This is a genomic window from Bacillus cereus group sp. BfR-BA-01383 (assembly GCF_022663495.1).
In the GTDB taxonomy this organism is placed as follows: Bacteria; Bacillota; Bacilli; order Bacillales; family Bacillaceae_G; genus Bacillus_A; species Bacillus_A cereus_AU.
Window position 1 is genome coordinate 1 of record NZ_JAKUFP010000001.1, and the last position, 115,343, is coordinate 115,343.

Genomic DNA, 115,343 nt, shown 5'->3' on the forward strand with positions numbered 1-115,343 from the left:
TCAATGGTGCGGAACCAGTTGTAGCTCCTCATCGATTAGAACGTCAATTTGAAGCGTCAGCCCCAAATGAAAAGTGGTTTACGGATGTAACGTATTTATTATTTGGAGAACGTACATTGTATTTATCAACGATTATGGATGCCTTTAATCGCGAAATTATTAGTTATGTCATCAGTGAATCACAAACTCTAACATTAGCGATGAAGACATTAAAACAAGCAATGAGAGGGCGAAAAGTAAAAGATGTCATCCTTCACTCAGATCAGGGGAGTATTTATACTGCGAAGGAATTTCAAGCGTATGCCAAAGAAAAAGGCATTATCACCAGCATGTCCCGGAGAGGAAATTGCCATGATAATGCCGTCATGGAAAGCTTCTTTGGTCATTTGAAAAGCGAAGCTTTCTATTCACAAAAGATAACAAAAGTATCCAACACAACTGTGCGAAAGATTGTGCTAGAATACATTCATTACTACAATTGTGTGCGAATTCAAGAGAAATTAAACCACCTATCCCCTAAAGAATATAGGGAACAGATGGTTTCGGTGTTTTGATAGGTGTCCCGTTTTCGGGGTTCACTTCACTTTTTCAGAGAGGTTTATTTTTTACCATCCATTTTTTCCAAATACATTAATGCGTCATCTAGCGTATCAACTGGAACAATTTTCATTTTTGTTTTAATATCTTTCGCAGCCTCAAGTGCATCTTTATAATTCGATTTCTCCGCACCTTTTTCATTTGGTGCAAAGAACACTTCAGCTCCAGCATCGCTAGCAGCTACCACTTTTTGCTGAATACCACCAATTGGACCGATTTCTCCTTTTTCATTGATTGTACCCGTTCCAGCTATTTCATGGCCTTTCGTTAAATCTTCTTCTACAAGTTGATTATATATTTCTAATGTAAACATTAAACCCGCTGATGGGCCCCCTATTTCATGGGAGTCGATTTTCACTTTCGGATCTACTACTAATTCTCTTTCCGTAACGATGGAGACGCCTATACCAACACGCCCATTCCCATTTGGGATTGTCTTAACATTTAAATTTTCTTTCAGTTGTTTTCCGCCTCTTTTGTACTCAATACTTACTGTATCGCCTTCTTTTTTCCCTGTCATATATTCAATAAATTGCTCCGTCTTTTCGAATGTTTTTCCATCTACAGCTATGATGACATCCCCAAGTTTAAGCTTCCCTTCTGACGGCATCCCCTTCGACACTCCGGCTACTAATACACCTTTATTTTCAAAAGAAACAGAACGATTTGCACGTTTATAAGCATTGTAAATCGCTGCATTTTGCGAATCTTTCATTGCATAATTTTGGCGGAATTGATATTCTTCATCACTCTCGCCTCTTTGTAGTATTTCTTCCGCCTTCGATACATGTGTATATTTATTAAACTGCGCTGCTATTAAATTCACAACATTTGCTGGCCCCATCGAAACCGTTACAAGCATAAAATCACCAGATTCTTTTGTTCCACCCTCAACTTGAACATACGGCTCTAATTTTGCAGCCATTCCTGGTTTTGTTACATAATACGGTAAACGCACATAAACAAGTAACATCGCCAATATAACCCCTATTAGAATTGCATATATAAACCGAAAACGCTTAAACATTATGTTTCTCCTTCCACTGCTCAATTAATAAATTAATATTTGAAACATGTTTTTCCGCTTCTACTTCTCCGACTCGAATAATATCTTCAATATTTGTAAAAGCACGCGAACTAAATTGTTCTACAGCTGGTCGCATCATTAAATCCGATGCAATTTGTCGATTCATCACAAGCTCATGTTGCATAATTTCAATACTCTGCATAATTACATCGTAAATAGACGTAACCTCTCCATTCACCTTAATTGGAGATACATCAACAGCGATAACAATATCCGCTCCTAACTCTTTCACAACTGATACTGGAATGCGATCAATAACTCCGCCATCCACTAATAATCGTCCATCTATTTTTTCTGGTACAAACACCCCAGGTACAGATATGCTAGCCCTCACCGCATCTGCAACAGGACCACTTGTAAAAACCACTTTTTCCCCCTTCAAGATGTCAGTAGCCACAACAGCCGTCGGGATATCTAACTCTTCTAAATTTTTATTATATGTAAACATTTTAATCATATCTTTGACACGTTTTCCAGCAATAAACCCCATTTTCGGCACCGTGAAATCTAAATAATATTTCCTCTTAAAAACAGTCGCCAGTTTATACAGTCTTTCAATGTTACAGCTAGCTGCATAAAATGTACCTACTAAAGCCCCCATGCTACTTCCTGCAATCATGTGAATCGGTATACCATTTTCCCTTAAAACTTTTATAACGCCAATATGAGCAAATCCTTTCGCCCCACCAGACCCAAGAGCTAAACCGATTTTAGGTTCTTTCATTTTTCTCACCCTTTAATTTTTTTCATCCCTTTTTCATACTTATGGTCTAAATTCACCACGTATCCACGTATACTGAAATGAACGTTTTTTGGGACAAAGGGGGATTTACTTACATGTATGAAAAATGGAAAACGGCTTTCCTTACCATATCAACACTATTTTTAACCTTTTCTCTTGTACTCCACCCCCAAGCTGCTTTGCAAGCTTCCATTCGAGGGTTAAATATATGGTGGGAAGTTGTATTCCCTTCACTATTACCGTTTTTCATCATTGCGGAACTTCTAATTAGCATTGGTGTTGTAAAATTTATCGGCGTTATATTAGAACCACTAATGCGCCCACTTTTTCGCGTTCCAGGGATAGGTGGATTTGTTTGGGCGATGGGAATGGCTTCAGGATTCCCCGCTGGCGCCAAATTAAGCGCTAGACTACGTAAAAGTAATCAACTCACACAAATTGAAGCAGAGCGCCTCGTATCTTTCACAAACTCTTCTAATCCACTTTTTATTTTCGGAGCTGTTTCTATCGGTTTTTTCAATAATCCGAAATTAGGAATTGTATTAGCTGCTGCACATTATTTAAGTAACTTCGCCGTCGGGCTACTAATGCGTTTTTACGGTAATAACACCATTAACACAAATGATAAACACACTACTAAAAAACGTCCTTTTCAAAATCCTTTTTCAATCCTCCACCAGACACGTATGCAAGAAAAAAGACCAATAGGAAAATTACTTGGGGACGCTATCGTTTCTTCTATTCAAACGTTACTTATGATTGGTGGATTTATTATTTTATTCTCTGTTTTAAATAAAATGATTACTGTATTTCATATTACAACAGCCCTTTCTTTTATTATGCAACATATTTTATCATTCTTCCAACTAACTACCGAATTTAGTATTCCGATATTATCTGGCATTTTTGAAATGACACTCGGAAGCCAAATGATTAGTCAAATAAATGAAACACCCCTTCTGCAACAAGCTATGGTAACAAGTTTCATTTTAGGCTTTAGCGGCCTTTCTATTCAGGCACAAGTTGCTAGCATATTAGCTGAAACAGACATCCGATTTAAGCCATATTTTTTTGCACGAATTATCCAAAGTATTCTCGCTCCTATTTTTACTTTTATATTTTGGAAACCATTTTATGAAAAAGTGAGTTCTTTCTCACCTATGCAAAAAAATATTCCCGTATTTTTATCGAATCATTCTTCAATACTGCATGAAATTTGGACATCTTTCGTACACTACGGACCGATATTCACATTATTTTGTTTATATTTATATGTTATCTTGCTATTTTTCCGTAACAATAAAGTGAAACTTTAATCAGCGGGGGTTTTCTTCATCCCCCACTAATTATTAACCTTCACCAATCGGGTTTTTACGGGCAGCAGGGCTTCCACCTAACCTCTTTGCTTTCGCTGAATTTTGAGGTAGGAGGCTTACTGCCCACAAATAGCGGGATAAAGAAAAACCCCGTTCACTTTGACGGGGTTTGAAACTTTTCTTTTAAAGCACGCTCTACAATAGGAGGCACAAGATCTACTACACTTCCTCCATATCTCGCGACTTCTTTCACAATACTCGAGCTTAAAAATGAATATTGGTTGTTTGTCATAATAAAGAAGGTTTCAATGTTTTCATCTAATTTTCGATTCATAGAAGTAATTTGCATCTCATATTCAAAATCAGATACCGCTCGTAAACCACGTAAAATCGCATTTGCATTACGCATTTTTGCATACTCCACCAATAATCCACTATGTGAATCCACTTTTACATTCGGGATATCTTTTGTTGCTTCTCGAATTAATTCTAAGCGCTCTTCAACTGAAAAAAACGGTTTTTTTGATGAATTGTTTAAGACAACTACGTACACCTCATCAAATACTTTTGCTCCCCTTTTAATAATATCCAGATGCCCAAGGGTAATTGGATCAAAACTTCCTGAAGAAATAGCTATACTTGTCATTCTGTCCCCTCACCTTCATACTTATAAATCGATATTGCTGTAATGCCATAATTCTCAGCTCGTACTTTAGCAAGCCTGCCTATAGAATCAGGTAAAACTACGTCATTACCATGCTCCGCCATAATTAGTCCATCACTATGTAGCAATCCATGTTGATCCATCACACTAATTAAAGATACAATTTTTTGCTCTTTATATGGCGGATCAATTAATATAAGATCGAATGATATTTCACGTTTTATAAGTGCCTTTACCGCACGCTCCGCATCATTCCGATATACTTCCGCTTGTTCCTGTATTCTACAACTTTCTAAATTTTGATGAATTACTTTTATTGCTTTACTATCTCGATCAACAAAGATCGCTTTATCAATCCCTCTACTTATGGCCTCAATTCCAAGACCACCACTACCACCAAATAAATCAAGGGCAATACCACCATCAAAATAAGGACCTATCATATTAAAAATAGATTCTTTCACTTTATCTGTCGTTGGACGTGTTGTATTACCAGGCACCGCTTTAAGTGGGTGCCCTTTACATTTACCTGAAACTACTCTCATCTGTTGTCACTACCTTTATTTCAATCTATCGAGCGATTATAGAAAATCCTTCTCAATTCGGTAACCGCTACCAAACTATACTATTCCATGAAGTGTTTCATTCACCTTTCAACTTACAATAAGGAACTTTGGCTTAAAATAACCGCTCGTCATTTTATATATATTCATCTCACCATTTGCTAATACGAACCCATTACGTATATTAGTTCCACTTTACCTTTTTTATCCTATCATAAAATAAAAAAAAGAAAAATAAAAAGCCTAACATAAATTTTAATTTCATTATGTATATCTTCATTTAGATTGGACATAAATAAATATAACAACATCACCTTCGATGTTGTTGCCAACCGCGGAGAAGACTTACGTTTCCCCATAAGTTCTTCCTCCGGTTTCTCCTCTCCCTTTGCCTTCTTGCTAGTACATACTAGCATAAGAAGGGCCCTGCATTGCAGGGTTTTTTTCTTTGTCTACTTTTCATTTAAAAAGTGAGATGGTACAGTAAAAGAAAGAGGAGGAAAAAATATGATTCAACGCTTTATAGAACTCGGAGAAGGCTACTCTGACTTATATGAATTACTTGAAATTGCCAAAGCAAACCAAGAACGCATAACACATATGTTACAATTTGAAACTGTAAAAAACGAACAAAAAGTATGTTCACTTGTTGTAATACTAAAACCTACAACTACTGGTGATTTCCAGCCATTATACATATGTCGTGAAGGCATTCCTGTACTCGAAAATAAAAAAAGCAAACGTGTCGTTTTATTTGAAGAAATGGCAGAACAAATAGGGAAAAAAGTCACTACCTTTACTGTAAAACCGTCAACAACTTTCCCTGAAAAAGAACTATTTTTTAATCATCTAATTGGTATTTTGCGAATGAACAACTTCATTCCTCCAATGAAGTAACACGTTATTTCAAGCGAAAAAACCCCCGCTAAATTTAGCAGGGGTTTTTTCACTTAACTATAATCGTATTCCTTTGCCCGATCAGGACGGGAATTTTCAAATTCCGTTTTTAAAAACGGACGGTACGACTGTTCTATCTTTTTCACAAAAGGAAGCTTGTTCAACTTATGCATCATATGCTCAATTTGTTCCATATCACAATACACAACGGCATATTTTAATCGTTTTGATATGTAATGTATGTTTCCATATTTCCTTAAAATCTTGGCATGTTTCAATGAATGTAAATAAACAATCATACTTTGTCGTTGCCCGAACATAATCTTCTCCATCTTCTCCTTTTTAAAACTTATATTTTATATTATATGAAAACCAATCAGAAATTTATGACACAATTGGACAAACTCTGTATACGTTTTCTTCCATCTTCTAAAAAACGGGGTACATCACCCCGTTTTTTTACAACCGCAACCGCCGCCAGTACCACAGCCTCCACCGCAGCCTCCAGCATCAAAGAATGGATTTCCTGTTGGCACTTTAATGGAAGAAGATACCTCCGAACCGATTGCTACACTCACTTCATCCAATAACTTTTGCAAAGCAGTTTCTGCTCGTTTAAAAGTCGCAATCTTATCATGCAAGTCTACAGAACGCTTTAATTCTCTCATTTTCGTTGACACGATAGTATAGTCAGGGTGGTATTTCCCAAAACGTTGTACTTCCTCATACCGTTCTTTCATCGCTGTAAATTGCTGAATTAGCGCTTGAACTTCCATATCTTCATGCAATTCTTTATAACACTTACGATAATCTTCTGCTATATCTGAACAGATAATCACTTTTGCAAGTTGCTCTGCTTTATCTAATATTAATACGCTTTCTAGCGTCGCTACAATCATGAGAGACACCTCCGAATATCCATCATACCACATTTAGAATAGAACTACTAATTGAAGTGCCTCACTTAAAAGAAAGATAGGATCATAACTATTCTTCACATAATATCCATATAAACTTATGCATTAATATGTTCCGCTATATTATATTTAAGAACATCCCATTCCCCATTACTTTGTTTCACATAACTAATACACGCGTTTTTTAATGGTGTCTTAAACGTAATTTCATCTGGTGCAATTGCATGTAAAATCGCTTTTATTGCATGTGAATGAGCAACAATAATAATACGTTTACCAAAATGAGTTGCTGCAACATCTTCTAAAGCAGCAAAGCAACGAGCTACAATCTCTTCATCTTGCTCCATACCTTCCACTTTGCCCTCTGCAATTAACTCTCTGACAGCCGCAACTGGCTTCCCTGAAGCTTCTCCAAAGTTTCGTTCAACAAATCGCTCATCTAATAAAATCGATTGAAATCCAGCTGCCGCTGCGATTTCCTTAGCTGTCTCTTGCGCTCTAATTAACGGGCTACTTATAATTATATCCCACGGTTCTGGTTGTAAAGCAGCTGCACTTTGACTCGCTTGCTTCTTCCCAACTTCATTAAGCGGAATATCTTCTCGTCCCTGAATAATTTCTTGAAAATTCCAATCAGTTTGTCCATGTCGCACTAAACAAATTTCCGTCATGCTGCAACTCCTTTTTAAATAATCCATTTCTATTGTAACAAAAGTTACGCATGACGGACATATTTTTCATTCCCAATTATGTCGCATTTTGCTGCTTCATATACTGAAACATATCAATCATAATCGAAGCAACAGACAATTGATTTTGAAATTTTTCTACTTTATCTGGTATCGTTTTTTTGAAATGTTGCATTGCGGCTAGCTCAAAAGCCTCTTTTTCTTCGGGGTTTCGCGTTAATTTCCTATACCAGTACGGCTGCTCCCTAATGTAGCGAGATAAATCCTCATCAGCTTTTATAAACTCCATAAGTTCTGCTCTCATCATCTTTCCCCCTAATCCTTCTGAAAGAAAAATGGATTATTTTCTGAAGTACTTTGTTCTTGCTGCTCGCGCTTTCCTTGAAACTGTTGAATGACTTGCTGTACGCTACCAATTGCACTTGTCACATTGGCTAAATGGTGCTGCATTTGTTCCACATCTAGCTTTTTAAAGAAAGAAAGCATTTGCCCCATCACATCAGCAGTTTTTTCCTCTTCAGTTCGATTATCTTTTTCTTTTACTTTCTCATTTTTTTTTGCTGAAGAAAATGCAGGCGCTCCATCAGGTCTATAAGTTGCCCAAATTGGATCTTCTTCACCAACTAAGTACCATTCTTCATAAAATTGTTGCCAAGTTTTCCCACCACTTCTAACCTCATGAACCATTTTAGGGTGATGGTTTACAAACTCTTTAAACTGTTGAACCGATGGATGTAACGGCCCTTTTGTTGTTGGCATAATCCTCACCTCTTCATGTGTTTCTACTATATTGTAAGAAAAAAAAGGCGCATGGTTCGCCTATTTTTAGACGATTCATGCACCTTTTTATCCCGCTATTCGCATACGGTAAGATACCCACCGTACAATTCGGTGAGTCCGAGGGAGTTAGCCGGGGGATTACTTACCCGTAACAGCCCGCTACTTAAAGTTTCACTTTATTTTCGAATAAAGTTTTGTGTATAAAATTTATCATATACCCCAACACCTAATCCGGTAAATTGTTCATTTAATAAATTTTTTCTATGGCCCTCACTATTTAACCAGCCCTGTACCGCCGCAATCCCATCACTATGTTGCGCGGCTATGTTCTCACCAGCAAGTTGAAACCCTACTTGCCCGCGTTGCAAACGATCTCCTAACGTACCTAATGTAGGTGAATCGTGTGAAAAATAATTATTGTCCTTCATATCTTTACTATGACCAATAGCAACATCTGCTGTTGGTTGATCCCATGTTAACAACGGCAATTCATGACGACTTCGAATAATATTTGTTAAATCAAAAATTTGTTGCATATTTCCATTCTCTACTTGTTTCATTTTTTCTGGCGTCAATGGTTGTTCTTCCAATAATTCACCTGAATAAACAAGTTGATACGGCCTTTGTCGTAATAACGTTTCATCATCCATATAACGAACACCAACAAGCTCATGTGTAAAATGATCAAAATATAATTGTGCCCACCCATCTTCTACAGATATTAATGGCTGTTCCATTACTTCGGTATCAGATAACTCAAATTGATAACTATTCTTTCCTCTTTTTAATGAAATCTCATGTGAGAACGGATTCTTTTTATATACTTCTTCATACTTTTCATTTATATAATAAGGCGTCACCTTAACTTGTTCACCAGCAACATACGCCGTTACAACTTTACGTTCAGCAACCCCAAATTGAACATAATGAGCTAAATCTTGATTGTACACCCACCATTCATATCCGTAAGCAGATGGCTCGATTCGAGATGGTTCGCCCCACTTCGCTAATAAGTTTTCAGAATCCCCACCAATCATATTTAAAACAGTGTCTGATGAGTCTTCAATTAATTTCTTTTTCTTTTTCACAATCTTATTTTCTTGCTTTGATTGCGAGGGGGTTAATATATATTGTGAAACGAGTAATTTCCCGTATAAATCAACAGCTAAAATTAAAATTGTAATCATTACGATACGCAATAATTTCTTCAAACGATATACCTCCTGCAAAAAAACATAAAATTGAGATATACACAAATCCTTTTATTTCCTTTTTTGTGTGTACCGTACTCTTCTCACTATATCATATTTTCGTGAAAAAAGTCTGGATTATCCCTTTTCTCTCAATATGAATTGCACTTTCTTATTATTCATACTATTATAAAAATAATGATGTAATATTAAAAAAGGAGGTATTCTATGCAATTTACAAATACGAAATTTAACGGGGCAGTCGTTGATTTAACACTTTTAACTGAAATTATGGAAAATAACCATTTTGTACTTGCTGGACAGTGGGATTATGAACGGGTTACATACGATTATAAATTTGAGATATTAACGGATGTTTATTATTTGCGAGTGCAAGGTATTGCTATTGAAGGTGACATCGGCAGCAGACACGCTGAAGTAAAACTACTCCCTCCCTTATTAGGAAAGCATTATTATCCTCATGGCGTTGAATATGGTGATGATGAGACTTTCCCAACGAATGTACTCCAAAAAAGTGAACAACTCCTTCAAAATGTCGAAAAAGAATTAAAAGAATTTCAAATTATCGAGTAACCAAAAACGAGTGCATCATACTGATGCACTCGTTTTTTATCCCGCATTAACGGGCAGTAAACGCCCGATTGGTTCAACTAATAATCAGTGGGGGATGAACAAAACCCCCACTGATTAAAGTTTCACTTTATTTCGTCTGCAAATAAGGTGGTAATTGTCGCAACTGCTCTTTATCCTTTTCGCGTTCTCTACGTGCCCATCTAAAGAATACATAGCCAATAATCGTACCGTACACTATTTCCTGGACAATTTTCATAATGATACCGCCAGTTTGTTGGTCTTGTACTACTGGCATCCAGTGCAAAAATTCTGGTCCAGTTATATTTAAATCTGATAAAGTTCCTGCTGGTACACATAGTTCCATCGCTTTCATCCAAGCAGCTGAATCCGTATACGTTGCAAATAACGGGGCAGTCGCAAAAATGATTAATGCACAAGCTGGCGTTAATAATATACCGTTAGCAAACATGTAACCCAGTTTTTTTATATCACTTAACGTTTGATATTCTGGTAATGGATTTAGCATCGGCCACCACATCATCATTGCTGCAAAAAACAAAATAGCAAGGCAAATAGGATGTAAAACTTGACTTTGTTTTACAGTATCAAATACAACTGGCAAATGATAAAAAGAAAATAAGCCATTAAATACAAACAAAGCAATGAGTGGTTTTGCACAGATTTTCAACATAATTTGAACAAACTTAAAAGAAGTAATATAACGATATAACCAAACTGGTATACCAAGTAGTAATAAAGGTGGTACTGCAATATACATAATCGCCATTTCAAACATATGTGCACTAAATACAATATGTCCTATTAAATCGATTGGTCCCCCCTTTACAAAATACAAAAGAACAATTCCGATTGTAAAATAGAAAATCTGTTTTTTACTTACTTTAGTCGTATTTTCAAATCGTTCTCTATACGGCCCAATAATTAAAAAGTACCCAATCAAAATCGAAATCATAAACAACATAAATATAGGACTCCATAAAGCTTGAAAACCGAATATCCATAAGTTATCCATTTTCCACACCTACCTTCTGAAAACTGTTTTCTCCTTTCACTTAACGTGAATAGGGGACTGTGATAGCACAAGTCCCCTATGTCTTACTTTTTAAATCCATACAATTGTCATGAAAGCTAATATTGTAATTAGCCCTATTAGCAAGCCCGAATAGAGAAAGAAACTCGCCGCTTCATGTCCTTTATGACTCATATGCATAAAATAATACAATTGAAAAATTACTTGCACCACTGCTAATAGTAAAATAAACGGAACAGAGAAAATCGGACTAAAAGTTTTTGGATATGCCACTGCTACAAATGCAACTAATGTTAGGAAAATCATTAGTGCAAACGTAATAACTTGATGTCTCATTTCCTCTGCACTTTTTCTCTTCCGATAAACAAGATCAACTTTAGGGTTATTCGTTTGTTTGATTACCATTGTTTATCCCACCATTCCCATCAAATATACTACAGTGAAAATAAACACCCAAACTACGTCAATAAAGTGCCAATAAATTGATGCAACATAAAACTTTGGTGCATTGTATAAATTTAAGCCCCGCTTCGCATTTCTAAAGATTAATGTCAATATCCAACACAATCCAAACAATACGTGGAGTCCATGTGTACCAACAAGAGCATAAAATGCAGAGCCAAATGCACTACTTCTCATAGTATGCTTAAATTCATGTGTATAATGATAAAACTCATATATTTCAAATCCCAAAAACCCTAAGCCAAGCAACACTGTTATAAGTAGCCACAGTTTCATTTTCTTGAAGTTGAAATTTTTCATATGATACATTGCATACACACTAGTCAAACTACTTGTTAACAAAAGCATCGTCATGATGAAAACGAGCGGCATTTGAAACATCTCTTGAGATGTCGGCCCACCATTTGTAGAATTCTTTAACGCTAAATATGTGCCAAACAAGGAAGCGAACAACACTGTTTCGCCTCCAAGAAATAACCAAAAACCGACAAACTTATTTTTTCCCTCAAGGGTTGCTTTTTCAGGCTCTGCTGGAAATGTTTCATTCGTTAATTTTTCATCTACATGCATTATGCCTTGCCCCCCTTATCTTCTAAGTCTTCCTTATGAATATGATATCCATGATCATCTTTTACTGAGCGAAGGAACATTGTACCGAATGTAATGATTAAACCTATAATTGCTACTAATAACCAAAATTTATCTTTGCCACCTTGCATGTACATCGCACCAAAAGCGGCTATAAATAGACCTAGAGAAATAACAAACGGTGAAAATGAAGCATTCGGCATATGAATATCACCAACTGGTTCCGCAGCTGTCATCTCTTTATTCCCTTCACGTTTTTCAATCCAGAACGGATCTAACCCGCGAACAAATGGTAATTGTTTAAAATTGTATTCCGGTGTAGGTGCTGGCATTGTCCATTCTAATGTACGTCCATCCCACGGATCACGACCAGCCTTCTCTTTTGATACCGTTGTTTTAATTACATTAAATAGAAGAACAATCGTTCCAAGAGCCATAAAAATCGCTCCAATAGAACTAATCATATTTCCCATTTCCAATCCTTGCCCCTCTAGGTATGTGTAGTAACGACGTGGCATACCAATTAATCCAAGGAAATGCTGAATAAAGAACGTTAAATGGAATCCGACAAAGAATAACCAAAATGTTATCTTTCCTAACGTTTCATTTAACACTTTATTAAACATCAGTGGCCAATAATAATGAGCCCCCGCAAGTAAACCAAATACCACACCACCAACGATTACATAATGAAAGTGCGCTACTACGAAATAGTTATCATGAAATTGATAATCAGCTGGTGCAGATGCAAGCATAACGCCGGTAACTCCACCCATTACGAATGATGGAATAAAAGCTACTGCCCACATCATTGGTGTTGTAAAACGAATACTTCCGCCCCACATTGTAAAGAGCCAGTTGAATATTTTAATACCTGTCGGAACTGCAATCGCCATTGTTGCAACCGAGAAAATAGCATTTGCAACTGGACCAAGGCCCACTGTAAACATGTGATGCGCCCATACCATAAAACCTAAAAATCCAATCAATACTGTCGCAAACACCATCGATGAATAACCAAATAATCGTTTTTTCGAAAATGTCGCGAAGATTTCTGAGAATATTCCGAAAGCTGGGAGTATAAGAATGTATACTTCTGGATGACCGAAAATCCAGAATAGATGCTCCCATATAATTGTATTTCCACCTAATACTGGATTAAAGAAACTTGTTCCAAATAAACGATCTAACATTAAAAGTCCTAATCCTACAGTTAACGGTGGAAAAGCGAATAATATAAGCGAAGATGTGACAAATGTTGTCCATGTAAACATCGGCATACGCATATACGTCATTCCTGGCGCACGCATATTTATAATTGTAACAAGGAAGTTAATACCACCAATTAATGTACCAATACCAGATATTTGTAAACCGAGCACATAAAAATCAACACCATGGCCTTTAGAGGCTAAAGCTAAAGATGCATAAGATGTCCAACCTGCATCTGGTGCTCCACCTAAAAACCAACTTAAATTTAAAAATACTCCACCAAAGAAAAATAACCAAAATCCAAGTGAATTCAAAAACGGGAACGCTACATCACGCGCACCAATTTGCAGTGGTACGGCGGCGTTCATAAATGCAAACACGAGTGGCATAGCTGCGAGGAAAATCATTGTTGTACCGTGCATCGTTAATACTTGATTATAAGCATCCCCAACAAGAAAGGCATTGTTAGGAATCGCTAATTGAAGGCGAATAAATAATGCTTCTAGTCCGCCTACTATAAAAAACAACCCACCTGCAATTAAATAGAGAATGGCAATCTTTTTATGGTCTACTGTCGTTAAATAATCCCATATGACAGCACCCATCCCCTGTTTTTTTGCTACAGAACTCACGTCTTCAACCTCCCCTTCGCGAATAATCCCTCTTTACTTTTCAACTTTTAACGTTTGTAAATATGCATTTAATGCATCAATTTGATCATCCGTTAAGTTGCCATATTTACCAGTCATTTTATTTCCTGGCTTCGTATTTTCAGGATCTTTAAGCCATTTTTTCAAATTTTCTTCATTGTTTTCGGCAATACCGGCAACTGTATCGCGATCAGCAAAGTTCGCTAAGTTTGGTGCGATACGAGCGGAAGGTGGTCTACTATCATTAGATCCAACTGCATGACAACCAATACAACTTTTATTAAATATTTCTTGGCCCTCTTGCGCTTTTGTTGAAGCTACTTCTTTTTTCCCATCAATCTTTTTCATATCAGCAAGCCATTTTTTGTACTCGCTTTCATCTAAAGCTTTCACTTTAAATTGCATTAAAGAATGTGATGGGCCGCAAAATTCTGTACAAAAACCATTATAAGTGCCTGATTTATCTGCCTTTAACCACATTTTGTTCACATTATCTGTGTTGGTATCCATTTTCCCAGCTAAAGATGGAACCCAAAATGAATGTTTAATATCGGCACCCTTCAAATTCAAATACACTTTCTTACCTGTGGGGATGACTAAATCTTGAGAAGTGACTATTTTTTCTGATTTGTAAGAAAATTCCCACCAATAAAGATTCGCTGTTACATCAACAACGATAGTATCTTTATCAATATTCTTTTTCTCCATCGCACTTACATCAGCAAGTTTGAATGTATATGTAACCGTTGGAACAGCTAAGATTAGTAAAAGAATAATCGGAATAACTGTCCATATAATTTCTAGTTTGTGATTTCCTTCAACTTGCTCTGGAATATAATCTTCCTGACCTTTCTTTTGTCGGAAACGCACAATTACATATAAGAAAATAATAGTAACTACTAGTACTACTCCTACCATGATCGCACTTGCTAGTAAGAGTAAATCATATTGCATTTTTGCTACTTCTCCTTGCGGAATTAAAGTAGATTGAAAGGCTTTACCGCATCCCCCTAACAGTAAAGCCAGCAGTGAAACGAACGAAAGCAGTCGCCACTGTTTCTTCATACAAACAACCCCCACTTTCTTTGTGAATTAGATTGTACTTTATAGTTAAGTAAAGTAAATCTCAACGTAAAGAAATCCAATTATGTCGTTGTCTTAGAAGAATGTAACTACAATCATTGATACAAATAAGATTGTTAAATAATTTAGGGAATAAACAAACATTTGTACGGACCATTTGATGTCATCTTTCTTACGGAAGCCATAAAACCCTAAAACGATCCATCCGATGTTAAGCAATGTTGCGATTACCATAAATGTTATCCCAAGTCCACTCATATAAAATGGTAGTGGTAATAAACATACTGTCCAAATCATGATTTGGCGTTTCGTAATTTCAAATCCATGAACTACAGGAAGCATTGGGATTCCTGCATTTCGATATTCATCAACACGTTTCATCGCTAATGCGAGGAAATGTGGGATTTGCCAAATAAACATAATTAAAAATAACATCCAAGCAATTGGATGACCTAAAGTTGGATCAACTGCTGCCCATCCAATTAAAGGTGGAACTGCTCCAGATATACTACCTACAACAGTATTTAATGTATACTTTCTCTTTGTCCATAAAGTGTATAAGACAACATATGTGAAAGCACCAATAAATCCCATTAATACTGCCATCGGTGTTGTTAATAATAAGAATACAAATCCAAGAAGTAATATAACTAATCCAAATGTAAGTGCGAATCCTGGTTTATACTTTCCAGTAACCGTTGGACGTGTTTTTGTTCTTTCCATTAACGGATCGATGTCTCGATCAATATAGTTATTTAAGCAACATACCCCTGCCATAATTAATCCAGAACCAACGATTGTAAAAAATAACTTATCCAGATTGTCCATCACACTTAATCCATTAAAGTGTAACGCCAACCAAAATCCTGTAAATACAGTAAGTGTATTTGAGTTTACAATCCCCATTTTAACGAGCGCTGATAAATCTTGTAACCGAGTTGTTTCCGGTACACTTGTTACAGCTGACTCATCATGCAGCTCACTTGTTGCATGGTTCATCACTTTAACCCCCTCTTAAAACTTTCATCTTTCTTTTTGCGCCTATTTCAAATGAAATAATTCGCTTCTATATAGCAATATTATTACAGTAGAAATATTGTTAACCCATTCTACTACTAATCTACGCCCATACTCCAATATATTAAATCATATTTCCCGAACATTTTGTGAAGAAAACATGAACTTTTTGTGTCGAATATAAAAAACTTAATTCTTACCTACCTTTATCATAACATGATGTTACCTTCTATAATAAACTATTTTGTCATATTTAACACGTATTCTCCCCATTTCTTTTCAAAATAGCCTGTTTTTCACCTAAAAATTTCCTTATAAACCCTATTTTCACACCCGTTTTCTCTAGCTTGTCATCCCCCGCCATTTCTTTGCTATTTTATTATTTTTTATATATCATAGGAACTAGCGCGTTTTATTCTATACATAATGGAATGAAAATATTTCGCAATAACTTCATAGCAGAAAGATGGTGAAAGAGATTGCAACGCTTTATTAAATGGTTAGCAGTCATTACAAGCCTTGATTTATTAGTAGTATTACTAGGAGGCGCTTTAGTTACAAAAACAGGTTCTGGCCAAGGCTGCGGTAAATCATGGCCACTTTGTAACGGTGAATTAGTTCCATCTAATTTATCCATGGAAACTATTATTGAACTAAGTCATCGTTTAACATCAGGATCAGCAGGGATTCTCGTCACTCTCCTTTGTATTTTGTCCTGGAAATATTATAAACATGTGCGCGAAACAAAAACGTTAGCAATTTTATCCTTCGTATTTTTAGTTGCACAAGCATTAATGGGAGCGGCAGCAGTTGTTTGGGGTCAAATTCCAGCTGTACTTGCTATCCATTTCGGTATTTCCTTAATTTCATTCGCTTCTGTCATTTTGTTAACGTGCCTTATTTTTGAAATTGATCAGAAATTTGATGCACGCTCACTCATTATGGACAAAAAGATGAAATTTCATATTTATGGTGTAACAATTTACTGTTATATCGTTGTCTACACGGGCGCTTTAGTACGTCACGAACGAGCTACCTTAGCCTGTCCAGACTTCCCTTTATGTAGCAAGAATAGACCTATGCCAACTCAACTACATGAGTGGGTTCAAATGGGACATAGATTTGCAGCAATGTTAATTTTCGCTTGGATACTATATGCAATGATTATTGCTATTCGCCATTACAAACAGCAACGTGTAATATACTGGGGATGGATCATTTCATTTATCCTTGTTACACTTCAAGCTGTAGTCGGCATTTTAGTCGTATTTACAAATGCTAGTTTGCCAATGGCATTATTACATTCACTCTTCATTTCTTGCTTGTTTGCTGTACTATGCTATTTAGTTATGTTAAGTACAAGAAGTACCGTGAACGCAAAAGAAGCAGAGTTGACTTCTAAGCGAACAGAATAAATATTAAATACCTTGCCATTTTGGCAAGGTATTCTTTGTAATACAGTAAAACTTACGTCAGTGACAATTTCGTCCTCGTTCGCTGATTATTTGTTAACATCAATCGAGGTTTTACAATATAAAAAGAGCTGTGCTTTCACACAGCTCTTTTTATATTTTAGTGATCTAATTCAATAAGTAAGTCACCCGTTTGAATTGCATCCCCATCATTAACATATACTTTCTTCACTTTACCATTGAATGGCGCTTGAACTGTCGTTTCCATTTTCATCGCTTCCGTAATTGCCATAGAATCGCCTTTTTTCACTTCATCGCCTTCTTTTACAACTACTTTAATAACCGTTCCTGGCATTGTTGCGTTAATATGATTTGGATTTTCACGGTTTCCTTTCATACGTTGGGCAACTGTTGCTTTCACACTTTCATCTTTCACAACAATTTCACGTGGTTGACCATTGAATTCCAAGTAAAGAACACGATTTCCATCCGGCTGAGGTTCTCCAATTGATACTAGTTTAACCATCAATGTTTTACCTTGTTCAATTTCCACATCGATTTCTTCACCAAGTCTCATACCATAGAAGAATGTCGGTGTATCGAGCACAGATACATTGCCATAAAGCTCAGCAACTTTTTCGTAGTCCATAAATACTTTTGGATATAATGCATATGCAACTACATCAAAAATCGTTACTTCGCGTCCGAGTTTATGGAATAACTCTTCTTTTAAAGCGTCAAAATCTACTGGCTCTAGTAATTCACCTGGTCTTACTGTTAACGGCTCTTTCCCTTTTAAAATAATTTCTTGTAATTCTTTCGGGAAACCACCGTATGGTTGTCCTAAATCTCCTGAGAACATTTCAACAACAGATCCCGGGAAGTCCATAGAATGTCCTCGTTCTAAAACATCTTGTTCTGTCAGGTGATTTTGAACCATAAATAATGCCATATCACCAACAACTTTTGATGATGGCGTTACTTTTACAATATCCCCAAACATGTCATTCACACGACGGTACATTACTTTTACTTCATCAAAGCGATCTCCTAAACCAACAGCTTTAGCTTGTTGCTGAAGATTACTATATTGTCCGCCCGGCATTTCGTGCATATATACCTCTGTGTGAGGTGCATTCATACCACTTTCAAACGGTGCATAGTATTTACGTACATCTTCCCAATAATGAGATAATTTTTCTAATGAATCTATATTAACATCTGGTTGTCTTTCATTTCCGCCTAATGCATAGTATAGTGTATTCGCACTTGGTTGTGACGTTTGACCAGCCATAGAGCTCACTGCTACATCGACAATATCTACACCAGCTTCAATCGCCTTCGTATACGTTAATATACCATTTCCACTCGTATCGTGTGTGTGTAGGTGAATCGGAATCGATACCGTCTCTTTTAATGCAGAAACTAAATCATATGCCGCGTTAGGTTTTAGTAAGCCTGCCATATCTTTGATTCCTAATATATGAGCTCCTGATGCTTCTAATTCTTTTGCTAAGTTTTTATAATAATTCAAATCATACTTGCTACGTAACGGATCATGAATATCCCCTGTGTAACACATTGTCGCTTCTGCAATTTTACCTGTATCTCGTACAGCATCAATCGCAACTCTCATACCTTCTACCCAGTTTAAGCTATCAAAAATACGGAACACATCAATCCCTGCTTGAGCAGAACATTCCACAAATTTTTGAATTAAATTATCTGGATAGTTTTTGTAACCTACTGCGTTTGAAGAACGGAGTAACATTTGGAATAAAACGTTCGGCATTTTTTCACGAAGATCTAGTAAACGTTCCCATGGATCTTCCTTTAAGAAACGATACGCGACATCAAACGTTGCACCGCCCCACATTTCCGCTGAGAATAGGTTTGGTAACATTCTCGCTGTTGGCTCTGCAATTTGATGTAAATCTTTTGTACGAATACGAGTTGCAAGTAATGACTGATGTCCATCACGGAATGTTGTATCCGTTAAAAGTACACGTTTTTGATCTTGTACCCACTTTACTAATCCATCCGCCCCACGCTCATCCAAAATTTGTTTCGTTCCATTTTGGATTGGCTCTGAGTATTTTACGCTTGGTATACGAGCATCAGGGAAAATTGGCTTCTCTTTTTTCCCTACTCCAGGGAAACCATTTACTGTTACTGAACCAATATAATTTAACATTTTCGTTCCACGGTCTTTACGTTTCGGGAACAAGAATAGTTCAGGTGACACATCAATAAACGAAGTATCATATTCTCCTGATAAAAAGTTTTTATGTTTTACTACATTCTCTAGGAATGGAATATTTGTTTTAATACCACGAATACGGAATTCTTTTAAGTTACGTTCCATTTTTGCAGCAGCTTGCTCAAAAGTAAGCGCCCAAGTTGTAACTTTTACAAGTAAAGAATCATAGTAAGGTGTAATAACTGCACCTTGGAAACTATTACCTGTATCAAGACGCACACCAAAACCACCACCTGATCGGTACGCCATTATTTTTCCTGTATCCGGCATGAAATTATTTAGTGGATCCTCAGTCGTTACACGAGATTGGATTGCAAAACCATGTACAACCACTTCCTCTTGCTTTGGTACACCTACTACCTTACTATGTAACGCATGTCCATCAGCTATTAAAATTTGTGATTGAACGATATCCACTCCTGTAATCATCTCTGTAATCGTATGTTCCACTTGAACACGTGGATTTACTTCAATGAAATAGAAATCATTATCTTTTACAAGGAATTCTACTGTTCCTGCGTTTAAATAATTCACATTCTTCGTCAATTTAACAGCAGCTTCACAAATACGTTGACGCAAATCATCTGACAGCGACACACTCGGTGCAATTTCTACAACTTTTTGATGACGACGTTGTACAGAACAATCACGTTCGTATAAATGAACAACATTTCCCTCTTCATCTGCTAAAATTTGTACTTCTATATGTTTAGGTTTTTCAACGAATTTTTCTACGTATACTTCATCATTACCAAAGGCTGCTTTTGCTTCTGACTTCGCTCGATTATACGATTCTCTTAATTCTTCACTAGTACGTACAATACGCATACCACGACCGCCACCGCCAAGGGACGCTTTAATAATAATCGGGTAATCATACTTTTCAGCAAATTCTGCGACTTCTTCTAATGAATTTATTGGACCATCACTACCAGGAATAACCGGGATTTGTGCTAGCTGCGCTTGTGTTCTTGCTTTAACTTTATCCCCAAACATATCTAAATGCTTACTTTTTGGACCGATAAAGATAATCCCTTCTTCTTCACAACGTTTTGCGAATTGAATATTTTCTGACAAGAAACCATATCCAGGGTGGATTGCATCTACATGATTAGTTTTCGCAATCTCAATAATGCCCTCAATATCTAGATAAGCATCAATTGGCTTTTTCCCTTCCCCAACTAAATAGGACTCATCGGCTTTATAGCGATGATAAGAACCACTATCCTCTTTCGAATAGATTGCAACTGTTTTTAATCCAAGTTCCGAACAAGCTCGAAACACACGAATTGCAATCTCTCCACGGTTAGCTACCAATACTTTTTGAATACGTTGCAGCTTTGTCATGATTTTCCCCCTCTACTTTCCTACCACTCTAGAGATAAAATATATACACACCCTAAAGAGCGTGAAGTTCTTCACTTTCCACATTATATTATACTTAGAAAGCTTCACTTTATTTTTATCCATCATACCTTATTTTTTAACAAATGATAAGTTTTCTGATCAATTTGTTTCACAAAAATAGTATAGCATACCTCTTACTTTTCTAACAACTTAATTGTATATCACATTTGATTAAATGTGATATATTTTTTAACATAATACAAAAATAACATATCATATTTAAACTTATTAAAAAAGAAAAAAAACACATCGTGCTCTAAAGCACAATGTGTTTTTTATTTTACAACTACAAGATGCGGTCCACCTTGTTCTCTTTCCTTAATTAACTCATTCTGTTGTTTCTCTTCTCTTTTTACATGACTAGCAATATTCAATAATATACCCATCGCAAGTAGATTAGCTAATAAGGAACTCCCGCCATAACTAACAAACGGTAAAGGCACTCCCGTAAGCGGTATTAATCCAGACATACCACCGACATTAACAAAAGTTTGTATTCCCAGTAAACTCGCAATGCCAATCGCAATTAAACTTCCAAATGGATCTTTACACTTTTGCGCCACTCTAAACGAACGAATTATAATAAGTAATAAACAGATTAAAATGATAGCTACACCTATAAAGCCTAGTTCTTCAGATATTATCGCCATAATAAAATCCGTTTGCGGCTCTGGTAAGTAACCATACTTTTGCACACTATTCCCCAACCCTCTACCATTCAGCCCCCCAGAAGCAATTCCAATAAATGAATTTACTAATTGAAATCCATCATTTTGAGGGTCGTTAAACGGATCAAGAAATACTGAGAATCGAGCTTTTTGGTACGGACTTAACTTGTAACTTCCAATAAAATACAACGCCGGTATCCATATGATAGACGTTAAAAAGAATCTCTTTATCCACAAATTAACATTAACTCCTGAACAAAAGAACATAATCAGTACAGTTCCACATATTAGTATATCGGTCCCTAAGTCGTTTTGAAGCAAAATGATTACTACTGCTCCACCGACAACAGCTAGTGGTGGAATGATTCCTTGTAAAAAAGGCGTTTGCATCTCTTGTTTCTTAGCAAAAAAGTTTGCTAGTATAATAATAACTGCTATTTTTACAAACTCAGCCGGTTGTATACCTAGTATCCACCCTTTTGCACCATTTACATTCTCACCGAAAATTAAGGCTGCCGCTAGTAAGACAAGACTCCCTAATCCCATCGCTGACAAAATTATTCGTTTTCTCCAAAATTTATAAGGTATCGCAAGGACAATCACTAACAGTATTGTTCCAATAGCTAGAGCAAGTAATTGTTTTTTAAAAAAGTGATTTGCTGGCCAGTTATGCCTTGAAATCGCAACAATGGAACTAGAACTATATACCATTATAACTCCCAACACACATAAGATAACAAGAGGAAGTAATAATGAATAATCCATCGATTTCCATAATTTTTTCATTTCATTTCCTCTCTCTGTTTCGATTTAATTATTGTTGTATTCCATATGTATAAAGGTTCTTCCTGCTTTATTATACAAATAAAAAGCTCAAACTATTTTAGTTTGAGCCCCCTTATTTGAACCCGTTATTGTTGTTTGTTTGTAAATGCTTCATGAAGTGCAGATAACTCACGTTCGAGCTCACCTAACATTGCTTTCCCTTGTTCTTCTGCAATAAGACCAAGGCGAACTGCAAAATCGACCTCGCGGGATAGTCCAAACATCTGCGTGTCTAACACTTCTTCATATAATGGACATTGCGGCATTGTAAGATGGTCCATTTGCACCTTAATAAGTCTTAAAATCTTCTCTGCATCCGCTCGTAGAAGGGCTAGTGCCTTTTCCTGATGATTTGATACTGTCTCAGACGCCAAATTGATTCCCTCCGTTTCCGTCCTACTCTCTCCTATCTATTAATATTAGCGATAGTTTTAATAAATTGCAATAGAAACATTTTTTGTGACAACAGTGTCTAATACTATTATACTGAAAAGTGGGAGTATAACACAAATGGGGGAACAACAATGAGCGAAATTTTATTTATTAACGGAAAAGTTCGTTTTCCAATTACTATAGATCCAACTGTTTGGATTTTTGATGACCGAAAAGTAGATTTAACAACTTTCTTTGATGAAACTAGAGAAGAACCGTCAGAAATGGAAACTTATTTAAAACACACTTCAGAACATTGGGATCGTGAAATCCGGGATGGTGCTGCTTTTCCACCAATACAACAAAGTGTAAAGAAATTTAAAAAAGAGCAACTGATTACTGGAACATTTGGTATACCATTTCATCCTTTCCTTACTAACGCTGAAATTCTAGAAGACGCTATGCAAGTTGAAATTGAAACAGTAGATACTACCATTACACTTCCATTAGAAACGGTCGAAAAGGCCATTCTTGGTTTTTCAAAAGAAGGAAAACCATTAAAAGAGGACGGACCTGTGCATCTATATTTCAATGATGGATCTAACAGAAAAAATCCGATCCGTAACATCCGTAAATTCACAATTATTTAATGTGTATAAAAAGGAGTGAGCCTAGGCTCACTCCTTTTTATAATAAATCTGCTGCTAGTTGAGCTAAGTTAGATCGCTCTCCTTTAACAAACTTTACATGCCCACTAATTCGTTGCTCTTTAAATTTCTCCACAACGTATGTTAAACCGTTATTATATTCATCTAAATATGGATGATCGATTTGCTGAGGATCTCCCATTAATACAATCTTACTTTTTTCGCCTACCCTTGTTAATATCGTCTTCACTTCATGCTTCGTTAAATTTTGTGCCTCATCAATAATAATGAATTGGTCTGGAATACTTCTGCCCCTTATATAAGTAAGCGCTTCTACTTCAATCGAACCCATTCCAGCTAAAATAGCATCTAATTCCCCTGGCTTTTTCGTATTAAATAAATACTCTAGATTATCAAAAATCGGCTGCATCCATGGTCTTAATTTTTCTTCTTTTTCTCCTGGTAAATAACCAATATCTTTTCCGACTGGAACAATTGGCCTTGCAACAAGTAGTTTTTTATATAACCCTAAATCTTCCGTTTGCATGAGTCCCGAAGCTAACGCAAGTAACGTTTTTCCTGTACCAGCTTTCCCGGTTAACGTTACAAGTGGAATATCTTCGCGAAGCAACAATTCTAATCCCATTATTTGCTGCACATTTCGTGGCCGTATTCCCCACACTTGCTCATTGTGAAAAATAAGTTTCTTCACCTTCTTACCTAAGTGATCCACAATTCCAAGTGCAGAACTAGAACCCCCTAGTGCATCTTTCATTACTACAAACTGATTTGGATAAAAAGGATGGTTTGCAATTTCAGATAAAGGTAATTCACCTTTTTCATAAAAATAATCCAATTGTTCTTTTGATATATATCCTTCTAAAAATCCTGAGTATATATTATCTACTTCAATTACGCGATCGCTTAAATAATCTTCCGCCTTCAATCCAATTGCATCAGCTTTTACCCTGACGAGCACGTCTTTACTTACTAAAATAACAGACTTCCCGTCCTCTTTTTCTTGTTCTTCTAAAGATAGATTTTTTGCTACAGCTAAAATTCGATTATCATTTGTTTTTTCTACAAAAATATCTTGTAGTTGAACAAATGAACGATGATTTAATTCAATACGAAATGTACCGCCGTTTTCTAACGGAATACTTTCATGCAGCTTTCCTATTTCACGAAATTTGTCTATTAACTTGGATACATAACGAGCGTTTCGTCCTACTTCGTCCATATAACGTTTTTTCGAATCAACCTCTTCTAATACAACTGCCGGAATCACTACTTCATTGGTTTCAAATGAAAAAATAGATAAAGGATCCTGCAAAAGCACATTCGTATCTAACACATAAATTTTATCCAACCTGTTACCCCCTGACTCCACTTTTAATTTGTAGAACAAGGGTTTCATCCATAAAATATGGACGAACCATTGTTATAATTATATGTACCGTATAAACGAGGTAGAATCGAAAATCATAGCAATTAAACCTTTTCTTTATTATTTTTTATTCATTTCTATTCAATATATTACTTTTAATTATAATTATTAACATTAAATCACAATAATCGATTCCAAATGTTCATGAACAAGTTTTTTCTTCATCTCATTTATAATTCTTTCATTCCTACCAACACTTGGTTATCCAGCTTTTTTGCTGCCCGAAGATCGTATGTTTTTTCATATGTTGGTTCAATTGCGAGTTTCGCTCCATAAAACATAACATCACGTACTTCTTGCACATTTACTTCTATTACAGTTAATTTTAGAGGAATGCCTTCCATTCTATCTGTCAAAATTTCACCTGCACCACTTATGGAAAATACGGATTCATTCGCCATTATAGTCAATACCACTCCTGTATTGCGCCTTATATTTTCCACAATACGTGAACGTTGATCTACCGCAAATCGAATACTAGTTTCACTCACTGCATACACCCAAGAAATAGCACTTACGTTAGGAACTTGTTTTTCAAAATCTGTTGTTGCTACCATAACAATACATTCTTTACGGAACGTTTGTACTAAATCGTCTGTTAATGTAGGCTCTACTACATTCGCCATATTTCCACCTCCAAATATACTTAATGTATCCTTATCATAACTTATTTTTCGAATTGCGAAAATATTATTTTTTCCTGCTATTATTCAAAAACATTACGCTTCCGTGATATACTTATACTGATAGAATTCGTATTGAGGTGACGAAATGAGAGTCAAGTGTATGATTTGTGATAAAAAAGATATGTTAGATGATGAAAATCCTATGGCAAAAAAACTACGTAATCGCCCTATTCATACATATATGTGCACGGAATGTTCGGAACGCATTGCAGAGCGTACGATGGAGCGTCATGCAAGTGGTACTTTCCGACTATATCGTGATAAAAAAGTAGAAGACGATTGGTAAAATATAAATAAGTCCTTAATCATATAGATAAGGACTTATTTATATTTTTCGGGTTCACGATCCATCTGATCCAAAAAACAGTCAATAGCTTCTAACGGAAACCTCACAGATTTTCTTTCCTCATTAATTTCGTATGTAATCAAATACATTTCCTCGTTCTTTTTAACTTCTACATTCCTTAATTTGTATTCTTCATATATCATATTTTGAAATAACAAATACGTTTCTTCTGCAGCACTATCATCCGGACGTGCTTCAGCAACTGTTTTAATTGTTAACCAATTATATAGTGCATCTTGTACTGAACGCATGAAACCTTCCCCCTTCTCATCCTACTTTTTGTTGTTTCGCTTGACGTAAACGTAGCCTATAAATCCCAAGTACAATCGCCGCCACAACAAGCCCCTCTCCAATAGGTAAAAAAACTGCAAAGAAAGTTAAAACCGTGCACCCAATTGCTAAAGATATATATATCACTATATTTTTTAATACCGATAGCTTCCTTGCAAATCCTAAATTGTATACAAGTGCACTTAATATGATAATCGTTCCATACAGCAACCACATCCCTAACTCTGGATTTTCATCCACCTTACATAATTTAGCAAAAAAAGACATCCTCTCTAACACACTCTTCCCCCCCTAGCAATAAAAATAAGTTTTCTTTATGTACTTAATACAAGAGTACCTCGTGAAAAAAATACTGTCCACAAAAAAGAGTAAATATTCTAAAAAATAAGCGTAATAAAAAAACAGCTACCTTTATCCAAGGTAGCTGCTCTATTATTTTACGCTTCTACAGATTTCTTTTTCTTAGCAGCTCTTTCGCGCTCGCTCTTATCAAGAATCTTTTTACGTAAACGAATTGATTCTGGAGTTACTTCACAGTATTCGTCTTCGTTTAAGTACTCTAATGACTCTTCTAAAGTCATTAAGCGTGGTTTTTTCATTGTTGAAGTTTGATCTTTCGTCGCAGAACGAATATTAGTTTGTTGTTTCATTTTTACAACGTTAACTGTTAAATCATTCTCACGTGTATGTTCTCCTACAATCATACCAGCATATACTTCTGTACCTGGTTCAACGAAGATTACACCGCGATCTTCAACTTGCATAATACCGTATTGTGATGCTTTTCCTGTTTCAAGTGAAACTAGAACACCTTGGCGACGTCCACCAACTTGCCCAGCGTGTACTGGTTGGTAAGAGTCGAATGTGTGGTTTAAAATACCGTAACCACGAGTTAATGTTAGGAATTCTGTAGTGTAACCAATTAAACCACGTGCTGGAACCATGAAAGTAAGGCGAACTTGACCGTTTCCGTTATTCACCATATCTAACATTTCACCTTTACGCGCACCCATAGATTCCATAATAGAACCAGTGTACTCTTCAGGTACATCGATTTGTACACGCTCTACAGGCTCACATCTTACGCCATCAACTTCTTTAATGATTACTTCCGGCTTAGATACTTGTAACTCATAACCTTCACGACGCATGTTTTCGATTAAGATAGATAAATGTAATTCTCCACGTCCAGATACGATCCATGCATCCGGAGAATCTGTATTATCTACACGTAAACTTACGTCCGTTTCTAATTGTGAACGAAGACGCTCTTCAATTTTACGAGATGTAATAAATTTACCTTCACGACCTGCAAATGGGCTGTTATTTACAAGGAATGTCATTTGTAGTGTTGGCTCATCAATACGTAATAATGGTAAAGCCTCTTCATGCTCAACTGGACATACCGTTTCACCTACGTTAATGTCTTCCATACCTGAAACAGCTACTAAATCTCCAGCTTTTGCTTCTTCAATTTCTTGACGTTTTAATCCAATGTAACCAAATAATTTCGTTACACGGAATTGTTTTACAGTTCCGTCAACCTTCATTAATGCAACTTGTTGTCCTACTTTCATTGTACCGCGGAATACGCGTCCAACACCGATACGGCCAACATAGTCATTGTAATCAAGAAGTGCTACTTGGAATTGAAGTGGCTCATCACTGTTATCAACTGGTGCTGGAATATGTTCAATAATTGTGTCAAATAATGATTTCATATTCTCTTCTTGATTTGCTGGATTTGAATCTAAGCTTGCTGTTCCGTTCATTGCTGATGCAAATACTACTGGGAACTCTAATTGATCTTCGTTTGCACCAAGTTCGATGAATAAGTCGACTACTTCATCAACTACTTCATCAGGGCGAGCGAAGTCACGGTCAATTTTGTTTACAACAACGATTGGAGTTAAGTTTTGCTCAAGAGCTTTCTTTAAAACAAATCGTGTTTGCGGCATACAACCTTCATATGCATCAACAACAAGTAAAACACCATCAACCATTTTCATGATACGTTCTACTTCTCCACCGAAGTCAGCATGACCAGGTGTATCTAAAATGTTAATTCTTTTATCTTCATAGTGAATCGCAGTATTCTTCGCTAAAATTGTAATACCACGTTCTCTTTCTAGATCGTTTGAGTCCATTGCGCGTTCTTCAATATGTTCATTCGCACGGAACGTCCCCGCTTGACGTAATAACTGGTCAACAAGTGTTGTTTTACCATGGTCAACGTGGGCAATAATTGCTATATTTCGTAAATCTTGTCGTTTTTTCAACATGTCCAACTCCTAATGTCTTTTTAATCCTTCTCTATTATAAGAGCGAAGGGGATACAATGGCAATCAAAATAAAAGCAAGAATGAAAATATAGTTGTATTCTTACTTTTGTGAAAGTAAAATGAGATTGGAGGGTGAAGAAATGGAACACATTCAATATCGCTTTTTATTAACCGCAATTATCGGTGTGATTTTCTTAATTGGTATCGGCATTATGATTGCTGAAAATAGTCCCATCGGTGTTATTATTTGCATTATCGGCACATTTGTTACAGTTGGATACGGTTTTGTAACAAAAAGAAAAATGCGTAAATCGCAATAACGTTAAAAAGTAAGAAGCTTCTTTCATAGCCTCTTACTTTTTTTGTTATTGCGATACGAATGGTAATATTTCTTCATATACCCTTGGTTTTCCAACTAACACACTGCTCTTCTCTACGATAGAAAGTGGATTTCCGGAGAATGTTGTCACCTTTCCTCCAACTTCCTCTACTATTATTTGTCCCCCACCAAAATCCCATGGTGATAATCTCGGTGTTACATATGCATCTATTCTTCCTGTTGCAACATATACCATTTCTAACGCTGCACAACCATATGACCTAGTGCCTCTCGCTTTCTTAACAAGCGTCATCATTTTTTCCATATTAAGCAACGGGTTGTCGGTAAGCCATATTGCATTTAGAGCAATAATCCCTTGCTCTACTGTCCCTTCTTCCAGCATAGGAATAGATACATCATTACAAAAAGCCCCTTCCCCCTTTACAGCATGATATAATTCATCATGAACTGGATCATAAATAAGACCAATTCTTCCGATACCGTTCTCATAAATTCCAATTGAAATTGCGAAATTTCTTTTTTGATGAACAAAGTTCATCGTGCCATCAATTGGATCAATTAACCAAACAACCCCATCAGATGAAGTAACCTCATCTCCGTAACCTTCTTCGCCTAAAATATAATGGTCTGGGTATGTTTCTTTAATTTTCCCAATTAAAAACTGCTCCGTTTCTCTGTCCATATTCGTTACTAAATCCGCTGCATTTGATTTTGTTTCTATAATAAGTGCTTTTTTCATTGTTACCATTAAACGCTCTCCTGCGTCTCGAATCCATTGTTTCGCGTGTGTATCGATGTCTTTCCATACCTCGTGCATGTTTAAACACTCCGATCTTTACTGTTCACAGAAAAAACGAACCCTTTATAAGGTTCGCACCAACTAATTTTTTATACATATACTATTATTACGCTTCTAAACGAATCATTTCAAGTCTTAACACTTCTAACTTCTGTACACACTCTTCTTTTTTCTGTTTATCGTCTTCCATCATCGCATCATATAAAGTTGCTAATTCATAATCTAGCTCCAAACGTAGCACCGGAATTCTCTTTTCAGCATCTGTTCTCTTTAACGCATTAATCACCTGTCTCATATTATTTGCCTCCTCCCAATATTCGTTTGCCCTCGGACTAGAATTAATTCAATTTTCTGATTTTTTGTTTTATACTATACTATGTTGGATAAATCATCTATGCAACAAAATTATATTTTTTTATTTAAATTTTTTTGTGCTGTTTTTTTTATGAATAGTACAAGCTATGCTAAAATAAAAGCAAAATAGGAGTTGGAGGAACAATCATGACACTACAAACATTCAAATCAACTGATTTTGATGTATTCACAGTTGATGGTCTCGAAGAACGAATGAGTGCAATTAAAACGAATATTCATCCTAAGCTAGAAGCTTTAGGGGAACAGTTTGCAGAGTATTTATCCAAGCAAACTGATGAAAACTTTTTCTATCATGTAGCAAAACATGCACGTCGCAAAGTCAATCCACCAAACGATACTTGGGTTGCTTTTTCAACAAATAAACGCGGATATAAAATGCTACCACACTTCCAAATTGGGTTATGGGGTACTCATGCCTTCATATACTTTGGTTTAATTTATGAGTGTCCACAAAAAGTGGAGACGGCTCACGCCTTCTTAGAACATTTAAATGATTTAAAAACAAATATTCCAAATGACTTCGTTTGGTCCATTGACCATACTAAACCAAGTGTAAAATTACATAAAACACTTGGAACAGAAGACTTACAAAAGATGATTGAACGTTTAGCTACTGTGAAAAAAGCAGAATTATTAGTCGGTATTCATATATCACCAGAGGAGTTTTCAGCAATGACCAACGAACAATTCCTTGCTAAGATTGAATCTACGATGCAATCACTCCTTCCCTTATATGCACTTTGTAATCGATAGTAGAAAACGGACAATTTATATTGTCCGTTTTTAGTTGTTATCACATTATATCACTTCAGTTTTTATTTTTCAAAATATTTTTTATATTTTTACTAACTTTTGTTCTTCGGCTTCTTTGGCCTTTTGAATGGCACGGTATATAGAATATCCACTTACTTCTTGAAACTCTTTATCAATTTTCTTTTCTTCTGCTTTTGATGGAACAATCTCTTTAAAACGACGATATAACCCCATTAATTCTTCTCGTTTAATTCCTTTTTCATATACTTTCTCTATTGCTTCATAAAACTTCACAATTGTAACCATTTCCTCATTTGACCAATTATAATCTAACGGATATTGATATTCCATTTTGCACCTCATTTATCATTTCTTATTGTTTCATTATGCTATCTTAAAGAATCTTTTTCTTCTCCACTATAGCCACTTTGCATTATACACTATTTATTCATTTTGATGGAATTGTCTTCCTCTATTAATTAGTTGAACTTAACTATTAAACATACTCACCTTAAAAACATTTTTTTCTATACATCTATAATTATTGGTGATATAATGCTTTTGTTTTATAGAAAATAAAGTGAACCTACCATCTCAAAAACGCTTTTGTGAATGGCAGAAAAACAAGTCTCATTCTAAAAAGAACTTAACTTTTTTAGAACAAGATTATATAAAACAAGTTATACTAAATATTATGAAGAAGAAGGGGTGTATAGATTGTCCCAATACGAAACACCATTGTTTACCGCTTTAGTTGAGCACAGTAAGCGAAATCCAATTCAATTCCATATTCCTGGTCATAAAAAAGGACAGGGCATGGATCCTATATTTCGCGAATTTATTGGGCATAACGCATTAGCAATTGATTTAATTAATATTGCGCCACTCGATGATTTGCATCATCCAAAGGGTATGATTAAAGAGGCACAAAATTTAGCCGCTGCTGCATTTGGTGCAGATCATACTTTCTTTTCTGTTCAAGGTACAAGTGGCGCTATTATGACAATGGTGATGAGCGTTTGCGGTCCTGGTGACAAAATCCTAGTACCAAGAAACGTGCATAAATCAGTAATGTCAGCTATTATTTTTTCAGGTGCAAAACCTATATTCATGCATCCTGAAATCGATCCAAAACTCGGTATTTCTCATGGAATCACAATTCAATCTGTCAAAAAGGCACTTGAAGAACACCCAGATGCGAAGGGCTTACTTGTTATTAATCCAACATACTTTGGCTTTGCTGCAGACTTAGAACAGATTGTACAATTAGCACATTCTTACGATATCCCTGTACTAGTCGATGAGGCTCATGGTGTTCATATTCATTTTCACGATGAATTGCCGATGTCAGCGATGCAAGCTGGTGCAGATATGGCAGCAACAAGTGTACACAAATTAGGAGGATCTTTAACTCAAAGTTCTATTCTGAATGTGAAAGAAGGCCTTGTGAACGTAAAACATGTCCAATCTATTATTAGCATGCTTACGACTACATCAACTTCTTACATCTTATTAGCATCTCTTGATGTTGCTAGAAAACGCCTTGCTACAGAAGGAACAGCGCTCATTGAACAAACAATACAATTAGCTGAACATGTTCGTGATGCTATAAATGCTATTGAGCATCTTTACTGTCCTGGAAAAGAAATGTTAGGTACAGACGCTACTTTTAACTATGATCCTACAAAGATAATTGTATCTGTAAAAGATTTAGGTATTACCGGCCATCAAGCTGAAGTATGGCTTAGAGAGCACTATAACATTGAAGTAGAACTCTCAGATTTATACAACATACTATGTCTTATCACTTTAGGAGATACAGAAAGTGAGACAAATACACTTATTGTAGCATTACAAGATTTAGCAGCAACGTTTAGAAATAGGGCAGATAAAGGTGTTCAAGTACAAGTAGAAATTCCAGAAATACCGGTGCTAGCACTTTCTCCTCGAGATGCTTTTTATTCGGAAACAGAAGTCATTCCATTTGAAAATGCAGCAGGTCGTATTATAGCTGATTTTGTTATGGTTTATCCACCAGGGATTCCAATCTTTACTCCGGGGGAAATTATTACACAAGATAATTTAGAGTATATTCGTAAAAATTTAGAAGCAGGTTTACCTGTACAAGGTCCTGAAGATATGACATTACAAACATTACGTGTTATTAAAGAGTACAAGCCTATCAGTTGATAGGCTTTTCTTTCACCTTTTTTTCTTTTCCTCATACGATACTACAGAATGTAACGTATAGGTGGGGATACCATTATGATTGTGATAGGCCGTTCTATTGTACACCCTTATATCACAAATGAATATGAGCCATTTGCAGCTGAGAAGCAACAAATTTTATCCATAATGGCGGGAAATCAAGAAGTTTATTCCTTCCGAACAGCTGATGAACTCAGCTTTGATCTAAATTTGCGAGTAAATATTATTACTTCTGCATTAGAACTGTTTCAGAGTGGATTTCAGTTTCGTACGTTTCAACAATCCTTTTGCAACCCACAGTACTGGAAAAGAACATCACTAGGTGGGTTCCAGCTCCTTCCAAACATATCACCTTCTATTGCCATACAAGATATTTTTAAAAATGGAAAACTATATGGGACTGAATGTGCTACCGCTATGATAATTATTTTTTACAAGGCTTTACTATCCTTGTATGAGGAAGAAACTTTCAACCGTCTATTTGCAAACCTTTTACTTTATACATGGGACTACGATCAAGATTTAAAGCTCATAACAAAAACGGGTGGCGATCTTGTTCCAGGTGATCTCGTTTACTTTAAAAATCCACAAGTGAATCCAGCTACGATCGAGTGGCAAGGTGAAAATACAATCTATCTAGGGAATTTCTTTTTTTACGGACATGGGGTAGGTGTAAAAACAAAAGAGGAAATTATCTACTCATTAAATGAACGACGAGTCCCTTATGCTTTTATTTCAGCTTTTTTGACCGATACGATCACTCGTATTGATAGCCGTATCATGAGCCACTACGCTTCTCCAAACACACCACAAACAGCCATAGGGTTTATTCCGATTAGAGATGATGCGATCGTTGCAACAGTTGGCCATACAACTACAATTTATTAAAAAAAGCGCCTACACATGTAGGCGCTTTTTTCTTATTATTAAGCTTTTGTATGTTCTTTATGGTCACATTCGCAATGAGATCCACATTTCCCATATAATACTGTTGACTTTTCATCTTCAAAATGTGCAATTGTTCCTTCACATACTTGGCATACGATTGTTCCCATTTTCATTTCCCCCTGAGTTTTAATAGTGATCTACTTATTTATCATTAAGCTTTCGCATTATCTCTACTAGCACAGTCACAATTTGTACCACATTTTCCGTAAAGCACTGTCGTTTTCTCATCTTCAAAATGTGCAATTGTTCCTTCACATACTTGGCATACGATTGTTCCCATTTTTCATTTCCCCCTAAGTTTATGGTCCTAAAAACTTTTAGCTGTCCATGTTCTATCAATTATTGGGCTTTTGTATGCTCTGTGTGATCACACCCGCAAGATCCACATTTCCCGTAAAGTACCGTTACTTTCTCATCCTCGAAGTGTGCAATTGTACCTTCACAATCTTGACATACGATTGTTCCCATTTTTCATTTCCCCCTAAGTTTATAATCCCAAAAACTTTTGTAACCGCTTAACTTTCTGTCTTTATTTTAATATGTTATACTTTTTACGTCAATAGGTTTTTAGTATAACACATTAAATATTTTTAATTTCAATTAGTATACGATATTCACACAAAAAAACAGCCATATCCATACGTACGACTGTTTCACATTAATTATTCTTCATATTCTGCATGCAATGAAGTAGACGGAACAAGAAATTTAAAAAACTGAGCTAACTCCGCTGCTTCTTCTTCCGATCCTAACTTAAAAATTTCCTGCATATATTGAACATTCTCTACATCATCTTGTCCAAGCAGAGTAGACCTTCCCGTTTGCATGCAAACAATAAGTGGCTTTCCAAAAAACATATTTGTATAAATAATCCCAAAATCATAACGCGTATCATGTGTCATAAACCCTAAAAATCGTACCTTCACACTTTCATGCTCATCATACAATTTTTCAAACATCGGTTTCCACCTTTCTACATCACCTTTCCTACTCATAATATATTAAACAAAAAAAGTAATACTCCTTTTAATTGTCAAAAAATTCAGTGGGATGTAAAATTATATTATTCTACTAATTTAGGGGGAACTTATATGCAACATGCTTTTATTACGCTTGTACCTAATTCCAATCAACAATCTATTTCAATAGAGGATGTAAAACACCTTTTTCATAACTATAAAACCGTCACTTCCAAGACTGGTGATCAAATTAATTATGATTACACAAATACAGCTTTTCCTTATGAAATATTAGATACATCTACGACAACATTAAAACTCCAATCAAGTCACGATCGATATGATTCTATTTATGTGGGGATTGGAATAGAAAAGGAACAATCTTTCATTCAAATCTCTTTACCTACTACAGCAACATTTGGTGATAAAGGAAAAGCAAATGAATTTAGTCGCTTTCTAGCGAAGAAGTTAGAAGGAGAGTTACAACTATTTAATGGGAGAACAATGTATTTCTATAAACGTTAATTTAAAAACAAAAATAAACGATTAGAAAAATCATACTATTTGTGCAAGTAAGAAGCATTGCTTTTCTCCTTGCACTTAGTATGACATACGCTATGATATACGCTAAATAAAAAAATATAAGAAAAAGAAAAATTTTATAATGAATTTTATCACGACTTGACAATAATAACACTGCTGAAAATCCACTCCATAAAACTAAATGTAAAAATGAAACCAGCGTAGTTTTCATAGCGTTACCTCCTATTTCTTCTATTATATTGTGTAATCTATCCCTCTCAGTATTTTATACTATTACTTACTCTATGATTTACCTTCTACCATTTATGTAATTCCTTCATTATTTATATGCAAATACTCCCCTATTTTTACATTTCATTCTCTTTATTTTATTAGAAACATGGTATAATCGTTCGGGATTAACTATAGAAAGGAATCAATGATATATGGTATTTAGTAACCTCTTTTTTTTATGTCTTTTTTTACCTGCGATTCTTTTAGTGTACTATTCAGTACGTAAAGAATTACAAAACATCGTTCTTTTATTATTTAGTTTATTATTTTATGCATGGGGAGAGCCCATCTATGTCTTCCTTATGCTTTTTTCTATCTTCATAAACTATTGGTTTGGCATTTGGCTTAATAAAGACCGACTATCTGACGCAAATAGAAAATTCATTCTTACTTTAGCAATTATTATCAATACTGCTATACTTGGATATTTTAAATATGCTAACTTTTTAGTCGATAATATTAACGGGATTTTTCATACAAACATCGTACTCGAAAAAATCCCATTACCAATCGGGATTTCTTTTTTCACTTTCCATGCAATGAGTTATATTATTGATATTTATAAAAGAAAAGTAGAGGCTCAGCGAAATCTGTTTGATTTGGCGCTTTATTTTACTATTTTCCCTCAATTAGTTGCGGGACCAATCGTTCGATATAACACAATTGCTCATCAATTACATGTTAGAACAGTTAATGCTGATAAGTTTTCAGAAGGTATTCGCCGTTTTATCATTGGATTAGGAAAAAAAGTTTTGATTGCGAATCAACTAGGAGCTATTGCCGATGAAATATTTGCAATGGATCCAGCAACAATGAGCGTATCTACTGCTTGGATTGGTGCGATCGCTTATACATTACAAATTTATTTCGATTTTTCAGGTTACAGTGATATGGCCATTGGATTAGGAAAAATGTTCGGGTTTGATTTTCTGGAAAATTTCAATTACCCCTACATTTCAAAATCAATTTCTGAATTTTGGCGTCGCTGGCATATTTCCCTTGGCTCATGGTTCCGTGATTACGTCTATATCCCACTAGGTGGAAACCGAGTATCTGGCTGGAAAATTTATCGTAACCTCTTTATAGTATGGGCACTAACAGGTTTTTGGCATGGGGCTAGTTGGACATTTATGATTTGGGGTATTTATTACGGATGTTTAATTGCTTTGGAAAAATCCGGGTTCGAGAAAATCTTGCAAAGATTATGGTGGCCAATTCAACATGTGTACGTTATGTTTTTAGTAATTATCGGCTGGGTTTTCTTCAGAGCTGACAACTTTAGCTACTGTTCTAAATTTTTACAAGCAATGTTCGGATTAAATGGATCATTGACTGACATTACTAGTTATTTCTATGTGATGAATTATTGGGGAATCTTTATACTTGCAATTATTACGTCAGCTCCAATTTTCTCTTGGATCAAGACTGTATTAGCAAATAAAAAGGTCGTTATTTTATCTCCACTTTATTACTTCAGTGTATTAATCATAACTATGATGTACTTAACGAATGCAACTTACAATCCATTTATTTACTTCCGTTTCTAAAGGAGGGCTAACTATGAAAAATTTCACTAATCGTATATTAATTGCAGGATTTCTCGCTATTATTTTCGGAATGTGTATATGGACCGGTAAAATAATATATTGGGACAAAAAAAGTTTTTCTGATTTTGAAAACAGAGAATTAGCTTTGAATCCAGTCCTAACTATAGATACTATAAAATCCGGAAAATATTTCAAAGATACTGAGTTACACTTTACAGATCATATCGCAGCACGCGACAGATTTATTGAAACATATACAAAGTTACAATTGAAATTCAATCGAACTTTTGTAAATAACAATTACGTTGCAGATGACGGTTTCATTTTATCTGCACCGACAAAAATAGATATGCGTGATCAAATTAAGCAATCTGTTAATGAATTAGAAAACCTAAAAACTCAATTTCCAAAAACAGAATTTTATTTCTTGTTAGCTCCAAGTAAACTAACGGCACTTTCGTATAAATACCCGCCATATGTAAATCGTGGGTACGATCAAAAACATCGTGATTATTTTGTACAAGAGTTACAGAAAATAAATTTCCCTGTTATTGATGTTCTTCCTGCTTTTCAAAAAGAATTTACTCACGAACAATTAGAAGAGCTATACTTTAAAACGGATCACCATTGGAATATGAGAGGTGCATTTTATGCATACGAACAAACAATGAATTACATTGCTAACCATTCTAAAGTATTTACCGGCAATGCTGTTAATCGAGATGATTATAAAACAACTTTAGAAGAACCAAATGGACAATTTATCGGTAGTTGGAACAAACAACTATATAATTTAATAAAAACACCTGAAACAATCCCATATGTACAATTTAAACAAAATCCAAATGTGTGGGATAATTATACGGTCTATCTTGGTCCAAAATCAGAAGAGAGCATTAAAATACCGTTGAAGGAATTCTTTGCAGTTGATAAAAATAAGTTTTCACCAGAGTATTCATCCGTTTATCAAACAGACTATGCACAGATTAATATCTTAAATCCAAATGCGAAAAATAAACTACATGCTGTCATTATTAAAGATTCTTATGTTGATGCAGCTTATCCTTTATTTGCACAAGAGTTTGAACAAACGACATTTATCGACCCACGATTTGGGGCAAGTAAAAATGTAAAAGATGATTTAAAAAAACTAAATGCTGATATCGTCTTATTCCTTTATAATGACACTAGTACAAATAAAGAAATGTATCAATTTGAAAATAAAGAATAAAAAACAAGAGGTGAATCAAAAAGATTCACCTCTTGTTTTTATTTGTACAGCACAGAAAAACAACGCCTCCTAAAATTAGGAGGCGTTGTTTGTTATTTTACAATGTGAATTGGCATTCCAAGAGCAACTTCAGCTGCTTCCATTGTGATCTCACCTAATGTTGGGTGAGCGTGGATTGTTTGAGCGATATCTTCTGCTGTCATACCAGCTTCGATAGCTAAACCAATCTCAGAAATAATATCAGAAGCGCCTGCACCTGCAACTTGAGCACCTACAAGAAGACCATCTTCTTTACGTGTTACAAGTTGTACGAAACCGTCAGTGCTGTTTAATGATAATGCACGACCGTTTGCAGCGAATGGGAACTTAGATACAGCTACAGTCATTCCTGCTGCTTCTGCTTCTTTCTTAGTGTAACCAACAGATGCTAATTCTGGATCAGTGAAACATACTGCTGGAATTCCGATGTAATCGATTGCTGATGCATGGCCACTAATTGCTTCAACAGCTACTTTACCTTCGTAAGAAGCTTTGTGAGCTAATGGTGGTCCAGGAACGATATCACCGATTGCATAGATGTTTGATACGTTTGTACGGCATTGCTCATCGATTTCGATGATACCGCGGTCAGTCATTTTAACTCCAACTTGCTCAAGACCGATTTCTTGAGTGTTTGGACGACGACCTACAGTTACTAATACGTAATCTGCTTCTACAGTTTTCACTTCGCCGTTAACTTCGAAGCTAACTGTTACGCCAGTTTCAGTTTCTACAACGCCTTTAGCCATAGCTTTTGTATGGATATTTACGTTGCCTTTTTTCTGAAGGGCACGTTTAACAACAGAGCTCATTGCTTTTTCGAAACCAGCTAAGATTTCGTCGCCAGCTTCTACTACAGTAACTTCTGTACCGAAGTTAGCATATGCAGTACCTAATTCCATACCGATGTAACCGCCGCCGATTACAACAAGTTTTTTAGGAATTTCAGGTAAGCTTAGAGCGCCTGTAGAGTTGATAACACGTTTAGAGTATTTGAATCCAGGAATTTCGATTGGTGTAGAACCAGTTGCAAGAACAGCATTTTTAAACGTATAAGTTTGAGCTGCTTCTTCAGTCATTACGCGTAATGTGTTAGCATCTACGAAGTAAGCTTCACCGCGAATGATTTCAACTTTGTTACCTTTAAGAAGGCCTTCAACACCGCCAGTTAATTTCTTAACTACGCCGTTTTTCCATTCTTGAACTTTTGTAAAGTCAACTTTTACGTTTTCTGCAGTGATACCCATGTCATCAGAATGCATTGCATTCTCATAACGATGACCTGCATTGATTAACGCTTTTGAAGGAATACATCCAACGTTTAAGCATACGCCACCAAGGTTAGCTTTTTCGATGATTGCTACCTTTTGACCTAATTGTGCTGCACGAATTGCCGCAACGTATCCACCAGGACCTGCACCAACAACGACTGTATCTAATTCAATTGGGAAATCTCCTACTACCATTGTTATTACGCCTCCATTACTAATAATTGTGGGTCATTCAATAGACGTTTAATTTGGTTTAATGCTTTTTGAGCAGTTGCGCCGTCAATTAAACGATGGTCAAAACTTAGAGATAATGCTAATACTGGAGCTGCTACAATCTCACCATTTTTCACAACTGGTTTTTCAGCGATACGGCCGATACCAAGGATTGCTACTTCTGGGTGATTGATAACTGGAGTGAACCATTGTCCACCTGCAGAACCAATGTTTGTAATTGTGCAAGAAGCACCTTTCATTTCAGCTGGAGCTAAACGACCATCACGTGCTTTACCAGCAAGATCGTTGATCTCGTTAGAAATAGTGAAGATTGATTTACGATCTGTATCTTTAACAACTGGTACTAATAGACCTTTGTCTGTATCAGCTGCGATACCGATGTTGAAGTAATGTTTGTGAACGATTTCTTGAGAAGCATCGTCTAAAGCAGTATTCAACATTGGGAATTCACGTAATGCAGATGTTAAAGCTTTTACAACGTATGGAAGGTAAGTTAATTTAATACCTTTGTCAGCTGCAACAGCTTTGAACTTCTTACGGTGAGCAACAAGCTCAGTTACATCAACTTCATCCATTAATGTTACGTGAGGAGCTGTGTGCTTAGAGTTAACCATTGCCTTCGCAATCGCTTTACGGATACCACTCATTTTCTCACGAGTTTCTGGATATTCACCAGCTGGAATTGGTTGTGCTTTTGGTGCTGCTTCTTTCGCTGCTGCTGGAGTAGCTTCTACTGCTGCTGGAGCCTCAGTTGCTGCTACTGTTTGTCCACCATTTGCAAATGCATCGATGTCAGCTTTCACAACGCGGCCATTCTTACCAGAACCAGCTACTTTATGAATGTCTACACCTTTTTCACGAGCATATTTACGAACAGATGGCATAGCGATTACGCGCTCATTTACTACTTCTGCAGTTGCTGCTGGAGTAGCTTCCGCTGCTGGAGCTTCTACTGCTGCTTCTTCAGCTTTTGGAGCTGCATCATGATCGTCACCTTTAAATTTAAGGTTTTCGTATCCAGGAGCATCAAATTTAATTAATGTATCTCCTACAATTGCAACTGTTCCTTCTTCTACAAGTACTTCAAGTACTTTACCTTTAACAGGAGAAGGGATTTCTACTACTGCTTTATCATTTTGTACTTCAAGAAGTACATCGTCTTCATTTACTTCATCGCCTGGTTTAATAAACCATTTTACGATTTCACCTTCGTGGATACCTTCACCGATATCTGGTAGTTTAAATTCAAATGCCACGGAATTCAGCCCCCTGATTCATTTCATTATTATGGAATATGGCAAAAGAAATCAGCATGCGCTGATTTCTTTTGCACATGAGTAAGTAAAAAATTAGAAGTTCATTACTTTGTTAACAGCTTCAACAATATCTTTGTGGTTTGGTAACCATACGCTCTCAGCTTGAGAGAATGGGAATACTGTATCAGCAGCTGCAACACGTACAACTGGAGCTTCTAAGTTTAAGATTGCACGGTCGTTAATTTCCGCTACAACGTTAGCTGCAATACCAGCTTGTTTTTGAGCTTCTTGAACTACAACTACGCGGCCTGTTTTTTCAACAGAAGCGATGATTGTTTCGATATCTAATGGTTGAACTGTACGTAAGTCAACAACCTCTAAAGAGATACCTTCTTTTTCAAGTTCTTCAGCAGCTTTTAATGCAGCGTGAACCATAGCACCGTAAGCGATAACAGATACATCTGTACCTTCACGTTTGATATCAGCTTTACCTAAATCAATTGTGTATTCGCCTTCTGGTACATCTTGACGGAATGAACGGTACAATTTCATATGCTCTAAGTAGATAACTGGATCGTTGTCACGAATCGCAGAGATTAAAAGACCTTTTGCATCGTATGGAGTAGATGGAATAACAACTTTTAGACCAGGTTGTTGAGCCACTAATCCTTCTAAGCTATCAGCATGTAGTTCAGGAGTATGAACACCGCCACCGAATGGAGAACGAACTGTTACTGGAGCAGTCCAACGTCCACCTGAACGGTAACGCATACGAGCTAATTGACCAGAAATTGAATCCATTACTTCATAAACGAAACCGAAGAATTGGATTTCTGGAACTGGACGGAAACCTTCAAGTGCAAGTCCAACTGCAAGTCCACCAATACCAGACTCTGCAAGTGGAGTATCCATTACACGATCTTCACCGAATTCAGCTTGTAAACCTTCAGTAGCACGGAATACACCGCCGTTTACACCAACGTCTTCACCAAACACAAGTACGTTAGGATCATTTTTCATTTCAACGCGTAAAGCATCAGTGATTGCTTGAATCATTGTCATTTGAGCCATGGCTTACTTCGACTCCTTTTCTTTGTAAATTTCATATTGTTCAGCTAAGTTGTAAGGCATTTTTTCGTACATGATTTCCATTAAATCAGTAACTTTTTGTTTTGGAGCTTGGTCAGCCTTAGCAATTGCTTGTTTGATATCTTCTTTTGCTTCTTCGATTACTTTCTCTTCAACTTCTTGAGACCATAGGCCTTTGTTTTCTAAGAAAGCACGGAAACGTACGATTGGATCTTTTTGTTCCCATTCGTTTTCGATATCTTTTGTACGGTAACGAGTTGGGTCATCACCAGCCATTGTATGTGGACCGTAACGGAATGTTAAAGTCTCGATTAAAGTAGGGCCTTCGCCGTTTACTGCGCGCTCACGAGCGAAAGCAGTTGCTGCGTATACAGCTAATGGATCCATACCGTCTACTTGAATTCCGTAAATACCTGCTGCTACTGCTTTTTGAGCTACAGTTTTAGCTGCAGATTGCTTTTCTACTGGAGTAGAAATTGCATAACGGTTGTTTTGTACAACGAAGATTGCTGGAGCTTTGAATGCACCCGCAAAGTTCATACCTTCGTAGAAGTCACCTTGTGAAGCACCACCGTCACCAGTGTAAGTAATTGCAACAGATTTTTTACCACGTAGTTTCATACCTAACGCAACACCAGCAGTTTGGATGATTTGCGCACCGATAATGATTTGTGGAGCAAGTGCATTTACATTCTCAGGCATTTGGTTACCCATGAAATGTCCACGAGAGAATAAGAATGCTTGGTATAATGGTAAGCCGTGCCATACTAATTGTGGCACATCACGATATCCTGGTAAGATGAAATCTTCTGCTTCAAGTGCGAAATGACTTGCTAACTGAGAAGCCTCTTGTCCAGCTGTTGGTGCGTAGAAACCTAAACGTCCTTGACGGTTTAAAGAAATAGAACGTTGATCTAGTACGCGAGTATACACCATACGGCGCATTAACTCTTTTAATTGATCATCAGATAATTCAGGCATAGCTGCTTCATTCACAACTTCGCCTTTTTCATTTAAAATTTGTAATGTTTCAAATTGAGCTGCGATAGCTTTCATTTGCTCATCAACATTAAATAGGGTCTTTTTTGTTTTAGTACCCATTCCGTTCACCTCTTCCTCTCTTGAACCATATTCTGAAACGCTTTCACCTGCTATTAGCTAAACTGAAAACGTGACAATGTAAACCAACAAATTTATCTGTCGGTTGAGAATAATTTTGTGTACCTAACAATCTGTACTAATGTTTTTTCAAAAACATATTAATACAATCTTGATCACGTTTTTTAGTTTACAACTATTCTAATTGCGATGTCAATTACTTTGAATACGTTTTTTTATAAATAATCTGCAGGTTTCTTCTCCACAAACGTGTTTTTATTTTTCACATCTGTATTAGTAAGCATTAACCTACTGTTATATTATTCCCTTTTTAACTTGTTTTTTCTCTTAGAATAATATGTAAACGATTTAATTCTCTTTAGTTTTTCTCTCTTCTCCACAAAATTATACAAACTCTTCTTCCTTTTATAGGTAAATACCTATACATTTCTACTCTTCCCTCCATACATTATAGTAACCGCAGTATTAGCGGGAAATGATAAAGGAGGTCATCTCATGTACGGATACTCATATTGCTATCCAACTTGTTCATATCCTTCCTACGGTTATGGCGGTTCTTGTGGCGGGTCTGGACGCGGCTTCGCCTTAATCGTTGTGTTGTTTATCCTTTTAATTATCGTTGGTGCTGCTTGCATTCGCTAATGTAAAATGAAACAACTATGGAAAGAAACAGACGGCTTTGCCGTCTTTTCTTTTTCTCACATACATAACTAATCTATATTAGAACGATTTCCATAGTCGTCCCCCTCACTTGTCGATGACTTTTTCCATCTCCTTTGGTAGACTAAAGAAGAAAGGAGAGATTACATATGCTTACAATGAATGATGTCATTCGCGAAGGAGATCCTATTTTGCGAAACGTTGCAGAAGAGGTATCCATACCGGCGAGTGAAAAAGATACAAATACCCTTAAAGAAATGATTGAATTTGTAATAAATAGCCAAGATCCTGAAATGGCTGAAAAATATAGTTTACGCCCTGGAATCGGATTAGCGGCTCCGCAAATCGGTATTTCAAAGAAAATGATTGCGGTTCATGTAACTGATACGAACGGTACGTTATATAGCCATGCATTATTTAACCCAAAAATCATTAGTCATTCTGTTGAACGTACATATTTACAAAGTGGTGAAGGCTGTCTATCTGTAGACCGTGAAGTACCGGGTTATGTCCCTCGTTACACAAGAATTACAGTGAAAGCAACATCTATTAACGGAGAAGAAGTAAAATTACGTTTAAAAGGTTTACCAGCAATCGTATTCCAGCATGAAATCGACCATTTAAATGGTGTTATGTTCTACGACCATATTAATAAAGAGAATCCATTTGCCGCTCCTGATGAGTCGAAACCTCTGGAGCGATAATAATAAAGTGAAACTTTAATCAGTGTGGACTATCCACTCTGATTATTAGCCCACACCAAAAAAGGCGGAAGTTAATCTTCCGCCTTTTTTATATAAAATGGGTTCCATATCCACTTATAACAATCCAGCCCATTTTAATCCATAGTATATACCGTCTTCACTAACATCCTTTGTCACATGATTCGCAAGTTTTTTCAAATCTTCATGACCATTCCCCATCACAATACCTGTCCCAACTGCTTCAATCATTTCCAAATCATTTAAACCATCCCCAAATGCATACACTTGTTCACGGTTAAATCCTAATTTCTCAATGAATTTCTCAATCCCTTTTGCCTTAGAACCACCATTTGGAATGATATCCATTGAATAAGCATGCCAACGAATAAAATGAAAATCTGGGTACTGATTAATAAACTTTTCCTCTTCATTTACTTCGCAGAAAAGAAGTGTTTGATAAATATTACGTTTCTCATAAAAATCAGGTTCATATGCTGGATGCTCAAAGTTTAAGCTTCCGAAGCCTTCTTTCACATAATCATGATATTCCACTGATGCTCTCATATCTTGATGATCAAGATATACAAGTGGATACCCTTCTTGTTTTGCAAACTGAGTAAACTTATGTAGCGTTGCTGAATGTAACGGGTTATTAAATATTACCTCATCTTCAAATACAACATACTGACCATTAAAACTAACATAATTATGTATATTGAGTTCCTTACGAATATCTTCAAACATAAATGGTGCACGCCCTGTCGCAATGGCTACATGCACACCTTTTTCTTGTAAGTGTCTTACTGCATCTCGTGTAGATTGCGGAATTTTTTTATCATGATCTAATAATGTTCCATCAATATCAAAAAAGACAATTTTATCATTCATTAATCAAAACCCTTTCTGGCACTCTATATTCCTATTTTGATTATCGCTTTTCAAATTCTAAAAAAAAGTATAACATATTAAACATCTGTGAAGAAAGCGTTCACTTTCTGACCTTATTTATGAAACCTGCATATATATATTAGTAAAAAATGTGGATCCTTGTTCGTATGAATTTTCTTTTCCATTCTTTCTCATACTAAACCTATAACTAACGGCTACTAATCGTTACTATAGAATAACTTTCCCTGCATGAGAAAGGACCAAGATTCACCTTTGTTCTCTTTCTTATACCAGAGACGGAGTTTTCACTAGTAATATGCATGTTTAAAATAAGGAAAGGAAGGAGTAATCATGCTGAAGAAGCTGAAGAAAAAGCTCAAGCGTTATTTAAACGATCTAGTCCGTAAAAAGACAATCGCTTAAATTGTGCCCATTTCGGGCTTTTTCTTCATTCTCATTCGAAAAAACATGAAAATCGTGACTGTTTGCTTTATAATAAGTAACAGATAATGCAAAACATAGACAAGGAGAGGTTTTCCAAATGATTTTTAAAGTATTTTATCAAGAAAAAATGACTGAGGTTCCAGTACGTGAAAATACAAAAGTTTTATATTTAGAGGCTACGTCTGAAAAGGATGTTCGTAAAAGATTACAAAAGTTCGCATATAATATCGAGTTCGTTCAGTCTGTTACTGGTGCTCATCTTGAATATGAAAAACAAAACGCTGATTTAACATTAGCGGCGAACGTATAATCATATGAAATTCCTAAAAAATGATCAGGCTGCTGTTTTTGCTTTAGGTGGACTTGGTGAAATCGGCAAAAATACATATGCTGTTCAATTTCAAGATGAAATTATTATAATTGACGCTGGAATTAAATTCCCAGAAGACGAACTCCTCGGAATCGATTATGTAATACCAGATTACACTTATTTTGTGCGAAACGAAGATAAAATTAAAGGTTTATTCATTACACATGGTCACGAAGATCATATCGGTGGAATTCCTTACCTATTACGTCAAGTGAACATTCCAATTTACGGCGGTAAATTAGCAATTGCCCTAATTAAAAACAAATTAGAAGAGCACGGATTACTTCGTAAAGCGAAACTTTATGAAATTCAAGAAGATGATGTTATCAAATTTAAAAAGACATCTGTTTCCTTCTTCCGTACAACTCACAGTATCCCAGATTCATACGGAGTTGTTGTGAAAACACCTCAAGGACAAGTTGTTCATACTGGTGATTTCAAATTTGATTTCACCCCAGTCGGTGAACCTGCAGACTTAACAAAAATGGCTGAAATCGGAAAAGACGGTGTACTTTGTCTCTTATCTGACAGCACAAACAGTGAAGTTCCAAACTTTACAATGTCTGAGCGCCGCGTTGGTGATAGTATTCAAGATATTTTCCGCAAAGTAGAAGGTCGTATCATCTTCGCAACCTTTGCATCAAATATCCATCGTCTACAACAAGTTATTGAAGCAGCTGTTGAAAACAATCGTAAAGTGGCTGTATTTGGTCGAAGTATGGAAGCAGCTATTGAGATTGGACAAAACCTCGGTTATATTCGCTGTCCGAAGGATACATTCATAGATGCATCTCAACTAAACCGCCTACCAGCTAATAAAGTGGTTATTTTATGTACTGGTAGTCAAGGAGAACCAATGGCGGCACTTTCCCGCATTGCGAATGGTACTCATCGTCAAATTCAAATTATTCCTGGCGACACAGTTGTTTTCTCTTCTTCACCAATCCCTGGTAATACCATTAGTGTAAGCCGTACAATTAACATGTTGTATCGTGCTGGTGCTAATGTAATCCACGGCAAGCTGTCAAACATTCATACGAGTGGACATGGCGGACAAGAAGAGCAAAAACTAATGCTACGTCTAATTAAACCGAAATATTTCATGCCAATTCATGGTGAATATCGTATGCAACGTATGCATATGAAATTAGCGAATGATTGCGGTATTCCAGAAGAAAACTGTTTCATCATGGATAATGGAGATGTTCTTGCCTTGCGTTCAGATGAAGCAAGCGTAGCTGGTAAAATACCATCTGGATCTGTCTATATCGACGGAAACGGTATTGGAGATATCGGTAATATCGTATTACGCGATCGTCGTATCCTTTCTGAGGAAGGTCTTGTTATTGTAGTTGTAAGCATTGATATGAAAGAGTTTAAAGTTGCAGCAGGACCTGATATCATCTCACGTGGTTTCGTTTATATGCGTGAAAGTAGTGATTTAATCAACGATGCTCAAACATTAATTACAACTCATTTAGAAAAAGTAATGGAACGTAAAACAACACAATGGTCTGAAATTAAAAATGAAATTACAGACACATTGGCACCATTCTTATACGAGAAAACGAAACGTCGTCCAATGATTTTACCAATCATTATGGAAATATAAAAAAAGGACAACACCATGAAGGTGTTGTCCTTTTTACTTATCTTAAAAAATGTTTAAAACGATCTACTTCATCGTCATGACCAATTACAATTAATATATCTCCTGCTTGAATATTTTCCGTAGCTCGAGGAGATACGATAACTTCTTTACCACGTTTAATTGCTACAATATTCAATCCAAACTTCGCACGAATATCTAATTCGATTAAAGAATGACCATCAATTTTTTTATTTGCAATAATCTCTACAATACTATGCTCATCTGAAAGCTCAAGATAATCTAACACGTTACTTGATGCAATATTATTAGCAATCCTTTTTCCCATATCACGTTCTGGATGCACAATGTGATCTGCACCTATTTTACTTAACACTTTTTCATGGTAATCATTTTGAGCTTTTACAGTAATATTTTTTACACCTAACTCTTTCAAAATTAATGTTGTTAAAATACTTGAATTTAAGTTGTCCCCAATAGCAACAACTACATGATCAAAATTACGAATACCAAGACTTTTTAATACCATCTCATCTGTTGAATCTGCAATTACAGCATGCGAAGCTATATTTGCAAACTCATTGATTTTATCCTCATCTGAATCAATTGCCATTACTTCCATACCTAATTGAGCTAGCTCTCGGCAAATACTTCCACCAAAACGTCCAAGCCCAATGACAGCAAATTCTTTTTCTTTCTCACTCACAGGAATTCCTCCAATAACTTCAAGTACTATGTATTTTCATTGTAACATACTTTATATGCGTCACAAAAACCTGTAGTTAGCTCCTATTTTTGTTTTTGCATATAAAAGTATTGTTGTAAATAAAAGGCGATACCAACAAGCAACATGCCAAATACAAATATATTTCCAAATGAACTAAATGTTTCAAAAACGAATAATAATGTTTCTTGACCGAAAAAAGCGAATAGAAGCTGTATGAATGCAAATAACAGCGCCCATATGTAATGATGTTGATGGAATAAATAATGTGTTGCGCCTAAAAACGCGACAAATGAAAAGATAAAAATCCACCAATTTTCTAAAAACAGCTGCCAATCAGAAAATTGATATCCATTTACTAATATCGCAATAATTCCTATAACGGCCATCGTTGGCACACTCCAAAATAATGCCCGTCCTCTAAAGAAGCGAGTACCTTTAACATCTCCTTTTTCATGTGCAATGTATGTGAGTACTACCGTACTTATATACAAAACAGAAAAAATTGTTAAAACGATAATAAGCCAAAAATGCAATTGATAATACTCATGTTCTATATTTGTCACGATTGCAGCTAGCATGCACGGGATTAACATCCCCGTCCAACCATCTATTTTTCTTTCATTCCAAAACACCGTATTACCAATCCGTATTCCTAACAACATAAAAATAATGATACCTAGTACAAATAACGTAGTTTTATTCCCTACTAAACTCGTTGAGAAAGCAATTAATCCAATAAACAAAAAGAGTACAAATCCATTCATAATTTCTAGTACAGGTGATAAATATCTCTTCACCCATTTATATGTTTCGTCATATTCATTATTATCTACTAAACGGTAGGCATAAAAACTTATCCCAAAATAAACCGCCGCAATAATAACATACGCATATAAAACAAAACACAACATTGCACTGCTCATTTGCACGTAATTCCCCACCCTTTTTTCTATGTTTCACATTGATTTTACACACTTTCCACACGAAAAGTAAACATATATACAGTAGTTCTCCCTAATGACCGACAATTAATAATGAGCAGCGGCTAAAAAACCTCTGCTCATTATTAAGACAACTACTTGAACTATTAAAGTAAGGATTCATATTCCTTCACTTGTATGCAAATGCCCAACCAGTATTTACAAATGTTACTTACAACTCAGTACAAACAGCGAATTTGTAACCGTTAAGAAAGTAAAAATTTTAATTTCTATTTCCTTTCCACTTTACATATTGGTCTATACATACAATCGCCTTTTCAATCGCTTCTTCATCTGGTTTTAATTTCGCATGATGCAAACCATATTCTGAATTTACCCCAAGCCAAAACATAAATCCAGGAATCTCTTGAAGCATATATCCAAAATCTTCACCTGTCATTGCCTCAGTACATGTAATTACATTCATATCAGTTTGTTCACGTACAAATTGCATAAATTCTCTCGTTAATTCTTCATGGTTATATACTTGATGATACATCGCTCCGTAGTCAATGACTGCTTCACACTGGAAGGAGGCTTCTATGCCTGCAACAATTGCCTCAATTCTACTTTTAACACGCCTCATTGATTCCACCGATAATGTTCGAATCGTTCCTTCTAGGCGAGATTTTTCTGCTATAATATTTTGAACTGTACCACCTGTAATTTTTCCAATTGTAATTACCGCACTATCAAGAGGATTCACATTACGACTAATAACAGATTGAAGTTGTGTAACAAGGTGACTCGCTGCAACAATCATATCATTTGCAGTATGCGGGTAGGCTGCGTGTCCACCTTTTCCTTTTAAATCAACATATAACTCTGATGTATTTGCAAATAACAGCCCTTCTTTTGTTGCAATTGTTCCTACAGCGTATTCAGGTGCAATATGAAGACCAAGAATTATATTCGGTTTCCATTCTTTTAACTCTTCACTTTTTAACATAGGAAGAGCTCCTCCTGGCCCCTCTTCTGCTGGCTGGAATAGAAATACAAGGTCATCATCTATTCTTTCCGTCACAGCCGCTGTTAGAAGTCCTAAACCGATTGTTGTATGCAGATCATGTCCACATGCATGCATCATTCCCTCATGGATAGATGCAAACTCATATCCAGTTTCCTCTGTAATTGGTAAACCGTCTATATCTGCACGATAACCTATAATTTTTTCTGGATTTTTTCCATTCACTTTAACAATGACACCCGTTTTCCATACTTTCACTTCCACATATTCATTCGAAAGCGTTCTTATATAATCTAAAATATACTGTTGTGTTTTCCACTCTTTAAATCCAATTTCCGGTATTTTATGTAACTCTCTACGAATTTGGACGAATTTGCTCACTGTCATTTTTGCACCTCTATCTATAAAAAGCGTAAGAGCCTGTTTATGCTCTTACGCTTTTTTGTTTTTATTTCTCTGGGTTTAATTGACGAAGCTCTTGTTTAATTTCAGTTTTTGCTTTTGTCTTCTCATCAATTTCTTTAATTACACGTGCTGGAGTACCTGCAACAACTGTATATGGAGGCACATCTTCTGTTACAACAGCTCCTGCTGCTACAACTGCACCCTTACCTACTGTAACTCCCTCTAATACAACTACGTTTGCACCGATTACAACATCATCTTCAACGATAACTGGTTTTGCAGAAGGTGGCTCGATAACACCTGCAAGTACAGCGCCTGCACCTACGTGACAGTTTTTACCGACAGTTGCACGTCCACCAAGTACTGCGTTCATGTCGATCATAGAACCTTCACCAATTACAGCACCAATGTTAATTGTTGCATTCATCATAATAACAGCGTTGTCACCGATTTCAACGTGGTCACGAATAATCGCGCCTGGCTCAATGCGAGCTTTAATACCTTTTAAATCAAGCATTGGAATTGCAGAATTACGACGATCGTTTTCTACAACGTAGTCAACGATGTACTTGTTATTCTCATCAAGAATTGTCTTAATTTCAGACCATTCTCCGAATAATACACCCGACTTTTTATTTACAAATGCTTGTACTGTTTCAGGGAATGTTACTTCTTTTAAATCCCCTTTTATGTATACCTTTACAGGAGTTTTCTTTTCACTTTTTTGAATAAACGAAATAATTTCGTTAGCGTCCATCATTTTCATTCTTGTTGCCTCCTAAATCCATTTATAATGTTACTCTACCAAACGAAAGAGCGAGTAGCAAGATAATAATCCTATTTTTCCATTTGAATTTCTTCTATAATTTCTAAAAATGCTTGTACTTGCTTCAATTGTCTTGCTGATTCACTCGTCAACAACCATGTTTCTCTCGTTAATTGAACAGGTGTTTTATACATATTTTCCTGTACTTCTTTTAAAACAGTAGAAGGTAATAGAGCATAACCTATACCATTTAAAACGAGTTGTTTGCATGTCTCAATTTGGTCAACTACAATGGTACGCTTAGGTGGATTAGAAAATAAACCATACCACCAATTTTGTATTTGTCCATAATAAGTCGAATCACTTTTAAATTGAATAAATGGTCTATTTGTTTCTTTTAACATTGAAATATCTTTTATTTCTTTATCAACTAAATATAATTCATCTTCAAATAATTGTGTCTTTTGTCCTTTATATTCCTGTGATCCCCTTAATATAGCAACATGAACGTCTCCTTCATAAAATTGCTTTTGCACTTCACTACTCCAGCCCGTAAACAGCGATATCTTCACAGAAGGATATTTATGCACAAATTTTTTCAAAACAGGTGGGAGCCAATATTGGCCAATAACCGATGCAACGGCTATTTTTAACGTTCCGTGAGTTTCTGTTCTAAAAACAGCTAGCTCACTTTTAATATCCTCTTCCCTTTGCAACATTTCCTTTGCATAATTTGCGACTTTTTCCCCTTCAGGTGTAATTGTCAATCCTTTTTGTGAGCGAATAAAAAACTTCATTCCCCATTGTTTCTCCATAGATTGTAATCGTTGACTAAGCGCAGGTTGGGAAACAAATAAACGTTCCGCCGCTTTTCTCATATTTGATTCCTGAGCTAACACAACCATCATTTGAAAATCATCAATTTGCAACTTTCTCCCTCTTTCCTTAGCTTCCATACACCTTATTTCAATAAGCTTTTCATTCCTAATTTAATTAAATGCTTTTATAGAAAAAAATACGATTTTTTGTTCAAACTTTTCTTATGCTTTTTATCTTTTTAAATATAATACATACACAACTGATATGCACGAAAAAAAAGTGACTTCTCCGTTTCTATGAAGTCACTTTTTTCATATTATCGATTATGTTGTCTTACTTTTTTATTCAACAATTTTAAAATAGCTCGGCGCGTTAAGATACCCTCAAAATAGCCATCTTCATTGACAGCGCAAATAAAGGGGTGATCAATTGTCATTTCTAAAGCTTTTGCAAATGAATCTTCTAACTTAAGGACCGGAATATCTTCCTTCATCACTTGTTCTACTTTCATATCATCAAGTCTTTCAAACTCAATGCGCTCTAATCCTAACATACCGTCTAAAATCATAGCAGTACTAATCAACCCATGCAATTTATACATTGGGTCTAAAACAGGTATTGCCGAATATCCAGATTTCACAAGAACAAGTAAAGCATGCTCTAAACCATTCCCGATTTGGACATGTGCTACTTTTTCTGATGAAATCATTAAATCCTTCACAAGAATTTGTTGAAACTCATCTTTCGGAATACTTATCATATTACATCCTCCATTCTCCCTTTTTCCTGCTTATATTCACCGACTCTATCCATATTTTATGACAGCGTTTTCATATTATTATTTTGTCCTAACTTTTTTTCACCAAAAATACAATTACACAGCTATTTTAGCATACAACACAAAAAAAAGACTACCATTCCGGTAGCACTTAATACCCTTTGTTTTTTAATCTGTAAAATAACCTTGTGATTTTTTTATATTGCGTTGCATCTGTCTTTTTTAAGCCATTCTCAATATCTGTAAGTTCCACAGCTAAAATTTCACTCGCATAATTTTGCTGAAATAAAATATCTAGCAACAAACTTTCTTCTTCTTTCGTTAAAACAAACTCCTTTTGCATATACCCCTCTCCTTATACTCGCATCGTTACTCTCATTATATAAAATTTTCAACCTATTTAATAGATGTAATATTCAGCTTTTAATAAAAGACATATAAAAATCGAAAATACATAGAAATTATTTCGTATATCGATTTGCATAGCTAAACGCCGCATAGGCATCTGGCTTAATTTTTGCAGTTAATCCCATCGCTTGAATTTTCGCTGTCATATCTAAAATAAATTCTTTTGTTAAACCATCATTCCCGATGTCTAAATGAATTTCCATTATAAATCCCGCCCCATCTTGAGCATGTGGGTGCAATAAATCCCATATTGTTTGTATGTGATTAGGCGTAAACAGGCATGCGATTTCTTGACTAAACTGCGTTTCTAAATATATTTTCTCACGTAAAGTTGCTGGTTTATCTTTTACTGATTTATGGTGTAAGCACCCCCAGGCTCCTTTTCCAACGCGATGAATATGAATTGCCGTAATAAACCTCGTATCCTTTTGATGTGCTTGTGAGTCTGTCCCAATGGATAATCGATATAGATTTCGTGAATCCCTTTCAATGAAACTACAAATACGGTTAAAGACCATATCAAAATTCAAATGTCTCTCTGAAACATTATAAAATGTATGTTCACCGTCCACATAGTCACGTCCTTTCAATTAGACAGACTTTTCGTATTCTCATTGTATGGGACAAAAACAAAAATTATAACTCCCTATCCTTTATTTGTTTCAATATTCCGAATGACAAAATTGCATACTTGGCACGTATAAATTACATTTTGATTAGATTGAGCCGTTAATACATGAATAATCTCAGCTGAATTGTCGCAATTAGGACAAATCACAAGTGGTAAACGTTCCACGCAACACACCTCCTTATTATTTTTATCACGCTATTTGTGGGCAGTAAGACTCCCGATTGGTGTAGGCTAATAATCAGTGGCTGCTAAACACTCTCCACCGATTAAAATTTCACTTTATTACCATTGTAGGAAAAATAAAAAATTCCTATACATATATGCCAGAAAGTAATAGAACTAAAAAAGGTACCGCCATATGGCAGTACCTTTTTTATATGTATCAAGAAATGATATCGTAAATCTCAATTGCAACCATGTCGATATTATCGAATTGATACACTTGAGGTTTTTCACCTTGTTGATACACTTCTAACTCATACATTTCACTTTTATCGAAAAATTTCACGCTACATTTGCGCTCACCGTTCACTTCAAAATAGCGTTGTGCTACTTCACCGCTTTCAGCTTGTTCTTGTAGACTAACAAGTCGAGTTAAAATTCCTTGGAGTAGAGACATGAAATCTCTCCTTTCTCTGATCTTCCTACCAATAGGTTTTACAGCTATACTCATTCTATCCGTCATAACAGAAAAAATGTTCCACAGTCTAGGATAAAGGTTATTGGCCAGAAACTCAACTAAAAATTTGTCGAAATACGAAGGAAAAAACAGAAAGAACATATTTTCCCTTCTTTATTGCGATTTTCATACTGGAAGAATATAATAAAAAACAGAAAAAAAGGAGGAATTACAATGAAGAAAATTGAGGTTTACACACAACCTGATTGTCCGCCATGTGTCATTGTGAAAGAATTTTTAAAACACAATAACGTTGCATACGAAGAATTTGACGTAAAAAAAGACGCCGCTGCTCGCGACCGTCTTTTATACGACTATGACTCCTATTCAACTCCAACAGTTGTAATTGACGGGGAAGTTGTTGCAGGTTTTCAAATCGAAAAATTACAACAGCTACTCAATATAGAATAGGAATAGGTAGATACCTATTCCTATTCTTACAATTGTTGTAACCTTTTTATTTCAGTTAAAAGTTCCTGACTCTCATGATATCCTGCTAATTTCCATTTTCCTTGATCCCTTTGCAATGTCACTATTTGATATTGCCCACTTTTCGCCCGCTCATATACGTATAAATTTTTATGCTCTTCATCATACGACATTGTTGTTTCTGAATTAAAAGAAAACGGCGCTTCTTTTGCCGGCAGTAAATATTCACCACTTTGTTTATCACTTCTACTATTTTCATCTGTAAATACTTGAAGGAAATTATCTGTAAAATACGGTGATAACGTCTCTATCATCTTGTTCATCGGCATATGCTTCCCACGAATTGAAAATTGGGTTTCATAGCCTTTTTGTATCGTTGTAAACACTTCTTTCCGATCAATTTTCACTTCCTCTTTTCCTAAAACAGTTGTCACACTATAACCAACTAGAAAGGCAACACATACAAATAGAACAAACCATATTCCATATTTCCTCATTTTTTCACCTTCCTTTTAAAAGAACTTGTCTTTGTAGTATTCATTGTAACAATGATTATGCAAAGAAAGGGATGGTTTCGTTCGTAAAATCTTTACAGCGATAGACAGCATTTTCATCACCATTTTCACTATTACCAATTTATGATAAAAACAAACAAAAAATGCACGAATCTCTTCGTGCATTAAAATAAAACATCTTCTTCATATAAATATTCATAAGATAAATCTATAAATAAAAAGTTTTCATCATCAATTGGGAAAGAAAATGTTCGGACCATTTCACCTGTTTCAATATCGGCATATAAATCTGAAAGCCTCGCCTTATTCTCAAAACGCATTTTCATAATATTCTCTAAAAAATACGGACGCCAACTCCAGTTCTTCATATAATACTCCGGCATCACAATCCATTCCCCATCTTTTTTCATAACATTACCTGATTGTTGGAAACCATCTTCATTACAAATAAATATACGAAAACTACACTGTGATACACTTTGGCTAAATTGTAATAACCAATCATTTATATCTTCATTCTTTTTTTGTTTTGATAGAACATCACCAATTCGATCACGTAACATCTCTGTTAAATTATAAATTTTTTGCAATTTCTTCTTCTCATGCAGAATAAATTGATGACACTCATTACCAAGTCGTTCTTTTAAAACATTCGTTTCAATAAAATCAGGTAAACACTCTTTTAAATAATTACCTTGATAAAATCTCCCACCATTTTTCCAAGCATATTGCAATTGGTAAAAAGCATCTATTTCTTCATATAACAATGTTGCACCAATTCTTCTTGCAAGTAATGATAAAGAATATAATATATCTTGATAAGATTGTAAAAGTGCGGTTTGCCTTAAATTTGTTAAATCTACTTTTAATATATCTGGCGCTAATACGCTAATACGCTCTAAATTACTTGTACCCGTTCCGACTTTATTAATCGAAATTTGAATACCATATGTACGATAATACATAAGCAAATGATTAAATTGTTCTATATCTTCTTTGCACTCATGTTCTGTAATTTCAAGAACAATGTTTTTCAAATTTAAACCTTGTTTTTCATACATCAATAAAAGTTGAAGTAAACTTTCATCCTCATCATTCATTAATACGTTAGCATTCCGATGTATAAATAATAATAATTTTTGATTACTTTCTAAATAACGATTTAAAGCTTTTTCTACTATAATGTTATCCGCTTCCAGTTGAAACTCACTTGGAATAGAATCATCATGAAAGAACGAAGCTAAACTTTGTATACCCTCTTCTGTTTGAATACGCCCTACTACTTCATATCCAATTACTGTATGCTCATCAGCACTAAAAATAGCTTGATAATAAGGAAGGACTTTATCCAAGTTACTCATTACATCTAATGCATCTATCAATGTGCTTCCCTCCCTTTACTTTTCAAAAATTATAACACGATATTTACGGAAAAATAATAAAAAATCCCTTCAGTTTTCCTGAAGGGATTAGAGGGGTAAAATGCTAAGGGGAATTAGCAATTCTACTATGAAGAAAAAAGAGGTCTTAAATATAACGTATATATGACCACTTGTAAATACCTTTCTTTCATATGTCACAAATCCGTCACATTTTACCATAAAAAAATGAATTAAACATTCATTTTCTCATCCCTTTTAAAATGGATATTGATGCAAATGTTGTCCTCCATCCATTGTCATACAAGTTCCATTTATGTACGCAGCTTCATCTGAACATAAATAATAAGCTAGACCCGCGATTTCTTCTGGCGTACCCAGCCTTCCAAGTGGAACACTTTGTAGTGTACGCTTAGCCATTTCTTCTGAAATCCACAATTTATCAGCACCGCCCGTGCGTTCAATTGGTCCTGGTGCGATGGCATTAACTCTTATCCCATATTTACGCCCCCATTCAACGGCAAGCGTTTTAGTCATAGCTAATACTCCAGCCTTCGCTGCAGCTGAATGAATAACTCCTGGACCCGCATCCCATGCATATGTTGCCACCATATTAATGATATTTCCTTTTATACCTTTCTCAATCCAATACTTTCCGACAGCTTGGCTACAATAAAATGTACCATTTAATACAATATTAATGACTGCATTCCAGCCATTCACAGATAAATCCTCTGCTGGACAAATAAAATTTCCAGCCGCATTATTAATTAGAATATCAATTCGTCCAAATTTCTCATCAATATGTTCAATCATTTTCTGAATATCATCGGTATTTCGCACATCCATTTGTACTGGTAATACTTGCCCTGGAAACTGTTCAATTTCTAACTTTGTCTCTTCCAATTTTTCTTTTGTACGTCCTGTAATAACAACTCGTGCCCCTTCTTTTGCAAAACGAGTTGCCATTCCTTTTCCCATCCCACTTGATCCACCTGTTATAATAACTACCTTCTCTTTCACATACATCCCCTCCCAAAAATGAATACACATTCATTTTATCACTTTATTTGATAGAAATCTTTATATTTTTAAAGTTTTCTGATATTTTAACGTAAAGAGGTTTCTTTCCGTTCATTTTTTTTCGTAACCTATACTACTTTTTATTACGTAAAATATATTTTAAATAAAACTGAAAGGAGAGTTGAGTAACCTGAATACGTAACATATACATTTTATATACGTCAAATAGGGTATACTCATACTTTTATGAAGCAAATTACTAGAAGGAATTTTTTAAAAACTGGAATGCGTACTTGTCTATATTCATTTATAAGCGCTAGCATTGGCTACTATTATGCTAAATATATAGAGCCCCATTGGCTCTCTTTTACACAACACACACTAAAATCACAGCTCATACCAAAAGGTTTTCATGGCATGAAAATTCTTCAGTTTAGCGATTTACATCTCGGATACTATTTTTCACTCCAGCATTTATCTCAAATCGTTTCTAAGATTAATACTGAAAAACCAGATATTGTCCTTTTTACTGGTGATCTCATTGATAATTACCAAACGTATACTGACACTCCTTTCGTTGCAGCTATTTTAAAAAATATAAAAGCACCCTTCGGTAAATTTGCTATTTATGGTAACCACGATCACGGCGGGTATGGAACTGAATACTATGATCACATCATGCGTGAATCTGGATTTGAACTATTACAAAATAAAGAAAAACGAATTCGTTTACTGGATAGTAATGAAATTTCTATTTTCGGGCTTGATGATATACTACTAGGCAAACCAAAAATAGAGAAAACATTGCAGCATGCACAGAAAAATATTTATAACATTGTTCTTGTTCACGAGCCAGATATCGCGCCACAAATCGCAACATATCCAATCAACTTGCAACTTTCCGGTCATAGCCACGGCGGACAAGTAAAAATTCCTTTTTTAGGCGCTATTATTACCCCGTCGCTTGCAGAACACTACATCGAGGGCTTCTATACAATCCAAGATTTAACTCTCTATGTTAATCGAGGTTTAGGTAGAACCCGCGTTCCGTTTCGATTTATGTCAAAACCTGAAATTACGATCTTTACACTACAACATTCGTAGCAATTCGCCTATTTTCTTACATATCCTTTCTTGTACGCGCTCATCCATGTTTCGTTTACCATATGATAAAAGTGAGTCCAATAAAGGAGGTTTGTTCATGTATCCATATTATCAACCAATCCCAGTTCGTTCAGCACCTATTGGCCCAGTAGGCGACTCACGATTATTTCCATTTTTTGGAGTTCCATTTCTAGCTGGCATTGCTGGTGGATTGCTCGGTGGAGCACTAGCTTTCGGTCCTAGACCGTTTTATCCGCCTTATCCGCCACCTTTCCCACCGCCAGCACCTTATCCTTGTTATGGTGGGCCTTGTCAACAACCATACTATTACTAATCAACAATTCTACCAATGTTATTCTCTCTCTTGACCAACCCATTAACATGCTTACAATAAAAACTATTCTCTCTACTCATTCTTCTATTTTGAGAACGTATAATAAGTAGAGAACAAAGTAAAAAACCTCTTTTAAAAGAGGTTTTTTACTTTGTTCTCATTATTCAGTGTCTGTATTTTGATACGCCATCTTAAACAACTTCACTTGGCTATCAATTTCTTCTGTAATACCATTAATAATATAATAGTAGTCACCGTCTTTATTTTGTTCACGCGTTTTCACATTATCAGCTAAAATCAGTTGTAAAATTGCATTTATTCTTGCTTTCATTTCAATATCTAAAATTGGAAAAGATATTTCCACTCTCTTTTCCATATTTCGCGTCATCAAATCAGCTGAAGATAAATATATTTTCTCATCTCCATTGTGATGGAAATAATAAATTCGGCTATGCTCTAAATATCTTCCAACAACACTGACTACTCGAATATTTTCACTTACATTTGGAATACCAGGCCGTAAACAACATGTTCCTCGAACGATGAGCTCTATCTTTACTCCAGCTTGAGATGCTTCATACATTTTTTTTATTAATGGTTTATCTGTTAATGAATTCATCTTAGCAATAATATATCCATTCCCATATTGCCTATGATAACGGATTTCTTCATCGATTAAGTCCATAAATTGCTCTCTTATATCAAATGGAGCAACCGATAAATGATGAAAATGTGGTTTTGTTGTATAACCACTCAAATAATTAAAGAAATTTGTTGCATCAACCCCAAAGTCTTTTCTTGATGTAATATATCCAAAATCAGTATATAACTTCGCTGTTGCATCATTATAATTTCCGGTCCCAAGATGTACGAACCTTTCAATTTTTCCGTTTTTTCTTCTTACAACTAGCGTAATTTTACTATGTGTTTTCAGGTGACTTACTCCATAAATAACGTGGCATCCGGCCTGTTCTAGCTCTTTAGCCCAATGAACATTATTCTCCTCGTCAAACCTTGCCTTTAATTCAACTAATACCGTCACTTGTTTTCCTTTTTCAGCCGCTACTTTTAACGCCTGAATAATCGGGGAATCGCCACTCACTCGATATAATGTTTGTTTGATTGCAAGTACATCCGCGTCGTCTGCCGCATCACGGACAAAATCAACAACTGGCTGAAATGACTCAAAGGGATGGTGTAATAAAATATCATGTTCTAGTGCTTTTTCAAATACATCTTCCTCATCATCTAAATCTTGAGGGGGTTGAGGAATGAGAGCCGGATACACAAGATGCTCATATAAAGGTGCTAATTTTTTATATAAAGAGAATAGACATGTTAAATCTAACGGTCCATCCATCATGTATACATCTTCATCTTTTACTTCCAACACCTCATACAATAACGCCAGTACTCTTTGGTCAATGTGTTCTTTACCAATTTCTAAACGAACGGCCGCTCCCCACTTACGCTTTTTCAATTCTTTTTCAATTACTTTTAATAAATCGCGCGCACCTTCTTCGTGAATTGTTAAATCTGCATTGCGTGTAATACGGAAACGCGTAACAGATGATACTTTATATCCTGTGAATAATTTATGGGTAAAACCACTAATTATATCTTCTAATAAAATAAATTTATGCTTTTGTCCTTCACTCGGCAAAAATATGAAACGCTCAAGCAATGAAGGTACTTGTACAATCCCTAACTTCGTACGGTTTTCTTCCTCAGCTTGCTTCTCATCGTATAATATAGTAGCTAAATTCAAGCTTTTATTTAATAACATTGGAAATGGACGATACGCATCGATTGCTACAGGAGTTAAAACTGGAAAAATTTGCTCATCAAAATACTCTTCTATAAATTCTCTCTGCTCTTTCGTCAAATCATGGAATGTTAAACGCTCAATCCCCTCTAACTCAAGCGCTGGCAACACATAATTTTTAAACGTGTTATATTGTACAGTCATTAATTCATGGGCCTTTATCGCAATCTTATTTAATTGCTTTTTTGGTGTTAAGCCAGCTTTATTTTCTGGTTGGTTAAAGCCAGCACTCACTTGATCTTTCAATCCTGCTACGCGTACCATAAAGAATTCATCTAAATTTGAACTAAAAATACTAATAAACTTTAATCTTTCCAAAAGCGGGTTATTCTCATCTTGTGCTTCTTGTAGTACACGTTCATTAAAGGCTAGCCAACTTAACTCTCGATTATTGTAATAAGCTGTATCATTTAAATTTACTATATTCCCCTTCGATAATTCCATTCTCTTCACACTTCCCTTGAAACTTTTTTACTATAATTTAGTTACTTTTATTTTATCAAATTACAATATTACAAAGTGTGAATTTTTCGTAAAGACATCCGTACAACTTAATGTTTTAATTCAAATGATATATTAATATTCGTTTTTAATACTCTTTCTAGCTGTTTTTTTTGTTTTTCGGCTTGCACTTTTTCTGCTAATGCAGACTGTTTACATAAAACTCTAAATGTTAATCCGTCTTCACTTTCTGTTATAGATATCGTATCAACAAGCGATCTTTGTCTTACATTTAAAGCAGCTGAAAACTGTAACACAGCTCCTAATAGGCGGATTTTCTTTTGTTCGCTTTTATCAAACCAATCTTCAAATGGAGATAAATGTTGTTTAAATAGCATTTTTGATTTATAAGATGCAATAAGCGCTAACCTCACTCGATCTTTATGCATCATGCCGTCAATTGTTTTATTCGCCAATAAATAAAACGTGTGTAAACGACTCGCTTCTTCTTCTATATATTTTCCGATATTAAATACTTTCGCTGCTTGATGGAATGCTTCCCAGTCTTTTATTGAAACAGAAATAAGTCCTATTTCTTCAAGCTGTTGACAAATCAATCTTCCATGTTTAATAAGTTGAATGACAAATTCCATATCCATTTCGTATTCGTGTGATAATAAATGCAAGCTTTCTTCAACTACATTCGGATAATACGAAATCCCTAAATCTTTCGTCAATTCTTCATAGAAAACACCTTCTCTTAATCCTTTTCTGCTTAATACAAATGCCGTTGCTTCTATAATATTCACAAGCTTATGAAATACTTCAACCGCTGGAACAATTGTATCAGCTCTATCTTTTGCCAATCCTTCCATTTTCTGAAGTTCGATAAATGATAGTTTTTCCAATTCACCTTTTACATTTTCAATATCTTCTTCTTTCATTTTGTATAAATGTAATCCTGCTATAGGATAGCTTATTAAATTTTGGTGGATTTTCGCTAAGTTCCTTGCACTACCACCAATTGCGATAAGAGGCAATTTCTTATCAATCAACCATGGTAACGTTCGAAATTGACACTCTAAATACTCTTGAAGTCCCTCTAATTCATCTTTAGTAGGAATAGCACCTTTAATAAATTGTTGTTTTAAAGAAAGCGCACCAAAAGGAAAACTATGGTACTCTAAAATCTCTCTATTTTTAAAATATGTAACTTCCGTACTTCCGCCACCAATATCTACTGTTATTCCTTCTGAAAACGAAGTAGAATTCATTACTGCCAAATAGCCGTAACGCGCTTCCTCATATTCTGATAATACTCTAAGAGTAAAGTCTGTTTGTCCTTCAACAAGCTTTTTAATTTCTTCTTGATTCTCAGACTGTCTAATTGTTGCTGTTGCAACACAAAGTACATGATGCAGCTGATGGAATCGTGTACTTTCTTGAAATTGAAATAATGTTTGTAACAATACTTCTATTCCTTCTTCATTCAACACACCATCAATTAAGTAATTCCTTAACCGAGCAACCACTTTCGTATTTTCAATCTCTTTATAGAACCCTCCATTTTGCTTTTCATAAATAACTAAACGCATTGTATTAGATCCAATATCTATAATGGCATATTGTTGTTTTAATATTTCTTTCAAACTTCTCACTCTTTCATTATCAAATTTCTAAAACACATTCTATTACTATTATACAAAATAGTTGTTTTTTGTAACAATATTGCTTTAATATTGAAAATATATACAATCACTTTTTGCATATAATAAAAACCTATTTTATTTATGGTATAATAATGAAAAATTGAAAGGAGATTCATTATGAAACCTTCACAACCACAATCTCAATTACAAAACCAACATTCTATTAATCGACTAGCTCAATCTGTTTTCGTTGTGAATCGTCATGCTAAAGCTGCAACTAATCCTAAGTATTTATACTGGTTAAAAAAGACGGCTTTAGAACGTTTAATTGTTGAAAAAAAAGCAATTAAAGAAGGATTACATTTTTCTAGAAATCCACGTTTTAGCCAACAACAATCTGATGTTCTTATACGTTTAGGCGATTATTTTTTCCATATTCCTCCTACGAAAGAAGATTTTCGAACCCTACCACATCTTGGTCACCTTGAATCCTCCTATCGAAATCCGAAAACAACCTTATCTTTAACAGTAGCAAAAAAAACACTTCAAGATTATATTGGTCCTGAAGCACTGAAACAAGAAAAAAAATTAAGTGAACCTGTTCCATGGTATAGCCGTACCTATACAAAAAAATAAAACAGTTTGGCCTAGCGTAGGCCAAACTGTTTTATTTTTTCTCTTCTTTAATTTTAATATTTGCTTGTTTATAAAAAGCTACTTTTTCTGTATTATAAGATTTTGTGAATTCATTAAATTTATCTTTTTCTGACTCAATATCCTTATAAGATTGATTTACTACTTTTACTTTTTCACTAATATCTTTTAATTTTGCATCTTTATCTTGTAACATTGTATATAAATCTTTTTCTTGTTTTAAAGATTTATTATAGCTGTCATACATCTTGTTAAATGAATCGTGTCGTTTCTCATACGTACTTTTAACTTTATCCGCTTGATCTTTCAATTTCTTATCTTCAATTTTCTTCACATACTTATCAGCTGATTTCACTTCTTCTTGCGCTTTATTTAAAACTTCTTTTTCGTTTGCAAGCACTTTTTCTCTTTCAGCTGTATTTTTCACTGCTTGATTCAGCTTTTCCTTAACAGCCTGGTTATTATCTTTTCCTTCCTGAACAATCTGGTTATATAATTCTTGTCCTTCTTTCTCTAAAGTTTCAAGTTTTTTTGCATCTTCAAACATTGTTTTTTCTTGCTTTGCAGCATTTTCAAACGCAACATATAATTCCTCTTCTGGTTTCGGTCCGAAACAACCAGCTAGTAAAGTCATTGATAATGCAGTTACAATTGCTAATTTACTATATTTCAACATCTTTTCCTCCTACTTATAAACAACCATCGTATAAAAAACCTATGAAAATTATGTAATCTTTCTATACACTTCACACTCGCATCTTTTTTTACGAAGATCATTGGTATTATTTATAATACTTGTACAAATTTATTACCTAAAATTACGTTTTACGTCATTCTCTTTGAGCTATCTAGCAGTTTTATACTTTAAAATTTTACTTGGTACTTATAAAAGCTAATCACACTATGTATTACATTAAAATACAACGGAATTCACCCGAGCCATAATAATTTGAAGAACAACAGTAATAATTCACCTGATAAAAGATGATCGTTGGTCTCTCACGTCTATCATTCCCTTTCCCCGTTTTCTATCAAATAATCCCTTTGTTCATTTTACACAGTATAAATGCTACCTTGCAACAACTTACAAATATTCTTTTCATTTCCTAAAAAGGAAAAGTGTAGAGCATGCTTTCCTCTACACTTTTAAAATGAAACACATTGTGCAAAATGCATTGACACATCCATTATAATTATATGCTTATTTCATATATTTTTAAAGACTTTTATTACAAAAGGAACTTTTTTTGTAATAAAAGTCAAAAAAATGTTACAATAAAAACTTCTTTATATCATACTTCTTTAAATCAAAGTTTCACTCCTTTCCTTGTGAATTTCTATAATGGTACAATTGATTTTGTGCCTTTCTTAACAATTCTTCAAAAGCTTTTCCTTCTACTGGATAACTAGCCGCTCCAAATAATAGAGTCACACTTAATAAATCATTTTCTATTTCATTTGCAATATTTTTCATTAATCGGTTTGTTATTGTTGATTTTTCATGACCATTATCAATCGCTACAATCACATACTTATTTTCATCCCACTTCGTAACGACATCACCTTTTCGAATTGTTTTTACAATGGTACGCTCCAATTTTTGTACTAATACTTCCAACTTTTTTTCCTGTACTGTATCTTTTAATTCATCCCATCCTTTGACGGAAAGAATATATACTGTAATATTATGAGAATCTCGTTCAGATAAAGCAGCTACTTTCCCAAAAAAATCAACAACAAAATCGTTACTTGCCATTCCTCCTACTTCCGTATTCATATCCGCACTCGCTCTTTTATCATACCAATGTCCAAAATAATAGCTTAGTATCATTTGCAATATATAAATAATAAAGACGGTATAAAATGATCGCGAATCCAATTTTGTAATTACATCCTGAAGTGCAATCCATTCTGTAACTGCCACTGTATTCCCAAGTAATAATCCACTAATTTTCCCTTTATGTTTCATACTTCTCCTCCTTTCTATACTAATATATGTTTCTATTACAATAATGTTTTTCTACAAAATAAAAAATGTACATATTCAATGTACATTTCCGCTTAAGCTTGTATACCTTTTTTATTCTATTTCATATATATACTATATATCATTTTTAGAAAGTAGTGACTTATATGCTACAAAAAGAAAACCTATCAGATATTATGCGTTTACTAGCAGGCTTTCTGTTAGCATTAAAATTACTATTTAACTCTTTCGGAATAAACTTTATTACAAACGACCAAATTGACGCTATTGTAAATGTTGCTTCATTTCTATTTATTCTATATTTTGGCTATAAAAATAACTATGTAGGAAAAAAAGGAATCGAGCAGAAAAAAACACTCAAAAAACACAACCTTCATTAAAAAGGAACCTTTCGCACAGGTTCCTTTTCGTCATTGGCGCACAACCACTTCATTTGTTTGTAGTGGGCCATATGATACTCCTTCATATTGATATGTGTATGTAGCCTGAAATAATGCGTTTTTGAGAGCTTTATCTTTATTTGCTTTTATTTTACAAATTAGTTCCACTTTCTCATTTGGTAATAAATTATCGATTCGCCACCTTACTAGCTGGAATAGAAACTCACTTATCCCCTTATCAACCTTTAAGGAATTTGGAATATATGCAAAATAATCTCGAATCATATGACTTACAACAACTCGTGAAATCATTTCAATTCCTTTATTTTCAACTTCAATTTGAATAATAAGTATGTCGTTTACATCATAGATCAGTTCATATGAAAATTTTTCTTTATACATACTACGGATTTGTAATGTAACGGCTACATTAGGAAGTTCTTTTTCCTTTTTTGAACCATCAATCCACAATACTGGTTGTAGCGGTATCAAACACCTTTCTTGATCCAAAATTCGCTTCCATATTTTCATAATATAATTCACCTCATTTCAGATGTACCATCCATACAAACCTATTCTTCCTCTCTGCACGATAAACTCCAAAATTTATAACGCTTGTTACAAACACTATTTAATATTTCTCTTCCTTTTATCCTATTCGACAATATAAAGAAAAAACCATTTTTCATCTATTAACAGAGGAGATTCTTACTGAAATATTTTTTTACAATTTCCATCATTGACTTTATAACAATATTAAGTATTGCTCACTCTTTTTCTTTCCATACAAAAGGAAATTTTGGCGAAAGAAAAAGTTTGCCTTTTAGTCAAATTTGACTATAATATTCTTTATGGCATGTCAGTGTACTTATAAAACTATGCTTTAGATTTTTATGCGCTGCATTCAAAACTTAATGTAGTTTACTTATTATTAAAGGAGGGAAATATTTGGAAAATAAACTATCAAAAACAGACTCCAACAATACAAAATTTGTTGTTGCTGGTTTACTACTTGGTATTTTAATGGCTGCAATGGATAATACAATCGTTGCAACCGCAATGGCAACGATTGTCGGAGACTTAGGAGGATTTGACAAGTTTGTTTGGGTCACATCGGCATATATGGTAGCAACAATGGCAGGGATGCCTATTTTCGGAAAACTTTCTGATATGTACGGACGGAAACGCTTTTATATTGGTGGACTCATTCTTTTCTTATTCGGTTCTGCACTTTGCGGGACAGCTTCAAGTATTGAGCAACTAAGTATATATAGAGCCATTCAAGGAATTGGTGGCGGCGCTCTTATGCCTATCGCATTTACAATTATGTATGATATATTCCCGCCTGAAACACGCGGAAAAATGACTGGACTATTTGGTGCTGTTTTCGGAACATCTAGTGTATTCGGGCCTTTATTAGGTGCTTATATTACAGATTATATAAGTTGGCACTGGGTCTTCTATATTAATATTCCATTAGGGCTTATCTCCTTCTTCTTCATCACTAAATACTACAGCGAATCTCTAGAATTTAGAAAACAAAAAATTGATTGGGCTGGTGCTATTACACTTGTCGTTAGTATCGTTTGCCTAATGTTTGCATTAGAACTTGGTGGCAAAAAATATGCATGGGATTCCACTGTAATTATCGGTTTATTTGCAACTGTTGTTATTATGCTCATTATTTTCTTCTTCGTAGAACGAAAAGCAACTGAGCCTATCATTTCTTTCCATCTATTTAAAAAACCTTTATTCGCCGCTAGCCAAGGAGTTGCCTTTTTCTATGGTGCCGCTTTTATCATCTGTACAGTGTATATTCCTATATTCGTTCAAGGTGTTCTCGGCGGTTCAGCCTCAAATGCTGGATTAATTTTAACACCTATGATGGTCGGCTCTGTAATTGGAAGTCAAACAGGCGGACAGTTAGCTTCACGAACAAGCTATCGTAACATTATGATGGTATCTGGCGTTTTCTTCGTTCTTGGTATTTATTTACTAAGCACTTTAACAATGGACACACCTCGTCTACTTGTAACGCTGTTTATGATTCTCGCTGGACTTGGGGTTGGTTTCTCATTCTCAGTTTTAAGTATGTCTTCTATTCACAAATTAGAAATGAGAGACCGTGGTTCTGCTACATCAACAAATTCATTCTTCCGCTCACTCGGTATGACGCTCGGTGTAACGATTTTCGGTACAATTCAAAATCATATCTTTACGGATAAACTAAACACTGTGTTCCCTCCCGAACTAGCAAAATTGGCTCCAAAAGGCGGAGACACAAGTTTCTTATTATCACCAGGTGCTACCGAGAAAATACCAGCTGAAATATTAACTGGTATTAAAGACGCTCTCGCTACATCTATTGCCAGTACATTCTTCTGGGCACTTATCCCGGCTGCGTTAAGTATTATTTGCATTTTACTTATGGGAAATGAACGCCTCTTTACAGGGCCAAAAACGAAACAAAAACAAAAGCAAGTAAGTTAGTATAGGAAAAAGAAACGGCATATCCCTTTATGAAAAAGGATATGCCGTTTATAATATATAGAAAGTAGACCTTTAATCAGTGGGGTTTATCTATTCACACTGACTATTAGCCTTCACCAATCATGATAAAGTTTTTATGTATAGGAGTTGAGACAGCATGAGCATGAAATTAGTCATTCTCGGCTTGCTACTCGAAGGAGATAAACATCCATATGAAGTGCAGCACATAATGAAACAAAGACAAATGGATTGCTATATTAAATATGCAAAAGGATCACTTTACTACGCCTTCGAGCAATTAGAAAAGCAAGGTGCAATTCGTATTACAACTATTGTTCGAGATACGAATAGACCAGATAAAACAATCTTTCATATAACAGAAGAAGGTAAACAGTTATTTCACACGTTACTACTAAAACAATTCGAAGCAAAAAACCAAATATATAAACCAATCTATTCAGCACTCTCTTTCGCTCATTTTGGTAATGATCAAGAGTTAGTTCCTATCTTAGAAAAAAAGAAAAATGATACCGTTCAATATTTACATAAAATGCAAACTATATACGATTGTAGCAAAGGACAAATCCCGCGTGCACAACTATATATTTTACAAAGCGTTATTGAACATATTACCGTTGAATTGCAATGGTTAAACACTCTCCTTACAGATGCGGTTGCAGGACGCCTTTCAGAAATTGATATAGATAAAAATTAATCCTATAAAGAAGATATCCCTCTTCTTTATAGGATTAGCCCTCACTTTATCTCAATTTTGCAACTCTCTCTTCACTTTTAAAAAAACAGAAAATACAAATAATAAGAAGTAAAAACTTTAGAATTTTCTTATTTTAAAACAGTAGACAAAATTCTAAAAATTGTGTTAGAATTTGTTTCAATATCATATCGCTTGTTAAATTCCTTTCAAAAGGAAAATAGGTACACGAACATTTCGTTTCGTGTTTAAAAGGGAAGATTGGTGAAACTCCAACACGGTCCCGCCACTGTAAATGCCGAGATTTCTTTTTGGTGCCACTGTGAAAACGGGAAGGTGAAAGAAATTATATGAAGCATAAGTCAGGAGACCTGCCTATTTTAACAACACTGATAGATTCACGGATGATGATGAGGTGTTAAAACAAAAAGGAAGGCTTATTTTCTATGCCTTTGTGCTTTTTGTTATAAGTATTTCCTAGTAAACGGAAATGCTTACTTTCAATTAGGGAGGAATTTAAAATGGCAATTCAAACAAGTAACTTAGGTTATCCACGTATTGGGCTACAACGAGAGTGGAAAAAAACATTGGAAGCTTTTTGGTCCAATAAAATCAATGAAGAACAATTTTTAACAACAATGAAAGAAATTCGCCTTCAACACATAAAAGTACAGCAAGAAAAAGGGATTGAGCTCATTCCAATTGGCGATTTTACATATTATGATCACGTTCTGGATACTGCTTATATGTTAGGATTTATCCCATCACGTTTTTCAGAGTTTACATCTTATCTTGATGTATATTTTGCAATGGCACGTGGCTCTAAAGATCACGTTGCATCTGAAATGACAAAATGGTTTAACACAAATTATCATTATATAGTTCCAGAGTATGAAGAGGAATTACAAATCTCTTTAAAAGACAATCGTCCACTTCGCTTATATGAAGAAGCAAAACAAGAATTAGGTGTAGATGGAAAGCCTGTTATTTTAGGCCCATATACTTTCTTAAAATTAGCAAAAGGATATAAACAAGATCAATTTGCTACTATTTTAAAACAATTAGTTGCACCTTATGTACAACTTCTTTCAGAACTACATGCAGCTGGTGCACAAATCATTCAAGTTGATGAACCGATTTTCGCTTCTTTAACAAAAGAAGAAATTCAACAGGCAAAAGAACTTTATGAAGCCATTCATAAAGAAATTCCAAACGCGAATCTTCTTTTACAAACATATTTTGATAGTGTCGAAGAAAACTATGAAGAACTTATTACATTCCCTGTATCCGGTATTGGATTAGATTTCGTTCACGGTAAAGAAGGTAACCTAAATGCTATTTCAAAATATGGATTCCCAGCTGATAAAACTTTAGCAGTTGGTTGTATAGATGGCCGTAACATTTGGAGAGCTGATCTTGATGAAGTTCTTACGTTATTTACAGCGTTACAAAATCAAGTCCAAACAAAAGATTTCATCGTTCAGCCTTCTTGTAGCTTGTTGCATTCACCAATTGATAAAACCGAAGAAATCCACTTATCGACTGAGCTATTTGATGCACTAGCATTTGCAAACCAAAAATTAGAAGAATTAGTTCTTATTCATTCTGCTCTGACTCAAGGTACAGACAGCATTAGTAAAGAGCTGGAAACATATCGCACTGTACATCATACAATTCGTTCATCCGCTGCACGTAACCGCGAAGATGTAAAAGCAGCACGAACTGCACTAAAAGAAGAAGATTTTTCACGTCCTCTTCCATTTGAAAAACGATACGAATTACAACAAGTTGCTTTGCAGTTACCATTATTACCAACAACAACTATCGGTAGCTTCCCGCAAACAACTGAAGTTCGTCAAACGCGAAAAGAATGGCGTAACGGCGTTATTTCAAATGAACAATACGAGCAATTTATTGAAAAAGAGACAGAAAAATGGATTCGTTACCAAGAAGAAATTGGTCTTGATGTTCTTGTACATGGTGAATTTGAAAGAACTGACATGGTCGAATATTTTGGCGAGCGCCTTGCTGGTTTCTCCTTCACTAAAAACGGTTGGGTACAATCATACGGTTCCCGCTGTGTGAAACCACCTGTTATTTATGGTGATGTAGCCTTTATTAACGGAATGACTATTAAAGAAACTGTTTATGCACAAAGTCTAACAGATAAAGTTGTAAAAGGAATGTTAACAGGACCTGTTACTATTTTAAATTGGTCCTTCGTTCGAAATGATATTTCAAGAAAAGAAGTTTCATATCAAATTGCATTAGCTCTTCGTCATGAAATTGAATTACTTGAATCGTCTGGAATTAGAGTAATACAAGTCGATGAGCCAGCGCTTCGTGAAGGAATGCCACTAAAAGAAAAAGATTGGGACGCTTATATTACATGGGCAGTACAATCCTTCCTTTTAGCAACTTCTTCTGTAGCAAATGAAACACAAATTCATACGCATATGTGTTACAGTAACTTCGAAGATATTGTTGATGCAATTCGTGCATTAGATGCAGATGTGATTTCTATTGAAACATCAAGAAGTCACGGAGAATTTATCGATACACTAAAACATACAACATATGAAAAAGGTATCGGTCTAGGTGTATATGATATTCATAGCCCACGTGTACCGAGTAAAGAAGAAATGTTTGAAATCGTAGAACAATCTTTACAAGTATGTGATCCTAAATATTTCTGGATTAATCCTGACTGCGGTTTAAAAACAAGAAGAACCGAAGAAGTGATTCCCGCTTTAGAACACATGGTGCAAGCAGCAAAAGATGCTCGTTCCCTGTTAAAAACAAACGCATAAAAAAATGGGTTATCCTTTTCTCAGGATAGCCCATTTTTTTATGCGTTACTTTCAAAAAAGAATTCATATTGTATTTTATATAATTCATCATCCGTTGGCTCTTCAAGAGGAATTGCCTGTAATACAACTGTATATTCACCATTTGGAATAGCAATTTGAAATTTATTTGAAAGAATACTCGTTACAACGATACATTCATTTTCAACTACAAAAGGAACCGTAACCGTTCTAATCGCTTCTTTTTTCTCAATATGTTTTCCACAAATCACTTTTACTTCACAAGTATAGTCAGAGAGCGCTTCAAAAATAACAGTTCCATCCGCCTTAGCATAACCTCTTTCAAAATCTTCATCTGTCCAGTCTACGTAAGGCTGTTCACCGTCATAGTTCATCAACATTAATTGTGAATAAGAAATTGTTAACTCCATCGTTCCCTTCTCCTTCATTATGAAATGTGCAACTACTATTTCACTTCAAATTTCACACGCGTACCATCTGGGTATTTATCTAACTTATTCCCGACCCAAGAACCTGCTCCCCGGTTATCTGCTGGACTTATGTATTCAATATGTGCTCCTTTGCCGCCCTCTTTACACATCGCCATTGGCCATTCATCGCGATCATACCCTTTTTTTGATGGGTATGGCGCTAACGACAGTTTTCTTCTATCCGCAGCACCACCACGGTCGATTGTACAAACTTCTGAATGTCCTTCTTTTATAGCATTCGTAATATGTTTCCCTGTCTCTGGATAACGTTCTTTCGGAAATTCTAGCACTTGATCATATGTATTCGTTTTTTTTATACTTGTTTCCTCTGGCACAAGTACTTCATAGACCGCTACTAAAATAGACAGAATTGCAATAATTGAAATGATAATACCTTTTAATTGCTTCATGTATACCTCCATGTTCCTACCAGTTTCTTTTCCTCAGTTATTATAACAAACTTCTCTTGTATATGTTTTCAGACATTATTGTAGCGTAGCCTTGCTATTTCGCCAAAAACACTCATTTTTCCTCATCATTTCTCTAATGCTGTAGAAAACTAATAACCTTCCGACATTCTTTTTCAAAGGAAGTCCTCAGAAAAGATTGAAATGATATATACGATACTTTTTGGGGAGGAAATCTCATGGAAGCTATTTATAAAACGAAAGATGTTACAAATAAAACAGGCATCCCAAAACATATAGTTCGAAAATATAGCCAACTATTAGAGGAACACGGTTATATCATTTCAAAAACTGCTGATGCTCGTATTTATAAATTGGATGATTTAAAAATATTGAAATCTATACATGAAAGAGCTGCTACATTACAAGAAGATATTTCAGAAACGATACCTATTATTTTAAAAGAAAAAGAGACCCCACCTGTACCAATTATTCAAGATAAGCAAGAAATACAACCAAAAGAAAAAGAAGATGGACGGAACTTTGAGGAGTTCATGTTAAAACTTGAAATGCTCGCTCAATTAAATGAAGCAATTATTCATCAAAATTCTACCCTAATTACACAAAATCGTTTAAAAGATGAAAAGTTAGATGAATTGATGCAACAAGTTTATGTAAAAGAAGGCTCACAAGAAAAAATGCTACAAGAGTTAGTTGATCATGCTGCTCAAACAGATGCACTACAAAAAGAAAAGATGGACTTATTAATGAATCATATGTATAAACGAGAATCCAAGCAAGAAGAGAAAATGAATAAACTCGTAAATCAAATTTATAATAGAGACAGCAATCGTGATACACAACTTATGCAAGTTATCCGTGAAATTCAAGAAACAAAAAGATTAGTCGCCGCCTCAAAAGAACAAGGCTTCTTTCATTCATTTAAAAGTTTATTTAGTCGAACAAAACACGAAAGAACAAATGAATAAACAAAATAAAATAAAAAGTTACCTTCAACCGGTAACTTTTATTCCTTATTTCTTACAGCTGGTAATATAATAATCGCTTCAGTGCCTTTTCCACTTTCACTTTTATATTCCAGTGTACCATTATGCGCTTGTAAAATACTAAATGTTACCATAAGCCCTAATCCTGTCCCTTTTTCTTTTAAAGAATAATACGGTTGTCCAAGCCTTGCTAACTGTTCTTTCGTCATACCAACACCACTATCTTTAACTCTTATTACAATTGTTTCATCTTTTTGAATAGCCGTTACTTTTAAATATCCTTTGTTTCCTTGAATGGCTTCAATACCATTTTTAACAACATTCATAATCGCTTGCTTCAATTTTGTCTTATCACCGATAGTATACAGGCTCTCAGAGATCTCAACTTGTAAATATACACCTTGCATCGCTGCAAACGATGACATAAGAGTCGTCATTTCTATTAATTGAGCGGATAAACAAATGTGTTCTTTTTTCTCAATTTGTGGTCTTGCTAAATTCAAGTAATCTGAAATAATTTGTTCCGCCCGATCCAATTCAGCTAATACGAGACGCATATACTCCCTATTCTTCACATCTTCCGTACTTTCTAGCAATTGGATAAATCCACGAACAACAGTGAGCGGATTTCGAACTTCATGTGCAACACTCGCCGCTAATTCACTTACAATATTCAGCTTTTCTGACTTTTGCATCTCTGTACGCAGCAATGCATTTTCATTTAAATATTCTGTTAAATACACTTGAAATACCGTTGTCATGACCATAATCAGTGAGGCGAATATATATCCGCTATATATTTGCGAAATATACGGTGTAAACCCTGTTTCTAATAGAACATTAATCATGCCTAATAGTAAAGAAACAAGCACATAAAATGCTGAAATCATAAATGCTAAAATTAGCTTCTTATCCCTTGAAAAAAGAGACCATTTCTTTGATAAAAACAATGGAACTATCAATAGAAATAGTACTTCTACAACTGGAAGAAAGCTTATTCCCTTTAGTACCCATTCATATGCAACAAAAATAACCGCTGGGATTAAACCAACAATCCCACCATATAAAAAACCACTGACAATTGGAATCGGGTGAAAATTATACCCGCAAGCATTTCCAAAACAAATAGAGTATGTCATGGAGAGAACGAGCGTTACGCTAGATAAAAACATAATAAAGTAGCGATTCGGCTTCGGAGGCATTTCTTGATAGCGATTTAAACGAATCGCTTCATATAAAAATAGCGGTAAAATTATGATGGCAATTTGGATCAATAAATCACGGACAAGCTCCATAGCCCCTCATCCCCTATATGTATTTTGATATGATTATATCATTTTATAGGTTCTTTTGTTTTAAAATTTTGATTTTTCTTAACATTTTTGTTAATTTTTTGTTAACAACCCATAATAATTGTTACAGATTTCCGAAATGATTGTAAACCCTGTACCAAATTTTCTTCGTGCAGTATACAATGAATACGGATTACAAAGAAAATATAAAACACTTCACTAGACGGACAATTATAGCAAACTACAGCATATAATCCATACTATCTATGTTTACAAATAAGTGATCATTACTTTAGTAGGAGGAAGATAAATATGGCGGGTACTACGCTTGTTTTAAAAGAAGAAAATTTGGTTGTTCTAGAAAATGTTGAAAAATCAGTATATGAGGAGTTACAACATAAAGCAGGAGAAGAAAATTGCACATGTGCTGTGAACGAATCAGTTGTTCAGCTTGGCAAAGTATCCTCTGTACTTTGGAACGAAGATGAAATAGATTGGGAATACGGATATTAAAAAGTCGCTTACAGCGGCTTTTTTTCTGCTCTCTCTTTCTAAATTTCATATACAAAGCGTAATTATAGAAAATATGATAAAATGAACTTAATTTTCAAACGGAAGAAAGGGAGATACAATGGAACAATTCATTAACCCTAGAGTGAAGGACATCCAAATTTCTGGAATCCGCCAATTCTCTAATATGATTCAAAACTATGATAATCTTATCTCTTTAACAATTGGGCAACCCGATTTCCCTACACCTTCTCTAGTAAAAGAAGCGGCAAAACGGGCCATTACAGAAAATTATACAAGCTATACACATAACGCTGGTTTACTAGAATTACGCAAGGCAGCTTGTAATTTTGTAAAAGATAACTACGATTTACATTATTCACCTGAAAACGAAACCATCGTTACAATCGGTGCTAGCGAAGCAATTGATGTTGCATTCCGAACAATTTTGGAGCCAGGAACAGAAGTAATTTTACCTGCTCCTATTTATCCAGGGTACGAACCTATTATTCGATTATGCGGGGCAACGCCTATCTTTGTAGATGTTCGTGAAACTGGATTTCGTTTAACAGCTGAAGCACTGGAAAATGCTATTACAGAAAAAACTAGATGCGTCGTTTTACCGTATCCTTCAAATCCAACTGGTGTAACTTTATCAAAAGAAGAACTAAAAGATATTGTAGATGTTTTAAAAGATAAAAATATTTTCGTTCTTTCTGATGAAATTTACAGCGAACTTGTATATGAAGAAAAGCACACATCTATCGCTCATTTCCCAGAAATGCGTGAAAAAACTATTGTCATTAACGGTTTATCAAAATCTCATTCCATGACTGGCTGGCGTATCGGACTATTATTCGCACCAAGCTATTTAGCGGGACACATTTTAAAAGTTCATCAATACAATGTAACGTGCACTACTTCAATCGCTCAATATGCTGCAATCGAAGCATTAACAGCTGCTAAAGACGCACCAAAGATGATGCGCTACCAATACAAAAAACGCCGTGATTACGTATATAATAGACTCACCCAAATGGGATTAAAAGTTGAAAAGCCAACAGGTGCATTTTACTTATTCCCATACGTTGGGCATTTAACATCTTCATCATTTGATTTTGCACTTGATCTTGTAAAAGAGGCTGGGCTAGCAGTCGTTCCTGGGACAGCCTTTTCTGAATATGGTGAAGGGTATCTTCGCCTTTCCTATGCGTATAGTATCGAAACTTTAAAAGAAGGCTGCGATCGATTAGAAGCCTTTCTAGAACAAAAAAGCTAAGAGTTGAACTCTTAGCTTTTTTTATGCGTAATGCTCGCAAGTTTGACGCTTCAGTAATTTATGAGGAATAATGATACACTTTGCAGTAGACTCAGCATTCTCTACTTTATCAACTAAAGCTTTTGCTGCCTCATATCCTAGCTGATATATATTCACATCAACTGTCGAAAGCGGAGGACTCGCAATTTCTGATAATAAAGCATTATTAAAGCTTACAATAGAAACATCATTCGGTACAACGAATCCTTTTTTAGAAAGAGCACTTAACACACCAAGTCCAATTAAATCATCCGTTGCCATAATTGCCGTCGGCGGTTGCTTCAGTCCCATTAATTCCTCAACGGCTTGTTGACCACTTTCCCTTGAAAAATCAAAATGTAAAATATACTCTTTCGGTAATACAATATCTGCTAATTTTAAAGCGTCACTCATACCAGCTAAACGCTCTCTCGTTACAAGTAAATCTGAGCCCCCACCAATGAACGCGATTTGTTTATGGCCTAATGAAATCAAATATTCCGCTACTTCTCTTGCAGCTGTATAATTATCATTATCTACATATGTAATTTCATCTTTTCGATCATATGGTTTTCCTATTAAAACAAATGGGAAATTTTGTTTATGCAAATATTGAATGATTCGGTCGTTCTCTCTTGAATATAAAAGAATAATACCACCAATTTGGCGCCCTTGTACCATCTTTACAACACCATTAAAAATTTCTTCTTCCGTTTCACCTGTCGACATATAAAGCGCATAGCCTTCCACGTGTGCAAACGAACTTATCCCTCTTATAACTTCCGGGAAAAATGGATTTTGAAAAGCTTTACTTGCAGAACTCGGCATAACAAGACCAAGTGTTTTCGTTGTTTGGTTCGCAAGATTTCTTGCATTTAAATTTGGATGATACCCTAGTTCACTCATTACTTTCCGAACACGGCGCTTTGTTTTTTCACTTATACTTGGATTATCAGCAATTACACGTGAAACTGTCGATGGTGCTACGTTCGCCTTCTTCGCCACATCTTTAATTGTAACTGTCATAAAAATCCCCTCCTTTCACTTCTCTGCCATATTTCATATATTTTTATCTTGCACTTGTTGCAAGTAATAGGAGAAGTCATATACTTTCATTTATTTATTCTATCTTTCAAAACTTATCATATTCTCCCTCTTCATGTATTGTAAGGGATACAGCTCTTTTTTCCTATACTATAATATACTATTTAATTCACTTCTTTTCACATGTGATGTCAAATCCCTTTTCATCTCCCTATAAAGCTTTTTATAGGGAGATGAAAAGAAAAATGGGACGCAGTGTCCCATTTTTCATCCTTTCGTACCTCCAGCTGTTAAACCGGAAACAAAATATTTTTGCAGCGATAAGAATAAAATAGAAATCGGAATTGCAATTAATACTGAACCAGCTGCAAACGTCGTAAATTCATTACCAAATTTTTTCGCTACCATTTCATATAGTCCAACTGCTAAAGTATAATTTTCCGGTGTGCGCAAAATAATACTCGCTAAAATGAAATCTGTAAATGGACCGATGAAAGTGAATAAAGCTACAACCGCTACGATTGGTTTTGCAAGCGGCATAATGATTTGCCAGAAAATACGGAAATGCCCTGCTCCATCCATGCGAGCTGATTCATCCAACTCTTTCGGAATCGTATCAAAATACCCTTTCATTAGCCATGTATTCATCGGAATTGCTCCGCCTACATAAATTAAAATTAATGCAAGATGTGTATCAAGTAATCCTGTTAACTGAGCTAATATATATAGTGCGATTAGCGCTGCAAAATTCGGGATCATTTGCAGAATTAAAAATGTTAATAAACCATTCTTTCTTCCAACAAAACGATATCTCGAAAATGCATAAGCAGTAAAGCTAATGGCTAACACAGAGAAAATCATCGTCATTACACTAACTTTTAAAGTATTTTTATACCAAAGTAAGTAATTACTTGAATCGAGATCAAGTAGCTTGCGATAATGATCTAACGTGGCATTTTTTGGAATAATACTAGAACCAGACAAGCTATCCCCTGGATTAAACGATGAGCCAATTATCCATAGTAATGGATAGAAAATAATCGCACACATTATGAAGATAACTAAATAACTTAATGAAAGACGTAACATCTTTTGTCGTTTAATATTCATTTACATCATATCCTCTTCTTGGAATGATTTTGTTCTCTTAAATTGCCATAACGCAACTGTAATAACAATTAACGATAAAATCATTGTAAGAGCTGCTGCTTTGCCGTACTGAGCCGAAGTCATCGTTAACTTATAGATCCATGAAATTAAAATATCTGTTCCACCTGCATTTTGTCCAGACACAGCAGGTCCCCCGCTATTAAATAGATAAATAATACTAAAATTATTAAAGTTAAACGTATATTGCGTAATTAATATTGGTGCTGTTGCATATAAAACAAGTGGCAATGTAATTTTGCGGAACTGTTGCCAAGCAGTTGCTCCATCTACTGTAGCCGCTTCATATAATTCTCCTGGAATCGATTGCAATATACCTGTTGTCATTGCAAAGACGAACGGGAAACCAAGCCACGTTTGAATCATAATTAAAGCAATCTTCGCCCAAAACGGGTCTGTCATCCAAGCAATCTTTTCAATCCCGAATAAAGCTAATACTTGGTTATTAATTGCTCCAAATGTTTCATTAAACATACCAGCAAATACAAGAATAGATACGAATGCTGGAACAGCCCACGGTAAAATAAAGATTGTTCGAATAATTGCCTTACCTTTAATACCAGGCTGATTTACGATAATCGCTAAAAAAATACCAAGTGCAACTTGTAATGTTGTTGCAACGAACGTCCAAATGACAGTCCAAGAAAATACACTTAAAAATGTATCTCTCCACATTGATAATGTGAAAATATCAATAAAGTTTTTAAAGCCCACCCAATCTACTAATTTAGCTGGAGGAGAGTGATATAAATCATAATTCGTAAATCCAATTAAGATAACAAAAATGATTGGAAATACAACAACAAATATAAGCAATAGGAATCCTGGTGAAACCATTAAATATGGAAAACCTTGATCTAATAAGTTACGATATTGCTCTTTTACAGAGTTTAATGGTGTCCCTATATCACGTTTCTTCCCATTTTGGTATGCATCATATAAGTTAAATGCATATATTCCTAGTCCGAATACTATGACGATAAGTGCCAAAATCCCTTCTACTAATAGAAAGACCGAATGGTCACGTGGAACTTCTGTACCAAGCGTTACAATTCCCCATAATCCTATATTTAACAAATCAGCAAATGCTACAATAAATGAACCTGTTAATACTAGAAAAATAAGACCTTTTACAAATTGTTTATTATATAGTTGACCAATACCTGGAATGATTGATAACATGGTCGCCATTTTCCTATGCTTTGAACCGTTTAACTCTTTCGCTGGTTCCATAGATGTTTGCATGTTCCTTCCCCCCTTTTTCCTTCCTACTTGGAAGGGAGAGAATTCGTGCCTCTCATATTTAGAGGCACGAATTTCACCTTATTTTTTCTTACTATGATTTTCCTCAATATTACCTTTAATTTGTTTCACTGCATTATCAAGTGCGGATTTTGGTGCTTCTTTATCTGATACAACTAATTGAAGCGCATCCCCAGCTGGTTTCCAAACTTCCTGCATTTCTGGAATATTCGGCATCGGAATTCCATTTTCCGATTGAGTCGCAACCGCTTTTGCAGCCTCATTTTCTTTAATCATTGGATCTTCCATTACTGATTTTACTGGCGGAATTTCTTTTGTTTTCTCAAATCGAATTTTCGCATTTTCTTCATTTGTAACCCACTCAGTAAATTTTGTAGCTAAATCATTTTGTTTAGAGAAGCTTGTTACATGCCATCCTTTTACACCAACGAATGTTTTCATCGGTTGACCATTTGGTAATTTTGGCATTGGAGCAACACCATAATCAATTCCAGCCTTTTCCATCGCTTGGAATGCCCATGGACCATTCATAATAGATGCTGCTTTTCCTTCATTAAATAATCCATCTGCAGCTGAACCACCAGATTCACCGATAATACCTTTCGGGAATAACTTTTCTTTGTACCATTTTTGAATATATTCAGCACCTTGTACTGCACCGCTATTATTTAATCCAATATCATTTGCATTTGGCTTTCCGTCTTTCTCACCAAATACATAGCCGCCCATACCTGCCATAAATGCATTAGCGAAGTAGAAGTTATCTCCTAGTGCTAAAAATCCGTATTTTCCATCTTTCGTAAAGTCTTTTGAGAAGTTAAACAGCTCATCCATCGTTTCAGGTGCTTTTTGCATCAATTTTTTATTATAAATAAAGATTGGTGTTTCAATTGCTTTTGGTAAACCGTATAATTTTCCGTTATATGTTTGTGCTTCTATTGATAAATCTGTAAATTTACTTTTTACTGTATCATCCACTTTCACTTCTGAAAGTAGCCCTTCTGTTACCGCATTACCAATATGATCATGTGGCAATGTTACAACATCTGGCCCTGTGCCAGCTGGACCGTCGAGACGAAGTTTTTCTATTTGTTTCGTCATCTGAACCTCTTCAACTTTTACTTTCACATTATATTTCTTTTCAAAACTTTTCACTGCTGGCTCTAGACCCACACCTTTTTTCTCATCTTCCCAAACGAGAAGATCATAATCTTTCTTCGCTTTACTTTCCTCTTTTTTCCCTGAATCTTTCGGTCCACATGCAGATAACATACCAATTGATAATGCTGAAATCGTTAATAATGATAATGCTTTCTTCATCCCAAAAAACCTCCCTAAATTGTCTATGTACCTTGATTTTGAAAACGTTTGCATTCGATAGTTTAATAGAAGCGCAAACAATATCCAAATCTATGAAAACGTTTGCGCTATTTGTCTATCATTATACATTCTTTTATTCATTTTGCAAATATTAATTTTTAAAAAATATCATTATACTCTTTATACATTGACTTTATATGAAATGAATACTACTGTTATAAGCAATATTAAAGCTAAGAGAAAGGCAATCGTTTGCAATACAGGCTTTATTATTACACTTAAGGGAATACTATGTATAGAGATATTAAAGGGGGATTTTCTATATGCTTAAAGAAGCCGTCTATCATAGGCCAAAAGATAATTATGCATACGCTTACGATGAAAAAACAATTCACATCCGCATGCGCACAAAGAAAGATGATGTTCACAGTACCACCCTTATTTACGGTGATCCTTACGAATGGAAAGACGGGAAATGGATTTCATCAAGTACATCAATGAAAAAAACTGGTTCTACTGACTTATTTGATTATTGGTCCATTTCAATCGAACCAAAATTTAAGCGCTTACGTTATGGGTTCGAATTGAAGAATGATACAGAAACTCTTATTTATACAGAACGAGGATTTTTTTCTAACATTCCAGATGATGATATCGGTAACTTTTTCTGCTTTCCATTTATTCATGTAAATGATGTATTTAAAGCACCCTCCTGGATTAAAGATACTGTTTGGTATCAAATTTTCCCAGAACGATTCGCAAATGGAGATTGCGCGCTAAATCCAGAAAATACCCTTCCTTGGGGAAGTGCTGAGCCAACTCCAACTAATTTTTTCGGCGGAGATTTTGCTGGTATTATTCAAAATCTTGATTACCTTGTTAAGCTTGGGATTTCCGGAATATATTTCACACCTATTTTCAAAGCTCATTCAAACCATAAATATGACACAATTGACTATATGGAAATCGATCCACAATTCGGAACGAAAGAAACTTTTAAAGAACTTGTTGGGGCATGTCATAAACACGGGATAAAAGTAATGCTTGATGCAGTGTTTAATCACAGTGGATACTTTTTCGATAAATTCCAAGACGTACTAGAAAATGGAGAGAAGTCAGCATATAAAGAATGGTTCCATATTCATGAATTTCCGATTATAACTGAGCCACTTCCTAATTATGATACTTTCGCATTTACACCGTATATGCCTAAATTAAATACGGCCCACCCAGATGTAAAAGAATATTTACTCGAAGTAGGGCGTTATTGGGTAAGGGAATTCAATATAGACGGTTGGCGTCTTGATGTAGCAAATGAAGTCGATCACAACTTTTGGAGAGAATTCCGAAGTGAAATAAAAACATTAAATCCGGAAGTATATATTTTAGGCGAAATTTGGCACGATGCACTCCCATGGCTACAAGGAGATCAATTTGATGCTGTTATGAGCTATCCTGTTACAAACGCTCTACTTTCTTACTTTGCTAATGATTCCATTAAAGCAAGTACATTTATGAAACAAATTACAGAATCTCTACATTCTTACTCTATGAATGTAAATGAAGCTGCATTTCATTTATTAGACAGCCATGACACACCAAGAATTTTAACAACATGCAACGGAGATAAAAATAAGTTAAAGTTACTATATGCATTCCACCTTTCTTTCATCGGCTCTCCTTGTATTTATTACGGAGATGAAATCGGTATGGATGGTGGCATGGATCCAGGTTGCCGCAAATGTATGATTTGGGATACAAAAGAACAAGATTATGCATTATTTACACATATACAAACATTACTTTCATTGAGGAAACAATATAAAGCATTTGGAGGACATGGTACTTTCCAATTCATTGAAGCAAACGATGAGCATAATTATATTTCTTATACGAAAACATATGAAGATGAAACTATCTTTTTCGTTTTAAATCCTACTAACGATGAAATTACAACTTCTCTCCCTATCCATATTACAGGGAAGAAAATAGTCAATATATATACAAACGAAGAATTTTCAGCAGAAGCAAGTGTATTACAACTTACACTTCCTCCATATGGATTCTCAATATTAAAGTGGTAATCGAAAAAGCCTTATGCCAAGGCATAAGGCTTTTTCTTATTTTAATTTGAATACCATTGCTTCATACGGACGCAATGTAATGGTATCTATCGATCCGACTTCCACGTCATAATTGTGTATTAATAACTCTAAGTCACTGTAGCTAATATCCTCAAGCAATTCAAATACACATTTATCCGCAGTAAAGTTTGCAATAACAAGGAGTTTTTCTTCTCCATATGTTCTTATATAAGCAAAAATAGAAGGATTATTTTCGAGTATTAAATCATATGAGCCATACACAACAATTTCATTATTTTTACGTAGCTCAATTAATTTTTTATAGTAATAAAAAATTGAGTTTTCATCTTGGATTGCACGTTCCACATTAATCTCTTTGTAATTAGGGTTTACCGCAATCCATGGCTGACCTGCTGTAAATCCAGCATGTTCTCTATCATCCCACTGCATCGGAGTTCTAGCATTATCTCGGCCTTTTATATAAATAGATTCCATTACTTTTTCTTTATCTTCACCACGGTCTACCACTTTTTCATTGTACATATTTAAAGTTTCAATATCTCGATATTCATCAATTGTTTCAAATCGAACGTTAGTCATTCCGATTTCTTCCCCTTGATAAATATACGGTGTTCCCTTCATCATATGAAGAACTGTTGCTAACATTTTTGCAGATTCAGTACGATACATTCCATCATTACCGAAACGAGATACAACGCGAGGCTGATCATGATTATTCCAATACAGACTATTCCATCCTGTATGTTCTAATGCTTTTTGCCACTTTGTTAAATTCTCTTTTAAAGTAAGAAGTGAACATGGTTTTACATCCCATTTCCCACCTTCTCCTGAATCTAAATCCATATGTTCAAATTGGAATACCATTTGTAATTCTTTTCTAGCTTCTCCCGTATACAATTTAGCCTCTTCTGTTGTTACACCGGGCATCTCACCAACCGTCATAATATCATAATGAGATAATACTTCTTCATTCATTTCATGTAAGTATTTATGAATGTTTGGGCCGTTCATAAAATGCTTATGCCCTGAAACATATCCCTCTTCATCCGTTTTAACAGTTGGTAAACCTTCTTCTTTAGAAATAAAATTGATTACATCCATACGGAATCCATCAATTCCTTTTTCTAACCAAAACTTCATCATTTCATAAACATCTTTTCTTACCTTTTCATTATCCCAGTTTAGATCTGGCTGTTTTTTAGAAAACAGATGTAAATAATATTCCTCTGTCATTTCATCATACTGCCATGCTGATCCACTAAAGGCCGCTCCCCAGTTATTCGGCTCTTTCCCTTCTTTTCCAGGACGCCATATATAGTAATCTCTATATTTATTATCTTTTGATTTACGTGATTCAATAAACCAATTATGTTCATCAGAAGTGTGATTAACAACTAAGTCCATCATAAGTTTCATATTACGTTCATGCATTTCATGTAATAGCTCGTCCCAATCTTCCATTGTTCCGAACTCATTCATTATTTTACAATAATCACTTATATCATAACCGTTATCATCATTTGGAGATTCATAGACTGGTGATAACCAAATTACATTAATTCCTAATTCTTTTAAGTAATCTAGCTTTGAAATAATACCACGAAGATCACCTATACCATCACCGTTACTATCCATAAAGCTACGAGGATAAATTTGATATACTACACTTTCTTTCCACCATTGTTTTTCCATTATGCTACCCCATTTCATTAGTAATTCGATTTTCTCTATTTTTCAAGGCGCAAACGTTTTCATTAATGAATGATAACAGATTCTATCTCAATTTAAAATAGCGCTCACAACTTTTATTCTCCTTTTTCTAATAAAACATACACAAATCACTAGTATTCCTCTAATAAATGAAAACGTTTTATTTTTTTATTTATTTTTTGAATCTATTAGTTTATAATGAACTCAAAGAAAACGTTTGCATAATTTTTCTAGGGGGAAATACCATGGCAGAACTGAAATTAGAAAATATTTATAAGATATATGATAATAACGTAACAGCTGTAACAGATTTTAATTTACACATTCAAGATAAAGAATTTATCGTATTTGTTGGTCCTTCTGGATGTGGAAAATCTACAACATTACGAATGGTAGCTGGACTTGAAGATATTTCAAAAGGAGAATTTTCAATTGATGGTAAGCTAATGAACGATGTTCCTCCAAAAGATCGAGATATCGCAATGGTCTTCCAAAACTATGCTCTTTATCCACATATGAGTGTGTATGATAATATGGCATTTGGATTAAAACTTCGAAAGATAGCAAAAGATGAAATCGATCGTCGTGTGAAAGATGCAGCGCGAATTTTAGGACTTGAACAATATTTAGATAGAAAACCGAAAGCATTATCAGGTGGACAACGCCAACGTGTTGCATTAGGTAGAGCAATCGTTCGAGACGCGAAAGTTTTCTTAATGGATGAACCTTTGTCAAACTTAGATGCAAAACTCCGCGTTGCAATGCGCTCAGAAATTTCTAAATTACACCACCGCCTTGGAACAACAACAATTTATGTAACACATGATCAAACAGAAGCAATGACAATGGCTTCTCGTCTTGTTGTTATGAAAGATGGAAAGATTCAACAAATCGGAACTCCAAAAGAAGTATATGAAACACCTGAAAATATTTTCGTTGGTGGGTTTATCGGCTCCCCAGCGATGAATTTCTTCCGTGGTAAATTAACTGAAACCGATTTCGTTATAGACAACGCAATAAAAGTCAAAGTATCTGAAGGTAAAATGAAACTGCTACGTGAGCAAGGCTATGTAAATAAGGAAATTGTTTTAGGTATTCGTCCTGAAGACATTCATGATGAACTATTATTTTTAGAAGCTTCACAATCTACTACTTTCACAACAAAAATCGAAGTTGCTGAATTGTTAGGCGCTGAATCTATTTTATATATGAAACTAGGCGATCAAGATTTTGCAGCACGTGTGGATGCAAGACATACATTTTTACCTGGTGACCAAATTAAAATGGCATTTGATATGAATAAAGCGCATTTCTTTGATAGTCAAACAGAACAACGTATTCGCTAAAAAATATTTTTCTTCTATATAATATACAAAAAAACCGTCCACATTTATACAGGGCGGTTTTTATTATTATGCTAGGGCTTCAACTGTATGAAATGATTGTCCTTCGTGCTAATAAAACCGAAAATCGGTAAATCACTTAGCACCATTTCTTCTTGCTGTTTCATAAAAGATGACGTTAATTGTTTTATCTCTATCCAAACGTCATTAATACAAAGTATATTGGAATCGTTCTTGTGTTGGTAAGAAAAAATAGAATCTATTTTATATAAACCAGCATTTTGAAATAGCATATCAATACGAATGAATGCATTCAAAGTAATACTGATAACGCATTGCCAATCTCCTTGCTTTCCCATATCATAGGATACAAAAAGTGCTTCTCCGCCTAGATTCGTAATTTCCTGCACTGTTGCTTGTCCACTTTCTTGATCAATTGTCCGTCACAATTACTTTTGCGCCTTGTTTAACCAACAAAAGATCTGTATTACGTCCAATACCGATACCACCGCCAGTTACGATAGCAACTTTTCCTGCAAGCTTCATTTTCATTACCCCTTCTATAAGTCTGCAAGCAGGAAAAGTTAACTCCACAACTTGTAAGCGATTACTTTTTCACTCCTTCTTTTTTCTTACTATTACGCTGATCAAACACTAAACCAATAAATATTAATATCCCCCAAAAGATTATGCTACCTCCTGTCATTTCAACTTCCCCCTTATTATATAAAGATATTATTTTTAATCATTATATCATTTTCTTAATTTTCAATCTATTAAAATTAAGAAAATGAACCTTACCTTCCTCCTAACTTCCTCGCATTCATTGAATTTCAAGGTGAGAGTCTTACCACCCACAAATAACGGGATAAAAAAAAGACCTTTTTATTTAAGAATAAAAAGGTCACTGTGTATTATACAAGACTGATCACTTTTGTCTTTGCAATTAAATCATGAAAACCACAATTATCTTTGCGGAACAACATCATGTATATGTTACATAATAATGGAATTCCAAGTAGCAATATGTTCGGTAATAACAATGCAAAAAACCGTATTATTAATGTTTGTAACGTTAGCTTTTCACTCGTCAATGAAATTAATTTTGTTCTCGTTATTTTTTTACCAAGTGTTACACCGTTCCAAATAAAAGGTAACAATATAAAATATAGGGCCATTAATATGAACACTACTGTGAGATCATATCTATAGTCTCCAAAACTTATATTAAAACGATTAAAAATAGCACTATAGTTTCCAGTTATCACAGCTACTACTGCACCATACATAAGCGAGATTAAAAACATATCAATTAGGGAAGCACCTATGCGATTCATTACAAGCGCTGGACGATGCATCTTTAACTTCATTTTATGTCGACTCCTTCATATCCTTCTTTATCCGTATCATCGTACCACTTCTAAAAAACATTGTAAACTAGCGTTTCTCTTACTTTTCTTGTACAATGTGTTACAACAGCATTGTAAAGGAGGTTCCCATATTGAAAAAATGGATAATCCTATTCGTCGCCTTCCTACTATTAACTGCTTGTGCAGGAAATACAAACCATATAACTTATACGATTAACGATGAATACGAACTCATACGTACTTCTGAAAATGCATTTGAACTTTTCCCCTCACAAGATGCTGTATATGCCACACAATACATCCCTGCAAAAATTACAGACATTGCTTGGGATGATAAATACATTATTGCAAAACAAACTGAGGAAAAGTCAGATCCGAATAATCCTGATGGAGCAATTGCAAATAAAAAAAGTGAACACTATTGGATTATTGACGTAAAGCACAATAAACGTTTTGGTCCCTATAATGAAAAGCAATTTAACGAACAAAAAGATGCATTTAAAATTAAGGTACCTTTTCAAAATGTAGATTCATACATAAAAGAAATGAAAAAACAGTCAGCATAATGTTTTGAATGCTGACTGTTTTTACTTATGTTTTTAAAAAACACCTTACTCAGAAAGTGAGATGTTAAAAGTTTGTGCCTCTTTAACAACATCTTGTGTCTCTGTATCTCCTGCAATTAAATCATCTGTTGTAAACTTAATATCCTTTACCTTTTCTTTTCCATCATCAAGTATTAAACCGATAATTCCATCTCTTGTTTCACCAGGCTTATAGTCTTCTCTAGATACATTTTTTGTACCAACGAGCGTATCTTCATCATATAAAAAGTTTTGCGTCGCTACTTTAAAATGTTGTTTATCATTAATCGCAACATCATTCATAGAGAAAAATTGCATATTTTTATTTCCGCTATTTTCCACTTTATATGTAATCTCAACGTAACGAATCGTATCACTAATCTCTGTTCCACTTAGCGATGCATATAATTCTGCATCTTCTTGACTTACTTTATCGCCTAATCTACGCTTTACTTCTTCAGGAGTTAATGCCGTATATGCTTTCAATGTATTTTTTGCATCTTCACTCATCTGTGATAAAGAGATTACTTTCACATCTTGCACATGAATTTTCATTGGCGCTACTTCAAATGTTTGATTCACAGAATGCATCTGCTCTAACTTAAAAGTACCCCATCCTGTTTCTTTCACTTTTTGTCCTACTTTGTTCAGCTCGCGTCCACCATATTCTTTCGTTTCCGGAATAGATTCTTTCTTCTTCGGTTCAGCTTTCTTTTCTTCTTGATGGAAGCAACCACTTAACATAAGAAGAAAACTACATAATATAAAAATACTTTTCCATGCTTTCATCATTTAATTTCTCCTAACACTATCATTCATTAATATACATTAGTCCCTTGCTTTGTAAACTATAGAAACAATAAGAAGTCCACAAAACAAACTTGTCAATCCAGATACTATTATACCTCCTATTTGGAAAATATGAAAATAGGGATCTACGAACGCATGCACGATAAATATAATTGCTGAAGCAATAATTACTGAAACCCAATATTTCCTTTTTTCCGAAGCTACAATACTATCTTTACCCGTTTTATCTCTATAATTCCATAGTACGTATAGTAGTAATAGGAAACCAAAACATGTACTCCCGTGCTGCATATATTTATAAACTGGAATACTATGTAATTCTCGTTGCAACAGTGGTATTTTTATAACAAAATAACCTGTCCTATGAGTAAATGCATCCCAAACGACATGTGTTATCATACCGAATAATGCAGAATAGATAAATACAAAAAAATCCTTCCATGTACGAAGCCCCCACATCTCATCCACTGCATATGTATAGTAGCCAGCAAATGGTTTAGGTAAATGTGTTATAAAAGGCTTTTTTAAAATGGAATGGTACCCGTATGCTAACAGCAAGACGAGCGGTAAATTGAAATATAAGAACCCAAGCCATGTATGGCCAATAACACCATACGGTCTAAAGTGTAAAAAATATTCAAAGTCAGGTGCCATACTACCTAATATAAGAGCCGTTACTGAAATATAACTAGCCTGCTTTTTAGCAAAAGGAAGAACAGCTGCTGGATGCGCGAATGTAAACGGCATGTTTTAACTCCTTTTCATAATTTCAATAGAATACATACTATCATAACGACATGAATAATCTCCATGCAATATTTATTTTCACATTGGAATATGATAGTTTACATGTTATAATCCACATGAAATATTCAGAAAATAAGGAGCGGTTCGCGTGTCATTAACACTTTTCTTTTTCTGTTTATCTTGTTTTTAAGTACATACATCGGATTTTTTCTATGGAAGCATTTTAAAGTCGTAAAATACATTCCCGCTTTTATCGGTTTCAGTATCACCCTTGCCATCTTCTTATTAAAATGAACAACTTTTGGCTGGGAAGGACTTGGTTTTAGTGCATTACAACATACGATACTATTCGCAAGTCTACTCACCCTCGTATTCGCTACGCTATTAGAAACAAAATCTTCTATGAATTGAGGTTTATATATTGATTGAAGTACCCTTTTTAAAAAATGTAACATTAAAAAAAGAAAATATCCCTAGTTTTTCCGCATATCCTTACTGCTTACCCGCTATTCGAACTTTACAATCACTAGATTTCCACCAAAATGTAACATTCATTATTGGAGAAAATGGGACAGGTAAATCAACATTACTCGAAGCAATTGCAATCGCTTTAGGTTTTAATGCAGAAGGTGGAACGAAGAATTTTCGTTTTAGCACAAACGATTCACATTCATCTTTACATGAATACCTTCGAATTTCAAAAAGTTTCAATACACCAAAAGACGGCTTCTTTCTTCGTGCTGAATCATTTTATAACGTTGCTTCTTATATTGATGAAATAGATGCTATAAAATCTTATGGCGGCGTTTCACTTCACGAACAATCACATGGTGAATCATTCTTCTCATTATTCATGAACCGTTTTTCAGGACAAGGTTTATACATTTTAGATGAGCCTGAAGCAGCTTTATCCCCGATGAGGCAACTTTCAATGCTCATTCGAATGCATGAATTATCTAAGCAAGGTTCACAATTTGTTATCGCGACGCATTCTCCTATTTTAATGGCTTATCCTGAATCTACTTTATACTCTTTAACGCAAGAGGGGATTCACGAATCGACATTAGAAGAAACGGAGCATTATCAAACGACGAAACTTTTTTTTGAAAATCGCGATCGATTATTTCATCACTTATTCGAGTCGTAAAAAAAGAAGCAGCGATTGCTGCTTCTTTTTTATAGTGCTTCTATAAATAATGCTACTCCAATACCGCCGCCGACGCATAGAGAGGCAATTCCTTTTTCTAAGCCACGTCGTTTTAATTCATGAATTAAACTTACCGTAATACGAGCTCCTGTACAACCGATTGGGTGCCCAAGTCCTACACCACTACCGTTTACATTCACTTTTTCACGATCTAAACCTAATTCTTTCTCTACTGCTAAATATTGTGCAGCGAAAGCTTCATTAATTTCAAGTAAATCTGCATCTTCTAATGACCAATCTACTTTTTCTAATCCTTTTCGGATTGCTGGTGCTGGCCCAATACCCATAATTTTTGGATCTACTCCAGCTACTGAATATCCAACAATTCTAGCTAACGGTTGTAAGCCCTTTTCTTTCGCTTTTTCTTCACTCATTAATACTAGAACCGCACTTCCGTCATTAAGACCAGATGCATTACCTGCAGTTACAGATCCATCTTTACGGAAAGCTGGTTTTAATCCTGCTAATTTTTCCGCTGTAATATCTGCACGCGGATGTTCATCCTTCGAAAATACAACTTCTTTTCTACGCTCTTTTATTGTAATAGGAACAATTTGATCATCAAAATATCCAGACTCAATCGCTTGTAGTGCTAGTGTGTGACTACGAAGCGCAACTTCATCTTGTTCCTCTCTTGTAATTTCATATTGGTCAACTAAATTTTCCGCTGTTTCACCCATCATAATATGATGCAATGGATCTTCTAATATTTCCCACACTGTATCACGGATTTCTCCATGCTGTAGACGTTGTCCCCAGCGGTGTTGTTTTAATGCATAAGGGCTTGAACTCATTGCTTCTACTCCACCTGCAACAACAATATCACTTACACCTAATTGGATTTGCATTGCAGCTGACATAATTGCTTGCATACCTGAAGAACATTGACGTTGAATTGTATAACCAGTAACTGTGTCAGGAAATCCTGCCGCTAATGCAGCTGTTCTTGCAGTATTTGCTTCATCAGTTCTTTGAATACAGTGACCTAAAATTACTTCATCAACTTCATGTGGTTCTACTCCGCCTCGTTTTACAGCTTCCTGAAGTACAGGAACAGCTAATTCTACTGGCGTTACATTTTTTAGCGCTCCCCCAAAAGTTCCAATTGGTGAACGAACTGCAGCTGTAATAACAACATTATGCATTTTGTACTTGCCCCTCTCTTATGTACCCTAGTCAGTTTTTAGGTGAAATTCCATAAGATGTATGTCTACAACTATCATACTATAAAGATAGCAAAAAATCAAAATATTTAATATAATAAAAATAGAAGGAATTAACCTTCTATTCTGTCAATGCGTATAAAAACTTTTGTAAAATTTTCTCTGTCGTTTCATTCAATTTTGGTAACTTATCTACTGGAAAGTATTGAAGTTGTAACCCTTCATGATCGAGCTTTAATTCACCACTCACATAATGCCCCTGATACAGATGAATGACATTAAAGATTTCATCTCCATTTGGATAACGGAAATATACTTCCTTTCCTGATAAGACACCAAGAAATTGCATGATTTTTGCTTGTAGCCCCGTCTCTTCAAATAATTCTCTACGAGCAGTTTCCTCTGTCGTTTCACCTAGTTCCATTGCCCCACCAGGTACACCCCAATCATATGTATCTGAACGGTATTGAAGTAATACTTCTTGCTTATCATTTAATATAATGATTGCTGACCCTACTAGAATAAGTGGCCTTGTACCAACGACTTTGCGTAACTCTTCAATATACCCCACTATGTAAACTCTCCTTTCCTCATCCTCCCTTATCATAACAAAATTTTTCTCCTTTTGTTGATGTAATTTTAAAGAAAAAAAAGGAAGCTTCCGCCTCCTTTTTTCACCTTTTATTTCTTAAAACTTTCATATTTTACAGCTTCAAAAGCTTCCTCAATTTCATCATTACGATAATGGACATATGTGAAACGTCCCAATTCTACTAATCTTGCTATTTCTTGTAACGCTTTATGCTGCTCATATGTTTCTTTAAGCTTAATATGTACATAAAACTTCATTAAAGGATGTTCATATAAAGATTCTCCCACCTCTACATATACATCCTCAACCCCTTGCACAACTCTTACATAACTTGCAAATTGATAAAGAGCTTCTCTGTCTGAAACGATTTTTAATGTATACATATATTCTCCCCCTTTCCTTTACTATATCAAAAAGATGACCACACTACGTTATAGAACTATGAAATTTTTTCGACTTGTAGTCTACATATATTCATGTAGCAAATAAGGCGTTTATCCATACATAGGACCTTTTCTCCACATATATTATAGGAAGAACTTTTTCATTTGAGGTGTTCCTTATGGATCCATACGTCAATATATGTATTTGTATTACTCCAGGCGCCGATATTTCTGATGACCGCATCGCAAAAGATTTAGCTGTTGCAGAGTCAATTTGGCACCCCATTACATTTCAAATTCAAGAAGTAATTGTATTAAATGAGCTTTTCCGTTTTTCTGACCGTGAAATCAGTTATAAAAATTCCATTCAAAGTCAGGAAAAATTAGCATCCTTTTTTCAAACGTGTGTAAATGAAGCTCCAAAATGTGACCTTTACATTTGTTATATTGGCAGTGATTATTTCAAAGAAACAGCAGTAATTGCCTGTGCTTACTCTTTAGCAAAACAACAGCAACTTACTGGTTACATCGTTTTAACAAATTCAGCAGCTCCTACGAAAAATATATATACGCTCGCTCACGAAATCGGTCATATTTTATTTACAAGACGTGTTCATGGAAAGCTTACTCATGCAGATCCTCATTCTCCAACTGGATCGGAGCACCATCCTTCTCCAACAAATCTTATGTATCCTATTGTCCCTCGCCCTGAAAACGTCCATATTCAGTCCCTAGTAACAAACGAACAAAAAGCCCTTTCTTTACAAAGTCCTTTATTACAAAGAAAAAAACAGTAACAATATTGTTACTGTTTAAAACAACTTATTCCAATCTACAAACCGAATACCGGCTGCAAAGGATAGAAATATACTACTAACCATAAAGGTAATCCCTCTAAAAATCCCTATATAATATTTCTTTGGAAATAATTTTTTGCATATCCAGAGCAGCCACTTTCCAATTAAACCGAAGAACAAAATATAACCTGTTGTGCCATCTATTAAAGTATCGAAGTAGTCATCATGTACCTTTTTCGAAAAGGTAGTATATAGCCCAAAAACACAATAGACAATATACCTAAAAATATACTTTGTACATTTGTTCCCCTCTTAATAAAAAATTCAGTTCGCTCACTATTAGCAAAAAACTAGTTTACAGTTTTTTGCTCTTCATTTTTTAAAGACCATCGCATTAATACATATAAACTTCCATACAGAAGTAAAGGCTCTAGTATTACCAAATATGGGTTTTGCTTTCCTAATTCTTTAAATACAAACATAATTAATAGCGGTATGATAACAGCTAAAATTCCAATCCATCCAAGTATGTAGGCTTCCCCAATTAACAATACTAATAAGACAATTCCGGCTAGTATATAACTTTGTATAGTAGTTAATTGCAATACAGGTGTCCCATACCATTTATTCATAAACATTAATAACACTAATAATAAAATAGGAACCATTACTATTACATAAATAATTCCAAACTCTACTAATTTACTTTTAAAAGAAGACATTCTAAACGCGACAATTGTTCCAATAATTGTAATGATTAAGATGATAGGATAACCAATTAACTGTACATTCGTTAACGTAAACTGCTGATTTGGACTTCCAAATAAAACATTTGTAAGTAACCAATATCCACCAATACCAATTACCATTGCAAGAATACTTTTTATACTCCCGCCCTTATCTTTCTCCATCTCTTTCGCCAATTCTTCCGCATATGCTTTTGGCGAATCACCAAATATATCCTTTACCGTCTTTCCCTCTTGCTCCCCTTCTATTAAATGCAATTCTGCATCTTCTAGAAAGGCATCCACATCTTCTTCTTTAATCCCTTTTGTTATTAAATACACTTTCGTATCGATTAAAAACTTTCCGCCTTCTTTAGAAATCTTCATTATAACCCCTCCCTTATTCTACCGTTTCTCTTCTATTCGCCTTCATCATAATTTCAACGAAGATTAAAATAAATAAACTTCCGTATAAACATATAATTTGAAATAACATTGGCATAAGATCTTCGGATGTAAATGTTTGAAACACTAACATAATAGAAAGAGGAATAATTAAATATAAGTTTTTAAACCATCCTTCAAAATATATATTTATAGCTACTGTGATGATAAAGATCCCTCCAGCTAACATATAACTTTGCACTTGGGTAAATGTAACCATCTTTGTAGAATATATTACATTTAATATCGTAACCGCTCCTAATAAAAACATTGGAGCGCTCATGACTAAAGACCACATAGAAAACCATGTTTTTGTAAAGCTTGTTACAAAGGTCTTTTTACGGAGCAAAAAATTAGGGCCTATAACAGCTAACATTAATGTGAAACTATAACCAATACACTGAATAAGTGAAAGCTGTAAAATCCCATTATTCACTACTAAGATAGAAGCAATAATCCAAAACGTAACGATATTCATTACTGTAAAACCGATTTGCTTCCACGTTTCTTGTCTATCCTTTTCCATCACTTTTACAAGTTCATGTGCATATTCTTTCGGTGAGCTTCCAAAAATGTCTGCTACACTTTTCCCGTCACTCTCGCCCTCAATTAAATGGAGTTCTGCATCTTCTAAAAAATTATGAACATCACTTTCTTTCACACCCTTTGCCGTCAAAAATAATCTCATATCTAATAAAAACTTACGCGCTTCATTTGATAGCATTATTTTCTTCTCCCCTTTCCTTCAAGTAGACGCTCTACACTACTTTGCATCGCTTCCCAGCGACCCATAAATTCATCCAGTGCATCTTCTCCCTTATCTGTTAACGTATAATACTTCCGTTTTGGACCAGATGGAGACTCCTTCATTACACTTGTTATTAATCCTTCTTTTTGCATTCGTATTAATAACGGATAAATACTTCCTTCACTTGCCATTGTAAAACCATACTTCGCTAACTTTTCACTCATTTCATAACCGTATATTTCACCTTCAGAGATAATAGCAAGTAAGCATCCTTCTAAAATCCCTTTCAGCATTTGACTTGTCGACATAATTCAAATCCTCCCACTATCTTGTTTTGCAAGATAGCCAGTTATGTTTTTTCCAAATGTTTGCAGGATTTTTATGATTCTTCCTCTAAATAGAGCAATAAGAGAATTTTTATATAAAGGAGTGTTTTTCACCATGGTTACAAATCGAGTTGTCTTTTTAACAGGTGCTGCGAGTGGTATTGGTTATGAAATGGGAAATGCTTTTGCAAAAGAAGGCGCAAAAGTTATTATTAGTGATCGTCTTGAAGAGCGTGCGAAAGAAGCTGCTGAACAATTACAAAAAGAAGGCTTTCAAGCGATCGGTTTAAAATGTGATGTTACATCTGAAGAAGAAATTACAGCAGCAATTTCTCAAGCAGTTACTCACTTCGGTTCATTAGACATATTAATTAATAACGCTGGAATGCAACACGTTTCACCAATTGAAGATTTTCCAACTGAAAAGTTCGAGCTGCTAATTAAAATTATGCAAATCGCTCCGTTTATCGCAATTAAGCATGCCTTTCCGATTATGAAAAAACAAAAGTATGGCCGGATTATTAACGTCGCTTCGATTAACGGTCTTGTTGGATTTGCAGGGAAATCCGCCTACAATAGCGCAAAACATGGCGTAATTGGATTAACAAAAGTTGCGGCTTTAGAAGGTGCTATCCACGGAATTACTGTTAATGCCCTTTGTCCTGGTTATGTCGATACCCCTCTTGTACGTAATCAACTAGAGGATTTAGCCACTACACGAAATGTACCACTTGAAAATGTTTTAGAAGATATCATTTATCCACTTGTACCCCAAAAGCGCTTATTACAAGTACAAGAAATTGCTGATTATGCTATGTTTTTAGCGAGTGAAAAAGCAAAAGGAATAACGGGTCAAGCTGTCGTTATCGATGGTGGTTATACTGCTCAATAAAAATAAAGTTTGCTCACGAAGAGCAAACTTTATTTTTTATCACGAGGATCGTCATACTTTGGTAATTGCTGTGGCAGTTTTTCTATTGCAACAATTACCCCATCTAATTTACTTTCAATACGATGGAGTAAATATAGTGTTACAACAATAGGAAATCCCACATTACCTATCATCCTGATCCACTCTTCCATCCCTCTCTCCTCCTTTCATTATATAAATAAGGGAAAAGAACACATTTAGGCACAAAAAAACAAGCTATTATGTATTAGCTTGTTTTTCAAATAATGATACAATTTCTCGTTTGTAATCTCCGCATATAATACCTTTCTCAGTAATAATCCCTGTAATTAATTCATTCGGCGTTACATCAAATGCAGGATTATAAACATTAGTTCCAATTGGGGCTACTTGTTTCCCAAAGATTTTCGTAACTTCTGTTTCATCTCTTTCTTCAATAATAATTTCAGCGCCTGTTTGTTTCGTAATATCAAATGTAGATAACGGAGCTGCAACGTAAAATGGGATATCGAAATACTTTGCTAATATAGCTAAATTCATTGTTCCGATTTTATTTGCCGTATCTCCATTTGCGACAATTCGATCTGCTCCTACGATAATCGCATCAATTTCTTTCGTACGGATTGCATGAGCTGCCGTATTATCTGTAATAAGTGTGACCTCAATGTCCGCTTGCTTCAACTCCCAAGTCGTTAAACGTCCACCTTGTAAAACGGGTCTCGTTTCACACGCGTATGCATGTAAACGCACACCTTTCTCTTTTCCGATATAAAAAGGGGCTAATGCAGTACCGTATCGTGCAGTTGCAATACTTCCAGCGTTACAGATTGTTAAAATGTTATCACCGTCTGCAAAACATGTTAACGCATGTTCTCCAATACTCCGGCACACCTCTTCATCTTCCTGCTGAATGCAAAGCGCTTCCGCTTCTAATATTTTTCGCGCTTCTTTTATTGTAGTAATCTCTCGAATAGATTCTCTCATGCGATCAATTGCCCAAAATAAATTCACTGCCGTCGGACGTGATGTCCCTAAATAATTACAATCTCTATTAAACTTCTTTTGAAATTCCTCAATATGTACAGTATTATATTTTTTTGCTGCCAGTGCCAAACCAAATGCTGCTACAATTCCAATTGCAGGTGCTCCGCGTACTTCTAGCATTACAATACTTTTCCAAACCTCTTCAATAGTCGTTAACGTTTTGTATTCTGTGCTATGCGGCAACTTTGTTTGATTTAATACCGCAATTGTATCACCTTTCCAACTTACAGATCTCGGCACAGTAACAATCGTACTCATGCTTTTATGCCCCCTGAAACTGTTTGTTGAAATAATGTTCGAAACAGTTGAATATCAGCACTCTTAGATTCATATTTTATTAGTTCTTTTCCTAAGTTTAGAGCTTGTTTCTTAGCTTGAATTCTTTTTTCTTTATTTGCTATTTCATCTAAATCAGCTACATGAGCTAAACCAATTGTTCTTCGAATTAATTCACATCCTGCAAATCCTACAGCATCAGTAAAGATATTTTGCAAAATAATTGGTAACCACTGTTTTTCTTTCGTATATACTTCTACACCTTCTACAATCCATAATTTCGTAAAAGTTTCTACAAAATAACTCCATGTCTTCTCTATATGGAAAAATAGCACCCTTCTCTGTTCTTCTTCTCTAGATAAAGCATTTAATAATAGATTTGCAATAAATTGACCGATGTCAAATCCAAATGGACCGTACGTTGCAAATTCTGGATCAATCACTTTCGTTTCAGAAGGCGATGAAAAAATACTACCAGTATGTAAATCCCCATGAATAAGCGTTTCTTTTCTCGTTAAAAATTTATATTTATATTGCGCTACTTTTAGTTTTAAAGTTTTATCACTCCAAAGTTCATCAACAGCTAGTTGTAAATCTGGTTCATAATCGTTCGTATCGTAATGCCCAAACGGATCTGTAAACACTAAATCTTCTGTAATTTTACAAAGGTCTGGATTTACAAATGTACCTTCTAGTACCCTTTTCTCTTCTGACTGCAGACCGAAATCTGAAGTATAAAATAAAACATTTGCTAGAAAACGACCGATATGCTGAGATAAAAGTGGATAATCCTCTCCGTCTATTAATCCTCTTCTTGTAATTGTTAGTCTTGATAAGTCTTCTATTACCGTCACTGCCAACTTCTCATCATGACTGTATACTTCCGGAACGTATTCTGGCACATACTTCGCAAAAATTTGCAGTGCCTTACTTTCAATCGTTGCTCTTTTTATAGACAATGGCCAGCTCTCACCAACTACTTTCGCATATGGAAGTGCTTGTTTTATTATAATTGCCTTCACTCCATCATCTAATTTGAACACGTAATTTAAATTTCCATCTCCAATTTCATGGCAAACTACATTTGCTGCCTTTTCAAAATAGCCACGTTCTTTCGCATATTGTACAGCTGTTACTTCTGTTAATGAATAATATCCCATCGTCTTCTCCCCCTTTTTTAATTCAGAGGTTTTTCTGACGCAGAAAAACCTCTTTCCACAAAGAAAGAGGTTTGAAGTTAATCTTCTCCCCTCTTATCTGCCAGAAAGTATACTTTCTGCTGGAATTAGCACCGTGCCTTTTGGCGTAAATACACGCCCCATTTCACAATGGTATTACGGTCGGTTGCTGGGCTTCATCGGGCCAAATCCCTCCACCTGCTCTTGATAAGAGTTGTATAATTTTTTGAATTTTTAACTTTATGTTGAAGACTATACCAAGAATAAAAATCACTTGTCAACATTTTATTTGTATAATTCTGGACGACGATCTTCAAAAACTGGAATCCCTTTACGAACCTCTTGAATTTTCTCGAATTTAAGCTCGCCAAACAAAATCGATTCCTCTTCATTTGCCTCTACCACAACTTCACCCCAAGGGTCGACAATTAAAGAATGACCTGCAAATTCATTATTTGGGTCCTTCCCTGCCCTATTACAGGCAACAACATAACACTGATTTTCAACTGCTCTCGCTTGCAAAAGCAAGCGCCAATGTGCTAAACGAACTAATGGCCATTCTGCTACAACAAATAAAACTTTTGCACCTTTAGCAGTATGAACACGCATCCACTCCGGAAAACGAATATCATAACAAATTGTGCCAGCACACTCTACATCATCTAGCTTAAATTCACCTGTCTCATTACCCGCTACTAAATATTTATGTTCATCCATCAGCTGAAATAAATGCACTTTACTATATTCATTGACTAGATCTCCTTCCTTGTTTACAACATACATTGTATTTGTAACACCTTGCTCTGTTTGCTTTGCTATCGAGCCACCAACAATATGTACACCATATTGCTTCGACCATTCTTTCAACTTTTCTTTCGTTTCTAATCCATTCCTATCTGCAATTTCAGAAAGTCTCGTTAAATCATATCCTGTTGTCCATAGTTCTGGTAAAACAATAACATCTGGTCTTTCCTTCATCGCTTCACTAATTTTAGTTTTAGCGTTCTCAATATTTTTTTCTACATCTCCAAAGACAATATCCATTTGAATACATGCGACTTTCATTTTGTCAGCCCCATTCTTATTTTTTTCTTTACAAAATACTGGAAAGATTATATCATTTGTCACTAGAATTGTAACAACTTTCAAAAGAGGTGGAAAGTATGAAATTATTTCAACCTTCTGAGATAGTAACATCATTGCCAACACAATTTTTTGCTTCACTTGTTGCAAAAGTTAACAAAGTCGTTGCAGCTGGTCACGATGTTATTAATCTAGGTCAAGGTAATCCAGATCAACCAACACCACAGCATATCGTAAAAGCTTTACAAGATGCTGCCGAAAAGACCATTCATCATAAATATCCGCCATTTCGCGGACATGAAAGTTTAAAAGAAGCTGTGGCAACATTCTATCTACGTGAATATGATGTAGTAGTAAATCCAAAAACTGAAGTTGCTATTTTGTTTGGTGGAAAGGCTGGATTAGTAGAATTACCAATTTGTTTTACAAACCCTGGTGATACTATTCTCGTTCCAGATCCAGGCTATCCAGATTATTTATCCGGAGTTGCTTTAGCAAAGGCACACTTTGAAACAATGCCGCTTATTGCAGAAAATAATTTTTTACCGGATTATACAAAAATTGATGACTCTATTGCGGAGAGCGCAAAGTTAATGTTTTTAAACTATCCAAACAATCCTACTGGCGCTACTGCATCAAAAGATTTTTTTGATGCAACCATTCATTTTGCTAATAAACATAATATATTAGTTGTTCATGATTTTGCTTACGGTGCTATCGGGTTTGATGGTCAAAGACCCGTTAGTTTCTTGCAAGCAGATGGCGCTAAAGATACAGGAATTGAAATTTACACATTATCAAAAACTTTCAATATGGCTGGGTGGCGTATTGCTTTTGCAGTCGGGAATGAAAGTGTCATCGAAACAATTAACCTATTGCAAGATCATATGTATGTTAGTATTTTTGGTGCAGTTCAAGACGCAGCCCGCGAAGCACTATTAAGTTCACAGTCTTGTGTAACAGATCTTGTAAATAGTTACGAATCTAGGAGAAATGCTCTTATTTCAGCTTGTCACTCAATTGGTTGGAATGTTGATATTCCAACAGGATCATTCTTCGCATGGCTTCCTGTACCAGAAGGATATACATCTGAGCAATTTTCTGATATTTTACTAGAAAAAGCACACGTTGCAGTTGCTCCTGGTATTGGATTTGGTGAGCATGGCGAAGGGTATGTCCGTGTTGGTCTCTTGCATACAGAAGATAGATTACGAGAAGCAATTCATCGAATTGATAAATTAAATTTTTTCAAAAAATCGTTGACAACATAAAAAATATCTGACAAAATTCAGTTATCTTAAAAATTTAAACATTTCTAAATACTTCTTATCAAGAGCAGGTGGAGGGACGAGCCCGACGAAACCCGGCAACCGATCTACAATCGTAGACACGGTGCTAATTCTCGCAGCATTACGCTGACAGATAAGGAGCTGGTTGTAAAAAAACCTCTCCTTAGCTGAGAGGTTTTTTTATTTAACTAGGAGGTTATAACAATGAGCGGAATTATAGCGACGTATTTAATCCATGACGATTCACATAACTTAGAAAAAAAAGCTGAGCAAATTGCACTCGGTTTAACAATTGGCTCTTGGACTCATTTGCCACACTTATTGCAAGAACAATTAAAACAACATAAAGGCAATGTCATTCATATTGAGGAATTAGATGAACAAGAACATATCAATTCGTATCTACGTAAAAAAGTAAAACGCGGGATTATTAAAATAGAATACCCATTATTAAACTTCAGTCCAGATTTACCAGCGATTTTAACAACTACATTCGGAAAGCTATCACTTGATGGCGAAGTGAAATTAATTGATTTAACTTTTTCAGATGAGTTAAAAAAGCATTTTCCTGGCCCGAAATTTGGTGTAGATGGCATTCGAAACCTTTTACAAGTGTATGACCGTCCTCTTTTAATGAGTATTTTTAAAGGCATGATTGGACGAAATATTGGATATTTAAAAACGCAATTACGCGATCAAGCAAGTGGTAGTGTGGATATCGTAAAAGATGATGAAATTTTATTTGAGAATTCATTAACACCACTAACAAAGCGAATTGTATCTGGAAAAGAAGTTTTACAATCTGTATATGAAACACACGGCCATAAAACGTTATATGCCGTAAATTTAACAGGACGAACTTTTGATTTAAAAGAAAATGCGAAACGTGCAGTACAAGCTGGTGCTGATATTCTATTATTTAACGTATTTGCTTACGGACTAGATGTACTACAATCACTTGCAGAAGATGACGAAATCCCAGTTCCTATCATGGCACACCCTGCTGTAAGTGGTGCTTATTCAGCATCCAAGTTATATGGGATCTCGTCTCCACTATTACTTGGAAAGCTGCTTCGTTATGCTGGTGCTGATTTTTCTTTATTCCCCTCTCCATATGGCAGCGTTGCGTTAGAAAAAGAAGAGGCTCTTACCATCTCAAAATATTTAACTGAAGACGATGCATTTTTCAAGAAAAGTTTTTCCGTTCCATCTGCTGGTATTCACCCTGGTTTCGTTCCCTTTATTCTACGAGATTTCGGTAAAAATGTTGTTATTAATGCTGGCGGTGGGATTCATGGGCATCCGAATGGAGCGCAGGGCGGTGGCAAAGCATTCCGTGCTGCAATTGAAGCTACTTTGCAAGGAAAACCACTCCATGAAGTAGATGAAATAAATTTGCATAGCGCACTACAAATATGGGGAAATCCCTCACATGGGGTGAAATTATGAGTATTCAAGTGTTTTGTGATTTCGATGGTACGATTACAAATAACGATAACATTATGTCCATTATGGAAAAATTCGCACCACCAGAAGCAGAAGAAGTAAAGAATAGAATTTTATCACAAGAGCTATCTATTCAAGAAGGTGTTTCTCAATTATTCCAATTGCTACCTACTAATCTACACGATGATATGATTCAATTTTTAAAAGAAACTGCTGAAATTCGTAGTGGCTTTCGTGAATTTATACAATTTGTAAATGAAAATAATATTTCTTTTTACGTAATATCAGGCGGAATGGATTTCTTCGTCTATCCACTCTTACAAGGAATTATTCCAAAAGAGCAAATTTACTGTAATAAAACAGACTTTTCAAACGAATGCATTACAGTTAATTGGCCTCACCCTTGTGATCATCACTGTCAAAATCATTGCGGATTATGTAAATCATCTTTAATCCGTAAATTAAGTGATACAAATGACTTCCATATTGTAATTGGAGATTCAATTACTGATTTACAAGCTGCGAAACAAGCGGATAAAGTATTTGCCCGCGACTTTCTTATTACCAAATGTGAAGAAAATCGTATTGCTTATACACCGTTTGAAACATTTCAGGATGTTCAAGCTGAATTAAAACATTTGTTGGAGGTGAAATTATGAAACAACTTTTTCGTCAATGGTATGACTTAAGCGAGATCAAAAAAGAGTTAACAACACGAAATTGGTTTCCAGCAACAAGTGGTAATATTTCTATAAAGGTTAGTCACGAGCCACTTACTTTTCTTATTACAGCAAGCGGTAAAGATAAAACAAAAACCACTCCAGATGATTTTCTATTAGTAGATCATTTAGGAGTTCCCGTATTAGAGACTGAATTACGCCCTTCAGCAGAAACAATATTGCATACACATATTTATAACAATACGAATGCCGGGTGCGTACTTCACATTCATACAACTGATAACAATGTCATCACAAATTTGTATAGTGATGCAGTCACCCTTCAAAATCAAGAAATTATTAAAGCTCTTGATATTTGGGAAGAAGGTGCAACGATTCACATTCCTATTATCGAAAACCATGCCCATATCCCAACTCTTGGAGAAAACTTCCGAAAGCATATACAAGGAGATTCGGGAGCAATATTAATCCGTAACCATGGTATTACCGTATGGGGCCGAGATAGCTTTGATGCAAAGAAAAGATTAGAAGCTTATGAGTTTTTATTCCAATTTCATATAAAACTATTATCAATTCAAGGAGGCGTTTCTAATGGCGCAAATTCGTATTCATGAAGTAAATACTCGCATTGAAAATGAGGTGGAAGTATCAAAATTTCTACAAGAAGAAGGCGTTTTATATGAGAAATGGAATATTTCTAAACTTCCTACTCATTTAAATGAAAATTATTCGTTAACAGATGAAAACAAAGCTGAAATATTAGCGGTTTTTTCAAAAGAAATCGCTGATGTTTCAGCACGCCGAGGTTATAAAGCACATGATGTCATTTCACTTTCAAGTAGCACACCTAACCTTGACGAATTATTAATTAATTTCCAAAAAGAACACCATCATACAGATGATGAAGTTCGCTTTATTGTCAGTGGTCATGGCATCTTTGCTATTGAAGGAAAAGATGGGAAGTTCTTTGATGTTGAACTTGAGCCAGGCGATCTAATATCTGTTCCTGAAAATGCAAGACATTATTTTACCTTGCAAGATGATCGTCAAGTTGTAGCTATTCGTATTTTTGTTACAACTGAAGGCTGGGTTCCAATCTATTAAGGTAGTTAGTTGAATAAAAGGAATTGGATCCCCTTTTCCAACCTTTTATTCACTCTACATATATACATCCTCCTATGGAACAGACTTATTTCATCTTTTGAAATAAGTCTGATTTTTTATTTACTCAAAAATTTCTCCCTTTCCTTTTTAAGGTGGAATTATCCTCTTCAGTTTTTTAACATTTTTTGAACATTTATTGAACTTTTTTTGAATTTTTTCTGAAAATTCTGTTTTACGTATGATATACTACAATTACTAATAAGGAAAATAATATCGCGAACAGAGGGGGATAATCATGAGTTTACTTATTGCACTTATACTTGGAGTTACATGCGGAGCTATTCCTGTTATTTTAGGCGCTATTATGGAAGAGTTAGAAGTTGGTATTTTAGGATTTGTTGCATCTTGTGTAAGCGCTTTATTATTTGGTTTATTCGGTGCTATTCCTGTTTCGATTCTGTGTGCATTTTATATATTACGCCATGCTCGAGCGAAACGATTTGGTTCTAATCACATTGCGCAAGTTATTCCATTCCCAATTGAACGGTGCCGCCGGGCTTCTAACTTATAATTATAAGAATTAAATACATCTTCATAAATAAAAGTCCTCAAATGAGGACTTTTATTTATTTTCTTCTAGAAATTGAAACAACTCTTGCAAATGAAGTGCATCTTCACTATAGCTAACGGATACATGACATGTCCCTTCAATCTCAGCATGCATATAAAGGGCAATTCCATCCCGATCATATTTCAGTGCCAAATAAAACTCCATTTCCTCTAACATCTTTTTCGAAGTTCGAATAACATAATGCCCCTTCTCATCTCTTCCATATTCGAATTTCGGTTCAAAGTCATATTTTTGTTTAAATGCTTCTTTCTGCTTTTCATTTATTTGTATACAAGTTACTCGCTGTACAGTGTCAATCATCTCGTCAAACTTTTGAAGATCCATCTCGTTTACCCCCTTATGTATTTTTTGTATAACACTTGTGTTCCGCTATTCTCTTCTCCATCTGCGATTAGCTCTTCATACAATTCCTTCGCCAAACTTAAACCTGGTACCGGTAATTGTAATTTTTCAGCCTCGTCTAAAGCAATCTTCATATCCTTCATAAAATGCTTTACATAAAATCCTGGTTCAAAATCTCCCTTTAACATTCGAGGAGCTAAATTACTTAATGACCAGCTACCTGCTGCACCTGTTGAAATACTCTCTAATACTTTATCCGGGTTTAATCCAGCCTTTTTCGCATAAGCAACAGCTTCACATACTCCTATCATGTTGGAAGCAATCGCAATTTGATTGCACATCTTTGTATGTTGTCCACTCCCAGCTGGTCCTTGCAACTGAATATTCGTTCCTAGTTTTTCAAATAACGGTAAACATCTATCATATATTTCTTTCTCTCCACCGACCATAATTGCGAGTCTTGCTTCTTTAGCTCCAACATCTCCTCCAGATACAGGTGCATCTAATGTATATACATTCTTTCTTTTACCAACTTCATTAATACGCTTTGCCAATGTTGGGGTAGATGTTGTAAAATCAATTGCTATTGTGCCTTCATTTGCATTCTCTAAAATTCCATCTATCCCAAAGTATATTTCTTCTACATCATGTGGATATCCAACCATAGTCATTACAACATCAACTTGCTTCACTAACTCTTTCGGTGTATCGCACCAATTTGCACCATCTTGCACCAAAGAATCTGTCTTCGCTTTCGTTCTATTATATACATACACCTTATGACCTTCTTGCATTAAATGACGCACCATACTTTTTCCCATTACACCAATACCGATGAAACCTATTGATACACTTTTATGTTCCATTTTCCCATCCCCTTTGTTCTAATAAATCTCTTACTATCTCGCGGCACTCTTTATTACACTCATCATCCATATCATTTTTCACATTTGAAGACAAAATAACAAGTTCTTTATTCAATATAACATGTTCGTTATCTCCAACCAAAACTTCTCATTACATTACTTTCCTACTAAAGATTGATTTACTTTTAGATCCTATACTAACCTTTTTCTTTTCCTTCTATATTATTTACTACTTCTAATTCAACAACCGAATATACTCGTTGCTACTATTCTTTCCTTTAATTCACAAAAAAATAATAGATTACACCGTAAGCTCAGAACATAAACTATAATGATTATTTTTTTATCGTATACTTCATTAAAAATACTTTCCTAATTCTATTATCAGACAACAAAAAAAAATCGCAACAATTTGTTGCGAAAAATTACATTTTTTCTTTTCTATATACGCACACTTGATTTTTCCCATTTTTTTTCGCTTCATATAATGCAATATCCGCTCGTTGCATTAATTCCTCTCTTGTAATCCCTTGCTCATATAACGCAACTCCAAAACTCGCTGTTAACTTCGAAATTCCAGAGAAGTGCTTTGTTTCAATGAAAAACCGTAATGACTCTGCAACTTGAAATGCTTCTTTTTCCACTGTATTTGTCACTAGTATAATAAATTCTTCTCCTCCCCATCTTGCAAATACATGTTGCTGCTCCATCTTAGATTTCATAAGCTCTGCAAGTTGTACCAATGCTAAGTCACCAAAATCATGGCCATATGTGTCATTTACTGTTTTAAAATTATCTATATCAAATAAAATAAGTGCTATTTTTTCATCATTACGTATTACCTTCTCCCACTCTGTCTCCAATATTTGTTGGAATTTTAAACGATTATATATTTCTGTCAATGAATCTATCATAGCCAATCTTTCTTGCTCTTGATAGATTTCATCTAATTCTGTAATCTCTGTACACTTTACAATAAATCTCGATAAGTCTTCTGGCAAAGGTGTCGCACGCAATAAAAAAGTTGATATGTCCCCTTCATAATTGGACATCTTAATTCTTCTATCATATGATAATGTATCATCTAACCATGTTATATCATGAGTCGTCGAATAATATCCGTTTTCTCTAATAAAATGTTCAGCAAATACTAAATGTTGCTCACGATAAGCAAACAAATTTTCATATCCGAAAAACGCTAAAAAATTTGTATTACAATCAACAATCTCATCATCTTCTACTATAAATAATAAATCATTTTGAAAATCAAACATCGTTTGAAGTAGTTCTTGCTGCAAACTTACTTGCCGCACTAAAGAAAGTTGATACAAACTCTTATTCACTTCCTCTAACACTACTTGTGGAGTTACGGGGGCTATCACAATATTACGTATTCCTAACGTAAGCACCTCTGTAAACTCATTTGTTATCTGTTGATCCCAAATGACAATGAATGTACTATGTGGATTATACATATTCTTTATATATTTTATTTGAGAAAAATCTGTTACATACATAATTACAATATGTGGTCTAGTCTTATGAAACAATATTTCTCCTTCTTCAAAACTATTTGCTATAAACATACATTTTGGATGGATATTTTCTATCGTTTGTTGATGTGTGCATCCATTTTCTATATAAAGGACATTTAACTGAAGATCTTGTAATACATTTTGGAAAACCGTATTCTCTAATAAAAAATGTAGTATGTTCATCACTAGTCTTCACTCACTTCATATATCTTGTTCTACTGCATTCCTCACAAACATTTTATAATAGACTGTTCTCCAAAAATATTAATTAGTGAGGTATACATGTTAACAAGCTAATTGAGAATGTTCTCTTTTCTTTTTTCACTCTATAAATTCCTTTTTTAGTGTATGACTACAGGAATTGATTCGTTTGTATGAATGCCCTAGCTTACTCTTTAAAACTTGACAATTAAAATAAAGGTATTATATTCTTAAATTCGACAACTTACAAAATGTAAGTAGAATGTATTACATGTATTTTTTAATAATTTGATTTGCAATTTGGAGGATATATTATGACAAACGATAACTTTTTTAACGTTCTATATGAACGCACATCTACACGTGCATTCAACCCAGACAAAGAAATTTCTTCTACAGAACTACACGAAATTTTAAAAGCAGCTGCACAAGCACCATCTGCTTGGAACTTACAACACTGGAAATTCCTTGTTTTCCAAGGCGAAGATGTACAAAAAAGATTACACCCAATTGCTTATAACCAACAACAAATTCTCGACGCTTCTGCAGTAGTCGCTATTTTAGGTGATCTAGAAGCCTATAAAAACGTTGAACCTGTTTATGGTCCAATCGTAGAACAAGGATTTATGAAAGAAGAGGCAAAAGAGCGTTTAGCTAAAAACATTGAATCTGCATACGCTCGTGAGCAATTCCCAAGAGATGCTGCCTTTTCAAATGCCTCTTTAGCAGCAATGCAGCTTATGCTTGCAGCTAAAGCAACTGGATGGGATACTTGCGCTATTGGTGGTTTTAATCCACAAGCACTTACAGAAGAATTCAATGTTTCATCTCGTTACGTACCAATTATGCTTATTACAATTGGTGAATCAACTTTAAAAGGCCACCCTGCACCACGAATGAGCGTAGAACAAGTGAGTGAATGGGCGAAATAATAAAGTGAAACTTTAATCGGCCCTCAGGCTTTTACTGCCCACAATAGAGGGATAAAAAACGAAGGTAATTTCATTACCTTCGTTTTTTATGTTCTGTTACACATCCGTAATATTACAATGTATTATTCGACATCTACACATAGAGAAATAGTAAAGTTTATACTATTCTCATAAAAAAACATGGCGTTTCATGTCGAAATTTGTTTAATCACCGAAATATAACCGTGTGTTTTTGTTACAATTGTGATACAATGATAACAAATAGATAACAAGAGAGGGATTTTCATTGAGTTCATACGGAAGCTTTATCGCACTTTTAAGTTACATAGTGACTGTACTACTTCTTTATTTCATTGGCGATGCTGCAAACATATCAATGCTACAATTCCCAAAAGAAGAAGCATTCCAATTAGAAGCAGAAAAACATACTGCACGATCCATTGCACCACTACTCTTAGCTCTTCCTGTATATATCATCGTTTTATATAAAAGCAAAAAAGTGTAAAGGCTACCTATTTCATTCATTTCGGTGGTCTTTACATTTTTTTGTGATATTTGCCCTATTTTAAACATCATTCCGTAATAAACACCCATCTAGTCCTTTAAAATGAGAAAATCCCCTAGAAAAATTTCCCTTCTCTGTCCAGTCACCAACAGTCAAACTTACATAGATTATAAGTGTGAAGGGGGTGATGAGGATTATGTTTGGATCATTTGGATGCTGTGATAACTTTAGAGAATGTCATCATCATGAAAGAGAGCGCGACCACCGTGAGAAAGAGAAAGAGAAAGAAGAAGTTAGACCACAACAACATGCTGTATGTAACGTCCTTAGAAACATTTCAGTTGGAACAGAGCTTTCTCTTTTAAGCATTAGAGGTAACGGAACATTCCGTAACGTAATTTTTGAAGGATTCGCTAACGGAGTTGCTCTTTTCTCTGCTTTAGCTAATAACAACAACAAAGATAACAATAAAGACGATAAGAACAATCAAAATACTTTTACTGGTATTTTACGTGTATGCCCAACTGATATCGTTGCTATCGCTATCTAATTCTGTGCCTTATCCTCTATAGTAAGAAAATAAGATTTACTTTTCTCATAGAAAAAACCTGAGACCGATTTCAAATCGACTCAGGTTTTTTTATATTTATATGCTTTTAACTAATTCAACAACTTCTTCAGCAGTTGACATTGTTAATGCTTTTTCTGCTAATGTTTCCATTTCTGCTTTTGACAACTTGCTTAGTTGTGTTCTTGCAGGAAGGATAGATGTTGCACTCATACTGAACTCATCTAAACCTAACCCTAATAATAATGGGATAGCAAGTGAATCTCCTGCCATCTCACCACACATACCAGCCCATTTGCCCTCTTTATGAGCAGCATCGATAACCATTTTTACAAGACGTAAAATAGATGGGTTATATGGTTGGTATAAGTAAGATACTTGTTCGTTCATACGGTCTGCAGCCATTGTGTATTGGATTAAGTCATTTGTTCCGATAGAGAAGAAATCAACTTCTTTTGCGAATTGATCTGCTAATACTGCTGAAGCTGGAATTTCAACCATCATACCAACTTCAATAGAATCAGAAACAGTTGTACCCGCTTCTACAAGTCTTTCTTTCTCTTCTAATAAGATTGCTTTCGCTTGACGGAACTCATCAAGAGTCGCAATCATCGGGAACATAATTTTTAAGTTACCGTATACGCTAGCACGAAGTAATGCGCGAAGTTGTGTACGGAACACATCTTGCTCATCAAGACATAAGCGAATTGCACGGTATCCTAAGAATGGGTTCATTTCTTTTGGTAAATGTAAGTATGGAAGCTCTTTATCTCCACCGATGTCAAGTGTACGAACAACGACTGGTTGACCTTCTTTTACACCTTCAAGAACTGCTTTATACGCTTCGAACTGCTCTTCTTCTGTTGGAAGATTGTCACGGCCCATGTATAAGAATTCTGTACGGTATAAACCAACGCCTTCTCCGCCATTATCGATAATACCTTGCACATCATTTGGTGTTCCGATATTTGCAACAAGCTCAACGTGATGTCCATCACTTGTTACAGTAGCTTGATCTTTTAATTTTGCCCATTCAGTTTTTTGCTCTTCAAATTTCGCTTTTTTTTCTTCAAAAGAACGAAGAGTTTCTTCAGATGGGTTTACAATTACTTCTCCATCTAAACCGTCGATGATTACGATATCGCCATTTTGGATTTTCTCCATTACAACTTTCGTACCAACAACAGCTGGAATTTCCATAGAACGAGCCATAATTGCAGAGTGAGATGTACGTCCACCGATATCAGTTGTGAAACCTTTTGCGTACTTACGGTTTAACTGAGCTGTATCAGATGGTGTTAAATCTTCAGCAATGATGATTACTTCTTCAGAAATTGTACCAGGATTAGAGAAGTTAATTCCTAGTAAATGTGCAAGAACACGTTTTGTTACGTCGCGAATATCCGCAGCACGTTCTTTCATATATTCGTTATCCATGTTTTCAAACATAGAAATAAACATTGATGCAACTTCATCCATTGCAAATTCAGCATTTACTTTTTCGCTGTTTACTTTATCTTTTACTGGATTTACTAATTCCGGATCATTTAATACTAATAAATGTGCTTCAAAGATAGCAGCTTTATCAGCACCTAGCTCAGCAAAAGCGTGGTCCTTAATAGCTTCTAGTTCAGATTTTGCTTTCTCAAGCGCAGCGTCTAAGCGTGCAATTTCAGCAGCTTCGTTTGTAATTGATTTCTTTTCAATGTTAAATTCAGGATTTTCAAGTCGGAAAGCCTTCGCAATAGCAATCCCACTTGATGCAGCGATCCCTTGAATGTTAAGAGTCATTATTCTCCTAATCCTTCGTTTTTCATAGTTTCTTCGATAGCTGCTAGTGCTTGAGCTGCATCATCACCATTTGCAGTGATCTTAATTTCCGCGCCTTGTTGAATTCCTAAAGACATAACGCCCATGATTGATTTTAAGTTAACGTTTTTTCCGTTATATTCTAAGTTAATGTCAGAACCAAATTTGCTTGCAGTATTTACAAGTAAAGTTGCTGGACGTGCGTGAATTCCTGAGTCGCTAGTTACTTTAAAGATTTTTTCCATGATAATTTATCTCCTTTAAATTACAGTATTTTTTAGTTGTATAGACGTGAGTACTACATCATCTATTGTATATAATAGGCGATGTTCGGTCAACCACATCGCCTATTATAATTATAAACATTTTGCGTCAAATTCCTACTGGATGTCAATAATAGCGTTTTCGCCCTTCTTAACATTTCCATCTTTTTTCAATTCGACTTGTTGCCCTTGTTGTAAGTTTGTAAATACAATTGGTGTAATGATAGATGGCGCATTTTCTTTTACAAATGCAAGATCTACTTTTAATAATGGTTGTCCTTGTTTCACCTTGTCGCCTTGTGCTACAAGTGCCTCAAATCCTTCACCATTTAATTTTACAGTATCAATGCCGAAGTGGATTAAAATTTCTTTTCCGCCTTCAGATTGAATACCAATCGCATGCTTTGTAGGGAATACATTGACAATCTCACCGTTAACTGGAGCAACTACTGTTCCTTCAGTTGGCTCAATTGCAAATCCGTCTCCCATCATTTTTCCTGAGAATACTTGGTCAGGTACTTCTGTGATTGGTAAAATTT

General features: G+C 35.1%; 128 protein-coding genes, 3 pseudogenes and 3 riboswitches (1 of these 134 running past the window's edge). Of the genes and pseudogenes, 45 read left to right on the forward strand and 86 right to left on the reverse strand.

Features of this window, described 5'->3' with window-relative positions; translation table 11 throughout:
• A partial coding sequence (locus MR065_RS00005) for an IS3 family transposase (protein WP_242212033.1) occupies positions 1 to 554 on the forward strand: 554 nt, incomplete at its 5' end.
• A 44-nt stretch (positions 555 to 598) separates the two neighbouring features.
• Here MR065_RS00005 and MR065_RS00010 read toward each other — a convergent pair.
• Positions 599 to 1,624, reverse strand: a complete 1,026-nt coding sequence (locus tag MR065_RS00010) for a SepM family pheromone-processing serine protease (protein WP_097904441.1) — start codon at positions 1,622 to 1,624, stop codon at positions 599 to 601.
• Positions 1,617 to 2,408 carry a patatin-like phospholipase family protein gene (locus MR065_RS00015; RefSeq protein WP_242212034.1) on the reverse strand — a complete coding sequence of 264 codons (792 nt, stop codon included), beginning with the start codon at positions 2,406 to 2,408 and terminating at the stop codon, positions 1,617 to 1,619. The genes MR065_RS00010 and MR065_RS00015 overlap by 8 nt, the downstream gene beginning before the upstream one ends.
• Positions 2,409 to 2,521: 113 nt before the next feature.
• Between MR065_RS00015 and ylbJ the strand changes: the two genes are divergently transcribed.
• Positions 2,522 to 3,742 carry a sporulation integral membrane protein YlbJ gene (gene ylbJ, locus MR065_RS00020; RefSeq protein WP_242212035.1) on the forward strand — a complete coding sequence of 407 codons (1,221 nt, stop codon included), beginning with the start codon at positions 2,522 to 2,524 and terminating at the stop codon, positions 3,740 to 3,742.
• A 154-nt stretch (positions 3,743 to 3,896) separates the two neighbouring features.
• Here ylbJ and coaD read toward each other — a convergent pair whose 3' ends face one another.
• Complete coding sequence (gene coaD / locus MR065_RS00025) at positions 3,897 to 4,388, reverse strand: pantetheine-phosphate adenylyltransferase (protein WP_097904444.1); 492 nt, start codon at positions 4,386 to 4,388, stop codon at positions 3,897 to 3,899.
• Entirely contained in the window at positions 4,385 to 4,951 is a 567-nt protein-coding gene (gene rsmD / locus MR065_RS00030) for a 16S rRNA (guanine(966)-N(2))-methyltransferase RsmD (protein WP_098267900.1), read from the reverse strand. Before rsmD ends, coaD begins: the two co-directional genes overlap by 4 nt.
• A 525-nt stretch (positions 4,952 to 5,476) precedes the next feature.
• Between rsmD and MR065_RS00035 the strand changes: the two genes are divergently transcribed.
• Positions 5,477 to 5,866, forward strand: coding sequence for a DUF7147 family protein (locus MR065_RS00035; protein ID WP_242212036.1), 390 nt, complete (start codon positions 5,477 to 5,479; stop codon positions 5,864 to 5,866).
• Positions 5,867 to 5,919: 53 nt separating this feature from the next.
• Here the strand turns inward: MR065_RS00035 and MR065_RS00040 are convergent, their stop codons facing one another.
• From MR065_RS00040 to MR065_RS00065, 6 genes are all read right to left on the reverse strand, one after another.
• On the reverse strand, positions 5,920 to 6,186 hold the full coding sequence (locus MR065_RS00040) for a YlbG family protein (RefSeq protein WP_002093356.1): 267 nt from the start codon (positions 6,184 to 6,186) through the stop codon (positions 5,920 to 5,922).
• Between the two features lie 126 nt (positions 6,187 to 6,312).
• Complete coding sequence (locus tag MR065_RS00045) at positions 6,313 to 6,765, reverse strand: YlbF/YmcA family competence regulator (RefSeq protein WP_097904447.1); 453 nt, start codon at positions 6,763 to 6,765, stop codon at positions 6,313 to 6,315.
• Between the two features lie 116 nt (positions 6,766 to 6,881).
• Complete coding sequence (locus tag MR065_RS00050; RefSeq protein WP_242212037.1) at positions 6,882 to 7,454, reverse strand: histidine phosphatase family protein; 573 nt, start codon at positions 7,452 to 7,454, stop codon at positions 6,882 to 6,884.
• 76 nt (positions 7,455 to 7,530) lie between these two features.
• Complete coding sequence (locus MR065_RS00055; RefSeq protein ID WP_097904449.1) at positions 7,531 to 7,776, reverse strand: YlbE-like family protein; 246 nt, start codon at positions 7,774 to 7,776, stop codon at positions 7,531 to 7,533.
• Positions 7,777 to 7,787: 11 nt separating this feature from the next.
• Positions 7,788 to 8,231: a YlbD family protein gene (gene ylbD / locus MR065_RS00060; RefSeq protein ID WP_097904450.1), complete on the reverse strand. Its 444-nt coding sequence runs from the start codon at positions 8,229 to 8,231 to the stop codon at positions 7,788 to 7,790.
• Positions 8,232 to 8,428: 197 nt separating this feature from the next.
• The gene (locus MR065_RS00065; RefSeq protein ID WP_097904451.1) at positions 8,429 to 9,463 is read right to left on the reverse strand and encodes a CAP domain-containing protein; all 1,035 of its coding nucleotides are present in this window, start codon (positions 9,461 to 9,463) and stop codon (positions 8,429 to 8,431) included.
• Positions 9,464 to 9,670: 207 nt separating this feature from the next.
• Here MR065_RS00065 and MR065_RS00070 point away from each other — a divergent pair, with 207 nt between their 5' ends.
• Entirely contained in the window at positions 9,671 to 10,036 is a 366-nt protein-coding gene (locus MR065_RS00070; protein WP_071713180.1) for a YugN family protein, read from the forward strand.
• 127 nt (positions 10,037 to 10,163) lie between these two features.
• Here the strand turns inward: MR065_RS00070 and ctaG are convergent, their stop codons facing one another.
• The 6 genes from ctaG to ctaB form a co-directional block, all read right to left on the reverse strand.
• A complete protein-coding gene (ctaG, locus tag MR065_RS00075; protein WP_242212038.1) occupies positions 10,164 to 11,069 on the reverse strand; it encodes a cytochrome c oxidase assembly factor CtaG in 906 nt (301 codons plus the stop codon).
• A 90-nt stretch (positions 11,070 to 11,159) separates the two neighbouring features.
• On the reverse strand, positions 11,160 to 11,492 hold the full coding sequence (ctaF, locus tag MR065_RS00080; RefSeq protein ID WP_065382565.1) for a cytochrome c oxidase subunit IVB: 333 nt from the start codon (positions 11,490 to 11,492) through the stop codon (positions 11,160 to 11,162).
• Positions 11,493 to 11,495: 3 nt separating this feature from the next.
• Positions 11,496 to 12,119: a cytochrome c oxidase subunit III gene (gene ctaE, locus MR065_RS00085; RefSeq protein ID WP_000557857.1), complete on the reverse strand. Its 624-nt coding sequence runs from the start codon at positions 12,117 to 12,119 to the stop codon at positions 11,496 to 11,498.
• Positions 12,119 to 13,954 (reverse strand): cytochrome c oxidase subunit I, encoded by a 1,836-nt coding sequence (gene ctaD, locus MR065_RS00090; protein WP_242212304.1) that lies wholly within the window; start codon positions 13,952 to 13,954, stop codon positions 12,119 to 12,121. Before ctaD ends, ctaE begins: the two co-directional genes overlap by 1 nt.
• 60 nt (positions 13,955 to 14,014) lie before the next feature.
• Complete coding sequence (coxB, locus tag MR065_RS00095) at positions 14,015 to 15,064, reverse strand: cytochrome c oxidase subunit II (protein WP_242212039.1); 1,050 nt, start codon at positions 15,062 to 15,064, stop codon at positions 14,015 to 14,017.
• Between the two features lie 93 nt (positions 15,065 to 15,157).
• Entirely contained in the window at positions 15,158 to 16,081 is a 924-nt protein-coding gene (gene ctaB, locus MR065_RS00100) for a protoheme IX farnesyltransferase (protein ID WP_097904455.1), read from the reverse strand.
• Between the two features lie 497 nt (positions 16,082 to 16,578).
• Between ctaB and ctaA the strand changes: the two genes are divergently transcribed.
• Positions 16,579 to 17,514: a heme A synthase gene (gene ctaA, locus MR065_RS00105; RefSeq protein ID WP_242212040.1), complete on the forward strand. Its 936-nt coding sequence runs from the start codon at positions 16,579 to 16,581 to the stop codon at positions 17,512 to 17,514.
• Between the two features lie 157 nt (positions 17,515 to 17,671).
• On the opposite strand, the gene pyc is transcribed toward ctaA, so the two are convergent.
• From pyc to MR065_RS00120, 3 genes are all read right to left on the reverse strand, one after another.
• Entirely contained in the window at positions 17,672 to 21,118 is a 3,447-nt protein-coding gene (gene pyc, locus MR065_RS00110; protein ID WP_242212041.1) for a pyruvate carboxylase, read from the reverse strand.
• Positions 21,119 to 21,453: 335 nt separating this feature from the next.
• A complete protein-coding gene (ftsW, locus tag MR065_RS00115) occupies positions 21,454 to 22,632 on the reverse strand; it encodes a putative lipid II flippase FtsW (RefSeq protein WP_242212042.1) in 1,179 nt (392 codons plus the stop codon).
• A 125-nt stretch (positions 22,633 to 22,757) separates the two neighbouring features.
• Positions 22,758 to 23,045 (reverse strand): Fpa/YlaN family protein, encoded by a 288-nt coding sequence (locus MR065_RS00120; protein WP_000135699.1) that lies wholly within the window; start codon positions 23,043 to 23,045, stop codon positions 22,758 to 22,760.
• Between the two features lie 150 nt (positions 23,046 to 23,195).
• On the opposite strand from MR065_RS00120, the gene MR065_RS00125 reads away from it, so the two are divergent.
• On the forward strand, positions 23,196 to 23,693 hold the full coding sequence (locus tag MR065_RS00125; RefSeq protein WP_242212043.1) for a molybdopterin-binding protein: 498 nt from the start codon (positions 23,196 to 23,198) through the stop codon (positions 23,691 to 23,693).
• A gap of 37 nt (positions 23,694 to 23,730) precedes the next feature.
• On the opposite strand, the gene MR065_RS00130 is transcribed toward MR065_RS00125, so the two are convergent.
• Complete coding sequence (locus tag MR065_RS00130) at positions 23,731 to 25,059, reverse strand: PhoH family protein (protein ID WP_000358079.1); 1,329 nt, start codon at positions 25,057 to 25,059, stop codon at positions 23,731 to 23,733.
• A gap of 248 nt (positions 25,060 to 25,307) precedes the next feature.
• A complete protein-coding gene (locus tag MR065_RS00135; RefSeq protein ID WP_097904460.1) occupies positions 25,308 to 25,763 on the reverse strand; it encodes a pyridoxamine 5'-phosphate oxidase family protein in 456 nt (151 codons plus the stop codon).
• A 145-nt stretch (positions 25,764 to 25,908) separates the two neighbouring features.
• On the opposite strand from MR065_RS00135, the gene MR065_RS00140 reads away from it, so the two are divergent.
• On the forward strand, positions 25,909 to 26,109 hold the full coding sequence (locus MR065_RS00140) for a YlaI family protein (RefSeq protein WP_097904461.1): 201 nt from the start codon (positions 25,909 to 25,911) through the stop codon (positions 26,107 to 26,109).
• 35 nt (positions 26,110 to 26,144) lie between these two features.
• Here MR065_RS00140 and MR065_RS00145 read toward each other — a convergent pair whose 3' ends face one another.
• The 3 genes from MR065_RS00145 to typA form a co-directional block, all read right to left on the reverse strand.
• Complete coding sequence (locus MR065_RS00145; RefSeq protein ID WP_098267911.1) at positions 26,145 to 26,420, reverse strand: hypothetical protein; 276 nt, start codon at positions 26,418 to 26,420, stop codon at positions 26,145 to 26,147.
• Between the two features lie 16 nt (positions 26,421 to 26,436).
• A complete protein-coding gene (locus tag MR065_RS00150) occupies positions 26,437 to 26,739 on the reverse strand; it encodes a YlaH-like family protein (protein WP_242212044.1) in 303 nt (100 codons plus the stop codon).
• 158 nt (positions 26,740 to 26,897) lie between these two features.
• Positions 26,898 to 28,742 (reverse strand): translational GTPase TypA, encoded by a 1,845-nt coding sequence (typA, locus tag MR065_RS00155; protein WP_098267912.1) that lies wholly within the window; start codon positions 28,740 to 28,742, stop codon positions 26,898 to 26,900.
• Positions 28,743 to 28,882: 140 nt separating this feature from the next.
• Here typA and MR065_RS00160 point away from each other — a divergent pair, with 140 nt between their 5' ends.
• Positions 28,883 to 29,062, forward strand: coding sequence for a DUF5325 family protein (locus MR065_RS00160; RefSeq protein WP_071746871.1), 180 nt, complete (start codon positions 28,883 to 28,885; stop codon positions 29,060 to 29,062).
• Between the two features lie 45 nt (positions 29,063 to 29,107).
• Here MR065_RS00160 and MR065_RS00165 read toward each other — a convergent pair whose 3' ends face one another.
• Together MR065_RS00165 and MR065_RS00170 are read right to left on the reverse strand one after the other, a co-directional pair.
• Positions 29,108 to 29,899, reverse strand: a complete 792-nt coding sequence (locus MR065_RS00165; protein ID WP_098989385.1) for an inositol monophosphatase family protein — start codon at positions 29,897 to 29,899, stop codon at positions 29,108 to 29,110.
• A gap of 88 nt (positions 29,900 to 29,987) precedes the next feature.
• Positions 29,988 to 30,176, reverse strand: a complete 189-nt coding sequence (locus MR065_RS00170; RefSeq protein ID WP_001250164.1) for a hypothetical protein — start codon at positions 30,174 to 30,176, stop codon at positions 29,988 to 29,990.
• A 206-nt stretch (positions 30,177 to 30,382) separates the two neighbouring features.
• On the opposite strand from MR065_RS00170, the gene MR065_RS00175 reads away from it, so the two are divergent.
• Positions 30,383 to 31,009 carry a YktB family protein gene (locus MR065_RS00175; RefSeq protein WP_242212045.1) on the forward strand — a complete coding sequence of 209 codons (627 nt, stop codon included), beginning with the start codon at positions 30,383 to 30,385 and terminating at the stop codon, positions 31,007 to 31,009.
• 81 nt (positions 31,010 to 31,090) lie between these two features.
• On the opposite strand, the gene MR065_RS00180 is transcribed toward MR065_RS00175, so the two are convergent.
• Positions 31,091 to 31,360, reverse strand: coding sequence for a UPF0223 family protein (locus tag MR065_RS00180; RefSeq protein WP_242212046.1), 270 nt, complete (start codon positions 31,358 to 31,360; stop codon positions 31,091 to 31,093).
• A 366-nt stretch (positions 31,361 to 31,726) separates the two neighbouring features.
• Here MR065_RS00180 and speA point away from each other — a divergent pair, with 366 nt between their 5' ends.
• Positions 31,727 to 33,199 (forward strand): arginine decarboxylase, encoded by a 1,473-nt coding sequence (gene speA, locus MR065_RS00185; protein WP_141436418.1) that lies wholly within the window; start codon positions 31,727 to 31,729, stop codon positions 33,197 to 33,199.
• A gap of 75 nt (positions 33,200 to 33,274) precedes the next feature.
• Positions 33,275 to 34,105 carry a protein-glutamine gamma-glutamyltransferase gene (locus tag MR065_RS00190; RefSeq protein WP_098267916.1) on the forward strand — a complete coding sequence of 277 codons (831 nt, stop codon included), beginning with the start codon at positions 33,275 to 33,277 and terminating at the stop codon, positions 34,103 to 34,105.
• Between the two features lie 38 nt (positions 34,106 to 34,143).
• On the opposite strand, the gene MR065_RS00195 is transcribed toward MR065_RS00190, so the two are convergent.
• The 4 genes from MR065_RS00195 to MR065_RS00210 all read right to left on the reverse strand — a co-directional run bounded on the left by MR065_RS00195 (position 34,144) and on the right by MR065_RS00210 (position 35,124).
• Positions 34,144 to 34,272: a GapA-binding peptide SR1P gene (locus MR065_RS00195; RefSeq protein WP_000536785.1), complete on the reverse strand. Its 129-nt coding sequence runs from the start codon at positions 34,270 to 34,272 to the stop codon at positions 34,144 to 34,146.
• 44 nt (positions 34,273 to 34,316) lie between these two features.
• Positions 34,317 to 34,445, reverse strand: a complete 129-nt coding sequence (locus tag MR065_RS00200; RefSeq protein ID WP_000536789.1) for a GapA-binding peptide SR1P — start codon at positions 34,443 to 34,445, stop codon at positions 34,317 to 34,319.
• A 59-nt stretch (positions 34,446 to 34,504) separates the two neighbouring features.
• Positions 34,505 to 34,633, reverse strand: a complete 129-nt coding sequence (locus MR065_RS00205; protein WP_000536778.1) for a GapA-binding peptide SR1P — start codon at positions 34,631 to 34,633, stop codon at positions 34,505 to 34,507.
• A gap of 194 nt (positions 34,634 to 34,827) precedes the next feature.
• Positions 34,828 to 35,124, reverse strand: a complete 297-nt coding sequence (locus MR065_RS00210) for a DUF3055 domain-containing protein (RefSeq protein ID WP_242212047.1) — start codon at positions 35,122 to 35,124, stop codon at positions 34,828 to 34,830.
• Between the two features lie 132 nt (positions 35,125 to 35,256).
• Here MR065_RS00210 and MR065_RS00215 point away from each other — a divergent pair, with 132 nt between their 5' ends.
• Positions 35,257 to 35,649, forward strand: a complete 393-nt coding sequence (locus MR065_RS00215; RefSeq protein ID WP_242212048.1) for a DUF1885 family protein — start codon at positions 35,257 to 35,259, stop codon at positions 35,647 to 35,649.
• 1 nt (position 35,650) lies between these two features.
• Here MR065_RS00215 and MR065_RS00220 read toward each other — a convergent pair whose 3' ends face one another.
• Entirely contained in the window at positions 35,651 to 35,878 is a 228-nt protein-coding gene (locus MR065_RS00220) for a hypothetical protein (RefSeq protein WP_098267918.1), read from the reverse strand.
• 214 nt (positions 35,879 to 36,092) lie between these two features.
• On the opposite strand from MR065_RS00220, the gene MR065_RS00225 reads away from it, so the two are divergent.
• Positions 36,093 to 37,487: an MBOAT family O-acyltransferase gene (locus MR065_RS00225; protein WP_242212049.1), complete on the forward strand. Its 1,395-nt coding sequence runs from the start codon at positions 36,093 to 36,095 to the stop codon at positions 37,485 to 37,487.
• A gap of 13 nt (positions 37,488 to 37,500) precedes the next feature.
• Entirely contained in the window at positions 37,501 to 38,718 is a 1,218-nt protein-coding gene (locus tag MR065_RS00230) for a DHHW family protein (RefSeq protein WP_242212050.1), read from the forward strand.
• 92 nt (positions 38,719 to 38,810) lie between these two features.
• Here the strand turns inward: MR065_RS00230 and lpdA are convergent, their stop codons facing one another.
• The 4 genes from lpdA to pdhA form a co-directional block, all read right to left on the reverse strand.
• The gene (lpdA, locus tag MR065_RS00235) at positions 38,811 to 40,223 is read right to left on the reverse strand and encodes a dihydrolipoyl dehydrogenase (RefSeq protein ID WP_242212051.1); all 1,413 of its coding nucleotides are present in this window, start codon (positions 40,221 to 40,223) and stop codon (positions 38,811 to 38,813) included.
• Between the two features lie 5 nt (positions 40,224 to 40,228).
• A complete protein-coding gene (pdhC, locus tag MR065_RS00240) occupies positions 40,229 to 41,518 on the reverse strand; it encodes a pyruvate dehydrogenase complex dihydrolipoyllysine-residue acetyltransferase (protein ID WP_098267922.1) in 1,290 nt (429 codons plus the stop codon).
• 93 nt (positions 41,519 to 41,611) lie between these two features.
• Complete coding sequence (pdhB, locus tag MR065_RS00245) at positions 41,612 to 42,589, reverse strand: pyruvate dehydrogenase complex E1 component subunit beta (protein ID WP_000068166.1); 978 nt, start codon at positions 42,587 to 42,589, stop codon at positions 41,612 to 41,614.
• 3 nt (positions 42,590 to 42,592) lie between these two features.
• Positions 42,593 to 43,708, reverse strand: coding sequence for a pyruvate dehydrogenase E1 component subunit alpha (gene pdhA, locus MR065_RS00250; protein WP_000536893.1), 1,116 nt, complete (start codon positions 43,706 to 43,708; stop codon positions 42,593 to 42,595).
• A gap of 513 nt (positions 43,709 to 44,221) precedes the next feature.
• On the opposite strand from pdhA, the gene MR065_RS00255 reads away from it, so the two are divergent.
• On the forward strand, positions 44,222 to 44,368 hold the full coding sequence (locus tag MR065_RS00255; protein ID WP_000274562.1) for a YjcZ family sporulation protein: 147 nt from the start codon (positions 44,222 to 44,224) through the stop codon (positions 44,366 to 44,368).
• 167 nt (positions 44,369 to 44,535) lie between these two features.
• Positions 44,536 to 45,090, forward strand: coding sequence for a peptide deformylase (def, locus tag MR065_RS00260; RefSeq protein WP_242212052.1), 555 nt, complete (start codon positions 44,536 to 44,538; stop codon positions 45,088 to 45,090).
• 114 nt (positions 45,091 to 45,204) lie between these two features.
• On the opposite strand, the gene MR065_RS00265 is transcribed toward def, so the two are convergent.
• Positions 45,205 to 45,978, reverse strand: coding sequence for a Cof-type HAD-IIB family hydrolase (locus MR065_RS00265; RefSeq protein ID WP_242212053.1), 774 nt, complete (start codon positions 45,976 to 45,978; stop codon positions 45,205 to 45,207).
• A 541-nt stretch (positions 45,979 to 46,519) separates the two neighbouring features.
• On the opposite strand from MR065_RS00265, the gene MR065_RS00270 reads away from it, so the two are divergent.
• Positions 46,520 to 46,732: a DNA-dependent RNA polymerase subunit epsilon gene (locus MR065_RS00270; protein WP_097904478.1), complete on the forward strand. Its 213-nt coding sequence runs from the start codon at positions 46,520 to 46,522 to the stop codon at positions 46,730 to 46,732.
• Positions 46,733 to 46,736: 4 nt separating this feature from the next.
• Positions 46,737 to 48,404: a ribonuclease J1 gene (gene rnjA / locus MR065_RS00275; protein WP_097904479.1), complete on the forward strand. Its 1,668-nt coding sequence runs from the start codon at positions 46,737 to 46,739 to the stop codon at positions 48,402 to 48,404.
• 37 nt (positions 48,405 to 48,441) lie between these two features.
• On the opposite strand, the gene MR065_RS00280 is transcribed toward rnjA, so the two are convergent.
• The 10 genes from MR065_RS00280 to MR065_RS00325 all read right to left on the reverse strand — a co-directional run bounded on the left by MR065_RS00280 (position 48,442) and on the right by MR065_RS00325 (position 55,501).
• Positions 48,442 to 49,107: a potassium channel family protein gene (locus MR065_RS00280; RefSeq protein ID WP_001290442.1), complete on the reverse strand. Its 666-nt coding sequence runs from the start codon at positions 49,105 to 49,107 to the stop codon at positions 48,442 to 48,444.
• Between the two features lie 83 nt (positions 49,108 to 49,190).
• Entirely contained in the window at positions 49,191 to 50,057 is an 867-nt protein-coding gene (locus MR065_RS00285; RefSeq protein WP_242212054.1) for a cytochrome C oxidase assembly protein, read from the reverse strand.
• 274 nt (positions 50,058 to 50,331) lie between these two features.
• Entirely contained in the window at positions 50,332 to 51,462 is a 1,131-nt protein-coding gene (locus MR065_RS00290) for an N-acetyldiaminopimelate deacetylase (RefSeq protein ID WP_097904481.1), read from the reverse strand.
• 61 nt (positions 51,463 to 51,523) lie between these two features.
• Positions 51,524 to 52,246 carry a 2,3,4,5-tetrahydropyridine-2,6-dicarboxylate N-acetyltransferase gene (gene dapD / locus MR065_RS00295; protein ID WP_000783243.1) on the reverse strand — a complete coding sequence of 241 codons (723 nt, stop codon included), beginning with the start codon at positions 52,244 to 52,246 and terminating at the stop codon, positions 51,524 to 51,526.
• A gap of 71 nt (positions 52,247 to 52,317) precedes the next feature.
• Positions 52,318 to 53,202, reverse strand: coding sequence for a LysR family transcriptional regulator (locus tag MR065_RS00300; protein ID WP_002019148.1), 885 nt, complete (start codon positions 53,200 to 53,202; stop codon positions 52,318 to 52,320).
• Positions 53,203 to 53,381: 179 nt separating this feature from the next.
• Complete coding sequence (cbpB, locus tag MR065_RS00305; RefSeq protein ID WP_000623574.1) at positions 53,382 to 53,825, reverse strand: cyclic-di-AMP-binding protein CbpB; 444 nt, start codon at positions 53,823 to 53,825, stop codon at positions 53,382 to 53,384.
• Positions 53,826 to 53,994: 169 nt separating this feature from the next.
• Positions 53,995 to 54,186, reverse strand: coding sequence for an antirepressor AbbA (gene abbA / locus MR065_RS00310; protein ID WP_097904483.1), 192 nt, complete (start codon positions 54,184 to 54,186; stop codon positions 53,995 to 53,997).
• A gap of 118 nt (positions 54,187 to 54,304) precedes the next feature.
• The gene (locus MR065_RS00315; RefSeq protein ID WP_242212055.1) at positions 54,305 to 54,823 is read right to left on the reverse strand and encodes a ribonuclease H-like YkuK family protein; all 519 of its coding nucleotides are present in this window, start codon (positions 54,821 to 54,823) and stop codon (positions 54,305 to 54,307) included.
• A gap of 74 nt (positions 54,824 to 54,897) precedes the next feature.
• Complete coding sequence (locus tag MR065_RS00320; RefSeq protein ID WP_242212056.1) at positions 54,898 to 55,047, reverse strand: hypothetical protein; 150 nt, start codon at positions 55,045 to 55,047, stop codon at positions 54,898 to 54,900.
• A 217-nt stretch (positions 55,048 to 55,264) separates the two neighbouring features.
• Positions 55,265 to 55,501 carry a YkuJ family protein gene (locus MR065_RS00325; RefSeq protein WP_000055151.1) on the reverse strand — a complete coding sequence of 79 codons (237 nt, stop codon included), beginning with the start codon at positions 55,499 to 55,501 and terminating at the stop codon, positions 55,265 to 55,267.
• A 234-nt stretch (positions 55,502 to 55,735) separates the two neighbouring features.
• Here MR065_RS00325 and MR065_RS00330 point away from each other — a divergent pair, with 234 nt between their 5' ends.
• Positions 55,736 to 55,972: a glutaredoxin family protein gene (locus tag MR065_RS00330; RefSeq protein WP_000717871.1), complete on the forward strand. Its 237-nt coding sequence runs from the start codon at positions 55,736 to 55,738 to the stop codon at positions 55,970 to 55,972.
• 26 nt (positions 55,973 to 55,998) lie between these two features.
• Here the strand turns inward: MR065_RS00330 and MR065_RS00335 are convergent, their stop codons facing one another.
• From MR065_RS00335 to fadH, 3 genes are all read right to left on the reverse strand, one after another.
• Positions 55,999 to 56,487, reverse strand: coding sequence for a DUF3993 domain-containing protein (locus tag MR065_RS00335; RefSeq protein WP_242212058.1), 489 nt, complete (start codon positions 56,485 to 56,487; stop codon positions 55,999 to 56,001).
• Positions 56,488 to 56,669: 182 nt separating this feature from the next.
• Positions 56,670 to 57,887, reverse strand: coding sequence for an EAL domain-containing protein (locus MR065_RS00340; RefSeq protein WP_097904486.1), 1,218 nt, complete (start codon positions 57,885 to 57,887; stop codon positions 56,670 to 56,672).
• 255 nt (positions 57,888 to 58,142) lie between these two features.
• On the reverse strand, positions 58,143 to 58,907 hold the full coding sequence (gene fadH / locus MR065_RS00345) for a 2,4-dienoyl-CoA reductase (protein ID WP_097904487.1): 765 nt from the start codon (positions 58,905 to 58,907) through the stop codon (positions 58,143 to 58,145).
• 246 nt (positions 58,908 to 59,153) lie between these two features.
• On the opposite strand from fadH, the gene MR065_RS00350 reads away from it, so the two are divergent.
• Together MR065_RS00350 and MR065_RS00355 are read left to right on the forward strand one after the other, a co-directional pair.
• Positions 59,154 to 60,011 carry a metallophosphoesterase gene (locus MR065_RS00350; RefSeq protein WP_242212062.1) on the forward strand — a complete coding sequence of 286 codons (858 nt, stop codon included), beginning with the start codon at positions 59,154 to 59,156 and terminating at the stop codon, positions 60,009 to 60,011.
• A gap of 97 nt (positions 60,012 to 60,108) precedes the next feature.
• Complete coding sequence (locus MR065_RS00355; protein ID WP_242212063.1) at positions 60,109 to 60,345, forward strand: hypothetical protein; 237 nt, start codon at positions 60,109 to 60,111, stop codon at positions 60,343 to 60,345.
• Positions 60,346 to 60,505: 160 nt separating this feature from the next.
• Here the strand turns inward: MR065_RS00355 and MR065_RS00360 are convergent, their stop codons facing one another.
• Together MR065_RS00360 and MR065_RS00365 are read right to left on the reverse strand one after the other, a co-directional pair.
• Positions 60,506 to 62,614 (reverse strand): polyphosphate kinase, encoded by a 2,109-nt coding sequence (locus MR065_RS00360; RefSeq protein ID WP_242212065.1) that lies wholly within the window; start codon positions 62,612 to 62,614, stop codon positions 60,506 to 60,508.
• 107 nt (positions 62,615 to 62,721) lie between these two features.
• Positions 62,722 to 64,260 carry a Ppx/GppA family phosphatase gene (locus MR065_RS00365; protein ID WP_242212066.1) on the reverse strand — a complete coding sequence of 513 codons (1,539 nt, stop codon included), beginning with the start codon at positions 64,258 to 64,260 and terminating at the stop codon, positions 62,722 to 62,724.
• Between the two features lie 177 nt (positions 64,261 to 64,437).
• On the opposite strand from MR065_RS00365, the gene MR065_RS00370 reads away from it, so the two are divergent.
• Positions 64,438 to 64,896 (forward strand): YkyB family protein, encoded by a 459-nt coding sequence (locus MR065_RS00370; RefSeq protein WP_097904492.1) that lies wholly within the window; start codon positions 64,438 to 64,440, stop codon positions 64,894 to 64,896.
• 31 nt (positions 64,897 to 64,927) lie between these two features.
• Here the strand turns inward: MR065_RS00370 and MR065_RS00375 are convergent, their stop codons facing one another.
• Both MR065_RS00375 and MR065_RS00380 read right to left on the reverse strand, forming a co-directional pair.
• Positions 64,928 to 65,590, reverse strand: a complete 663-nt coding sequence (locus MR065_RS00375) for a YkyA family protein (protein ID WP_242212068.1) — start codon at positions 65,588 to 65,590, stop codon at positions 64,928 to 64,930.
• A gap of 639 nt (positions 65,591 to 66,229) precedes the next feature.
• The gene (locus tag MR065_RS00380) at positions 66,230 to 66,883 is read right to left on the reverse strand and encodes a diguanylate cyclase domain-containing protein (RefSeq protein WP_242212070.1); all 654 of its coding nucleotides are present in this window, start codon (positions 66,881 to 66,883) and stop codon (positions 66,230 to 66,232) included.
• Between the two features lie 164 nt (positions 66,884 to 67,047).
• Between MR065_RS00380 and MR065_RS00385 the strand changes: the two genes are divergently transcribed.
• On the forward strand, positions 67,048 to 67,281 hold the full coding sequence (locus MR065_RS00385; RefSeq protein ID WP_242212072.1) for an SPP1 phage holin family protein: 234 nt from the start codon (positions 67,048 to 67,050) through the stop codon (positions 67,279 to 67,281).
• Positions 67,282 to 67,311: 30 nt separating this feature from the next.
• Here MR065_RS00385 and MR065_RS00390 read toward each other — a convergent pair whose 3' ends face one another.
• Positions 67,312 to 67,812: a hypothetical protein gene (locus tag MR065_RS00390; protein ID WP_242212073.1), complete on the reverse strand. Its 501-nt coding sequence runs from the start codon at positions 67,810 to 67,812 to the stop codon at positions 67,312 to 67,314.
• A 417-nt stretch (positions 67,813 to 68,229) separates the two neighbouring features.
• Here MR065_RS00390 and MR065_RS00395 point away from each other — a divergent pair, with 417 nt between their 5' ends.
• The 3 genes from MR065_RS00395 (at position 68,230) to metE (ending at position 73,293) form a co-directional block, all read left to right on the forward strand.
• A complete protein-coding gene (locus tag MR065_RS00395; RefSeq protein ID WP_242212074.1) occupies positions 68,230 to 69,771 on the forward strand; it encodes an MDR family MFS transporter in 1,542 nt (513 codons plus the stop codon).
• A gap of 157 nt (positions 69,772 to 69,928) precedes the next feature.
• Positions 69,929 to 70,486, forward strand: a complete 558-nt coding sequence (locus MR065_RS00400; protein ID WP_242212075.1) for a PadR family transcriptional regulator — start codon at positions 69,929 to 69,931, stop codon at positions 70,484 to 70,486.
• Between the two features lie 202 nt (positions 70,487 to 70,688).
• Positions 70,689 to 70,876, forward strand: a riboswitch (cobalamin riboswitch).
• Positions 70,877 to 71,004: 128 nt separating this feature from the next.
• On the forward strand, positions 71,005 to 73,293 hold the full coding sequence (gene metE, locus MR065_RS00405; RefSeq protein ID WP_242212076.1) for a 5-methyltetrahydropteroyltriglutamate--homocysteine S-methyltransferase: 2,289 nt from the start codon (positions 71,005 to 71,007) through the stop codon (positions 73,291 to 73,293).
• Between the two features lie 38 nt (positions 73,294 to 73,331).
• On the opposite strand, the gene MR065_RS00410 is transcribed toward metE, so the two are convergent.
• Together MR065_RS00410 and nucA are read right to left on the reverse strand one after the other, a co-directional pair.
• A complete protein-coding gene (locus tag MR065_RS00410; protein ID WP_242212077.1) occupies positions 73,332 to 73,721 on the reverse strand; it encodes a competence protein ComJ in 390 nt (129 codons plus the stop codon).
• Positions 73,722 to 73,756: 35 nt separating this feature from the next.
• The gene (gene nucA / locus MR065_RS00415) at positions 73,757 to 74,191 is read right to left on the reverse strand and encodes a DNA-entry nuclease (protein ID WP_097904500.1); all 435 of its coding nucleotides are present in this window, start codon (positions 74,189 to 74,191) and stop codon (positions 73,757 to 73,759) included.
• 236 nt (positions 74,192 to 74,427) lie between these two features.
• Here nucA and MR065_RS00420 point away from each other — a divergent pair, with 236 nt between their 5' ends.
• Positions 74,428 to 75,177 carry a DUF3967 domain-containing protein gene (locus MR065_RS00420; RefSeq protein WP_242212078.1) on the forward strand — a complete coding sequence of 250 codons (750 nt, stop codon included), beginning with the start codon at positions 74,428 to 74,430 and terminating at the stop codon, positions 75,175 to 75,177.
• A gap of 38 nt (positions 75,178 to 75,215) precedes the next feature.
• On the opposite strand, the gene kinB is transcribed toward MR065_RS00420, so the two are convergent.
• Entirely contained in the window at positions 75,216 to 76,490 is a 1,275-nt protein-coding gene (gene kinB, locus MR065_RS00425) for a sporulation sensor histidine kinase KinB (protein WP_242212079.1), read from the reverse strand.
• Between the two features lie 309 nt (positions 76,491 to 76,799).
• Here kinB and MR065_RS00430 point away from each other — a divergent pair, with 309 nt between their 5' ends.
• Positions 76,800 to 77,000, forward strand: coding sequence for a hypothetical protein (locus MR065_RS00430; protein ID WP_098267941.1), 201 nt, complete (start codon positions 76,800 to 76,802; stop codon positions 76,998 to 77,000).
• Positions 77,001 to 77,118: 118 nt separating this feature from the next.
• Positions 77,119 to 78,276 (forward strand): aminotransferase A, encoded by a 1,158-nt coding sequence (locus MR065_RS00435; RefSeq protein ID WP_242212081.1) that lies wholly within the window; start codon positions 77,119 to 77,121, stop codon positions 78,274 to 78,276.
• Between the two features lie 21 nt (positions 78,277 to 78,297).
• On the opposite strand, the gene malR is transcribed toward MR065_RS00435, so the two are convergent.
• From malR to MR065_RS00455, 4 genes are all read right to left on the reverse strand, one after another.
• Positions 78,298 to 79,320, reverse strand: a complete 1,023-nt coding sequence (malR, locus tag MR065_RS00440; protein ID WP_097904506.1) for a maltose operon transcriptional repressor MalR — start codon at positions 79,318 to 79,320, stop codon at positions 78,298 to 78,300.
• A 285-nt stretch (positions 79,321 to 79,605) separates the two neighbouring features.
• On the reverse strand, positions 79,606 to 80,448 hold the full coding sequence (gene malD / locus MR065_RS00445) for a maltosaccharide ABC transporter permease MalD (protein WP_001022600.1): 843 nt from the start codon (positions 80,446 to 80,448) through the stop codon (positions 79,606 to 79,608).
• On the reverse strand, positions 80,449 to 81,750 hold the full coding sequence (malC, locus tag MR065_RS00450) for a maltosaccharide ABC transporter permease MalC (protein ID WP_242212082.1): 1,302 nt from the start codon (positions 81,748 to 81,750) through the stop codon (positions 80,449 to 80,451).
• 78 nt (positions 81,751 to 81,828) lie between these two features.
• Positions 81,829 to 83,088 carry an extracellular solute-binding protein gene (locus MR065_RS00455; protein ID WP_242212084.1) on the reverse strand — a complete coding sequence of 420 codons (1,260 nt, stop codon included), beginning with the start codon at positions 83,086 to 83,088 and terminating at the stop codon, positions 81,829 to 81,831.
• A 323-nt stretch (positions 83,089 to 83,411) separates the two neighbouring features.
• Between MR065_RS00455 and MR065_RS00460 the strand changes: the two genes are divergently transcribed.
• Positions 83,412 to 85,172 (forward strand): alpha-glycosidase, encoded by a 1,761-nt coding sequence (locus tag MR065_RS00460; RefSeq protein WP_242212085.1) that lies wholly within the window; start codon positions 83,412 to 83,414, stop codon positions 85,170 to 85,172.
• A 36-nt stretch (positions 85,173 to 85,208) separates the two neighbouring features.
• Here the strand turns inward: MR065_RS00460 and MR065_RS00465 are convergent, their stop codons facing one another.
• A complete protein-coding gene (locus tag MR065_RS00465) occupies positions 85,209 to 86,885 on the reverse strand; it encodes a glycoside hydrolase family 13 protein (RefSeq protein ID WP_242212086.1) in 1,677 nt (558 codons plus the stop codon).
• 263 nt (positions 86,886 to 87,148) lie between these two features.
• Between MR065_RS00465 and MR065_RS00470 the strand changes: the two genes are divergently transcribed.
• Entirely contained in the window at positions 87,149 to 88,249 is a 1,101-nt protein-coding gene (locus tag MR065_RS00470) for an ABC transporter ATP-binding protein (RefSeq protein WP_242212087.1), read from the forward strand.
• Positions 88,250 to 88,315: 66 nt separating this feature from the next.
• Here MR065_RS00470 and MR065_RS00475 read toward each other — a convergent pair.
• From MR065_RS00475 to MR065_RS00485, 3 genes and pseudogenes are all read right to left on the reverse strand, one after another.
• Positions 88,316 to 88,792 (reverse strand): annotated as a pseudogene (locus MR065_RS00475) (SDR family NAD(P)-dependent oxidoreductase).
• Positions 88,793 to 88,853: 61 nt separating this feature from the next.
• Positions 88,854 to 88,952: a flagellar motor protein gene (locus MR065_RS00480; protein ID WP_097904514.1), complete on the reverse strand. Its 99-nt coding sequence runs from the start codon at positions 88,950 to 88,952 to the stop codon at positions 88,854 to 88,856.
• 208 nt (positions 88,953 to 89,160) lie between these two features.
• On the reverse strand, positions 89,161 to 89,616 hold the full coding sequence (locus MR065_RS00485; protein WP_097904515.1) for an RDD family protein: 456 nt from the start codon (positions 89,614 to 89,616) through the stop codon (positions 89,161 to 89,163).
• A 131-nt stretch (positions 89,617 to 89,747) separates the two neighbouring features.
• Here MR065_RS00485 and MR065_RS00490 point away from each other — a divergent pair, with 131 nt between their 5' ends.
• Positions 89,748 to 90,182: a DUF3997 domain-containing protein gene (locus tag MR065_RS00490; RefSeq protein WP_242212088.1), complete on the forward strand. Its 435-nt coding sequence runs from the start codon at positions 89,748 to 89,750 to the stop codon at positions 90,180 to 90,182.
• A gap of 45 nt (positions 90,183 to 90,227) precedes the next feature.
• Here the strand turns inward: MR065_RS00490 and MR065_RS00495 are convergent, their stop codons facing one another.
• The gene (locus MR065_RS00495) at positions 90,228 to 90,992 is read right to left on the reverse strand and encodes a hypothetical protein (protein ID WP_242212093.1); all 765 of its coding nucleotides are present in this window, start codon (positions 90,990 to 90,992) and stop codon (positions 90,228 to 90,230) included.
• A gap of 36 nt (positions 90,993 to 91,028) precedes the next feature.
• Entirely contained in the window at positions 91,029 to 91,757 is a 729-nt protein-coding gene (locus MR065_RS00500; protein WP_242212094.1) for a DUF4184 family protein, read from the reverse strand.
• 153 nt (positions 91,758 to 91,910) lie between these two features.
• Here MR065_RS00500 and MR065_RS27555 point away from each other — a divergent pair.
• A pseudogene (locus MR065_RS27555) lies at positions 91,911 to 92,168 on the forward strand (hypothetical protein).
• Between the two features lie 10 nt (positions 92,169 to 92,178).
• Positions 92,179 to 92,904, forward strand: coding sequence for an AAA family ATPase (locus MR065_RS00505; RefSeq protein ID WP_242212095.1), 726 nt, complete (start codon positions 92,179 to 92,181; stop codon positions 92,902 to 92,904).
• Between the two features lie 29 nt (positions 92,905 to 92,933).
• Here the strand turns inward: MR065_RS00505 and MR065_RS00510 are convergent, their stop codons facing one another.
• From MR065_RS00510 to MR065_RS00520, 3 genes are all read right to left on the reverse strand, one after another.
• On the reverse strand, positions 92,934 to 94,109 hold the full coding sequence (locus MR065_RS00510; RefSeq protein ID WP_000552065.1) for an acetyl-CoA C-acetyltransferase: 1,176 nt from the start codon (positions 94,107 to 94,109) through the stop codon (positions 92,934 to 92,936).
• A 139-nt stretch (positions 94,110 to 94,248) separates the two neighbouring features.
• Positions 94,249 to 94,698 carry an NUDIX hydrolase gene (locus tag MR065_RS00515; RefSeq protein ID WP_141436421.1) on the reverse strand — a complete coding sequence of 150 codons (450 nt, stop codon included), beginning with the start codon at positions 94,696 to 94,698 and terminating at the stop codon, positions 94,249 to 94,251.
• 110 nt (positions 94,699 to 94,808) lie between these two features.
• Positions 94,809 to 95,102, reverse strand: a complete 294-nt coding sequence (locus tag MR065_RS00520) for a DUF3928 family protein (protein ID WP_088350511.1) — start codon at positions 95,100 to 95,102, stop codon at positions 94,809 to 94,811.
• A gap of 179 nt (positions 95,103 to 95,281) precedes the next feature.
• Here MR065_RS00520 and MR065_RS00525 point away from each other — a divergent pair, with 179 nt between their 5' ends.
• The gene (locus MR065_RS00525; protein WP_242212096.1) at positions 95,282 to 95,899 is read left to right on the forward strand and encodes an ImmA/IrrE family metallo-endopeptidase; all 618 of its coding nucleotides are present in this window, start codon (positions 95,282 to 95,284) and stop codon (positions 95,897 to 95,899) included.
• A gap of 15 nt (positions 95,900 to 95,914) precedes the next feature.
• Here the strand turns inward: MR065_RS00525 and MR065_RS00530 are convergent.
• The 4 genes and pseudogenes from MR065_RS00530 to MR065_RS00545 all read right to left on the reverse strand — a co-directional run bounded on the left by MR065_RS00530 (position 95,915) and on the right by MR065_RS00545 (position 98,124).
• A pseudogene (locus tag MR065_RS00530) lies at positions 95,915 to 96,216 on the reverse strand (DNA-binding protein).
• 33 nt (positions 96,217 to 96,249) lie between these two features.
• Entirely contained in the window at positions 96,250 to 97,011 is a 762-nt protein-coding gene (locus MR065_RS00535) for a DUF1129 domain-containing protein (protein WP_242212098.1), read from the reverse strand.
• Between the two features lie 13 nt (positions 97,012 to 97,024).
• Positions 97,025 to 97,792, reverse strand: coding sequence for a DUF1129 domain-containing protein (locus MR065_RS00540; protein ID WP_242212100.1), 768 nt, complete (start codon positions 97,790 to 97,792; stop codon positions 97,025 to 97,027).
• Positions 97,792 to 98,124, reverse strand: a complete 333-nt coding sequence (locus MR065_RS00545; RefSeq protein WP_097904526.1) for a PadR family transcriptional regulator — start codon at positions 98,122 to 98,124, stop codon at positions 97,792 to 97,794. The genes MR065_RS00540 and MR065_RS00545 overlap by 1 nt, the downstream gene beginning before the upstream one ends.
• A gap of 133 nt (positions 98,125 to 98,257) precedes the next feature.
• Between MR065_RS00545 and MR065_RS00550 the strand changes: the two genes are divergently transcribed.
• Entirely contained in the window at positions 98,258 to 99,034 is a 777-nt protein-coding gene (locus MR065_RS00550) for a 3-hydroxybutyrate dehydrogenase (protein ID WP_242212102.1), read from the forward strand.
• A 29-nt stretch (positions 99,035 to 99,063) separates the two neighbouring features.
• On the opposite strand, the gene MR065_RS00555 is transcribed toward MR065_RS00550, so the two are convergent.
• The 4 genes from MR065_RS00555 to MR065_RS00570 all read right to left on the reverse strand — a co-directional run bounded on the left by MR065_RS00555 (position 99,064) and on the right by MR065_RS00570 (position 102,699).
• Entirely contained in the window at positions 99,064 to 99,225 is a 162-nt protein-coding gene (locus MR065_RS00555; protein ID WP_097904528.1) for a YvrJ family protein, read from the reverse strand.
• A gap of 67 nt (positions 99,226 to 99,292) precedes the next feature.
• Positions 99,293 to 100,354: an S-methyl-5-thioribose-1-phosphate isomerase gene (gene mtnA, locus MR065_RS00560; RefSeq protein ID WP_242212104.1), complete on the reverse strand. Its 1,062-nt coding sequence runs from the start codon at positions 100,352 to 100,354 to the stop codon at positions 99,293 to 99,295.
• Complete coding sequence (gene mtnK, locus MR065_RS00565; protein WP_242212105.1) at positions 100,351 to 101,532, reverse strand: S-methyl-5-thioribose kinase; 1,182 nt, start codon at positions 101,530 to 101,532, stop codon at positions 100,351 to 100,353. The genes mtnA and mtnK overlap by 4 nt, the downstream gene beginning before the upstream one ends.
• A gap of 90 nt (positions 101,533 to 101,622) precedes the next feature.
• Positions 101,623 to 101,764, reverse strand: a riboswitch (SAM riboswitch).
• Between the two features lie 71 nt (positions 101,765 to 101,835).
• Entirely contained in the window at positions 101,836 to 102,699 is an 864-nt protein-coding gene (locus MR065_RS00570) for a carbon-nitrogen family hydrolase (RefSeq protein WP_242212305.1), read from the reverse strand.
• A 14-nt stretch (positions 102,700 to 102,713) separates the two neighbouring features.
• Between MR065_RS00570 and MR065_RS00575 the strand changes: the two genes are divergently transcribed.
• The 6 genes from MR065_RS00575 (at position 102,714) to MR065_RS00600 (ending at position 107,723) form a co-directional block, all read left to right on the forward strand.
• The gene (locus tag MR065_RS00575) at positions 102,714 to 103,904 is read left to right on the forward strand and encodes a pyridoxal phosphate-dependent aminotransferase (RefSeq protein WP_242212107.1); all 1,191 of its coding nucleotides are present in this window, start codon (positions 102,714 to 102,716) and stop codon (positions 103,902 to 103,904) included.
• A 52-nt stretch (positions 103,905 to 103,956) separates the two neighbouring features.
• Positions 103,957 to 104,062, forward strand: a riboswitch (SAM riboswitch).
• Between the two features lie 64 nt (positions 104,063 to 104,126).
• Positions 104,127 to 105,371: a 2,3-diketo-5-methylthiopentyl-1-phosphate enolase gene (mtnW, locus tag MR065_RS00580; protein WP_242212108.1), complete on the forward strand. Its 1,245-nt coding sequence runs from the start codon at positions 104,127 to 104,129 to the stop codon at positions 105,369 to 105,371.
• Entirely contained in the window at positions 105,368 to 106,027 is a 660-nt protein-coding gene (locus MR065_RS00585; RefSeq protein WP_242212110.1) for a 2-hydroxy-3-keto-5-methylthiopentenyl-1-phosphate phosphatase, read from the forward strand. The genes mtnW and MR065_RS00585 overlap by 4 nt, the downstream gene beginning before the upstream one ends.
• Entirely contained in the window at positions 106,024 to 106,662 is a 639-nt protein-coding gene (locus MR065_RS00590) for a methylthioribulose 1-phosphate dehydratase (RefSeq protein WP_242212111.1), read from the forward strand. Before MR065_RS00585 ends, MR065_RS00590 begins: the two co-directional genes overlap by 4 nt.
• Entirely contained in the window at positions 106,640 to 107,152 is a 513-nt protein-coding gene (locus MR065_RS00595) for a 1,2-dihydroxy-3-keto-5-methylthiopentene dioxygenase (protein WP_242212112.1), read from the forward strand. Before MR065_RS00590 ends, MR065_RS00595 begins: the two co-directional genes overlap by 23 nt.
• Positions 107,153 to 107,447: 295 nt before the next feature.
• Positions 107,448 to 107,723 (forward strand): hypothetical protein, encoded by a 276-nt coding sequence (locus MR065_RS00600; RefSeq protein WP_242212113.1) that lies wholly within the window; start codon positions 107,448 to 107,450, stop codon positions 107,721 to 107,723.
• A gap of 51 nt (positions 107,724 to 107,774) precedes the next feature.
• Here MR065_RS00600 and MR065_RS00605 read toward each other — a convergent pair whose 3' ends face one another.
• From MR065_RS00605 to MR065_RS00620, 4 genes are all read right to left on the reverse strand, one after another.
• Entirely contained in the window at positions 107,775 to 108,107 is a 333-nt protein-coding gene (locus MR065_RS00605; protein ID WP_097904538.1) for a DUF3909 family protein, read from the reverse strand.
• A gap of 5 nt (positions 108,108 to 108,112) precedes the next feature.
• Entirely contained in the window at positions 108,113 to 108,991 is an 879-nt protein-coding gene (locus MR065_RS00610; RefSeq protein WP_242212115.1) for an NAD(P)-dependent oxidoreductase, read from the reverse strand.
• Complete coding sequence (locus MR065_RS00615; RefSeq protein WP_242212315.1) at positions 108,981 to 109,133, reverse strand: hypothetical protein; 153 nt, start codon at positions 109,131 to 109,133, stop codon at positions 108,981 to 108,983. The genes MR065_RS00610 and MR065_RS00615 overlap by 11 nt, the downstream gene beginning before the upstream one ends.
• 283 nt (positions 109,134 to 109,416) lie before the next feature.
• Positions 109,417 to 110,709 (reverse strand): GGDEF domain-containing protein, encoded by a 1,293-nt coding sequence (locus MR065_RS00620; RefSeq protein ID WP_242212120.1) that lies wholly within the window; start codon positions 110,707 to 110,709, stop codon positions 109,417 to 109,419.
• Between the two features lie 332 nt (positions 110,710 to 111,041).
• Here MR065_RS00620 and MR065_RS00625 point away from each other — a divergent pair, with 332 nt between their 5' ends.
• From MR065_RS00625 to MR065_RS00635, 3 genes are all read left to right on the forward strand, one after another.
• Positions 111,042 to 111,659 carry a nitroreductase family protein gene (locus MR065_RS00625; RefSeq protein WP_098267971.1) on the forward strand — a complete coding sequence of 206 codons (618 nt, stop codon included), beginning with the start codon at positions 111,042 to 111,044 and terminating at the stop codon, positions 111,657 to 111,659.
• A 286-nt stretch (positions 111,660 to 111,945) separates the two neighbouring features.
• Positions 111,946 to 112,164 (forward strand): hypothetical protein, encoded by a 219-nt coding sequence (locus tag MR065_RS00630; protein WP_097904542.1) that lies wholly within the window; start codon positions 111,946 to 111,948, stop codon positions 112,162 to 112,164.
• A gap of 196 nt (positions 112,165 to 112,360) precedes the next feature.
• On the forward strand, positions 112,361 to 112,714 hold the full coding sequence (locus tag MR065_RS00635; RefSeq protein WP_242212122.1) for a DUF3915 domain-containing protein: 354 nt from the start codon (positions 112,361 to 112,363) through the stop codon (positions 112,712 to 112,714).
• 96 nt (positions 112,715 to 112,810) lie between these two features.
• Here the strand turns inward: MR065_RS00635 and ptsP are convergent, their stop codons facing one another.
• From ptsP to ptsG, 3 genes are all read right to left on the reverse strand, one after another.
• On the reverse strand, positions 112,811 to 114,523 hold the full coding sequence (ptsP, locus tag MR065_RS00640) for a phosphoenolpyruvate--protein phosphotransferase (RefSeq protein ID WP_098989253.1): 1,713 nt from the start codon (positions 114,521 to 114,523) through the stop codon (positions 112,811 to 112,813).
• The gene (gene ptsH, locus MR065_RS00645; RefSeq protein ID WP_000411079.1) at positions 114,523 to 114,786 is read right to left on the reverse strand and encodes a phosphocarrier protein HPr; all 264 of its coding nucleotides are present in this window, start codon (positions 114,784 to 114,786) and stop codon (positions 114,523 to 114,525) included. The genes ptsP and ptsH overlap by 1 nt, the downstream gene beginning before the upstream one ends.
• A gap of 135 nt (positions 114,787 to 114,921) precedes the next feature.
• Positions 114,922 to 115,343 carry the final stretch of a PTS glucose transporter subunit IIABC gene (gene ptsG, locus MR065_RS00650; RefSeq protein WP_242212123.1) on the reverse strand. 1,642 nt of this gene lie beyond the right edge of the window, so 422 of the gene's 2,064 nt are visible here — the last part of the coding sequence; the start codon falls outside the window, past its right edge; the stop codon is at positions 114,922 to 114,924.

Coding starts and splice junctions, on each gene's coding strand:
- MR065_RS00575 (WP_242212107.1), top strand. CDS start 102,714: ATGAAATTATTTCAACCTTCTGAGATAGTAACATCATTGCCAACACAA.
- MR065_RS00535 (WP_242212098.1), bottom strand. CDS start 97,011: ATGAAGATTTCTAAAGAAGGCGGAAAGTTTTTAATCGATACGAAAGTG.
- MR065_RS00520 (WP_088350511.1), bottom strand. CDS start 95,102: ATGTATACATTAAAAATCGTTTCAGACAGAGAAGCTCTTTATCAATTT.
- MR065_RS00380 (WP_242212070.1), bottom strand. CDS start 66,883: ATGAAACATAAAGGGAAAATTAGTGGATTATTACTTGGGAATACAGTG.
- malC (WP_242212082.1), bottom strand. CDS start 81,750: ATGCAAACATCTATGGAACCAGCGAAAGAGTTAAACGGTTCAAAGCAT.
- pdhB (WP_000068166.1), bottom strand. CDS start 42,589: ATGGCTCAAATGACAATGATTCAAGCAATCACTGATGCTTTACGCGTT.
- MR065_RS00335 (WP_242212058.1), bottom strand. CDS start 56,487: ATGAGGAAATATGGAATATGGTTTGTTCTATTTGTATGTGTTGCCTTT.
- mtnK (WP_242212105.1), bottom strand. CDS start 101,532: ATGGGATATTATTCATTAACAGAAGTAACAGCTGTACAATATGCGAAA.
- MR065_RS00230 (WP_242212050.1), top strand. CDS start 37,501: ATGAAAAATTTCACTAATCGTATATTAATTGCAGGATTTCTCGCTATT.
- MR065_RS00265 (WP_242212053.1), bottom strand. CDS start 45,978: ATGAATGATAAAATTGTCTTTTTTGATATTGATGGAACATTATTAGAT.
- ftsW (WP_242212042.1), bottom strand. CDS start 22,632: ATGAAAAAATTATGGAAATCGATGGATTATTCATTATTACTTCCTCTT.
- abbA (WP_097904483.1), bottom strand. CDS start 54,186: ATGCAAAAGGAGTTTGTTTTAACGAAAGAAGAAGAAAGTTTGTTGCTA.
- MR065_RS00135 (WP_097904460.1), bottom strand. CDS start 25,763: ATGGCGAATGTAGTAGAGCCTACATTAACAGACGATTTAGTACAAACG.
- mtnW (WP_242212108.1), top strand. CDS start 104,127: ATGAGCGGAATTATAGCGACGTATTTAATCCATGACGATTCACATAAC.
- MR065_RS00355 (WP_242212063.1), top strand. CDS start 60,109: ATGTATCCATATTATCAACCAATCCCAGTTCGTTCAGCACCTATTGGC.
- mtnA (WP_242212104.1), bottom strand. CDS start 100,354: ATGAGTACGATTGTTACTGTGCCGAGATCTGTAAGTTGGAAAGGTGAT.
- MR065_RS00540 (WP_242212100.1), bottom strand. CDS start 97,792: ATGCTATCAAATGAAGCGCGTAAGTTTTTATTAGATATGAGATTATTT.
- MR065_RS00545 (WP_097904526.1), bottom strand. CDS start 98,124: ATGTCGACAAGTCAAATGCTGAAAGGGATTTTAGAAGGATGCTTACTT.
- MR065_RS00070 (WP_071713180.1), top strand. CDS start 9,671: ATGCAATTTACAAATACGAAATTTAACGGGGCAGTCGTTGATTTAACA.
- MR065_RS00350 (WP_242212062.1), top strand. CDS start 59,154: ATGAAGCAAATTACTAGAAGGAATTTTTTAAAAACTGGAATGCGTACT.
- ptsP (WP_098989253.1), bottom strand. CDS start 114,523: ATGACTCTTAACATTCAAGGGATCGCTGCATCAAGTGGGATTGCTATT.
- malR (WP_097904506.1), bottom strand. CDS start 79,320: ATGACAGTTACAATTAAAGATGTGGCGAAGAAGGCGAACGTAGCACCA.
- MR065_RS00525 (WP_242212096.1), top strand. CDS start 95,282: ATGGATCCATACGTCAATATATGTATTTGTATTACTCCAGGCGCCGAT.
- nucA (WP_097904500.1), bottom strand. CDS start 74,191: ATGAAGCAATTAAAAGGTATTATCATTTCAATTATTGCAATTCTGTCT.
- rnjA (WP_097904479.1), top strand. CDS start 46,737: ATGAAATTCCTAAAAAATGATCAGGCTGCTGTTTTTGCTTTAGGTGGA.
- MR065_RS00600 (WP_242212113.1), top strand. CDS start 107,448: ATGAGTTTACTTATTGCACTTATACTTGGAGTTACATGCGGAGCTATT.
- MR065_RS00035 (WP_242212036.1), top strand. CDS start 5,477: ATGATTCAACGCTTTATAGAACTCGGAGAAGGCTACTCTGACTTATAT.
- malD (WP_001022600.1), bottom strand. CDS start 80,448: ATGAATATTAAACGACAAAAGATGTTACGTCTTTCATTAAGTTATTTA.
- MR065_RS00550 (WP_242212102.1), top strand. CDS start 98,258: ATGGTTACAAATCGAGTTGTCTTTTTAACAGGTGCTGCGAGTGGTATT.
- MR065_RS00510 (WP_000552065.1), bottom strand. CDS start 94,109: ATGCATAATGTTGTTATTACAGCTGCAGTTCGTTCACCAATTGGAACT.
- ctaE (WP_000557857.1), bottom strand. CDS start 12,119: ATGCATGTAGATGAAAAATTAACGAATGAAACATTTCCAGCAGAGCCT.
- lpdA (WP_242212051.1), bottom strand. CDS start 40,223: ATGGTAGTAGGAGATTTCCCAATTGAATTAGATACAGTCGTTGTTGGT.
- ctaF (WP_065382565.1), bottom strand. CDS start 11,492: ATGGTAATCAAACAAACGAATAACCCTAAAGTTGATCTTGTTTATCGG.
- MR065_RS00465 (WP_242212086.1), bottom strand. CDS start 86,885: ATGGAAAAACAATGGTGGAAAGAAAGTGTAGTATATCAAATTTATCCT.
- MR065_RS00435 (WP_242212081.1), top strand. CDS start 77,119: ATGGAACAATTCATTAACCCTAGAGTGAAGGACATCCAAATTTCTGGA.
- MR065_RS00420 (WP_242212078.1), top strand. CDS start 74,428: ATGGAAGCTATTTATAAAACGAAAGATGTTACAAATAAAACAGGCATC.
- MR065_RS00635 (WP_242212122.1), top strand. CDS start 112,361: ATGTTTGGATCATTTGGATGCTGTGATAACTTTAGAGAATGTCATCAT.
- MR065_RS00620 (WP_242212120.1), bottom strand. CDS start 110,709: ATGAACATACTACATTTTTTATTAGAGAATACGGTTTTCCAAAATGTA.
- MR065_RS00210 (WP_242212047.1), bottom strand. CDS start 35,124: ATGTTTGAAAAATTGTATGATGAGCATGAAAGTGTGAAGGTACGATTT.
- MR065_RS00385 (WP_242212072.1), top strand. CDS start 67,048: ATGCTACAAAAAGAAAACCTATCAGATATTATGCGTTTACTAGCAGGC.
- def (WP_242212052.1), top strand. CDS start 44,536: ATGCTTACAATGAATGATGTCATTCGCGAAGGAGATCCTATTTTGCGA.
- ctaG (WP_242212038.1), bottom strand. CDS start 11,069: ATGGATAACTTATGGATATTCGGTTTTCAAGCTTTATGGAGTCCTATA.
- MR065_RS00555 (WP_097904528.1), bottom strand. CDS start 99,225: ATGGAAGAGTGGATCAGGATGATAGGTAATGTGGGATTTCCTATTGTT.
- MR065_RS00410 (WP_242212077.1), bottom strand. CDS start 73,721: ATGGAGTTAACAATTTCTTATTCACAATTAATGTTGATGAACTATGAC.
- ptsH (WP_000411079.1), bottom strand. CDS start 114,786: ATGGAAAAAATCTTTAAAGTAACTAGCGACTCAGGAATTCACGCACGT.
- MR065_RS00270 (WP_097904478.1), top strand. CDS start 46,520: ATGATTTTTAAAGTATTTTATCAAGAAAAAATGACTGAGGTTCCAGTA.
- MR065_RS00195 (WP_000536785.1), bottom strand. CDS start 34,272: ATGGGAACAATCGTATGCCAAGTATGTGAAGGAACAATTGCACATTTT.
- ylbJ (WP_242212035.1), top strand. CDS start 2,522: ATGTATGAAAAATGGAAAACGGCTTTCCTTACCATATCAACACTATTT.
- MR065_RS00330 (WP_000717871.1), top strand. CDS start 55,736: ATGAAGAAAATTGAGGTTTACACACAACCTGATTGTCCGCCATGTGTC.
- MR065_RS00470 (WP_242212087.1), top strand. CDS start 87,149: ATGGCAGAACTGAAATTAGAAAATATTTATAAGATATATGATAATAAC.
- MR065_RS00625 (WP_098267971.1), top strand. CDS start 111,042: ATGACAAACGATAACTTTTTTAACGTTCTATATGAACGCACATCTACA.
- rsmD (WP_098267900.1), bottom strand. CDS start 4,951: ATGAGAGTAGTTTCAGGTAAATGTAAAGGGCACCCACTTAAAGCGGTG.
- MR065_RS00175 (WP_242212045.1), top strand. CDS start 30,383: ATGACACTACAAACATTCAAATCAACTGATTTTGATGTATTCACAGTT.
- MR065_RS00300 (WP_002019148.1), bottom strand. CDS start 53,202: ATGGAAGCTAAGGAAAGAGGGAGAAAGTTGCAAATTGATGATTTTCAA.
- MR065_RS00370 (WP_097904492.1), top strand. CDS start 64,438: ATGAAACCTTCACAACCACAATCTCAATTACAAAACCAACATTCTATT.
- MR065_RS00170 (WP_001250164.1), bottom strand. CDS start 30,176: ATGAGACAGGTGATTAATGCGTTAAAGAGAACAGATGCTGAAAAGAGA.
- MR065_RS00225 (WP_242212049.1), top strand. CDS start 36,093: ATGGTATTTAGTAACCTCTTTTTTTTATGTCTTTTTTTACCTGCGATT.
- MR065_RS00010 (WP_097904441.1), bottom strand. CDS start 1,624: ATGTTTAAGCGTTTTCGGTTTATATATGCAATTCTAATAGGGGTTATA.
- typA (WP_098267912.1), bottom strand. CDS start 28,742: ATGTTGAAAAAACGACAAGATTTACGAAATATAGCAATTATTGCCCAC.
- MR065_RS00165 (WP_098989385.1), bottom strand. CDS start 29,899: ATGCACGAGGTATGGAAAGACATCGATACACACGCGAAACAATGGATT.
- ylbD (WP_097904450.1), bottom strand. CDS start 8,231: ATGCCAACAACAAAAGGGCCGTTACATCCATCGGTTCAACAGTTTAAA.
- MR065_RS00585 (WP_242212110.1), top strand. CDS start 105,368: ATGAGTATTCAAGTGTTTTGTGATTTCGATGGTACGATTACAAATAAC.
- pdhA (WP_000536893.1), bottom strand. CDS start 43,708: ATGGGTACTAAAACAAAAAAGACCCTATTTAATGTTGATGAGCAAATG.
- MR065_RS00375 (WP_242212068.1), bottom strand. CDS start 65,590: ATGTTGAAATATAGTAAATTAGCAATTGTAACTGCATTATCAATGACT.
- ctaD (WP_242212304.1), bottom strand. CDS start 13,954: ATGGGTGCTGTCATATGGGATTATTTAACGACAGTAGACCATAAAAAG.
- MR065_RS00140 (WP_097904461.1), top strand. CDS start 25,909: ATGAGAGTCAAGTGTATGATTTGTGATAAAAAAGATATGTTAGATGAT.
- MR065_RS00215 (WP_242212048.1), top strand. CDS start 35,257: ATGCAACATGCTTTTATTACGCTTGTACCTAATTCCAATCAACAATCT.
- MR065_RS00500 (WP_242212094.1), bottom strand. CDS start 91,757: ATGCCGTTTACATTCGCGCATCCAGCAGCTGTTCTTCCTTTTGCTAAA.
- MR065_RS00290 (WP_097904481.1), bottom strand. CDS start 51,462: ATGACAGTGAGCAAATTCGTCCAAATTCGTAGAGAGTTACATAAAATA.
- MR065_RS00430 (WP_098267941.1), top strand. CDS start 76,800: ATGGCGGGTACTACGCTTGTTTTAAAAGAAGAAAATTTGGTTGTTCTA.
- MR065_RS00480 (WP_097904514.1), bottom strand. CDS start 88,952: ATGACAGGAGGTAGCATAATCTTTTGGGGGATATTAATATTTATTGGT.
- MR065_RS00610 (WP_242212115.1), bottom strand. CDS start 108,991: ATGGAACATAAAAGTGTATCAATAGGTTTCATCGGTATTGGTGTAATG.
- MR065_RS00055 (WP_097904449.1), bottom strand. CDS start 7,776: ATGAGAGCAGAACTTATGGAGTTTATAAAAGCTGATGAGGATTTATCT.
- MR065_RS00145 (WP_098267911.1), bottom strand. CDS start 26,420: ATGCGTTCAGTACAAGATGCACTATATAATTGGTTAACAATTAAAACA.
- MR065_RS00455 (WP_242212084.1), bottom strand. CDS start 83,088: ATGAAGAAAGCATTATCATTATTAACGATTTCAGCATTATCAATTGGT.
- MR065_RS00605 (WP_097904538.1), bottom strand. CDS start 108,107: ATGGATCTTCAAAAGTTTGACGAGATGATTGACACTGTACAGCGAGTA.
- MR065_RS00495 (WP_242212093.1), bottom strand. CDS start 90,992: ATGATGAAAGCATGGAAAAGTATTTTTATATTATGTAGTTTTCTTCTT.
- MR065_RS00205 (WP_000536778.1), bottom strand. CDS start 34,633: ATGGGAACAATCGTATGTCAAGATTGTGAAGGTACAATTGCACACTTC.
- MR065_RS00050 (WP_242212037.1), bottom strand. CDS start 7,454: ATGACGGAAATTTGTTTAGTGCGACATGGACAAACTGATTGGAATTTT.
- MR065_RS00045 (WP_097904447.1), bottom strand. CDS start 6,765: ATGATTGTAGCGACGCTAGAAAGCGTATTAATATTAGATAAAGCAGAG.
- MR065_RS00460 (WP_242212085.1), top strand. CDS start 83,412: ATGCTTAAAGAAGCCGTCTATCATAGGCCAAAAGATAATTATGCATAC.
- MR065_RS00040 (WP_002093356.1), bottom strand. CDS start 6,186: ATGTTCGGGCAACGACAAAGTATGATTGTTTATTTACATTCATTGAAA.
- MR065_RS00590 (WP_242212111.1), top strand. CDS start 106,024: ATGAAACAACTTTTTCGTCAATGGTATGACTTAAGCGAGATCAAAAAA.
- coxB (WP_242212039.1), bottom strand. CDS start 15,064: ATGAAGAAACAGTGGCGACTGCTTTCGTTCGTTTCACTGCTGGCTTTA.
- MR065_RS00200 (WP_000536789.1), bottom strand. CDS start 34,445: ATGGGAACAATCGTATGCCAAGTATGTGAAGGAACAATTGCACATTTT.
- metE (WP_242212076.1), top strand. CDS start 71,005: ATGGCAATTCAAACAAGTAACTTAGGTTATCCACGTATTGGGCTACAA.
- coaD (WP_097904444.1), bottom strand. CDS start 4,388: ATGACAAGTATAGCTATTTCTTCAGGAAGTTTTGATCCAATTACCCTT.
- MR065_RS00485 (WP_097904515.1), bottom strand. CDS start 89,616: ATGAAGTTAAAGATGCATCGTCCAGCGCTTGTAATGAATCGCATAGGT.
- MR065_RS00125 (WP_242212043.1), top strand. CDS start 23,196: ATGAGCGAAATTTTATTTATTAACGGAAAAGTTCGTTTTCCAATTACT.
- MR065_RS00180 (WP_242212046.1), bottom strand. CDS start 31,360: ATGGAATATCAATATCCGTTAGATTATAATTGGTCAAATGAGGAAATG.
- MR065_RS00160 (WP_071746871.1), top strand. CDS start 28,883: ATGGAACACATTCAATATCGCTTTTTATTAACCGCAATTATCGGTGTG.
- ctaB (WP_097904455.1), bottom strand. CDS start 16,081: ATGAACCATGCAACAAGTGAGCTGCATGATGAGTCAGCTGTAACAAGT.
- cbpB (WP_000623574.1), bottom strand. CDS start 53,825: ATGATAAGTATTCCGAAAGATGAGTTTCAACAAATTCTTGTGAAGGAT.
- MR065_RS00390 (WP_242212073.1), bottom strand. CDS start 67,812: ATGAAAATATGGAAGCGAATTTTGGATCAAGAAAGGTGTTTGATACCG.
- MR065_RS00015 (WP_242212034.1), bottom strand. CDS start 2,408: ATGAAAGAACCTAAAATCGGTTTAGCTCTTGGGTCTGGTGGGGCGAAA.
- MR065_RS00220 (WP_098267918.1), bottom strand. CDS start 35,878: ATGAAAACTACGCTGGTTTCATTTTTACATTTAGTTTTATGGAGTGGA.
- MR065_RS00360 (WP_242212065.1), bottom strand. CDS start 62,614: ATGGAATTATCGAAGGGGAATATAGTAAATTTAAATGATACAGCTTAT.
- MR065_RS00255 (WP_000274562.1), top strand. CDS start 44,222: ATGTACGGATACTCATATTGCTATCCAACTTGTTCATATCCTTCCTAC.
- dapD (WP_000783243.1), bottom strand. CDS start 52,246: ATGAAAATGATGGACGCTAACGAAATTATTTCGTTTATTCAAAAAAGT.
- pyc (WP_242212041.1), bottom strand. CDS start 21,118: ATGACAAAGCTGCAACGTATTCAAAAAGTATTGGTAGCTAACCGTGGA.
- MR065_RS00190 (WP_098267916.1), top strand. CDS start 33,275: ATGATTGTGATAGGCCGTTCTATTGTACACCCTTATATCACAAATGAA.
- MR065_RS00400 (WP_242212075.1), top strand. CDS start 69,929: ATGAGCATGAAATTAGTCATTCTCGGCTTGCTACTCGAAGGAGATAAA.
- kinB (WP_242212079.1), bottom strand. CDS start 76,490: ATGGAGCTTGTCCGTGATTTATTGATCCAAATTGCCATCATAATTTTA.
- MR065_RS00595 (WP_242212112.1), top strand. CDS start 106,640: ATGGCGCAAATTCGTATTCATGAAGTAAATACTCGCATTGAAAATGAG.
- MR065_RS00325 (WP_000055151.1), bottom strand. CDS start 55,501: ATGTCTCTACTCCAAGGAATTTTAACTCGACTTGTTAGTCTACAAGAA.